Annotated in this window: 101 protein-coding genes and 9 pseudogenes (2 of these 110 only partly in view); 46 read left to right on the forward strand and 64 right to left on the reverse strand. The window is 63.1% G+C overall.

The window, feature by feature from the left end:
* Positions 1-1449, forward strand: the 3' portion of a protein-coding gene (locus N6H05_RS26270) for a LuxR C-terminal-related transcriptional regulator (RefSeq protein ID WP_004206992.1). The gene continues 969 nt to the left of window position 1, outside the view; the window shows 1449 of its 2418 coding nt (coding positions 970-2418); its start codon lies beyond the left edge, outside the window; the stop codon is at positions 1447-1449.
* 76 nt (positions 1450-1525) lie between these two features.
* Here the strand turns inward: N6H05_RS26270 and N6H05_RS26275 are convergent, their stop codons facing one another.
* The gene (locus tag N6H05_RS26275; protein WP_284114332.1) at positions 1526-2239 is read right to left on the reverse strand and encodes a TetR/AcrR family transcriptional regulator; all 714 of its coding nucleotides are present in this window, start codon (positions 2237-2239) and stop codon (positions 1526-1528) included.
* Here N6H05_RS26275 and N6H05_RS26280 point away from each other — a divergent pair.
* From N6H05_RS26280 to N6H05_RS26295, 4 genes are read left to right on the forward strand one after another with little or no spacing between them, the layout of a single operon-like run.
* Positions 2238-3608, forward strand: coding sequence for a TolC family protein (locus N6H05_RS26280; RefSeq protein ID WP_066764039.1), 1371 nt, complete (start codon positions 2238-2240; stop codon positions 3606-3608). The two genes, N6H05_RS26275 and N6H05_RS26280, sit on opposite strands and share 2 nt — an antisense overlap.
* A complete protein-coding gene (locus N6H05_RS26285; RefSeq protein WP_284114333.1) occupies positions 3605-4642 on the forward strand; it encodes an HlyD family secretion protein in 1038 nt (345 codons plus the stop codon). The genes N6H05_RS26280 and N6H05_RS26285 overlap by 4 nt, the downstream gene beginning before the upstream one ends.
* Positions 4639-5802 (forward strand): ABC transporter permease, encoded by a 1164-nt coding sequence (locus N6H05_RS26290; RefSeq protein ID WP_004206986.1) that lies wholly within the window; start codon positions 4639-4641, stop codon positions 5800-5802. Before N6H05_RS26285 ends, N6H05_RS26290 begins: the two co-directional genes overlap by 4 nt.
* On the forward strand, positions 5799-6929 hold the full coding sequence (locus N6H05_RS26295) for an ABC transporter permease (RefSeq protein ID WP_004206985.1): 1131 nt from the start codon (positions 5799-5801) through the stop codon (positions 6927-6929). Before N6H05_RS26290 ends, N6H05_RS26295 begins: the two co-directional genes overlap by 4 nt.
* Before the next feature lie 163 nt (positions 6930-7092).
* Here the strand turns inward: N6H05_RS26295 and N6H05_RS26300 are convergent, their stop codons facing one another.
* The 10 genes from N6H05_RS26300 to N6H05_RS26345 all read right to left on the reverse strand — a co-directional run bounded on the left by N6H05_RS26300 (position 7093) and on the right by N6H05_RS26345 (position 17410).
* Positions 7093-8004: an alpha/beta hydrolase family protein gene (locus N6H05_RS26300; RefSeq protein ID WP_284114335.1), complete on the reverse strand. Its 912-nt coding sequence runs from the start codon at positions 8002-8004 to the stop codon at positions 7093-7095.
* Between the two features lie 295 nt (positions 8005-8299).
* Positions 8300-8539 (reverse strand): acyl carrier protein, encoded by a 240-nt coding sequence (gene acpP / locus N6H05_RS26305; protein ID WP_004206981.1) that lies wholly within the window; start codon positions 8537-8539, stop codon positions 8300-8302.
* A 102-nt stretch (positions 8540-8641) separates the two neighbouring features.
* Positions 8642-8941 (reverse strand): polyhydroxyalkanoic acid system family protein, encoded by a 300-nt coding sequence (locus N6H05_RS26310; protein ID WP_004206980.1) that lies wholly within the window; start codon positions 8939-8941, stop codon positions 8642-8644.
* A gap of 14 nt (positions 8942-8955) precedes the next feature.
* Positions 8956-9381: a PaaI family thioesterase gene (locus N6H05_RS26315; RefSeq protein ID WP_004206979.1), complete on the reverse strand. Its 426-nt coding sequence runs from the start codon at positions 9379-9381 to the stop codon at positions 8956-8958.
* 8 nt (positions 9382-9389) lie between these two features.
* Entirely contained in the window at positions 9390-10316 is a 927-nt protein-coding gene (locus N6H05_RS26320) for an electron transfer flavoprotein subunit alpha/FixB family protein (protein WP_004206978.1), read from the reverse strand.
* Between the two features lie 115 nt (positions 10317-10431).
* The gene (locus N6H05_RS26325; protein WP_004206977.1) at positions 10432-11175 is read right to left on the reverse strand and encodes an electron transfer flavoprotein subunit beta/FixA family protein; all 744 of its coding nucleotides are present in this window, start codon (positions 11173-11175) and stop codon (positions 10432-10434) included.
* A 9-nt stretch (positions 11176-11184) separates the two neighbouring features.
* Positions 11185-12093, reverse strand: coding sequence for an NAD(P)H-dependent flavin oxidoreductase (locus N6H05_RS26330; RefSeq protein WP_025290593.1), 909 nt, complete (start codon positions 12091-12093; stop codon positions 11185-11187).
* Positions 12090-13880, reverse strand: coding sequence for an acyl-CoA dehydrogenase C-terminal domain-containing protein (locus N6H05_RS26335; protein WP_025290592.1), 1791 nt, complete (start codon positions 13878-13880; stop codon positions 12090-12092). The genes N6H05_RS26330 and N6H05_RS26335 overlap by 4 nt, the downstream gene beginning before the upstream one ends.
* A 45-nt stretch (positions 13881-13925) precedes the next feature.
* Positions 13926-16277 (reverse strand): 3-hydroxyacyl-CoA dehydrogenase/enoyl-CoA hydratase family protein, encoded by a 2352-nt coding sequence (locus N6H05_RS26340; protein ID WP_025290591.1) that lies wholly within the window; start codon positions 16275-16277, stop codon positions 13926-13928.
* A complete protein-coding gene (locus N6H05_RS26345) occupies positions 16274-17410 on the reverse strand; it encodes a thiolase family protein (RefSeq protein ID WP_004206969.1) in 1137 nt (378 codons plus the stop codon). Before N6H05_RS26345 ends, N6H05_RS26340 begins: the two co-directional genes overlap by 4 nt.
* A 282-nt stretch (positions 17411-17692) precedes the next feature.
* Between N6H05_RS26345 and N6H05_RS26350 the strand changes: the two genes are divergently transcribed.
* From N6H05_RS26350 to N6H05_RS26370, 5 genes are all read left to right on the forward strand, one after another.
* Positions 17693-18337 (forward strand): DUF3422 family protein, encoded by a 645-nt coding sequence (locus tag N6H05_RS26350; protein ID WP_099233883.1) that lies wholly within the window; start codon positions 17693-17695, stop codon positions 18335-18337.
* A gap of 211 nt (positions 18338-18548) precedes the next feature.
* Positions 18549-18953, forward strand: a complete 405-nt coding sequence (locus N6H05_RS26355; RefSeq protein WP_026109759.1) for a DUF2147 domain-containing protein — start codon at positions 18549-18551, stop codon at positions 18951-18953.
* Positions 18954-18985: 32 nt separating this feature from the next.
* Complete coding sequence (locus N6H05_RS26360; protein ID WP_036526777.1) at positions 18986-20293, forward strand: OmpP1/FadL family transporter; 1308 nt, start codon at positions 18986-18988, stop codon at positions 20291-20293.
* A gap of 14 nt (positions 20294-20307) precedes the next feature.
* Complete coding sequence (locus N6H05_RS26365; RefSeq protein WP_284114337.1) at positions 20308-21969, forward strand: long-chain-fatty-acid--CoA ligase; 1662 nt, start codon at positions 20308-20310, stop codon at positions 21967-21969.
* Between the two features lie 81 nt (positions 21970-22050).
* Entirely contained in the window at positions 22051-22521 is a 471-nt protein-coding gene (locus tag N6H05_RS26370; protein ID WP_017503287.1) for a MerR family transcriptional regulator, read from the forward strand.
* A 59-nt stretch (positions 22522-22580) separates the two neighbouring features.
* Here N6H05_RS26370 and N6H05_RS26375 read toward each other — a convergent pair.
* Together N6H05_RS26375 and N6H05_RS26380 are read right to left on the reverse strand one after the other, a co-directional pair.
* Positions 22581-22907 (reverse strand): annotated as a pseudogene (locus N6H05_RS26375) (recombinase family protein); the annotation flags it as partial.
* 16 nt (positions 22908-22923) lie between these two features.
* Positions 22924-23271 (reverse strand): annotated as a pseudogene (locus tag N6H05_RS26380) (integrase core domain-containing protein); the annotation flags it as partial.
* 153 nt (positions 23272-23424) lie between these two features.
* On the opposite strand from N6H05_RS26380, the pseudogene N6H05_RS26385 reads away from it, so the two are divergent.
* Positions 23425-24721: pseudogene (locus tag N6H05_RS26385) on the forward strand (IS110 family RNA-guided transposase).
* Positions 24722-24931: 210 nt separating this feature from the next.
* On the opposite strand, the pseudogene N6H05_RS26390 reads toward N6H05_RS26385, so the two are convergent.
* Positions 24932-25414, reverse strand: a pseudogene (locus tag N6H05_RS26390) (DDE-type integrase/transposase/recombinase); the annotation flags it as partial.
* Between N6H05_RS26390 and N6H05_RS26395 the strand changes: the two are divergent.
* Positions 25399-25944 (forward strand): annotated as a pseudogene (locus N6H05_RS26395) (DDE-type integrase/transposase/recombinase); the annotation flags it as partial. The pseudogenes N6H05_RS26390 and N6H05_RS26395 sit on opposite strands and share 16 nt — an antisense overlap.
* Before the next feature lie 210 nt (positions 25945-26154).
* On the opposite strand, the pseudogene N6H05_RS26400 reads toward N6H05_RS26395, so the two are convergent.
* Positions 26155-27451, reverse strand: a pseudogene (locus N6H05_RS26400) (IS110 family RNA-guided transposase).
* A gap of 153 nt (positions 27452-27604) precedes the next feature.
* Here N6H05_RS26400 and N6H05_RS26405 point away from each other — a divergent pair.
* The 10 genes and pseudogenes from N6H05_RS26405 to zwf form a co-directional block, all read left to right on the forward strand.
* Positions 27605-27922: pseudogene (locus N6H05_RS26405) on the forward strand (integrase core domain-containing protein); the annotation flags it as partial.
* Between the two features lie 70 nt (positions 27923-27992).
* The gene (locus N6H05_RS26410) at positions 27993-29135 is read left to right on the forward strand and encodes a hypothetical protein (protein ID WP_284114502.1); all 1143 of its coding nucleotides are present in this window, start codon (positions 27993-27995) and stop codon (positions 29133-29135) included.
* 25 nt (positions 29136-29160) lie between these two features.
* Positions 29161-29808 (forward strand): HdeD family acid-resistance protein, encoded by a 648-nt coding sequence (locus N6H05_RS26415; RefSeq protein ID WP_047100254.1) that lies wholly within the window; start codon positions 29161-29163, stop codon positions 29806-29808.
* Positions 29809-30016: 208 nt separating this feature from the next.
* Positions 30017-30649, forward strand: coding sequence for a hypothetical protein (locus N6H05_RS26420; protein WP_047867146.1), 633 nt, complete (start codon positions 30017-30019; stop codon positions 30647-30649).
* 153 nt (positions 30650-30802) lie between these two features.
* Positions 30803-31819, forward strand: coding sequence for an IS110 family RNA-guided transposase (locus N6H05_RS26425; RefSeq protein ID WP_075153406.1), 1017 nt, complete (start codon positions 30803-30805; stop codon positions 31817-31819).
* A gap of 630 nt (positions 31820-32449) precedes the next feature.
* Entirely contained in the window at positions 32450-33382 is a 933-nt protein-coding gene (locus N6H05_RS26430; RefSeq protein ID WP_053058604.1) for a YfdX family protein, read from the forward strand.
* A 93-nt stretch (positions 33383-33475) separates the two neighbouring features.
* Entirely contained in the window at positions 33476-35548 is a 2073-nt protein-coding gene (gene tkt, locus N6H05_RS26435) for a transketolase (RefSeq protein WP_075153407.1), read from the forward strand.
* A gap of 2 nt (positions 35549-35550) precedes the next feature.
* Positions 35551-38355, forward strand: a complete 2805-nt coding sequence (locus N6H05_RS26440) for a bifunctional transaldolase/phosoglucose isomerase (RefSeq protein WP_284114340.1) — start codon at positions 35551-35553, stop codon at positions 38353-38355.
* 16 nt (positions 38356-38371) lie between these two features.
* Complete coding sequence (gnd, locus tag N6H05_RS26445) at positions 38372-39358, forward strand: phosphogluconate dehydrogenase (NAD(+)-dependent, decarboxylating) (RefSeq protein WP_037486173.1); 987 nt, start codon at positions 38372-38374, stop codon at positions 39356-39358.
* A gap of 11 nt (positions 39359-39369) precedes the next feature.
* On the forward strand, positions 39370-40815 hold the full coding sequence (zwf, locus tag N6H05_RS26450; protein ID WP_206431056.1) for a glucose-6-phosphate dehydrogenase: 1446 nt from the start codon (positions 39370-39372) through the stop codon (positions 40813-40815).
* Between the two features lie 158 nt (positions 40816-40973).
* Here the strand turns inward: zwf and gpmA are convergent, their stop codons facing one another.
* The 6 genes from gpmA to N6H05_RS26480 all read right to left on the reverse strand — a co-directional run bounded on the left by gpmA (position 40974) and on the right by N6H05_RS26480 (position 46202).
* A complete protein-coding gene (gpmA, locus tag N6H05_RS26455) occupies positions 40974-41660 on the reverse strand; it encodes a 2,3-diphosphoglycerate-dependent phosphoglycerate mutase (RefSeq protein WP_284114342.1) in 687 nt (228 codons plus the stop codon).
* Positions 41661-41730: 70 nt separating this feature from the next.
* On the reverse strand, positions 41731-42852 hold the full coding sequence (locus tag N6H05_RS26460; RefSeq protein ID WP_284114343.1) for a zinc-binding metallopeptidase family protein: 1122 nt from the start codon (positions 42850-42852) through the stop codon (positions 41731-41733).
* Positions 42853-42891: 39 nt separating this feature from the next.
* Positions 42892-43425 (reverse strand): NADH dehydrogenase ubiquinone Fe-S protein 4, encoded by a 534-nt coding sequence (locus N6H05_RS26465; RefSeq protein WP_284114344.1) that lies wholly within the window; start codon positions 43423-43425, stop codon positions 42892-42894.
* Positions 43426-43474: 49 nt separating this feature from the next.
* Entirely contained in the window at positions 43475-43981 is a 507-nt protein-coding gene (locus tag N6H05_RS26470; RefSeq protein WP_284114345.1) for an Hsp20/alpha crystallin family protein, read from the reverse strand.
* A gap of 92 nt (positions 43982-44073) precedes the next feature.
* The gene (locus N6H05_RS26475) at positions 44074-44547 is read right to left on the reverse strand and encodes an Hsp20 family protein (RefSeq protein ID WP_284114346.1); all 474 of its coding nucleotides are present in this window, start codon (positions 44545-44547) and stop codon (positions 44074-44076) included.
* Positions 44548-44852: 305 nt separating this feature from the next.
* Complete coding sequence (locus tag N6H05_RS26480; protein ID WP_502958942.1) at positions 44853-46202, reverse strand: IS1380 family transposase; 1350 nt, start codon at positions 46200-46202, stop codon at positions 44853-44855.
* A 353-nt stretch (positions 46203-46555) separates the two neighbouring features.
* On the opposite strand from N6H05_RS26480, the gene N6H05_RS26485 reads away from it, so the two are divergent.
* The 5 genes from N6H05_RS26485 to N6H05_RS26505 all read left to right on the forward strand — a co-directional run bounded on the left by N6H05_RS26485 (position 46556) and on the right by N6H05_RS26505 (position 53561).
* Complete coding sequence (locus N6H05_RS26485; protein WP_284114503.1) at positions 46556-47278, forward strand: Bax inhibitor-1/YccA family protein; 723 nt, start codon at positions 46556-46558, stop codon at positions 47276-47278.
* A 279-nt stretch (positions 47279-47557) separates the two neighbouring features.
* Positions 47558-48532: a tyrosine-type recombinase/integrase gene (locus tag N6H05_RS26490; RefSeq protein WP_075153413.1), complete on the forward strand. Its 975-nt coding sequence runs from the start codon at positions 47558-47560 to the stop codon at positions 48530-48532.
* A gap of 217 nt (positions 48533-48749) precedes the next feature.
* Positions 48750-49862, forward strand: coding sequence for a mannose-1-phosphate guanylyltransferase/mannose-6-phosphate isomerase (locus N6H05_RS26495; protein WP_075153414.1), 1113 nt, complete (start codon positions 48750-48752; stop codon positions 49860-49862).
* A gap of 55 nt (positions 49863-49917) precedes the next feature.
* A complete protein-coding gene (locus tag N6H05_RS26500) occupies positions 49918-52227 on the forward strand; it encodes a glycosyltransferase family 4 protein (protein WP_075153415.1) in 2310 nt (769 codons plus the stop codon).
* Positions 52218-53561, forward strand: coding sequence for a glycoside hydrolase family 130 protein (locus N6H05_RS26505; RefSeq protein ID WP_075153416.1), 1344 nt, complete (start codon positions 52218-52220; stop codon positions 53559-53561). The genes N6H05_RS26500 and N6H05_RS26505 overlap by 10 nt, the downstream gene beginning before the upstream one ends.
* A 57-nt stretch (positions 53562-53618) precedes the next feature.
* Here the strand turns inward: N6H05_RS26505 and N6H05_RS26510 are convergent, their stop codons facing one another.
* The 7 genes from N6H05_RS26510 to N6H05_RS26540 all read right to left on the reverse strand — a co-directional run bounded on the left by N6H05_RS26510 (position 53619) and on the right by N6H05_RS26540 (position 60816).
* Complete coding sequence (locus N6H05_RS26510) at positions 53619-53858, reverse strand: hypothetical protein (protein WP_075153417.1); 240 nt, start codon at positions 53856-53858, stop codon at positions 53619-53621.
* A 693-nt stretch (positions 53859-54551) separates the two neighbouring features.
* Positions 54552-55091 carry a nucleotide exchange factor GrpE gene (locus N6H05_RS26515; protein WP_075153418.1) on the reverse strand — a complete coding sequence of 180 codons (540 nt, stop codon included), beginning with the start codon at positions 55089-55091 and terminating at the stop codon, positions 54552-54554.
* 75 nt (positions 55092-55166) lie between these two features.
* A complete protein-coding gene (gene dnaK / locus N6H05_RS26520; RefSeq protein WP_047867094.1) occupies positions 55167-57041 on the reverse strand; it encodes a molecular chaperone DnaK in 1875 nt (624 codons plus the stop codon).
* 91 nt (positions 57042-57132) lie between these two features.
* Positions 57133-58077, reverse strand: a complete 945-nt coding sequence (locus N6H05_RS26525; protein WP_075153419.1) for a DnaJ C-terminal domain-containing protein — start codon at positions 58075-58077, stop codon at positions 57133-57135.
* A 150-nt stretch (positions 58078-58227) separates the two neighbouring features.
* On the reverse strand, positions 58228-58974 hold the full coding sequence (locus tag N6H05_RS26530) for an HAD-IIB family hydrolase (protein WP_075153420.1): 747 nt from the start codon (positions 58972-58974) through the stop codon (positions 58228-58230).
* Positions 58975-59366: 392 nt separating this feature from the next.
* The gene (locus N6H05_RS26535) at positions 59367-60179 is read right to left on the reverse strand and encodes a universal stress protein (protein WP_075153422.1); all 813 of its coding nucleotides are present in this window, start codon (positions 60177-60179) and stop codon (positions 59367-59369) included.
* A gap of 163 nt (positions 60180-60342) precedes the next feature.
* Positions 60343-60816 carry a Dps family protein gene (locus tag N6H05_RS26540; protein WP_107525133.1) on the reverse strand — a complete coding sequence of 158 codons (474 nt, stop codon included), beginning with the start codon at positions 60814-60816 and terminating at the stop codon, positions 60343-60345.
* Positions 60817-61108: 292 nt separating this feature from the next.
* Between N6H05_RS26540 and N6H05_RS26545 the strand changes: the two genes are divergently transcribed.
* The 4 genes and pseudogenes from N6H05_RS26545 to N6H05_RS26560 all read left to right on the forward strand — a co-directional run bounded on the left by N6H05_RS26545 (position 61109) and on the right by N6H05_RS26560 (position 63623).
* Complete coding sequence (locus tag N6H05_RS26545) at positions 61109-61771, forward strand: BON domain-containing protein (protein ID WP_010339440.1); 663 nt, start codon at positions 61109-61111, stop codon at positions 61769-61771.
* A gap of 20 nt (positions 61772-61791) precedes the next feature.
* Positions 61792-62046, forward strand: a complete 255-nt coding sequence (locus N6H05_RS26550) for a hypothetical protein (protein WP_170319078.1) — start codon at positions 61792-61794, stop codon at positions 62044-62046.
* 549 nt (positions 62047-62595) lie between these two features.
* A pseudogene (locus N6H05_RS26555) lies at positions 62596-63342 on the forward strand (redoxin domain-containing protein).
* Positions 63342-63623: a glutaredoxin family protein gene (locus N6H05_RS26560; RefSeq protein WP_047867088.1), complete on the forward strand. Its 282-nt coding sequence runs from the start codon at positions 63342-63344 to the stop codon at positions 63621-63623. The pseudogene N6H05_RS26555 and the gene N6H05_RS26560 overlap by 1 nt, the downstream one beginning before the upstream one ends.
* Positions 63624-63902: 279 nt before the next feature.
* Here the strand turns inward: N6H05_RS26560 and N6H05_RS26565 are convergent, their stop codons facing one another.
* Entirely contained in the window at positions 63903-64553 is a 651-nt protein-coding gene (locus tag N6H05_RS26565; RefSeq protein WP_062770711.1) for a hypothetical protein, read from the reverse strand.
* Positions 64554-64747: 194 nt separating this feature from the next.
* On the opposite strand from N6H05_RS26565, the gene N6H05_RS28350 reads away from it, so the two are divergent.
* The gene (locus tag N6H05_RS28350) at positions 64748-65185 is read left to right on the forward strand and encodes an NADH dehydrogenase ubiquinone Fe-S protein 4 (RefSeq protein ID WP_075153424.1); all 438 of its coding nucleotides are present in this window, start codon (positions 64748-64750) and stop codon (positions 65183-65185) included.
* 80 nt (positions 65186-65265) lie between these two features.
* Here N6H05_RS28350 and trxC read toward each other — a convergent pair whose 3' ends face one another.
* The 8 genes from trxC to N6H05_RS26605 form a co-directional block, all read right to left on the reverse strand.
* Positions 65266-65703, reverse strand: coding sequence for a thioredoxin TrxC (gene trxC, locus N6H05_RS26570; RefSeq protein ID WP_010339445.1), 438 nt, complete (start codon positions 65701-65703; stop codon positions 65266-65268).
* A 60-nt stretch (positions 65704-65763) separates the two neighbouring features.
* Positions 65764-68373: an ATP-dependent chaperone ClpB gene (gene clpB / locus N6H05_RS26575; protein WP_075153425.1), complete on the reverse strand. Its 2610-nt coding sequence runs from the start codon at positions 68371-68373 to the stop codon at positions 65764-65766.
* Positions 68370-68804, reverse strand: coding sequence for a S1C family serine protease (locus N6H05_RS26580; protein ID WP_284114349.1), 435 nt, complete (start codon positions 68802-68804; stop codon positions 68370-68372). Before N6H05_RS26580 ends, clpB begins: the two co-directional genes overlap by 4 nt.
* Positions 68805-69261: 457 nt before the next feature.
* Complete coding sequence (locus tag N6H05_RS26585; RefSeq protein WP_237241408.1) at positions 69262-69924, reverse strand: 6-phosphogluconolactonase; 663 nt, start codon at positions 69922-69924, stop codon at positions 69262-69264.
* Positions 69925-69993: 69 nt separating this feature from the next.
* Positions 69994-70590 carry a glycine zipper 2TM domain-containing protein gene (locus N6H05_RS26590; RefSeq protein WP_284114350.1) on the reverse strand — a complete coding sequence of 199 codons (597 nt, stop codon included), beginning with the start codon at positions 70588-70590 and terminating at the stop codon, positions 69994-69996.
* 151 nt (positions 70591-70741) lie between these two features.
* Entirely contained in the window at positions 70742-71593 is an 852-nt protein-coding gene (locus N6H05_RS26595) for a class I mannose-6-phosphate isomerase (protein WP_075153426.1), read from the reverse strand.
* A gap of 486 nt (positions 71594-72079) precedes the next feature.
* Positions 72080-72988, reverse strand: a complete 909-nt coding sequence (locus N6H05_RS26600) for a YfdX family protein (protein ID WP_047867079.1) — start codon at positions 72986-72988, stop codon at positions 72080-72082.
* A gap of 31 nt (positions 72989-73019) precedes the next feature.
* Entirely contained in the window at positions 73020-73355 is a 336-nt protein-coding gene (locus N6H05_RS26605; protein WP_010339455.1) for a DUF5335 domain-containing protein, read from the reverse strand.
* Between the two features lie 470 nt (positions 73356-73825).
* On the opposite strand from N6H05_RS26605, the gene N6H05_RS26610 reads away from it, so the two are divergent.
* Positions 73826-74467, forward strand: a complete 642-nt coding sequence (locus N6H05_RS26610; protein WP_075153471.1) for a helix-turn-helix domain-containing protein — start codon at positions 73826-73828, stop codon at positions 74465-74467.
* A gap of 86 nt (positions 74468-74553) precedes the next feature.
* The gene (locus N6H05_RS26615) at positions 74554-75288 is read left to right on the forward strand and encodes a Crp/Fnr family transcriptional regulator (protein WP_075153427.1); all 735 of its coding nucleotides are present in this window, start codon (positions 74554-74556) and stop codon (positions 75286-75288) included.
* A gap of 104 nt (positions 75289-75392) precedes the next feature.
* Here the strand turns inward: N6H05_RS26615 and N6H05_RS26620 are convergent, their stop codons facing one another.
* Complete coding sequence (locus N6H05_RS26620; RefSeq protein WP_075153428.1) at positions 75393-75905, reverse strand: Hsp20/alpha crystallin family protein; 513 nt, start codon at positions 75903-75905, stop codon at positions 75393-75395.
* 323 nt (positions 75906-76228) lie between these two features.
* Between N6H05_RS26620 and N6H05_RS26625 the strand changes: the two genes are divergently transcribed.
* Positions 76229-76969: a sensor histidine kinase gene (locus N6H05_RS26625; RefSeq protein WP_075153472.1), complete on the forward strand. Its 741-nt coding sequence runs from the start codon at positions 76229-76231 to the stop codon at positions 76967-76969.
* Between the two features lie 683 nt (positions 76970-77652).
* Positions 77653-79074, forward strand: coding sequence for a cardiolipin synthase (gene cls / locus N6H05_RS26630; protein ID WP_075153429.1), 1422 nt, complete (start codon positions 77653-77655; stop codon positions 79072-79074).
* 182 nt (positions 79075-79256) lie between these two features.
* Here cls and N6H05_RS26635 read toward each other — a convergent pair whose 3' ends face one another.
* The 7 genes from N6H05_RS26635 to N6H05_RS26665 all read right to left on the reverse strand — a co-directional run bounded on the left by N6H05_RS26635 (position 79257) and on the right by N6H05_RS26665 (position 85497).
* Positions 79257-79382: a hypothetical protein gene (locus N6H05_RS26635; RefSeq protein ID WP_284114352.1), complete on the reverse strand. Its 126-nt coding sequence runs from the start codon at positions 79380-79382 to the stop codon at positions 79257-79259.
* 40 nt (positions 79383-79422) lie between these two features.
* Positions 79423-79941, reverse strand: a complete 519-nt coding sequence (locus tag N6H05_RS26640; protein ID WP_075153430.1) for a phosphate-starvation-inducible PsiE family protein — start codon at positions 79939-79941, stop codon at positions 79423-79425.
* A 13-nt stretch (positions 79942-79954) separates the two neighbouring features.
* Entirely contained in the window at positions 79955-81646 is a 1692-nt protein-coding gene (locus tag N6H05_RS26645; RefSeq protein WP_075153431.1) for a cation:proton antiporter domain-containing protein, read from the reverse strand.
* Positions 81647-82025: 379 nt separating this feature from the next.
* Positions 82026-83432, reverse strand: coding sequence for a Glu/Leu/Phe/Val family dehydrogenase (locus N6H05_RS26650; RefSeq protein ID WP_047867100.1), 1407 nt, complete (start codon positions 83430-83432; stop codon positions 82026-82028).
* 461 nt (positions 83433-83893) lie between these two features.
* Positions 83894-84508, reverse strand: coding sequence for an HdeD family acid-resistance protein (locus tag N6H05_RS26655; protein WP_053058596.1), 615 nt, complete (start codon positions 84506-84508; stop codon positions 83894-83896).
* A 46-nt stretch (positions 84509-84554) separates the two neighbouring features.
* On the reverse strand, positions 84555-85283 hold the full coding sequence (locus tag N6H05_RS26660; protein ID WP_075153432.1) for a Bax inhibitor-1/YccA family protein: 729 nt from the start codon (positions 85281-85283) through the stop codon (positions 84555-84557).
* Positions 85267-85497, reverse strand: a complete 231-nt coding sequence (locus N6H05_RS26665) for a hypothetical protein (protein ID WP_047867073.1) — start codon at positions 85495-85497, stop codon at positions 85267-85269. Before N6H05_RS26665 ends, N6H05_RS26660 begins: the two co-directional genes overlap by 17 nt.
* A gap of 284 nt (positions 85498-85781) precedes the next feature.
* Here N6H05_RS26665 and groES point away from each other — a divergent pair, with 284 nt between their 5' ends.
* Entirely contained in the window at positions 85782-86087 is a 306-nt protein-coding gene (gene groES, locus N6H05_RS26670; RefSeq protein ID WP_007406608.1) for a co-chaperone GroES, read from the forward strand.
* A 48-nt stretch (positions 86088-86135) separates the two neighbouring features.
* Complete coding sequence (groL, locus tag N6H05_RS26675) at positions 86136-87755, forward strand: chaperonin GroEL (protein ID WP_047867072.1); 1620 nt, start codon at positions 86136-86138, stop codon at positions 87753-87755.
* A gap of 47 nt (positions 87756-87802) precedes the next feature.
* On the opposite strand, the gene N6H05_RS26680 is transcribed toward groL, so the two are convergent.
* From N6H05_RS26680 to N6H05_RS26705, 6 genes and pseudogenes are all read right to left on the reverse strand, one after another.
* A complete protein-coding gene (locus N6H05_RS26680; protein ID WP_284114353.1) occupies positions 87803-89788 on the reverse strand; it encodes a hybrid sensor histidine kinase/response regulator in 1986 nt (661 codons plus the stop codon).
* Positions 89788-91269 (reverse strand): annotated as a pseudogene (locus N6H05_RS26685) (ATPase domain-containing protein). Before N6H05_RS26685 ends, N6H05_RS26680 begins: the two are co-directional and overlap by 1 nt.
* Positions 91270-91730: 461 nt before the next feature.
* Positions 91731-93203 carry a TniQ family protein gene (locus tag N6H05_RS26690; protein WP_284114354.1) on the reverse strand — a complete coding sequence of 491 codons (1473 nt, stop codon included), beginning with the start codon at positions 93201-93203 and terminating at the stop codon, positions 91731-91733.
* Positions 93190-94092, reverse strand: coding sequence for a TniB family NTP-binding protein (locus N6H05_RS26695; RefSeq protein WP_284114355.1), 903 nt, complete (start codon positions 94090-94092; stop codon positions 93190-93192). Before N6H05_RS26695 ends, N6H05_RS26690 begins: the two co-directional genes overlap by 14 nt.
* Positions 94083-95684 (reverse strand): TnsB C-terminal domain-containing protein, encoded by a 1602-nt coding sequence (locus N6H05_RS26700; protein WP_284114504.1) that lies wholly within the window; start codon positions 95682-95684, stop codon positions 94083-94085. Before N6H05_RS26700 ends, N6H05_RS26695 begins: the two co-directional genes overlap by 10 nt.
* A gap of 62 nt (positions 95685-95746) precedes the next feature.
* Positions 95747-96370: a TnsA endonuclease N-terminal domain-containing protein gene (locus N6H05_RS26705; protein WP_284114356.1), complete on the reverse strand. Its 624-nt coding sequence runs from the start codon at positions 96368-96370 to the stop codon at positions 95747-95749.
* Positions 96371-96603: 233 nt separating this feature from the next.
* On the opposite strand from N6H05_RS26705, the gene N6H05_RS26710 reads away from it, so the two are divergent.
* The 4 genes from N6H05_RS26710 (at position 96604) to N6H05_RS26725 (ending at position 98211) form a co-directional block, all read left to right on the forward strand.
* A complete protein-coding gene (locus tag N6H05_RS26710; protein WP_047867069.1) occupies positions 96604-96837 on the forward strand; it encodes a type II toxin-antitoxin system ParD family antitoxin in 234 nt (77 codons plus the stop codon).
* Positions 96834-97190, forward strand: a complete 357-nt coding sequence (locus N6H05_RS26715; RefSeq protein ID WP_284114357.1) for a type II toxin-antitoxin system RelE/ParE family toxin — start codon at positions 96834-96836, stop codon at positions 97188-97190. The genes N6H05_RS26710 and N6H05_RS26715 overlap by 4 nt, the downstream gene beginning before the upstream one ends.
* Before the next feature lie 115 nt (positions 97191-97305).
* Positions 97306-97860, forward strand: a complete 555-nt coding sequence (locus tag N6H05_RS26720) for a hypothetical protein (RefSeq protein ID WP_170170720.1) — start codon at positions 97306-97308, stop codon at positions 97858-97860.
* A 147-nt stretch (positions 97861-98007) separates the two neighbouring features.
* The gene (locus N6H05_RS26725) at positions 98008-98211 is read left to right on the forward strand and encodes a hypothetical protein (protein WP_170170719.1); all 204 of its coding nucleotides are present in this window, start codon (positions 98008-98010) and stop codon (positions 98209-98211) included.
* Positions 98212-98219: 8 nt separating this feature from the next.
* Here the strand turns inward: N6H05_RS26725 and N6H05_RS26730 are convergent, their stop codons facing one another.
* The 6 genes from N6H05_RS26730 to N6H05_RS26755 form a co-directional block, all read right to left on the reverse strand.
* Entirely contained in the window at positions 98220-101036 is a 2817-nt protein-coding gene (locus N6H05_RS26730) for a conjugal transfer protein TraG N-terminal domain-containing protein (protein ID WP_284114358.1), read from the reverse strand.
* 23 nt (positions 101037-101059) lie between these two features.
* Positions 101060-102460, reverse strand: a complete 1401-nt coding sequence (locus N6H05_RS26735) for a conjugal transfer protein TraH (RefSeq protein ID WP_197939374.1) — start codon at positions 102458-102460, stop codon at positions 101060-101062.
* A 65-nt stretch (positions 102461-102525) separates the two neighbouring features.
* A complete protein-coding gene (locus N6H05_RS26740) occupies positions 102526-103350 on the reverse strand; it encodes a conjugal transfer protein TraF (protein WP_194922091.1) in 825 nt (274 codons plus the stop codon).
* 2 nt (positions 103351-103352) lie between these two features.
* Positions 103353-103589, reverse strand: coding sequence for a hypothetical protein (locus N6H05_RS26745; RefSeq protein ID WP_251652227.1), 237 nt, complete (start codon positions 103587-103589; stop codon positions 103353-103355).
* Positions 103570-103965: a hypothetical protein gene (locus N6H05_RS26750; protein WP_231726493.1), complete on the reverse strand. Its 396-nt coding sequence runs from the start codon at positions 103963-103965 to the stop codon at positions 103570-103572. Before N6H05_RS26750 ends, N6H05_RS26745 begins: the two co-directional genes overlap by 20 nt.
* Before the next feature lie 24 nt (positions 103966-103989).
* Complete coding sequence (locus tag N6H05_RS26755; protein ID WP_284114360.1) at positions 103990-105669, reverse strand: conjugal transfer protein TraN; 1680 nt, start codon at positions 105667-105669, stop codon at positions 103990-103992.
* 48 nt (positions 105670-105717) lie between these two features.
* On the opposite strand from N6H05_RS26755, the gene istA reads away from it, so the two are divergent.
* Positions 105718-107238 carry an IS21 family transposase gene (gene istA / locus N6H05_RS26760; protein WP_284110936.1) on the forward strand — a complete coding sequence of 507 codons (1521 nt, stop codon included), beginning with the start codon at positions 105718-105720 and terminating at the stop codon, positions 107236-107238.
* Positions 107228-108007 carry an IS21-like element helper ATPase IstB gene (gene istB, locus N6H05_RS26765; protein ID WP_284110934.1) on the forward strand — a complete coding sequence of 260 codons (780 nt, stop codon included), beginning with the start codon at positions 107228-107230 and terminating at the stop codon, positions 108005-108007. The genes istA and istB overlap by 11 nt, the downstream gene beginning before the upstream one ends.
* Before the next feature lie 343 nt (positions 108008-108350).
* Here istB and N6H05_RS26770 read toward each other — a convergent pair whose 3' ends face one another.
* The 3 genes from N6H05_RS26770 to N6H05_RS26780 all read right to left on the reverse strand — a co-directional run bounded on the left by N6H05_RS26770 (position 108351) and on the right by N6H05_RS26780 (position 110187).
* Positions 108351-108860, reverse strand: a complete 510-nt coding sequence (locus N6H05_RS26770) for an Hsp20/alpha crystallin family protein (protein ID WP_284114361.1) — start codon at positions 108858-108860, stop codon at positions 108351-108353.
* A 69-nt stretch (positions 108861-108929) separates the two neighbouring features.
* Complete coding sequence (locus N6H05_RS26775; protein WP_007406710.1) at positions 108930-109436, reverse strand: Hsp20 family protein; 507 nt, start codon at positions 109434-109436, stop codon at positions 108930-108932.
* A 94-nt stretch (positions 109437-109530) separates the two neighbouring features.
* Positions 109531-110187: an HdeD family acid-resistance protein gene (locus N6H05_RS26780; RefSeq protein ID WP_284114362.1), complete on the reverse strand. Its 657-nt coding sequence runs from the start codon at positions 110185-110187 to the stop codon at positions 109531-109533.
* 156 nt (positions 110188-110343) lie between these two features.
* Between N6H05_RS26780 and N6H05_RS26785 the strand changes: the two genes are divergently transcribed.
* Positions 110344-111216, forward strand: coding sequence for an FAD-dependent oxidoreductase (locus N6H05_RS26785; protein WP_349666230.1), 873 nt, complete (start codon positions 110344-110346; stop codon positions 111214-111216).
* Here N6H05_RS26785 and N6H05_RS26790 read toward each other — a convergent pair.
* The 4 genes from N6H05_RS26790 to N6H05_RS26805 form a co-directional block, all read right to left on the reverse strand.
* Complete coding sequence (locus N6H05_RS26790; protein ID WP_349666231.1) at positions 111156-111731, reverse strand: hypothetical protein; 576 nt, start codon at positions 111729-111731, stop codon at positions 111156-111158. The genes N6H05_RS26785 and N6H05_RS26790 overlap by 61 nt on opposite strands.
* Positions 111732-112391: 660 nt before the next feature.
* Entirely contained in the window at positions 112392-112667 is a 276-nt protein-coding gene (locus tag N6H05_RS26795) for a hypothetical protein (RefSeq protein WP_030541607.1), read from the reverse strand.
* A 55-nt stretch (positions 112668-112722) separates the two neighbouring features.
* A complete protein-coding gene (locus N6H05_RS26800) occupies positions 112723-113472 on the reverse strand; it encodes a methyltransferase family protein (protein WP_021245240.1) in 750 nt (249 codons plus the stop codon).
* Positions 113469-113732 (reverse strand): DUF2933 domain-containing protein, encoded by a 264-nt coding sequence (locus tag N6H05_RS26805; protein WP_013039078.1) that lies wholly within the window; start codon positions 113730-113732, stop codon positions 113469-113471. The genes N6H05_RS26800 and N6H05_RS26805 overlap by 4 nt, the downstream gene beginning before the upstream one ends.
* 251 nt (positions 113733-113983) lie before the next feature.
* On the opposite strand from N6H05_RS26805, the gene N6H05_RS26810 reads away from it, so the two are divergent.
* Positions 113984-115061, forward strand: the 5' portion of a protein-coding gene (locus N6H05_RS26810) for an MBL fold metallo-hydrolase RNA specificity domain-containing protein (protein WP_021245239.1). Its footprint extends 383 nt past the window's final position; only the first 1078 of its 1461 coding nucleotides appear in the window; the start codon lies at positions 113984-113986; the stop codon falls past the right edge of the window.

The raw sequence follows: 115061 nt of genomic DNA on the forward strand, positions 1-115061 counted from the left end.
TGGGCGCGGGGACTGGGCGGTGAGATCGTCATGGATGTCGCTTTGCGACAAGGCCGTATCAACGAGTTGGCCCATTGGCTCGAGGGCGTGCCCGACACAGCGTTGCTGACGAATCCCATGGCTGGTCTGGGAAAGATATGGGTCCTTTCCTTCCAGCAGCAGCATGCAGGGGCGACGCACCTTCTGAAGTTGCTGTCACGCACGGACACGCATGAGGAATTGCTGACGCTGCTCGGTGCTACGACAGCGGCGCTGAGGGACGATGTCGTGCGGGCGGAAAGGCTCTGCCGGCAATGGCTCCAACTGCACGCCCGGGAAAACCCAATGATGAAGGCCTCCGCCCTGGCCTGTCTCGCGAGCATCGTGGCGAGTCAGTCGAACGAGGCCGAGTTCGCGGCACTGCGTCCCCTACTGGATCAAGCTTGTGCCCTGGCCGATCAGGGCTTTGCCCGCGACTGGGCAAAGATTGCCGAAGTGCTGCTCCTGCTGACGCAGGGGCAGATCATTCCCGCACGAAATAGGATCGACGCGCATCTGACGGATATGGTCTCCCCGGTTGCCGAGGAGACGCTGAAAACATTGCGCCTCGCTGTGCTGGCCGAAAGCGGCGTGCCTCTGGCAGAACTGGAATGGCCGTTGCTTTTCTGCGACCAGATCGTCGACGTCCAGATTCATACGGCACGGGCCATATTACGAGCCGCTCGTCTGGCCGGAGATGCGGACCTCTGCGGAAAAATCCTGACCGAACTGAACGTGAAAGCCGTACGCGACCACATGCCGCGACTGCAACTCATGGCCGATATCCTGACTGCCGAACATGAAATGGCGTCGGGTCGATCGGTCACCATCCCCAATATTCCCAGGAACGACGCCATCACTTCGGCTCACCTCGCCATTGCGGACGTCGAGTGCATGCTTCTGTCTGCGACGCGGGCGCTTGCCGACGGGAAGGATCACCTCGCGCGCCAATTGACGGACCGTATCCTGGCCCGCACCCGCAGGGCAGGATGGCAACATATCATACTCAAAACCCTCATGCTGCGTTCGGTGCTGCATCTACGTAAAGATGCGCTGCAACTGGCCATACGGTCGGCGGAAGAGGCCTCGGAAATTCGCGACAGCACAGGACTGAAGGAAACAGCGCGGGAGTTCCGGAATATCCTGGAGCATATTCACGCGGGATGGGCCCTAAAGGCGAGGTTTGATCGGTCCGCAGCACAACATCACTTGCCGAGTTCACAACATACCGAAGGATCCGACCTGTCTCGCCGCCAACTCCATATCCTCAGCCTGGCGCGAGATGGTCTTACAAGCGCGGAGATCGCCAACATATTGGGTATCGGCGAAGATGGCGTAAAATGGCATTTTCGCGCGATCTTCAAGTGTCTCGCCGTCAACAGGCGCACCCAGGCCGTCGCCACGGCAATACAGCGCGGTCTCCTTCACTAAACGGTCTCCCACATCACAAATAGAGGCAGGCATGCTGTTGCGCGGCCTCCCGCAAGGCAAGATCAGCAATCCATTCTTAGTCGACGCTCGTTGCCGCCCCCGCCAGCATGAGATCCACGAGAAAGTCCAGAAGCTCTCCGCTTGTGACCTCGTGCGGTTCGAGCAGGCCCTGGAACATGCTTCCCTCGTGGACAGCCAGGATCAGTCGCGCGATGCGCGGGAGGTCCCGGGCAACGATGCGGGAGTCCTCGCGAAGGATGTCGGCGAGCGCGCCCTCGATGATGACGAGGATCCGCCCCTGCCGTTCGGCATAGTGGCTCGCCATGGCAGGATGGCGCAAGGCATAGAGGCCGAACTCGGCCTGGAGCAGATACCAGTCCCGATCGAACGGATAGCTGGCGATAAAGGCCTTGAGGAAATTGTCGGCCGTCGAGCCGGGCATGGACAGCGCTGAGGCGGTCGCCTCCTCCAGCCTCGACTGCAATCGCTCGATCACCCGGTCATAGAGGGCGAAGAACAATTCGTCCTTGGACCGGAAGCTAGAATTATAGGCGCCCCGGCTCAGACCGACGCGCTCGCAAATATCTTCCTGGGTTGCGCCATGGAAGCCACGTTCAGCGAAGGCCTCGAGAGCGCCATCCAGGATGCGCTCCCGGGTCTGCGCCCGGGTCGGGCGCGTTCGTGCCGGGCGGCGGCTCACGGGATCACGGGCAGGAGCATTTCGATACAAATATGTATTGAGTTGGTTGGATGTCAACGTTACCGTGCGGGAGCAGGAGACGTTCTTCATGACCTTGCGATGTTCGATGCTGGTTGCTGCGCTGGCGACTGCGGTTTGTCAGGGCGCGCAGGCGCAAACGATCGACAGGCTGGATCTCGATTATCGAAGCGCCCAGGCGAGGCTGCTCGAGCGGTCGGACGCGATCCAGGGCGCCGACGCCGATGTGCGCAGCAAGGAGGCCCAGAAGGGCTCCACGAGCACGCTGCGGCGTCCGACTGTCGAGTTCGAAGGCCAGATGATCCGCTATCAGAAAACCCTCTATCTGCCGCTCGGCCCGCTGGCGGACGTGGCCCAGGATTATGCCATCTATGATCCCCTCCGCTTCGAGATCGAGCGCACCAGCACCCGGCCGATCGTGACGGCGACGCTGCCGCTCTATTCCGGTGGCCAGATTCCCGCCGCTCAGGCGGGCGCGGCGGCGCAACTGGGGCAGTCGCGCGCCGAACGCCAGATCGTCATCGACAACGGTCTGTTGCAGATGACCCAGTTCTATTTCGGCCAGCAGCTGCTCGAGCGCGTGCGCGATGTTCGCCGTGATGCGCTCGCGGGATTGGACCGGCATGTCGCGGACGCCCTCAAACTCGAACAGGAAGGGTTCATAAGCCGGGCCCAACGCCTCCAGGCGCAGGTGGCTCGCGACGACGCCGCGCGTGAACTCGAGAAGGCGCAGGCCGATCTCGCGAGTGCGCAGGTAGCGCTTGCCGGCGCATTGCGGGCGCCGTCCGGCGTCGATCCCGTCTCCCCCATCTTCGTGATCCGCCAGCCCCTCCGCTCGCTCGACACCTATGTGGACACGGCGCTGCGCGCCCATCCCCAACTGGACCGGCTCGGCGCGCTGGAAGACCAGGCCGAAGCGGGGGTGGCCCTCCAGCGCGCCAAGCTCCGGCCTACGATCTATGGCTTCGCCCAGTATAATTTCGATCGGCGCGACACGCTGTTGACGGATCCCGACTGGTCGATGGGCGTGGGGCTGCGCTACACGCTCTTCTCCGGTGTGGGCCGCTCGCAAGCGGTGCAGGCCGCGCGGGAAACGGTGACGCAAGCCAATGCGGGCCTGCGCGAAGCCCGCACCCAGATCGAAATCGGCGTCACGCGGTCCTGGAACGATGCGGAAGCCGCGCGACGGCGGTTTGAGCTGACCGACACGGCCATCACTGCGGCGCAGGAGAATCTGCGGGTCCAGACCCTCGGCTATCAGGAGCAGCAGACAACCTCGCTCGACGTGATCGATGCGCAGCTCGGTCTTGCCCGCTCCCGGATCCAGCGCGCCCAGGCCGGATATGATTTCGTTGTCGCGCTCGCCCAGCTTCTCCACGTCAGCGGTCAGATCGCCACATTGCCGGACTATATCGACCAGGGTGAAAGGGTCACGCCATGACCGCCACATCGGAAACCCTGGTCACCCCGGACGAGACGGCTCCGCCGGTTCCGACCGGGCGGAAGCGCAAGTTGCTGCCGCTCATTGCTTTCCTCGTCGTGGTCATTCTCGGCCTCGGTCTCTGGCTGGCCTATCGCCCGGTTCCCGATCAGCTCCAGGGCATGGTCGAGGCCCGCGAACTGCGGATCACGAGCAAGGTCTCGGCTCGGATCACGGCCTTTCATGTCGAGGAAGGCCAGCCGGTGAAGACGGGACAGCTGCTCTATACGCTCGACAGTCCCGAGGTCGAAGCCCGCTCCGAACAGGCCGGCGGCGCGCTCGCCGCCGCGCAGGCGAATGCGGACAAGGCCGATGAAGGCGCACGGCCGGAGGATATCCGGGCTGCCGAGGCCCAGTGGCGACGCGCGCAGGCGGTGGCGGACCTCGCCCAGACCACCTATCAGCGCACCGAGCGCCTCTTTGAACAGGGTGTGCTGGCGGGGCAGAAACGCGACGAGAGCCGCGCAAACGCCCTGGCCTCCAATGAAGCGGCCCGAGCGGCGCGCGCGCAATATGATCTGGCGCTGGCCGGGGCGCGGCGACAGGATCGGCAGGCCGCGAGCGGACAGGTGCGCCAGGCGCGCGGCGCCCTGGCCGAAGTCGAGGCGGCCGAGAAGGAAACCCGGGTGTTCGCGCCGTCGGACGGTGAGATCGGACGCAGGCTGGCGCAGTCGGGCGAACTCGTGCCGCAGGGATTTCCCGTCTTCGTCCTGACCGACATCGATCATCCCTGGGTGACGCTCACCCTGAGAGAAGATCAGTTCAGTGCGATCCGCCGGGGACGGGTCCTGACCGGCCGCATACCTGCGCTCGGCGATCGTTGCGCCCAGTTTCGGGTCTTCTACATCGCGCCCGCCGGCGACTTCGCGACATGGCGCGCGACCCGCCAGTCGAGCGGCTTTGACGTGAAGAGCTTTGACGTGCGCCTGTCGCCCGTGTCGCGGGTCGATGGGCTGCGCCCCGGCATGACGGTCCTGTTCGACTGGCCGCAATGATCCGGGCCTTCGTCGATAGCGCCCGGCGCGAAACCGCCTTCCTGCGCGGCAGCGTCTGGGATCTGGCGCTGGTCACCTGGCTGCCTCTGCTGCTGCTGGCGATCGTCGCGGTCCAGTTGTCGGCAGGCGTCATGCGGAACCTGCCGATCGTCGTGGTCGACGAGGACGGCGGCGGCGTCGCGCGCGACCTCACCCGCAAGCTGGAGGCGTCACCCGGGCTCAAGGTCGCGGCGCGGCCACCGGACATGGCACAGGCCGAGCATCTGGTCCGCTCCAACGCCGCCTATGCCGTGGTCCTGATCCCGCGTGATCTCGAGCGCACCGTGCTGCGCGGCGAGACCGGCAAGATCCTCCTCTTCTACAATGCGAGCTATTCCACGCCCTCGGGTTCGGTGTTGCGTGAAGTCGGCACCGTGGTCCAGGCCCACGCAAAGGCCTTGGCCGGGGAGCAAAGCGCCGCGATCGCCGGTCCCGCGCGTGTGCGGCCGCAGCCGGTGAGCGTGCAGAGCCGGATCCTCTACAACCCGCAGGCCAGTTACGAGCTGCAACTCGTCGCCCTGATCCACCCCGCACTCCTGCACCTGCTGTTCATGATCGCGGTCGTGAGCGCACTCGGTCGCGAGCTGCGGGACGGGACCATCGGAGCATGGCTTGCAGGGCCTCGAGGCGAGGCGGTCGCCGCCGTCGCCGGCAAGATCGCGCCCTATATCCTCATCTTCCTGCTCTGGGGGGCGCTTGCGACCGGCTATCTCGCGGTCTACCGGGGCTGGCCCGTGCAAGGGAGCGTGGCGATGCTGATGGGCGGCTATCTCGCCCTCTATCTCGCCTATGCGGGCATGGCCTTGTTCATCGTCGGGGCCACCCTTTCCATGGGGCAGGCGCTGTCGATGACCGCCCTCTATGCGGGCGCTTCCTTCGCCTTCGCCGGGGCGATCTTCCCGATCGAGTCGGCCTCCGCCTTCGCCCGGCTATGGAGCGCGCTGCTGCCTTTTACCCGCTTCGCGCGGCTGGTCGCGGAGCAATGGATGATCGGCGCACCCGTGCTCGCATCTCTTGGATCGATCCTGGCGCTGTTTGCCTTTCTCGTCGTCGGCTCGGGCGCCGGGCTGCCGCGCTATGTCTCGGCGCGGATGAGCCCGGAGGTCTGGGGACGACGATGATCGGCCGCGCCTTCCTCGCTACCTTCCGCGCCGTTCTCTCCGACCGCTCCGCCTTCATGCTGATCGTCGTGTCGACGATCCTCTATTCCTTCTTCTACCCTTCAGCCTATTCCGGGGAGGTCGCGGTCCGCATTCCGGTGGCCGTCGTCGATCTCGACGACAGCGGCGCAAGCCGCAGTCTCGTGCGCCGGATCGCAGCGCTCCAGCAGGCCGATCTTGCCGCGCGCCCGGCCTCTCCAGGAGCCGCCCGGCTCTGGCTCGAGACGACCGGCGCAGGGGCCGTGGTCATCATCCCCGAGGGGTTCGAGCGACATATTCTGAACGGCGCCCAGGGCACGGTCGCGCTCTACGGCAACGGCGCCTATCTGCTGCGCAGCAGCACGGCGCTGTCAGGCATCGGCCTGGCGGTCACCACGATCGCCGGCGAGGCGGCGAGCGATCAGGCCATGGCGCAGGGCGCACCCGCCCGCCCTGCCCTGTCGCTCGTTCAGCGCCCGCTGTTCAACACGCGCGAAGGCTATGGCAGCACGGTGTTCCCCGGGGTCGGCTTCCTCATCATTCACCAGACCCTGCTGATGGGCCTGACGATGCTCGCCGCCACCCTGCGCGAGACACTGGGACGCTTTCGTCTGCCCTCGCGCACCCTTATCGGAATTGCCCTGGCCTTCTTCGTGATCGGCTGGGCCGACGTGGCCTATTATGCGGGTTTTGTGTTCTGGTTTCAGGACTATCCCCGCGCCGCCGGCTCTCCTGGCGCCTTGATCGTGGGCGGCAGTTTGTTCGTGGGCGCGACTGTGGCGGCGGCGCTTGCGCTGGCCAGCCTCTTCCGGACACGGGAACGACCCCTGCAACTGTGGATGGGCACGTCGCTCGCCATCTTCTTCCTCGCGGGTCTCTCCTGGCCGGCGGAGGCGACGCCGGCCTGGCTGGCGCTCCTCGCGCGCCTCCTGCCAACCACCGCGGGCATTCATCTCATGGTCGGGCTCAATCAGATGGGCGCGAGCCTTGCCGAGCAGACGCGGGAGGTGCTCAACCTCGCCATCCTCATTCTGGTCTACGGAGGCCTGGCCTGGTGGCGCTTCACGAAGATTTCCGCGCCGGACCTTCAGCCTCTCAAGCCTGACTGACGCCTCAATGGAACGAGATCGTCAGGGGCACCCCAAGTGCAACCCTCTCGCCCCGGCCGACGCGACCTTGGCGCAACCCAGGGGGAGGTGTTCGAAGCGGACCTCTGCAGGGCTTCATCAGATAGAGATCACCGAGATGGGGATAAACCGGAGGCTGCCTCGACTATTGCTCTGCTTTCGCCGCCGCGAGGATCGCGGCCTCTACCGGCGCCCAGGTGGGGTCCGCAGGCGAAAGCATGTTGAAGTCGCCCGCATTCTCCAGGGTGATCACCGTCGCCTTATCGCCGGCCGACTGTGCGGCTGCTGCATAGGCTTGCGCGGCTGAAGGCTCCAGCACGACGGAAGCGACCATGAATTGAGGCACGGCCAGAGGCAGCCATTCGATCGGATTTGCCTGACGGTAGCGGCCCGCCTGTGCGTCAGGAGCGCCCCCGAACAGGTTGACGAAGATCGGGCGGCCGCAAATATCCTTGTCGAACCCGTACAGGGTTCGCAGGTCGCCTGGGCCGTCGATGGCGACCGCGGCGGAAACCTTCAGTGGATCAGCGCCGCGGACCTCGCTGTCGGCAGGCAATCTGGGACGGGCCGCCAGCCACAGGGCAGCGTGGGCGCCGGCAGAATGTCCCACCGTCACCACATGCTTCAGGTCCAGAGGCTGGGTTCGTGCCAGCACCCTCAAGTGATCGAGCGCCGCTCCCCAATCCTGGAAGGTCCCAGGCCACCCGCCGCGGGTGTCACCAACCTGTCGATACTCTATATTCCATGTCGCCACGCCCATGTCCGTCAAGGCGCTCGCCAACGGCGCCGTGCCTGCCAGTGTCTCATAGCCTTTCGTCCAGCAGCCACCGTGAATGACCATGACGACGGGAAACGGGCCAGGACCTGCAGGCAAGCGCAGTTCACCGATCTGCAGAGGATCAGGACCATAGGCCTCGACGAGCGTCGGAGCGGTGACGGGAAGGGCGTGGAGTTGGGGCGGTCCGATCAGCGCATGTTGGTTATCCGACGGCGTCTGCGCCCAAGCGGTGCTCGTGACAATCAAGACTGTAGCCAGGCCTAATGAACGGTATCGCATGATCTACCTCTTTCATGCATCTTCCCGCTCCGACGTTACCAGCCAGTTCGTCAAATGTGAGAAGACAGCGATTCGTCATTAGATAACATGGTTCGCTATATTCTTTTCGGAAACACCATTCCGTCATCGAGTGGGCAAAGCGATAGATGAAATCCCGTTTCTGGCGCAAAGCATATGGCGGCTATGCGCGATCACGGTAGCCTTGATCATGGAAGTGATACGTCAGGCGACCAAAGAGCTATCTAGATTTCATTGTCGTCGTGAATTGCGGTTTCAGAGGATCGTGGGTTTTATCTCACTTGGCTATCCATGCTTCGACCAGCTTGACCGCATCCTCTACTGTTTTGACCTCACCGGCGGCTTCATCCGGGATAGTGAGTCCGAATTCGTCTTCAAGCGCCATCACAACTTCCAGCACATCGAGACTATCCACGCCGATGTCATCGTAGAAAGACGAAGCAAGGGCAATCTGATCCGGATAGACGCCGAGCTGACGGCTAATGATCCTGAAAACTCGGGGAGCGATTTCTTCCATCACAAAGCCCTCGCGCGGACACTATCGGCTAGGAAACAGGGCAGATTCTCGTAAACTCAATCATCGCAGAGCAACGATATTGTCCTGCGGCCAGTAAATTCATCATGCCTTGCTGAGCATTTTCTCGGCGCTCGTTTTCACAAAATCCGAAATCTGTCCTGACATCATTTTGAGGAACAGCGGTACGCTGACGTCGCCGCGAATCTCGCTATCCTCAATGTCGAGTTGCACCGGGATATTCTGCCCCATCGCCCCGATGACTAAGTGTAGTGCGTAGTCCGATACCCACTCGGAACTGAGCGAACCGCCTCCCGGGATATGCGCTGCCAGCTTGGGCAGGCCGGCCTCGATCCTGCTCTTCGCTTCGATTTTACCAAGGCTGTGCGGGATAACGACTTCCATATCTTCTTTCCTGTTCAGGCCGCCCGATCGACGAGCAGCAAGGTCGATGTCGCGGAGGCATAGAGTTTGCCGGCCATGTCGATCAGACGCGCCTCGGTATGCGCCACCCTCTTGCCCATCGACACCACCTGGCCGATTGCACGGACCATCCCGACCCTGTCGGTCAAGGGCGCATGATAGGCGACCTTGAGTTCGAGCGTGACGCAGTTGATGGGCACTTGGGCCGCGGAGTTCGCCGCGATGCCGCAGGCCGAATCCAGCAGCGTCGCGGCATAGCCACCATGGGCGATGCCCATGAAATTGTAGGTCTGCGAGGTGGGCGTCGCGACAAAGACGACCTTCCCCTCCTCCGCCTCAAGCAGATCGATGTCGAACAGGTCCATCATGGGCGGCCGGGTGCCGGCCGCCATGAACTGTTCGATCTCTTCCAGACCGGTCATCGCTTACCTCAAAGCTTTTCGGTCAGTTCAGGAACGATCTTGAAGAGGTCGCCGACCAGGCCGATATCGGCGACCTGGAAGATGGGCGCGTCCTCATCCTTGTTGATCGCGATGATGGTCTTGCTATCCTTCATGCCAGCAAGGTGCTGAATCGCACCCGATATGCCGACGGCGACATAGACTTCCGGCGCCACGATCTTGCCGGTCTGGCCGACCTGAAAATCGTTGGGCGCATAGCCAGCATCGACCGCCGCGCGGCTTGCGCCCACACCCGCGCCCAGCTTGTCGGCCAGCGGATCGATCACGCCATGAAACTGCCCGGCCGAGCCCAGCGCTCGCCCGCCCGAGACGATGATTTTGGCCGAGGTGAGTTCCGGGCGCTCGGACTGGGCGATCTCGGCACCCACGAAGCTGGAAAGTCCCGCATCCGTGCCCGTCGCAGCCTCGATACTGGCCGAGCCACCCTCGCGGGCCGCCTTCTCGAAGGCTGTGCCACGCACCGTGATAACCTTCTTTGCATCAGACGACTGGACCGTCGCGATCGCATTTCCCGCGTAGATGGGACGCGTGAACGTGTCAGCGCTTTCCACCGACAGGATGTCGCTGACCTGCATCACATCAAGCAAGGCCGCCACGCGCGGCGCGATGTTCTTGCCATTCGAAGTGGAAGGCGCCACGAACGCGTCATAGCCGCGCATCAGGTCCGCGACGGCCGGCGCGACATTCTCGGGCAAAGCGTGTTTGAACGCCGCATCGTCGAACGTTACGACTTTGGCGACACCCGCGACCTTCGCAGCAGCCTCGGCCACGCCGCCGATGCCCGCACCGGCAACCAGCAGATGGACCTCACCAAGTTTGGCAGCGGCGGTGACGGCCGATAGCGTCGCATCCTTGACCGACGCATTGTCATGTTCAACCCAGACGAGCGTATTCATAACTTATTCTCCGAGAAATCCGCCCCCGCTTCATCTCTGTGCGCACAGGATGAAGCGGGGTGCGCCGTCACTTGCATGGGAGAGGTTCGGCAAGTTCGGCGCGTTTGAAAGTTTATCAAATCGCCATTTCCTTGAGCCTGGCGACCAATTCATCGACGTCGGCCACCTTGATGCCCGCCGAGCGCTTGGGGGGTTCGGTCACCTTGAGCGTCTTGAGGCGCGAGGCGATCTCAACACCGAGATCGGCCGGCGTCTTCGTCGCCAGCGGCTTGGATTTGGCCTTCATGATATTGGGCAGGCTCGCATAGCGCGGTTCGTTGAGACGCAGATCGGTCGTCACGATCGCCGGCAGTTTGAGGCTTACGGTCTCCAGACCGCCATCCACCTCACGGGTCACCGCGACAGTCTCGCCCGATACTTCGACCTTGCTGGCGAATGTGCCCTGCCCCCAACCGAGAAGGGCTGCCAGCATCTGGCCGGTCTGATTGGCATCATCGTCGATGGCCTGCTTGCCGAGGATCACCAGGCCCGGAGCCTCCTCGGTGGCGATGGCCTTCAGGATCTTGGCGACGGCGAGCGGCTCGACCTCATCGTCAGTCTGGACGAGGATCGCGCGGTCGGCCCCCATGGCGAGCGCGGTGCGCAGCGTTTCCTGCGCCTTGGCGACGCCGATCGACACCACCACGATTTCGGTCGCGACTCCCTTTTCCTTGAGGCGGATAGCCTCTTCGACGGCGATCTCGTCGAACGGGTTCATCGACATTTTCACGTTCGCCAAATCGACGCCCGTCCCATCCGCCTTCACGCGCGGTTTCACATTATAATCGATAACCCGCTTGACGGGCACAAGCACCTTCATGGATCAATCCTACTCTGATTGTAATGCCGCCTGATATTCGGCAATGAGTCTCTCACAGATGGATCGGGCCGGTTGGACGGCAGTGGTAGCGCCGACACCGTGGCCTGCCGACCAGATCGTCTTCCAGGCCTTGGCCTCCTCCGAAACCGAAAGCGCGCCATGTGGCTCAGGGAGAGTCGCGGCTTCCAGCGAGGGCCGGAGAAAATTGGCCCCGACGCCGGTGACCCGGTCCGTATAGACGATATCCGCTGGTCCGGCCCCGATCACCATGTCTTTCTGTGCCGGCGAGGCGAGACTCTCTTCCGACGCGATGAAGTGGGATCCGATATAGGCAAGATCGGCCCCCATCATCTGCGCGGCCGCGATCTGGTGGCCGCGCGTGATGGCGCCGGAAAGCGCCAGCGGCCCCTGGAAGAAGCGCCGTATCTCGTCAACCAGTGCGAACGGGCTCATCGTGCCGGCATGTCCCCCCGCGCCGGCAGCGACCGCGATCAGACCGTCGACGCCAGCTTCGAGCGCCTTTTCCGCATGACGCACGTTCGTCACGTCGTGAAAGACCAGCCCGCCATAGCCCTGAACCACCTGGACAAGATCCGCGACGGCGCCGAGCGAGGTGATGACCAATGGCACATGGTGCCGAACGATCAGTTCCAGATCGGCGTCGAGCCTCGGATTGCTCTTATGGACGATGAGGTTGACGCCGAAGGGCGCCGCTCCCGGCATGGGAGCCAGCCGCTCCTCGATTTCATCCAGCCATTCACCGAAACCTTCGCTGGTCCGCTGATTGAGCGCCGGGAACGTGCCAAGCAGTCCCGCCTCGCAGCAACTGACGACAAGGTCCGGTCCCGACACAAGGAACATCGGCGCAACGATGGCTGGAATGGCCAGCCGCTTTTCGAGGCTTGCCGGAAGCGTCAAAACACGTCGTCTTCCAGCGCCATCAGCGACTTCTTGCCCGCCTTGATCGCCAGGAAGCTGGCCGTCGCCTGCGGCAGGATGCGCTCGAAGAAGAACGTCGCCGTCTTGATCTTGGCATCGTAGAAGCGCTTGTCCTCGCTGCCGAAGAAGAGCTGCAAGCCTGCAATCTTGGTCGCCTTGGCAAAGCAATAGCCCATGGCCACCAGGCCCATCAGACGCAGATAGTCCGCCGACGCCGCGCCCGCCTCTTCGGGATCCTTGAGTGCCCGCTGCGCGACCGTGGCCGTCGAAAGCTGCAGCGCCCCGAACGCCTTGGCGAGCGCCTCGACCATCGGCTTCATCGGTCCGTCGACGTTGTTTTCCTCGATGAAAGCCGACACCGGATGGAAGAAGCTGCGCAGATAGCGGCCCATATGGGCGCCGAGCTTGCGGCCGACGAGATCGAGCGCCTGAACGCCGTTCGTCCCCTCATAGATCATGGTGATCCGGGCATCACGGGCATATTGCTCGACGCCGCTTTCGCGGATGTAGCCGTGGCCGCCATAGCATTGGACAGCGAGGTTCGCACTGTCGAACGCAAGGTCGGTGAAGAGCGCTTTGACGACGGGGGTCATGAGCGCGATGAAGTCACTCGCACGCTGGCGCACTTCGGGTTCGGGAGAATGTTTTTCCGCGTCCAGCGCGCGCGAGACCCAGGCCGAGAGCGCCCGGCACCCCTCATTATAGGCCCGCATCGTCATCAACATGCGGCGAACATCGGGATGGACGATGATCGGATCGGCAGCCTGTTCGGGATATTTGGGGCCCGAGAGCGCCCGGCCCTGAATACGGTCCTTCGCATACCAGGCCGCCGCCTGATACGCGGCTTCACCGACACCGAGGCCCTGAATGCCGACAGAGACGCGCTCAGTGTTCATCATCGTGAACATGGCGGCCATGCCCTTGCCCGGCTCGCCGACCAGCCAACCGGTCGAATCGTCGAAGTTCATCTGGCAGGTCGCCGACGCCTTGAGACCCATCTTGTGCTCGATCGCGGCGCAGGCGACGCCGTTCGATTGACCGGGAGTGCCGTCCTCCTTGGGAAGATATTTGGGAACGAGGAACAGGCTGATGCCCTTTACGCCCTTGGGGGCGTCGGGCAGGCGGGCGAGCACGAGATGGATGATATTCTCGGTCAGGTCATGCTCACCGGCGGAGATGAAGATCTTGGAGCCGGTGACCTTGTAGCTGCCATCGCCCTGCGGGACCGCGCGGCTGCGCAGGAGCCCGAGATCGGTACCGCAATGAGGCTCTGTCAGGCACATCGTGCCGGACCATTGACCGCTTACCATCTTGGGCAGGTAGGCCTGCTTGAGCGCGTCGCTCCCATGGCCCTCGATCGCAGTGGTCGCACCATGGGTGAGGCCCGGATAGAGGCCGAAGGAAAGGTTGGACGAGCAGATCATCTCTTCGACCAGCTTGTTGACCGCTTCCGGCAGCCCTTGCCCACCCCATTCTGGATCGGATGCGAGCGCGGTCCAGCCACCTTCGGCGAATTGCTTATAGGCTTGCGCGAACCCCGCCGGCGTCCGCACAACGCCGTTTTCCAGATGGCATCCTTCCTCGTCGCCCGACCGATTGATCGGCAAGAGCACGTCGCGACAGAAGCGCGCCGCCTCCTCGAGGATGGCATCGGTCAGATCCGGCGTGAACTCCGCCAGCGCGGGAATGTCCCCGAAGCCGTCATCGGCATGGAGTTCGTTGAGCACGAAGCGCATATCGCGCAACGGGGCGTCATAGACTTGCATATTTATATCTCCTGACCAGTCGGCCCTCGGGCCGCCGGCCGCCAATCAGTTACGCAGCGGCTTGCCGGTGACGAGCATCTGCTCGACGCGCGCCTGGGTCCGCGGGTCGCGCACCAGTTGCATGAAGGCCTTGCGCTCGAGCGCCAGCAGATCCTCTTCGGTCACGATGTCGATCAGATCCTTCTCGCCGCCCGTCAGGACGTCGGCGAGCGCGCCGGACACGACACCATCGTAGGAGGTTGCGAGGCCACGGGCCTGGAAGCCTTCGACAGCCATCGAAAGAGCGGACTTGCCTCCCGCGCCAGGCAAGCGGAATTCCGGAGCCACGGGCGGTTTGTAACCGTCCGCCAGTTCCAGTGCCTTCGCCTTGGCATCCGCCAGCAGGCGGTCGCGGTTCATCGTGATGCCGTCCGACGGACGCAGGAAGCCATGCTCCTTCGCCTCGGCGGCCGACTTTGCCACAGTGGCCGTCGATACCGTCTCGAACACCTTGGCAACGGCCGGCATCGGCCCCTTGGGCATGCCGGGACTGGAGCGCCAGCGATCGATCATTTCACCGCATCCGCCCCAGCCAGGGATCAGGCCCACGCCGCACTCGACCAGACCCACATAGCTTTCGGCATGGGCCTGCACGGCATCACTGTTGAGCAGGATCTCGCAACCACCGCCCAACGCCATGCCGGCCGGCGCGCTCACGACCGGGAACGGCGCATATTTGAGCGCCTTGTAGGCCTGCTGCCCGCCCGCGACGAGCTTTTCGATCTCGCCCCATGCCGCGATGTTCAGCGCGAACAGGGCAAGGCCGAGATTGGCGCCGGCAGAGAAATTGCTGCCCTCATTATAGACGACGAGCGCCTTGAACTTGTCCTGCACGACCGGGATCGCCTGACCGATCAGCTTCATCACATCGCCGTCGAGCGCGTTCATCTTGCCGGTGAACTCAAGGCAGGCAACGCCGTCGCCGACATCCCAGAGTGCCGCCGAGCCATTTTTGAGGATCGGCTGGCTATGAAGCTTGATGTCTTCCAGCAGCAGCACGCCCTCGGGCCGCACGACATCATGATAGTCGCCGGCGGCATCGAGATATTGCCGACGGCCGTCCTGCACCCGGTAGAATGGCCGATCTCCGGCTACCTTGAGGATCGCGGGAACATCCCGCCCCTCGGCCGCCAGCCGTTCGGCGAGCTTGCCCGGCCCGAGGCGATCGATCAGTTCGAACGGCCCGAACTTCCAGTTGTAGCCGAGCTTCATCGCGTCATCGATGCCGACGATGTTGTCCGCAGCTTCACCGACCAGACTCGCGGCATAGGAAAGAACCTTGCCGAGAATTTCCCAGGCATAGGCCCCGACCTTGCCGGGCGCAGCAACCAATGCTGCCAGGTCCTTCTCGGCCCGGCCCGGCAAGGAAGCCGGCTTCACCGATACGCGATATTCGCCGGTCGCGAGATCGAGCGCTTTCTTGGTCTTCGTCGCCTTGTCGAACGCGTAGAAACCGCCCTTGCCCTTCCGCCCGGTAAAGCCTTCCGCGATCATCCTGTCGACGAGCGGCATCGGCCTCACCGTGTCGAAATAGGCGTCACCTGCCGGCAGCGTCGAGGACAGGCTCTTCGTGAGCAGCGGCATGAGGTCGACGCCAACGAGATCGACAAGGCCGAAAATGCCGGTCTTGGGCACGCCCATCGGCTTTCCGCCGATCTGGTCGGCTTCCTCCACCGTCAGCCCCTGGTCCATCGCGGCATTGATCGCGACGGCCAGCCAGTAGGTACCGATGCGATTGGCGATGAAGCCCGGCGTGTCCCGCGCCGGCACGATGCGCTTGCCGAGCTTTCGATCGACGAAATCCGAGACGCGCCTCGCCACAGCCGTATCAGTGTCGGGGCCGGTCACGATTTCGATGAGCCGCATGTAGCGCGGCGGATTGAAGAAATGGGTGATCAGGAAGTCCTGTTTGAACTGATCGTCCCGCCCCTCGACCAGATGGCCAAGCGGAATCGTCGAGGTATTGGACGATACCGCCGTGCCCGGACGCTTGAGCTGCTCGAGCTTGGCGTAGAGCGCCTGCTTGATGTCGAGCCGTTCGACGATCGCCTCGACGATCCAGTCGCATTCGGCCACCCGCTCGAGATGGTCGTCGATATTGCCCGTTTCAACGAGCTTCGCCGCAGCCTTCGACATGAAGGGCGCCGGATCGGTCTTCAGCATCTTCGCGACCGCACCCTTCGCCACGGCGTCACGATCGCCGCCCTCCTTGGGCACGATATCGAGCAGCAGCACCGGCACGCCGGCATTGGCGACCTGCGCTGCGATGCCGGCGCCCATGACGCCTGCGCCGATCACGCAGACCTTTTTGATGGTTTCCGGCGGGGCGCCGACTGGCTTGATGGCCTGCTCGCTCATTCCGCCGCCTCCAGCACGGTGGCGATGCCCTGACCGCCGCCGATGCACTGGGTGGCAAGCGCATAGCTGCCGCCTTCGCGCTTCAGCAGAGCCGCGGCCTTGCCCACGATCCGCGCACCGGTCGCCCCCAGAGGGTGGCCTATCGCGATGGCGCCGCCGTCCAGATTGACCTTCGACTGGTCAAGCCCCAGGTCGCTGATGCAGGCCAGTGACTGGCTCGCAAAGGCTTCGTTGAGCTCGACAACGTCAAGCTGGTCCACACTGAGCCCCGCCCGCTGCAGCGCCTTGCGCGAGGCCTCGACCGGTCCGATGCCCATGATCTCCGGCTGGCAGCCAGAGACAGCAACCGACTTGATGCGGGCAAGGATCGGCAGTCCATGCGCGCGCGCATAATCCTCGCTCGTGACCAGGATTGCGCTTGCGCCATCGGTCAGCGGCGAGGACGTTCCCGCCGTTACCGTGCCGTCCTGGCTGAAGGCCGGCTTCAGCCCGGCGAGGGTTTCCGTCGTCGTGCCGGCACGCGGCGTGCCATCCTTGTCGACCACGCCCGCCTTGGTCGTGATCGGCACGATCTCGGCCTCGAGCTTGCCGGCCGCGATAGCCGCGGCCGCCTTGTCCTGACTGGCGACCGCAAAGGCTTCCTGCTGGGCACGGGTGATCTGATATTTGGTCGCGACATTCTCCGCCGTGTCGCCCATGCCCATATAGGCGGCGCTCTTCTTCGCGAGCTCGGGGTTCGGCAGCGGATTGAACCCCATCATCGGCACGCGGCTCATCGACTCCACGCCCGCGCAGATGAAGGCCTCGCCGGCGCCAAGCTGAATCTGGCCCGCAGCGATGTGGACCGAGCTCATCGACGATCCGCAGAAGCGATTAACGGTCATGCCGCCGACAGAGAGCGGCAGGTCGGCGAGAAGACCGATAAGGCGCGCGATGTTGAAGCCCTGCTCGCCTTCAGGAAAAGCGCAGCCCAGCACGATATCCTCGATATCTTCGGCCTTCACGCCGGTCTGCTGAATCAGTCCGCGAATGACCTGAGCGGCCAGATCGTCAGGGCGGACGCGCGCCAGCGCGCCCTTGCCTGCCAGGTGAAAGGGGGACCGGGCATAGCCCGCAACAACCACATTACGCATCGATGATAGCCTCTCCAGGGAATCGGACATCTGATTACCTAATGGTGCGTGAAATGACGTTTACGTCAACTAAAATCTTTGGCACCCTTCTCACGCCGTCGAGGGAATCGTCATGCACCGGTTCCCGGGAGGCTTGATATCGGAGGTCTTGGCCGAGGAACGTACGGATGCTCGCCAGTGAAAAACCGCGCACTCTCATCCCGGCGATGATGCTCGCGCCCGTCTTATCGACGGCTGCGCCTCTCCCCAAGCGCCACTGCACCTGTTTTCGAAGGCGCACACATGCGATTTTCTGAGCATCCCCTCCGGCGTCAGATCGTCGGCGAAATGCATCTGCGCCGTTTTCCTGCACTCGAATTGCCCGCCATGGCATTTCAGACGGTTCGCCTGGTCGATGAGAATGACCGGGAGAAGGAATGGCTGATCCTGGAGCAGCGATGTGCCTCTGGACTCGATCGCAACCTGCGCCACCTGGAAACGGAGTGGTCCGCCAACGGGCGGCTGGCCTGGGAAAGGCACAGTGAAGCGGTCACCACGACGCTAACGTCAACCTCGGTCAGCGCGGACGCGCAGTTCTGGTCTGCTCCCAACGTCGGCCCCTTCAGTGATACCTTGCAGTGGATGGAAACGCTGCCGGGCCTGGTCATCCGCGCAACCCACATCGTCGTTGTGGCGAACGATAGCTACGCCGAGCCGGTTGTCGATCGGGCCGACTTCCATCCGGGCCATCTCGTCTCCTGCATCATCGGGGATAGCGTCCGGATCTGGAGCGACTTTCGCATTCACGCCGGCGGCTACGGGCGCCTGGTCGTTGCCGCGAACGGGGCGGCTGACGGCGAAGTGTCGCGTTCCATCCAGCGCATTCAGGAACTGGGCAATTATCGCAATCTTTCCTTTCTTGAAGGCACGCACAGATCAATAGCTTGACGGCGTCACACACGAACACGCCCGAACCCTGACGACGGGGCCAGCAGCGCCTGACCCCTCCAATTCGCACACAACCTAATAGGCATTTTGATGACGCATTGAGCTATTGACTTACCTATACGTCATCTAGATGGTTATGGGACGCTGATTTGCCGCATATTGGCTCCAGACGTGAAACAGACGGTCGCCTGAAGGCGCGCGGAGAGGAACAATGTCGATCATTCTGACACTACTGGCTTCGAGCACTGCATTGCCCGCCGACACCGTTGTCGGTCGCTGGCAAACCGAGAGCCGTCATGGCGTCGTGGAAATCACCCGCTGCGGGCAATCGATCTGCGGTGCCTTGATCAGTTCCGACGGGATCAAAGCCAACCCCGAACTACGTGACGAAAAGAACAAGACCGCTGCGTTGCGCGGTCGTCCGCTTCGTGGATTGCAGATTCTGCAGGGTTTTACGTGGAAGTCGGGCAGTTGGTCGGGTGGTTCCATCTACAACGCTGAGGATGGCGGTACATACAGCGCGACGGTCACGTTAGCCGATCGGGATCATTTGCGCCTCAAGGGCTGCATCGTCTGGCCCCTGTGCAAGACGCAGACATGGACGCGCCTCCGATAAGCACGAGGAATTTGACAATCACGAAAGGGGAGATGGGCGTGGCAGGCAAAAATTGGAAAGTTGGGATCGCAACATCGGCCGTGGCGGCTGGATTGCTCGCGCCGCAAGCCGCGAGCGCGCAGGCCTTTTACCTTCAGGAACAATCGTCCAGAGGTGCCGGACGAGCCTTTTCGGGCGAGGTCGCCGACCAGGGCGTACAGTCCCTCTGGTGGAATCCGGCTGCGATCGCAGGCATGGAAGGAGTCGATGCCCACCAGGCCGTAAGCGTAATCCTTCCCAAAGGGTCGGTTGACAATGTCAACACGCTCATTGTCCGTCCCGGGCAGTCGGCTGCGGCTGTAGGCGGGAGCCAACGCTCTCGTGATCCGATCAATAATGGCGTACTACCCTCCGGCGCGATAGCCGTCGGCCTGACATCACGGCTCGCTTTGGGGCTGACCGTCGCCTCCCCTTATAGCTTCACAACCAATTATGATGCCGACAGCTGGGCACGGTATAGCGCCGACAAGACCAAGCTGCGAACATACGACATCCAGCCATCGATCGCCTACCTCGTTACGCCAAATCTCAGCATCGGCGCCGCGCTTAATATCGAATATGCCGACGCATCATTGTCCAACTATCTGCCGAACCTATCGCCTCTTCTCGCCGACGGCCACCAGGAGCTGAAAGGCAATGGTTGGGATCTTGGCTGGTCGGCCGGGCTGCAATATCGCGCCGGCCCCATGCAACTGGGCGCCAGCTACAAGTCGAGCGTGAAGCATAATCTCGACGGTTCGGTGACGACGACCGGTCTTCTTGGTCCGCTCGCCGGGCAAAACAGCGTAGTGAATGCAAACGCCACGTTCGAGACCCCCTGGCAGGCGATCTTCGGAGCGCGCGTGGCGGTGTCGCCCAAGGTCACCCTCAACGGTCAGGTGACCCGCATGGGTTGGTCGAAATTCGACGCTATCCGGCTCGGCGCGCCGCTCAACGTTTCAATCCCGGAAAATTACCGGGACACTTGGAGCTTCGCAGGCGGCATCGATTACGCGGTCACACCAGCCTGGACCGTTCGTGCCGGCGTTCAACACGCCCAGACCCCGACGCGCAACGGCAATCGGGACGCTCGAGTGCCTGACAGCAACCGTTGGAATTTCGCTGCCGGCACAAGCTATGCCGTGTCTTCCCGGTTCACGCTCGATGCGGGCGCAGCGTATATTACGTTCAAGGATACGACTATTGATCGCACGACAGCGGCCTATGCCGGCACGGCCGTGCAGACGCCGATCCTGATGGACGGCAAGCTCGAGGACGCGCACGCCGTCGTGCTGTCGCTCGGCGGACGTTTCCACTTCTGATGCTGGAGATCGCCATGCCCCAGCCCGCCATCAGCGCCTTCCCGTCGATACCGGAACCGGCAATTCCGCCACGGCTCCTGACCGACCTCCTCGACAATGCGTTGAACCTTTATCCCGAACGCGTCGCCATCGACTTTCTCGGGCGAACCTGGACTTATGCGCAGGTGGGGCAACTCGTTCGTCGTGCAGCACGTGGATTGCAGGATCAGGGGCTGCGCAAGGGCGATCGGTTCGGCCTGTGCCTGCCGAACTGCCCCTATTTCGTGATATTGTACTTCGCCGCGCTGCGCGTGGGTGCGATCGTGGTCAACTTCAACCCGCTCTACACGGAGCGCGAACTGGAGCATCAGATCCGGGACTCGGGAACGCGCATGATGGCGGTACCGGACGTCCGGATAATCCACGAGAAAGTGCAAGCCGTCGCGCCACGTGCCGGGCTGGACAAGATCGTGTTGTGCGGCATGAGGGATATGCTGCCCTGGCTGCAAGGCCTGGGCTTTGCGCTATTCAAGCGAAAAGACCACGCGCGGATACTCGACGAAGGCCTTCATGTCCGGCTCAAGGCGCTTCTCGCCCATGATGCCGAACCTGACGCGGTAGAACGTCACCCTGATGATGTCGCGGTCCTTCAATATACCGGAGGCACAACCGGCGTGCCCAAGGGCGCAATGCTGACCCACGCCAACCTCACGGCGAACAGCGCCCAGATGGTGGTGCATGTGGGAGGACTTCGCCCGCAGCAGGAGAGAACTCTCGGCGTCCTGCCCATGTTTCACGTCTTCGCACTCACGACGGTGCTCAACTTCTCAGTCGAAATCGGCGCCGAAATCGTCCTGCTGCCACGGTTTGAGATGAAGCAGGTTCTCAGGACGATGAAGCGCAAGCCGCCGACACAGTTCTTCGGCGTGCCTACGATCTATGTTGCCCTGAACGCGCTTCCGGACGACGAGATACCCGATCTCTCGGCCGTGCGCGCCTGTATATCCGGCGGCGCACCGCTCCCGCTCGAGGTACGCGAGGAGTTCGAGGCACGCACGCGTGCCAGGGTCGTGGAAGGATATGGGCTCTCCGAAACCGCCCCGATCATCGCCTGCAACCCGTTGTTTGGGACGGTGAAGGACAATAGCTGCGGCCCAAGTTTCCCCGGCACCATCATCGAGATCCGAGATCCGGAGAATCCCTCGCGGGTTCTTCCCCAGGGAGAACGCGGAGAAGTGTGCGCCCGCGGCCCTCAGGTGATGAAGGGCTATTGGCAGCGCCCTGCAGAAACCAGTGCTGTCTTCGTCGATGGCGCGCTACGAACCGGCGATATCGGCTATTTTGATGAGGATGGCTATCTCTTCCTCGTCGACCGCATCAAGGACATCATCTTCTGTGGCGGATATAATGTATATCCCCGGATCATCGAGGATGCGGCCTACCAGCACCCGGCGGTAAAGGAGGCGATCGCAATCGCGATTCCTGACGCCTACAGAGGTCAATCTCCCAAGTTGTTCATCGCGCTGCACGAGGGATCGAACCTGACCGTCGATGAACTCAAGGTCTTTTTGCAGGATCGCCTCAGCAAGATCGAGATGCCCAAGGCCTTCGCATTCCGGGACAGCCTGCCCAAGACGTTGATCGGCAAACTTTCGAAGAAGGATTTGATCGAGGAGGAGAACAAAAAGCTCGCCTGAGCCTCTATCCCCTGTCAAGCTACGAGGCTTATGCGCTTGAGTGGTAGGGTAGCCGTGATTGGAGGACAGGGAGTGGATGGCATGGGGAACTCGCTCCACCTCGCCGAGGACGATGAAACGCTTAAGGACGCGGATCGCGACAACCCCACGCACAAGGGGAGAACCCGCGCAAAGGATGCGGATTTACAAGTGTACGGCATCCAGGATGTCGCTCAGGAACTCGGACTGACACTTCGCACGCTACGCTTCTACGAAAAGGAGGGGCTTATCGCCCCTCAACGGGTAGGCAGTACCCGGGCATATTCCAGGCGTGAGATCGGACGCATACAGCTGATTTTGCGCGGCAAACGCCTTGGCTTCTCCATCAAGGAAATCAAGGAGTTTCTCGATCTCTACGATGCCGATCCCGAGCATAAGGAGCAAATGGAGCGATTGATTGCCCGCATCCGGGAAAGGTTGGTCGACTTGAAGACGCAGCGCTCTGCGCTCGACCTGACAATCGACGAGCTTACAACCATCGAAGTGGAAGCGATGGCAAAGTTGCAGCGATAATTTGGTCATCCCATTCTCTAACCGAGCGGTAACGCTTGATCGCGGCGCCCCCGATCCAATTAAGCCGTCAAGCGACGAGCGCCGCGCCGATCGCTAAGGCCGCCCCAGAACCGGCCCCGTCGTCGAGCTGCGACCAAGCCTGCCATCACCCGCTCACGCGTGAGCGCGCGTTCATATTGGGCGAGCGCGCCGAAGAGCGAAAACAGCAATTCACCATGGGGCGTGCTTGTGTCCATCTGCTCCGTTAGCGATCGGAAGGCCACACCTCGATTTTTCAGATCGGTTATGATCGCCAGAAGATTGGTCAATGATCGCCCGAGACGGTCGAGTTTCCAAACGACCAAGGTGTCGCCGGCCTTCAGGAATTCGAGGCAAGTGACCTGCCCCCCGGCGGTCCCTCGATCATAACGAGAGTCTTGCGGTTGAATATTCCGGTATGCTCGCCTGCACAAGCGCGCCGGGCGTGATGCTATCGTCCTGCACGAACGTCCGACGCGCTTGTGCAGGCGTTCGATTTCCCAACGATGAGTGGGGGCGAACATGGTTGTAGTCGTAGCGCCAGATGGCCAGCTTCCGGCGGGCGTCAGCCAAGCTGTCGAACAGCTCCTCGTTGAGCAGCTCATCGCGCAATGAGCCGTTGAAGCTCTCGATGAAGCCGTTCTGCTGGGGCTTACCGGGATCGATGTAATGCCACTCGACCTTGTTCTGGCTGGCCCATTGCAGGATCGCCCGGCTCGTAAATTCAGTGCCATAGCACATTGGGAAGCGGCCCCTCGAAGGGGCGCACTGCCTTGATGAAGGCAAGGGCGCGTAGCGCCCGCAGGCTTCATCAAGGCGGTCATGATCGGCCCGCAGGTCTCTAAAGTGAAGTTGTCGACTCAACCCTTTGGAGACAGACCGACCATGACCAAGCGTAGCTCTAATCCCACCGACGCCGTGCTGGTAGCCATCGATATGTCCAAACACCGCCAGGAGGTCCTGATCGAACGTCCAGAAGGCGGACCCCGACGTCGCATGACGGTGATGGCGACAAAGGCAGATTATGATCGCCTGGCCACGGATCTTAGCGACATCGGGCGTCCGATCATCGTCGGCTTCGAGGCTACTGGTAACTACCATCGCACGCTGGCGCATCGCCTGCTGTCCGCCGGCTTCGAGTTGCGCTTGATCTCGTCCGTTGCCTTGGCTCGAACGCGCGAGGCTCTGCACAATGGCTGGGACAAGAACGATTCCAAGGATGCGCAAGTGATCCTGCACATGCTGCGGATTGGCGCCACCCAGCGATACGTCGATCCGCTCGCCGCCGGGATCAACGACCTGCAGGAGATGTCGAAGACGCATGAAGCCATATCAAAGGCGAAGACCCAGGCCTGGCATAGGATCCTGACCCACTACCTGCCGCTGTATTTCCCGGAGATCGAGCGTTTCGCCGGCAACAGCCGGTCTGACTGGTTCCTGGCGCTGATCGAACGTTTCCCGACGCCGGGGAGCATCATCTCGATCGGCCGCGAAGCCTTCACTGAACAGGCCTGGCCGTTGATCGGTCGCAAGGTCTCCAAGGCCCGGGTAGTCAACGATATCTATGAGACCGCCTCTGCATCGATCGCGCTGCCGATTGACGAGGATTCCACTGCGATCACGATGTTCCGCATGGTCGTCGCTCAGGCTCGTACCCTGATCCAACAACGCAATGAGATTGAGCGGATCGCCCATGACGCGCTGGCCGCGAACCGCGATTATCAGCTTCTGCGGATGATCCCAGGCATCGGACCGATCAATGCCCTGACGATCCTTGCCGAGGCCGGTGATCTGCGCCGCTTCAGCCATCATCGCCAGTTTCTCAAGTTCTGTGGCCTCGACCTCGCTACCTGTCAGTCCGGTATGTTCCGCGGTCGGACCAAGCTGTCAAAGTATGGCAATGCCCGGTTGCGGCGTACATTCTGGATGGCGACGCAGGTCGCGATCCGCCAGCGCGACAACAGCTTCCGCGATAAGCTGGGGCGCTATGTCGCCGGGTATCCCAACGACCCCGATCGCCGTCGCAAGGCGATGACCGCGCTCACCGCCAAAATGGCGCGCGTTGCGCATGCCGTCATCAAGACGGGAACCGAGTACCGTCCGTTCGTCGAACGGGCGGACACCAGATGGAAGGACCCCTCTCTGTGCAGCCGTGAGGGCGCTACCGCGACCCTGTAGATAATGTTCGGGCCTTCCATCTGGCATCCGTATCTCATTTTAAGGACGGTGAGGACCACGACCCACGCGGCTGCTGGATCCTGTGTTTGCTATGGCCGAGAGCGCATTCCTTGACGATGGAAGCCATCTGGATCATAAAAATCATCAGCGCCGATTACACTCGGCGCAACGAGACCTGCTGGCCTTTGCCCGCTGCTGCTTCCCTACATAGGACGTTGTCGCTGACGATCAGCCCCGGCTTGCCGCGCCAGGCGATGATGTCGGTCAGCTCGCGCGCCACGCGGCGTCCCGAGATCGATGTGTCGGGGATCGCTGCAAGGCACTCCCGGGTCACGTCATCGACGATGTTGAGCACCCGGAACCGCCTGCCGCAGGCGAACTGGTCGTGGATGAAGTCCAGGCTCCAGCGGGCATTAGGCCGAGCCTCCACGAGGAGCGGTGCTCGTGTGCCAACGGCCCGGCGCCGGGCCCGACGCTTGCGCACGCCGAGCCCCTCTTCCCGATAGAGACGGTAGACGCGGTTGATGCCCGAAGGCTCGCCCTCCCGCCGCAACAGGATGTGCAGCCGGCGACAACCGAAACGGCGCCGCTCGTTGGCAAGCTCGCGCAAGCGGGCGCGCAGCTCCACCTCCGGCGGTCGCCGGGACTGAACGCTCTTGCGATCCGCTTCGATGACACGGCACGCCCGCCGCTCAGCGGAAGGCTGTTGAGAATGCTCGGCAGCTGTTCGGCATCAGCGAGCGTCGGGCATGTACCATCTTTGGCGTGGATAGGACGTCGGTGCGCTACGCGCCCCGGCGTAGTGATGATGGCGACCTGCGGTCGCGGTTACGGGAGATCGCGGCCGAGCGTCGGCGCTTTGGCTACCGTCGGCTTGGGATCATGCTGGCCCGCGAGGGGCTGGTCATGAACCACAAGAAGCTGCTGCGGCTGTACCGCGAGGAGAACCTGCGGGTCAGGCGCCGGCGTGGCCGCAAGCGAGCGATGGGCACCCGAGCGCCTATGACGCTGCCCCAGGGACCGAACCAGCGGTGGAGCCTCGACTTCGTCAGCGACACGCTGATCAGCGGCCGGCGCATCCGCATCCTGGCGGTGGTCGACGACTTCACGCGCGAGTGCCTGGCGCTGGTGGTCGACACCTCGCTGTCAGGTGCGCGGGTCGCCCGCGAGCTCGACGCCGTCATCGCTGTGCGCGGTGTGCCGCCGCTGATGATCGTCAGCGACAACGTCCTATGTAGGGAAGCAGCAGCGGGCAAAGGCCAGCAGGTCTCGTTGCGCCGAGTGTAATCGGCGCTGATGATTTTTATGATCCAGATGGCTTCCATCGTCAAGGAATGCGCTCTCGGCCATAGCAAACACAGGATCCAGCAGCCGCGTGGGTCGTGGTCCTCACCGTCCTTAAAATGAGATACGGATGCCAGATGGAAGGCCCGAACATTATCTACAGGGTCGCGGTAGCGCCCTCACGGCTGCACAGAGAGGGGTCCTTCCATCTGGTGTCCGCCCGTTCGACGAACGGACGGTACTCGGTTCCCGTCTTGATGACGGCATGCGCAACGCGCGCCATTTTGGCGGTGAGCGCGGTCATCGCCTTGCGACGGCGATCGGGGTCGTTGGGATACCCGGCGACATAGCGCCCCAGCTTATCGCGGAAGCTGTTGTCGCGCTGGCGGATCGCGACCTGCGTCGCCATCCAGAATGTACGCCGCAACCGGGCATTGCCATACTTTGACAGCTTGGTCCGACCGCGGAACATACCGGACTGACAGGTAGCGAGGTCGAGGCCACAGAACTTGAGAAACTGGCGATGATGGCTGAAGCGGCGCAGATCACCGGCCTCGGCAAGGATCGTCAGGGCATTGATCGGTCCGATGCCTGGGATCATCCGCAGAAGCTGATAATCGCGGTTCGCGGCCAGCGCGTCATGGGCGATCCGCTCAATCTCATTGCGTTGTTGGATCAGGGTACGAGCCTGAGCGACGACCATGCGGAACATCGTGATCGCAGTGGAATCCTCGTCAATCGGCAGCGCGATCGATGCAGAGGCGGTCTCATAGATATCGTTGACTACCCGGGCCTTGGAGACCTTGCGACCGATCAACGGCCAGGCCTGTTCAGTGAAGGCTTCGCGGCCGATCGAGATGATGCTCCCCGGCGTCGGGAAACGTTCGATCAGCGCCAGGAACCAGTCAGACCGGCTGTTGCCGGCGAAACGCTCGATCTCCGGGAAATACAGCGGCAGGTAGTGGGTCAGGATCCTATGCCAGGCCTGGGTCTTCGCCTTTGATATGGCTTCATGCGTCTTCGACATCTCCTGCAGGTCGTTGATCCCGGCGGCGAGCGGATCGACGTATCGCTGGGTGGCGCCAATCCGCAGCATGTGCAGGATCACTTGCGCATCCTTGGAATCGTTCTTGTCCCAGCCATTGTGCAGAGCCTCGCGCGTTCGAGCCAAGGCAACGGACGAGATCAAGCGCAACTCGAAGCCGGCGGACAGCAGGCGATGCGCCAGCGTGCGATGGTAGTTACCAGTAGCCTCGAAGCCGACGATGATCGGACGCCCGATGTCGCTAAGATCCGTGGCCAGGCGATCATAATCTGCCTTTGTCGCCATCACCGTCATGCGACGTCGGGGTCCGCCTTCTGGACGTTCGATCAGGACCTCCTGGCGGTGTTTGGACATATCGATGGCTACCAGCACGGCGTCGGTGGGATTAGAGCTACGCTTGGTCATGGTCGGTCTGTCTCCAAAGGGTTGAGTCGACAACTTCACTTTAGAGACCTGCGGGCCGATCATGACCGCCTTGATGAAGCCTGCGGGCGCTACGCGCCCTTGCCTTCATCAAGGCAGTGCGCCCCTTCGAGGGGCCGCTTCCCAATGTGCTACGGCACCGAGCTGACCAGCCTGGCGATCCTGAGATGGACGCAGGAGCGACCTGTCGAGTGGCACTACATCGCGCCGGGCAAGCCGCAGCAGAACGGCTACGTCGAGAGCTTCAACGGTCGTCTGCGCGACGAATGCCTCAACGAGACGCTGTTCGTGTCGCTCGGCCACGCCCGCTCGGTGCTGCGGCTCTGGCGAGACGACTACAACCATGTGCGCCCGCATAGCGGTGTTGGCGGGCTGACGCCCGCCGATGCTGCCAGGCGGGTTGCGCAACCCCGCCCCGAGGGGCACCATAACAACCCCGGACTCCAGTTATGACTGGTAGAGCTTTGGGGAGCATGTCACACTCAACTTAATTTCGGATCAGACTCTAAAGAAAATGACGAAAATGAAGATACGAACCGCATTGCGCAATCTGGACAAGCATGGCCAGCAGCGCGCGCCGGAGGTGATTGCAGAAGAGGGCCGGCAACTTGAAAACCATCTTAAGCGGTTTCGTTCTGAGTTGGTCCGGCTTGAGGTCGTCGCCTCGCAGACGAAGGGCAAGACGCGAATCCAGGTCAGACTGCGGCTGCAACTGCCCTCAAGCGTGATCGCGGCGCAGGAAGAGGGGTTCGAGATCGAGCCTACCTTGCGCAAGGCCTTTGCCGACCTGCGCCACCGCGTCGACCGGCATGTGGCGCGCCTCAAGCACGAGTCGGAGTTCAAGCGTCCCGCCCGCCGGCGCCGGATTGGCGCCCCACTCCCGCCCGCGCGGGATGCGGCGGAGGCGGGGCGGCGCCAGCTTTTCTTCGGCCTGATCGAGGACCACCTCGATACGGTCTATGACGCGGTCCGGCGCGAATTGACCTATTTCGAATGCAGTGGATCGGTGCCCCAAGGATACCTGAGTGTTCGCGATCTCGTCGATGCGACGATCCTCAAGGGGCTCGAGCGGTTCGAGCGGCGGCCGATGCGGTTCTCGGTGGGCGACTGGCTCACCCAACTCGCCTTCGAGACCATCGGCGAAGAGGCCCGCGCCGCCCGCCGGGTTGTGCCGGAAAACGCCGCCTCGCTCGATGCCGCGCCCGAACAGCCGGCACAGGATCCGACTGAGACTGATCAGGAGCTGTTCGAATTTCACCAGCCTGACGAAGTGCTGCGGCTGGAGGATCTGGTCGGCGACGGCACGGCGACCGATCCCGAATCGGCCCTCGACCGCCACGAAACGGCGCTGTGCCTGCACCGCGCACTTTCCGCACTGCCCGCGGTCTGGCGACAGGTCCTCTATCGGACCTGCATCGAGGACGAGGCGGCGGCAGACACGGCGGCGCTTATCGGCATACGAGAGGACGAGGTGGCGACCATCGCCGCGGCCGCCCGCGGTTTCCTGCGCGCGAGGCTGCGCGAAGCGGGGCTGGCGGTCCCGATCGCAGAGGATGATTGCGTTGACTCCGAGATCGCCCGCGCAATGCGCCTGCCCCTGCCGATCGACGAGCGCCGCCGCGTGGCTGCCGCCCTGAGCGAAGGCTCCACCGGCACAACGGCCTGACGAAACCTGTAGGGGAGATGAGACGATGACGACAACCTCGGAAACTGCTTCGAACTCGATACAGGACATGCTGTTCACCCTTTCGCGCAACTGGTGGCTGTTCGGTCTGCGTGGGGTGCTGGCGCTGATGATTGCTGGGCTCGCTTTCCTGATGCCGGCCGAGTCGCTTCTGGCCCTGACGCTGGTGTTCGGCGCCTTCTCTTTTGCCGACGGAGTGTTCGGTCTGGTCGCCGGGATACGCAACATCCGCAAGGGCGAACGCTGGGGCTGGCTGATGTTCAGCGGCCTCCTGGGGATCGCCACGGGCGTGGTCGTGGTCGTCTCGCCCTTCGTCGCAACGCTGGTCCTCGCTACATTCCTCTGGGCCAGCATCGCGTTCTGGTCGGTGTTTTCCGGCGTCCTAGAAATCGCGGCGGCGATCCGCCTGCGCAAGGAAATCAAGGGAGAGGTCTGGCTCATCCTGAGCGGCCTCATCTCGGTCGTGCTGGGTATCATCGTGACCTGGATGCTGCTGACGCGCCCGCTCGAAAGCTTCCTTGCCCTCGGCTGGCTGCTCGGCTTCTACGCCGCCCTTTTCGGAGCAATGATGATCCTGCTGGGCCTGCGGCTGCAGCGCGCAAATCAGGCAGGGCACGACAAAACTCCCGGCGTCAACCTGGCGGCTGGCACATGACGCGCTTGGGGAAAGCCGGGCGGCCTGTCGGCGATGAAGACGATCTCACCCGTTGGGACGAGACGATCTTCGAACGCTGCTTAAGAACCGGCTTCAATCCCTTCGGCAGCGGACCGACACCGGTCTTTCTTCGACAGGCAGACCAAGGACAATGCTCCGGGAAGCCCAACGTTCGGCGGAACGACGGTTGCGACGGGACAATTCGTCAATGACTTACAGGTCGCGCGATCTTGCCTATCTAGTTGTCGCCGTCGTGTGCGGGATCGGTATCTACTTCATGTTCCGCACCATGTATATGGCGGAAGAGCCCCTGCCCTTCGCCCAGGAGATGACGCTGGTCTTTCTGGGTGGCGTCGTCACGATCGCACTGACGGCCGCTCTCCTCAATCGTCAGACAGAACTCGAACTTCGGAAAGAAGGAAGAGTGATCATCCTTCAGCAGCAATGTGCCATATACATGGCTTGCATAGAAAAGGTGGCGAAAATTGTCGAAAATATCAGACATGATGCCGTGCTGATCGATGATTTGAGGGTTCTAAATCATCAGCTTGCGGTAGTAGCCAGCGAAGAGGTTGTGGTCCGCTTTGAGGCTGTTCTCGACGCACTGTTGTCCGGCTTTGCGGATGGCGCGCTTTCCGGGGCTGACGGCGAGAAGGTGATGCAATCCGTCGCCGATCTAACGACGGCGATGCGATCTGATGTCCTCCAGAACACGGCATTGACTTCGACGAATGCGGCGAGCGCCATTCGCCAAAACTCGAGACGAATGGAGCAATTAGACGATCTCAGTTTCGAGGCGGAGGTTGCGACGAATAAGGAGAACAGCAATGCGCGCTCATAACCGTCCGCCCTTTCCGCCGAAAATTCCCAGGACTGATATGAGATCGTGGGAGGTTCCCACGGCGGTTATTGACGTGATGTCGTGGACGACCTCCGCACCAGCGTAGCTGTGCGATGATGTGGTCGTTGTAGGTCCACGTCTAGGAGTCGTTCCATGGAGCAGGAGGTTGTCACCGCCGGATTGGATCTGGCGAAGAATGTGTTTCAGGTTCACGCTATCGGCGCCGATGGCGCAGTGCTGATCCGGCGCAAGCTGCGCAGGACCGAAGTCATCCGCTTCTTCGCTGAGTTGCCGCGTTGCCTGGTCGGCATGGAAGCGTGTGCCTCGGCGCATCACTGGGCGCGTGAGTTGATGGCGATCGGCCATGAGGTGCGCCTCATGCCGCCAGCCTATGTTAAGCCGTATGTGAAGCGCGGGAAAACCGATGCAGCGGATGCTGAAGCGATTTGCGAAGCGGTCACCCGGCCGACGATGCGTTTTGTCGCAGTGAAGTCGGTCGAGCAGCAAGCGGTGCTGATGCTCCACAAAAGTCGCGACCTGATGGTCCGGCAGCGCACCATGCTGATCAACGCGCTTCGCGGCCACTTAGCTGAGTACGGGATCGTGACGGGTCTGGGCGCCGCCGGCGTAGTGGCTTCCCTGAAGGCGCTGCACGAAGAGCAGGACAGGTTTCCCGCACACGCACGTTCGGCCCTTCATGGCATTGCCGCTCAGTTGAGGGCACTAGCGAGCGAGATCGAGCGGCTTGAGGCGCAAATCCTCGATTGGCACCGTAACGACGAGACGAGCCGCAGGCTGGCTACGATCCCGGGGATCGGCCCGATTACAGCGTCGGCTATCGCGGCTGCGGTGCCGGACGCATCTCTGTTCCGATCAGGCCGTCAGTTCGCCGCCTGGCTTGGGCTCACACCTCGTGCGAACAGCTCGGGCGGCAAAGAGCGGCTCGGGGGAATAACCAAGCAGGGCGATGGCTATCTTCGCCGGCTTCTGGTCGTCGGTTCGACTGCTGTTATGCGAATGACGCGTAAGAGTCCGGCTCGCCAACCCTGGATGGCGGGCCTGCTTGAGCGCAAGCCAACCAAGATCGCGACAGTGGCGCTCGCCAACAAAACAGCACGGATTGCTTGGGCCGTGATGACGCGGAAGGAGGTGTACGCTCCCGCCGCATAAGGAGATCTCCGTCACACGATAATCGCGTGATGTGATGGGATGCGTTGGAGCAGCTCAGTAGTGATGACGAACCGGTCAGACGGGGGTTGGTGAAACCCAGGGGGTCACAGCGCTTCGAGCGCGATGACGTGATTAGGGAGCCAGCCTGCGGACTTCATCAGGGCCAGCAGCCATGCGGTGCTGCGCGAACAGGCCGAACACATGGATGCACCCGACCGAGGTCATCAATGCCGAAAAGCTCTTGCGCCGCGGAGGTCGTCCACACATGGACTCCATCCCTCTGACGGGTGCGATCGCGCCCTACGCCGTGCGGCAAATCGGCCAGGTCGCCGGCTGAACCCTGGAGCTCCGCAGCACCGAAAACAAGGCGCGCGCCGGCTTCCTGACGACGGCGAGATTGCCGAAATCAGGCTGAGATATGTCAGCGCAGCTAGCAGACGGCGTCTCCATAGCAATGCTCGCGCGATGCTTTGCAAACAAGAGCAGGTGCCGAGTGACGACGATAGGCCGCAACAACTTGCCAGTTCGAAGGGGCAGCGAAGCACTGCCGTCCCGTCCGAAAGCACTTCGCCGTACTCGGCAGCACGCGTTGTGAAATGCGAACTTTAACTCACAAACGGAGGATGGACGATGCGGAAACACCTAATCATCTCGACAGCCCTCGGCGCCCTCGCCATTTCGGCGTGGTCGAGCGCCGCAGCGGCCCAGGCTTCTGCACCCAGTCAGCAAGCGCAGCCGCAGACTTCGACTCAAGCGGCTCCGCCGGGCGGAGCCCAAGCGCAGTCGAGTCCCACCAACCCACCCGAGGCGCAGCGGGACAAGCTCGTCGACGAGGCGGTCGCCGCGGTGCGCGAGACGCAGAACGCTTTGACCGCAATCGACCAGAACAAGAACGACGACGCGATCGCGGCGCTGGAGCGCGCGACCGGCAAGCTCGAGATCGTCCTCGCCCGCACGCCGACGCTTGCGCTCGCTCCGGTCGACGTGAGCGTCGTGACGCACGACGTGATCGGAACCCCGGCCGACGTCGAGAAAATCCGCGGAGAGGTGGGCGCCGCGATCGCGCAGGGTCGCCTGCAGCTGGCGCGCAAGCTCATCTCCGACCTGGGTTCCGAAACGGTCGTGAACATCAGCAAGCTCCCGCTCGGCACCTACCCCGCCGCACTCAAGCAGGCGGCCGCGTTGCTGCACCAGGGCAAGCCGCAGGAGGCCAAGGCGGTCCTTCAGACCGCACTGGGCACGATCGTGATCGACCAGATCGTGATCCCGCTCCCTCTCGTTCGCGCGCAGCTCGCGCTCGAGGACGCGCGCAGCCTGCTCGAGAAAAGGAAGCGGACCGACGCGGAAAGCGCCCGCATGCGCCAGCTGTTGGGAACGGCCCGCACGCAGCTCCAGCTCGGCAAAGCGCTGGGCTATGCCACTGACAGCGAGATGACCGACCTGATCGCCTCGGTCGACGATCTCGAGCGTAAGACCGCCGGCTCGCAATCCGCGAAGGGGTTGCTCGATCCCTTTGGTCCCAAGTTCGACGAGGCCAGGCGGTCGAGCCAGCGCCCGCGCTAGGCAGCACTCGGCGTTCGATCGTCTCCCGCGCGGGGGCTGGTCAACACAAGCACAAGGGGCGTTCAATCTGGCGAACGCCCCACGGGAGGTAACATGTTGCGCCAGCCCGCCACCGCACGCGGCGCGTTCGAGGCCCTCGATCGTCTAGCCATCAACACGATCCGTACGCTCGCCATGGATGCCGTCGAGAAGGCGCAGTCCGGCCATCCCGGCACCCCGATGGCGCTTGCGCCGGTGGGCTACACGCTGTGGTCGCAGTTCCTCCGGATCGATCCCGACGTGCCGGACTGGCCCAATCGAGACCGTTTTGTGCTCTCGGTCGGGCACGCCTCCATGCTTCTCTACGCGCTTATCCACCTCGCCGGCATCAAGGAGGTCGATGCGGAAGGCAGGGCCACTGGCCTGCCTGCGGTTAGCCTCGACGACATCAAGAACTTTCGCCAGATGGGCTCCAGGACGCCGGGCCACCCCGAGTATCGGGTGACGACCGGCGTCGAGACCACGACGGGCCCGCTCGGTCAGGGCTGCGGCAATTCCGTCGGTATGGCGGTCGCCGAACGCTGGCTCGCCCAGCACTTCAATCGCGATGGCTTCACCCTCTTTGACCATGACGTCTACGTGCTGTGCGGCGACGGCGACATGATGGAGGGCGTGTCGGGCGAGGCGGCAAGTCTCGCCGGACATCTCAAGCTTTCCAACCTCTGCTGGATTTACGATTCAAACCGTATCAGCATCGAGGGCCATACCGACCTCGCCTTCACCGAGGATGTGGGCAAGCGCTTCGAGTCCTATGGTTGGAACGTGCTCCACGTCGACGACGCCAACGATACTGAGGCGTTCGCGCGGGCAATCGAAAGCTTCAAGGCGACCGACGACCGACCCACCTTCGTCGTCGTCCACTCTATCATCGGCTGGGGCAGCCCCAAGGCGGACAGCGAGAAGGCTCACGGCGAACCGCTTGGTGCCGACGCGATCGTCGCCACCAAGAAGGCGTATGGCTGGCCGGAGGACAAGACCTTCTACGTGCCCGACGGCGTCGCCAAGCACTTCAACGAGGCGATCGCCTCGCGCGGGCGCCGGCTGCGCGAGGAGTGGGAGGCGACCTTCGCCGGCTATCGTGAGACCTATCCCGGCATGGCGGCCGAGCTGGACGCGATGCGCAAGGGCGCGCTGCCGCCGGGCTGGGAGTCGGGCCTGCCGAGTTTCGACCCGGATCCCAAGGGCGTCGCCTCGCGCGATTCCGCCGGCAAAGTGCTGAATGCGCTTGCCGGCAACGTCCCCTGGCTGGTGGGCGGATCGGCCGACCTGTCGCCATCCACCAAGACCGACCTAAAGAATTTCGGCTCGTTCCAGGCGGACAACCCTGGCGGGCGCACGATGCACTTCGGCGTGCGCGAGCATGCGATGGGCGCGATCGCCAACGGAATGGCGCTGTCCTACCTCAAGCCCTTCACCGCCACCTTCCTCGTCTTCGCCGACTATATGCGCGCGCCGGTCCGGCTTGCGGCGATCATGGAGCTGCCGGTCACCTTTGTCTTTACGCACGATTCGATCGGGGTCGGCGAGGACGGCCCGACCCACCAGCCGATCGAGCATCTGGCAACACTGCGCGCGATGCCCGGGCTCGACACCATCCGCCCGGGAGATGCGAACGAGGCGGCCGAGGCGTGGAAACTTGCCGTCCGCCAGACCCGTCGGCCGAGCGCGCTGATCCTCTCGCGCCAAGCGCTGCCGACGCTCGACCGGAGCCGCTATGCGGCCGCCGCCGGGGTCGCGAGGGGCGCGTACATCCTTGCCAGCGCCGATGATCCGGAGCTCATCCTGATCGGCACCGGGAGCGAGCTGAGCCTTGTGGTCGGCGCCTATGAGAAGCTGGCAGCGGAGGGCGTACGGGCACGCGTCGTGTCGATGCCGAGCTGGTCCCGCTTCGAGGAGCAGGACGACGCCTACAAGCAGTTGGTCCTAACCCCCGGCATAGAGGCGCGCCTGGCGGTGGAGCAGGGCGGCGCAATCGGGTGGGACCGCTATGTCGGCGCTCGCGGCCGAACGATCACGATGTCGACGTTCGGGGCGTCTGCCCCGCTTGCCAAACTCCAGGAGAAGTTCGGCTTCACCGTCGACCATGTGGTCGAGGCAGCGCGCTCAATGATCTTGCAGGAGGCGTGACGATGGCGAGCCGGGTCAGGAAGCTGCACGATTTTGGCCAGGCCCCCTGGCTGGACTTTGTCGACCGCCGCTTCCTCAAGGAAGGTGGGCTGCAAAGGCTCGTCGAGGAAGACGGCGTCACCGGCGTAACCTCCAATCCGTCCATCTTCGAGAAGGCGATCGCGCATGGCGATGCCTACGACGCGCAACTCCTGGCTCTTCTCCAGAGCCGACCCGGCACGAGCATCACCCAAGCCTATGAGGCGCTCGCGGTTCAGGACATCCAAGACGCGGCCGACACGCTGCAGCCGGTCTATGAGCGGCTGAACCGGACGGACGGCTACGTCAGTCTCGAGGTCTCCCCCTATCTCGCTGAGAGCACCGAGGAGACGGTCGCGGAAGCACAGCGGCTGTGGCGACAGATCGACCGTCCCAACCTGATGATCAAAGTGCCCGGTACCCAGGCGGGTGTCCCTGCCATCCGCCAGCTGATCGAAGATGGCATTAACATCAACGTGACGCTGCTGTTCGGCCAGCAGAGCTATGCCGCGGTTGCGATGGCCTTCGTGGAGGGGTTGGAAGCACGGCTCGCCCAAGGCCAGCCGATCGACCGTATCGCAAGCGTGGCGAGCTTCTTCGTCAGTCGGATCGATGCCGCGATCGACAGGAAAATTGCCGAACGCCTGAAAAGCGCTGACGCGGAGGCCGAGGCGCTTACGGGACTGCGCGGACAGGTCGCCATCGCCAACGCCAAGCTCGCCTATCAATGGTATCTCGGCTTGGTAGCTTCGGAACGCTGGCAGGCGCTCGTGGAGCGCAGGGCGATGCCGCAGAGGCTCCTCTGGGCCTCCACCGGCACCAAGGATCCGAGCTACCCCGACACCCTTTACGTAGACAACCTGATCGGGCCTGAAACCGTCAACACGTTGCCGCCCAAGACGATGGACGCCTTCCGTGATCATGGCACGCTCGCGCCGTCCCTGACCGCCGAAGTGGAAAGCGCGCGTCGGATTCTCCGCGAGGTAGACCGTCTCGGGCTCGACTTGCCAGCGGTCGCGGACGAGCTCGTGCGAGACGGCGTGAAGCAGTTCGCCGACGCAGCCGATGCGCTCCTTGGTGCCGTTGCTGCCAAGCGCTCCGCCATTGTCGGAGACGGGCTGAACAGCATGCACGAGGCACTGCCGCGGGAGCTCGACGAGGCGGTAGAGGCGCGGCTCGAGCGAATGCGTCAGGAAAGCTGGTCCAGACGGCTATGGGCAGGCGATGCCACGCTATGGACCGGCGGCGAGGAAGCCAAGTGGCTCGGGTGGCTTGCCGCAGGTAAGGGCGAGCAGATCGACCCCGAGGCATTGAAAGCTCTCGGCGCTCAGGCAGCCCAGTATCGGTCCGCGGTGCTCCTCGGCATGGGCGGGTCGAGCCTCGGCCCGGAGGTCTTGGCCGAGATCGTGGGGCCGCGGAGCGGCAGCCCGATGATCCATGTGCTCGATACCACCGATCCGAAGCAAATCGCCGCAGTGGCGGCGGCGATCGACCCCGAGCACACGCTGTTCATCGTTGCCTCCAAGTCGGGCTCGACGATGGAGCCGGAACTGCTGCGCGCCTATTTCTGGAATCTGGCGGGCCAGGACGGCAGTCGCTTCATCGCCATCACCGACCCGGGATCGCGCCTGGCAAAGATCGCGCACGATCATGGCTACGCGGGCGTCTTCCTGGGCGATCCAACGATTGGCGGCCGCTATTCGGTTCTTAGCGTCTTCGGGATGGTGCCCGCGGCCGTGATGGGTATGGACGTGGCCGAGTTCTTCACCAGGGTTGCGCCGATGGTGCAGAGCTGCGCGCCCGACGCGCCGCCCGCCTTCAATCCTGGCGTGCGGCTCGGTGCGATCCTGGGGGAAGCGGCGAACCGCGGGCGCGACAAGGTGACGGTGCTGACCTCGCCCGCGCTTCGGGCATTCGGAGCGTGGCTCGAACAGCTGTTGGCCGAGTCCACCGGCAAGCAGGGCAGGGGCATCGTTCCCGTCGACCTGGAACCGCCGGTACCGCCGGCGCACTATGGATCGGACCGCCTCTTCGTACTGCTGTCGCTCACGGGCGACGATCACGCCAGGCTCGACGCCCATGCCGATGCGCTCGTTACCGCCGGCCAGCCGGTCGTGCGGATAGCGCTCTCGTCAAAGGAGATGATCGGGCAGGAGTTCTTTCGCTGGGAGATCGCTACCGCGGTAGCCGGCGCGGTGATCGGGATCGACCCTTTCGACCAGCCCGACGTCGAGGATGCCAAGATCAGGACGCGGGTGCTGATCGACGCCTACGAAGCCACCGGCAGCCTGGCGCCCGAGACACCATTTTTCGAGGATGGCAGGGTGGCCTTCTTCGGGCCCGCCGACCGAGGCCATTCCGGCGACAACGCGGTCCAGATCCTGCGCACCCATTTAGCGCGTCCCGGCCCCGGCGATTATGTAGGGTTCCTTCTTTACGTCGAACGCAACCCGGCGAACGAGGCTCTCGTCGCACGCATGCGCGAACGGGTCGTGAAGGCGCGACACGTCGCCACCGTCGCGGGCTTCGGGCCGCGTTTCCTCCACTCGACTGGTCAGGCGTACAAGGGAGGGCCGCGCTCGGGAGCGTTTCTCGAGATCACCCGCACGCCCGATCCCGACGTCCCGATCCCAGGACGTAAAGCCAGCTTCGGCACGGTCCAGCTCGCCCAAGCGCGAGGCGATCTCGACGTGCTCGCCAGCCGGGGCCAGCGCGTCCTGCGGGTCCACCTCCAAAGCGCCAGTCTGAGCGACCTTGAAGAATTGCTCGACGAAGCACTCCGGAATTGAGCGGGAGCCTGGAAATATGCGGATCGGAATGATCGGCCTCGGCCGGATGGGAGGCAACATCGCCCGTCGGCTTCAACGCTCCGGACATCAGCCAGTGGTCTTCGACCGCAATCCTGAGGCGGTGGCGGAACTCGAGCTTGAAGGATTCGAGCCGGCTGACTCGCTTGAGGAAATCAAGAAGAAGCTGGGCACGGAGGCAGTCTTCTGGGTCATGCTGCCCGCGGGCGAGCCGACCGAGAAGACGATCCAGATCCTCCGCACGATCGCCGAACCTGGCGACGTCGTCATCGATGGCGGCAACAGCTTCTACAAGGACGATATTCGCCGGGCGAAGCTGCTGGCCGACAAGGGCATCCACTATATTGATGTCGGTACCTCGGGAGGCGTGTGGGGCCTCGAGCGCGGCTATTGCATGATGATCGGCGGACCGAAGGAGGCCGTCGACCATCTCGATCCGATCTTCGACGCGCTCGCGCCGGGCATCGGCACCATTCCGCGGACGCCGAACCGGATGGAGCATGAGGGAGAGGATGCGCGCGCGGAGAAGGGCTATATCCACGCCGGGCCCGCCGGCGCGGGTCACTTCGTCAAGATGGTGCACAACGGCATCGAATACGGCCTGATGCAGGCATATGCCGAAGGCTTCGACATTCTGAAGTCGAAGCAGTCCAGCAAGCTTCCCGAGGATGAGCGCTACGTTCTCAATCTCACCGACATCGCCGAGGTGTGGCGGCGCGGCTCTGTCATATCCTCTTGGCTTCTGGACCTCACTGCGGCGGCGCTCGCCAAGGATCAGATGCTCTCGCAGTTCTCCGGGCGGGTTGCGGATTCGGGCGAGGGGCGCTGGACCGTCGAGGCGGCCATGGAAGAGGCGGTTCCCGCTGTGGTCCTTACCGCTGCGCTGTTTGCCCGGTATCGGAGCCGGGTCGAGCACACCTTCGCCGACCAGGTGCTTTCCGCGATGCGCTTCGGGTTCGGCGGGCATGTCGAGATCCCGCAGTGAATGGAGTGACCGTGCCGGGGCGCCCGGCGACGATCGTCATCTTCGGCGCGACAGGAGACCTCACCCGCAGGCTGCTGGTTCCGGCGCTGGCCAACCTCTGCTTCGACGGACTCTTGAGCGAAGAGCTCAACGTCATCGGCATAGCCCTTCGGGATGGCGATGATGAAAGTCTGCGCGTGAGCCTCGATGAGTTCGCGCCGCAGACACAGTGCTGGCAACGATTGCGCCAGCGGACCAGCTACCTCCCCGGCGACTTCACGCTTGGGACTGTCTACGAAAGGCTCAAGCAGCGGCTGGGCGAGGACGACGCGGCATTTTATCTGGCCACGCCGCCGCAGTTCTTCGGGGTCATCGTGGACAGGCTCGCCGACGCCGGCCTCACGGAGGAACATGACGGCGGCTTTCGGCGGGTGGTGATCGAGAAGCCCTTCGGTCACGACCTCGAATCCGCACGGGCTCTCAACCAGCGGATCCTGTCGCGAGTGAACGAGAGCCAAGTTTACCGGATCGATCACTTCCTGGGGAAGGAAACCGTCCAGAACATCCTGGTCGCGCGGTTCGGCAACGCCTGGCTGGAGGCGGTATGGAACCACCGCTACGTGGACCACATCCAGATTTCAGCCGCCGAAGCGATCGGCATCGGCACCCGCGGGGCGTTCTACGACACAACCGGTGCGCTCCGGGACATGGTTCCCAACCACCTGATGCAGCTTTTGTCGATGATCGCAATGGAGCCGCCAAACAGCTTCGACGCCGAGGTCATCCGCGACGAAAAGGCAAAGCTGCTTCGGGCCGTCCGTCGCATTACCCCGGATGAGGCGCGAAGCGACGCGGTGCGGGGCATGTACGCAGCCGGCCAGGTCAACGGCCAGATGATCCCCGCCTATCGCGAGACGCCGCACGTGGACCCGAACACCGCCACCGAAACTTATGTGGCGCTCAAGCTCATGGTCGACACCTGGCGCTGGACCGGCGTGCCCTTCTATCTGCGCACGGGGAAGGCGCTCGCCGCACGGGACACCGAGATCGTGGTCACCTTCAAGCCCGTGCCATATGCGACGTTTCGGGAGACCCCGGTCGCTCATCTCCCGGCCAATCAGCTCGTATTCCAGATCCAGCCGCACGAAGGGATCGACCTTGGTTTCCTGGTCAAACGGCCGGGTCCGCAAGTGGAGGCGGTCCCCGTAGCGCTCGATTTTGCTTATGCAGAGAAGTTCGCCGTCGCGCACCGGACAGGGTACGAAACCCTCCTGTATGACATGATGATGGGCGATCAGACGCTCTTCCAGCGTGCCGACCAGATCGAGGCGGGATGGGCCGTTGTGCAGCCGATCCTGGACGCCTGGGCTCGGGGCGAGGGGGTGCTGGAGGAATATACGCCAGGCACTTCCGGACCTCGCGCCGCCGACGCACTGATCGCCCGCGATGGCCGGCAATGGCACGCATTGGGTCGATAAATGGAGCGAACGAACTCCGGTCAGAAAGGGAGGCGGGACAAGGCCGGCACCTTTTTCCGCGAAGGGTTCGGATCGCCCCAAGCTGCGCTGACTTGGATCGGCTACCGCGCTGGGCTCCACGCGACAGGCGGGCTCCGAGTGGCATTTCAGTAGTCGCCCTACCGCTCGTACAGATAATAGCGGTCTGTTGCCGTAAGATCGTGCGCGAGCTCATACACGATCGGCTCACCCGTCGGGATCTCGATCGTGGGGATCTCATCGTCCGGGATGCCAGACAGATGCTTCACCAGCGCGCGCAGCGAATTGCCGTGCGCCGAGATCACGACTCTTCTGCCGGCCTTGAGCTCCGGCGCGATCCTTGCCTCCCAATAGGGCAGCACGCGCCCGATCGTGTCCTTCAGGCTCTCGGCGCTCGGAATTGCGATGCCGGCGTAGCGGCGATCGCCGGTGACATCATAGGGTCCCCCTGGGTGCTGTGGCGGCGGCGGGATGTCAAACGATCGGCGCCAGATCTTCACTTGCTCCGCTCCGTGCCTGGCTGCAGTCGCTGCCTTGTCGAGGCCAGTGAGCCCGCCATAATGGCGCTCGTTCAGACGCCAGTCCTTTTCGACGGGCAACCACAACCGCCCCATCACCTCGAGCGCAAGGTTGAGCGTCTTGATCGCACGCGTCTGGATGCTCGTGAAGCAGAAGTCGAAGTCCAGCCCCTTCGCCGCCATCAGCCCGCCGGCCGCTTTCGCCTCAATCTCGCCCTGCCGCGTCAGATCCACGTCCCACCAGCCCGTGAAGCGGTTCTCGAGGTTCCAGACCGACTGGCCGTGGCGGATCAGCACGAGCGTGGGCAAGGGGTTCTCCAAAAGGCATTACGAGCTGAATGGACGTCTCTCCGCTCCGCGATCCGGCGTCCCGCAGGTTTCACACGCCATGCCCGAGGCTTGCGATCATTGCGGCCAGCTCAGACCCCTCCGGGATTTCCTCACGGCCCGCGGCCCGCGCGATCAGGCGGCTAACGAAATCGAGCTTGAGCATGACGCCGGGACTGAGACGAAAGGGATAGAGATCCGGTTGCCCCATTGCCCGGTTTACCGCGTTGAGAGCGAAGGAGATCGGTATCCAGCGCTCAACGAGCGTCGCCGTTGCAACACGATACGCATCGATGTCCGGGTGCGGTGCGCGATTGCCTTCCAGCCCCACACCGAAGTCCGCCATCGCTCCGAGCGTGTCGACGATGTGCAGGTAATGAGCGAACGTCTCGGCGAAATCTTCCCAGGGATGCGCAGTTGCATACGCGCTGACATGGTCATCAGCCCAGCCGAGTGCCGGACGGCCGGCATAGCAGCGCTGGACCGCTGCAGCATAATCGATGCGCTCGTCACCGAACAGTGCGCGAAAGGGATCGTGCATGTCGGTCACAGCGACGAGCCGGTACCAATAGTAGTGGCCGATCTCGTGTCGGAAATGGCCTAGAAGAGTGCGGTAGGGCTCGCCCATTTGATGGCGTATGCGCTCCCGCGCCGCGTCGTCCGCCTCGATCACGTTCAGCGTGATGACACCCCCGGCATGGCCGGTGAGAAGCTGTGGGACATAGCCGTTCTCGGCGGCGGCATCGTACAAGAAATCGAAGGCGAGCCCGTCTCCGCGCTCGGCCTTGGTCTCGAGGGGCAGGCCGAGCTTGATCGCACCGCGAATCATGCGCCGCTTGGCCTCCTCGATCCGCCGCCAGCGTTGAAGGACGCCGCGCACCGCGAGATCGGGGATCATGCGATTGTGCCGGCAGGCGCGGCACATTGCTCGGGTCGGACCGAGCGCTTCAGCGCCCGTCTCATCTGCCAGCCAGTTGCACGCGCCGTAATGAACATTGGCGCAAGGCTTTACCGCGGCGGCTGATCCCTCTGCATCGAGCCACTCGCGCGCCCTGGGGTCGAGATGACGAAAGGCGTCTATGCGCCAGTCATAGCCAACGGCGTGTGCGCAGCTCGGGCAGGCGCTTTCCTCCAAGTGAAGCTGGTGGCGGCAGTTGGGGCAGGGGAATGCCAAGCGTTGGGTTCCTGTTACCTGCGCGACGGCAAGCCTTGTTCAGGTGTCCGCATGGGCAGCCTCGATCGGCTCCGACGTCGTGTTGCCGCAGCACACGGGATGAGGACCCGCAGGCATGCAGCAGGTAGGCGTGCCGACCGGGATGAAAGCCATCTCGTCCCGTGGCCGAGGTCCCGACCCTCGCGTTGCGCCCCGGCTCTCGTAGGAGAGGCCGTACCGCCGGCAATAAGCCTCGGCGGCTTCACGCGAAGGGAAGCCGAGCTCCAGATGGGCGAGGGGGTCGCTTCCTCCCGTCCAGCCGGTGAGCGGATCGACGAACGGGCGCGACCGCGGGCGGAAACGCAGCCGCCATCGACCCTCACGGGCGCGGCCGCCGGACCGACCGGCGAGCGGATCGGGTTCGATGATGGCGAATGCGTCCGTCGGCAGGGCGCTTGCGTAGCGTCGCCACGCCGTATCAAACGGCGAAGACACCTCGGTCGCGACGTTATCGTTGGCAAACTCCGCAAGGCGCGGAGCCAGCACGCGCGGCGTCGCAATGTACGGTGGAAGAGAATCAGCTCGTGTTGCCATTTGCGCCTCCGAAACGGGCAGCCGCCGACGGCGGCTGCCCGACGTCTCATCAGCCTGCGTTGATCGGAATGCTGCGCCGGCTCTCGATCGCCTCCGCGGACTTGGGCAGGACGATCGTCAGCACGCCCTTGTTGAACGTCGCGCTTGCCCGGTCCTGCTCGACCCCACGCGGCAGCCCGATATGACGCTCGAAGCGACCATAGCTCCGCTCCGAATACCCGCGCTCCTTGTCCTCGGTTTCGGAGCGCTTCTCGCCGCGGATCGACAAGACATTGTCGTCGACGCTGATGTCGACGTCCTTCTCATCCATCCCGGGCAACTCGGCGGTGACGCGGATCTCCTTGTCGGTCTCCGAAAGCTCGATCGTCGGCCACTCGAGGCTGCGCCCCCAGCCGCTCGTAGCCGGTACGCCGAAGCCCCGGAAGACGTCGTCGAACAGGCGGTTCACGTCGCGGTGCAGGGACACAAGCGGGTGCTGCTGGTCGGACCCGTCGTCGGTCCGTTCTGGAGCGCGGCTCTCCTGCCGGCCCCAGGGAATGAGATCACGAATTGCCATGATGATTATCCTCCTTTCCTGGCAGGCGTTGGACATGTCCGTCGGCCGCGCCGCCGAAGCGGCGCGCCGACGGAGCCACATCTATCGCGCGATCAGGCCGCTGCGCTGTTCTCGCCTTTGGGCGCTTCGAGCCGATCGCTGTCGCCGGTCCCGCCGGCGATCTCGATCTTGCGCGGCTTCATGGCCTCGGGGACGACGCGCTTCAGCGCGATCGACAAAAGGCCATTCTCGAACCGGGCGTCGCCGGCCTCGATGAAATCAGCCAACTGGAAGCGCCGCTCGAACGAGCGGGCAGCGATGCCGCGGTGCAGATACTCGCCCTTCCCGTCATCCTCGGCGCGCTTGCCGGTGACGCTGAGCAGATTCTGCTGCGCGACGATCTCGATGTCCTCGGGACGGAAGCCGGCTACTGCAAGCGTGATGCGATAGCTGTCTTCGCCGTCCTTCACGATGTCGAAGGGCGGATAGCCATCATCGTCGCGGGCACCTGCCTCGAGCAGGTTAAAGAGACGGTCAAAACCGACCGTCGATCGCCGATACGGCGAAAAGTCGAAGTTGGTTCTCATTGCCAAATCCTCCTGTGAGCAATCTGGGCATGAGAAGCGTCGGTACGGGAGAGCCGACGCCCTCTATGTCCACCGGACCCGAACGGCGTCCGGCACTGCAAAAACTAGTTCGGAGCCAACAGGTTTCAAGGGCTAGCCCGGCTTATTCATGAGCCCGCTGCACTGGGGTATTTCGGGTTTGGTGGGTCGGTTGCCGCGTGATCTGGGCGAGCGCCAGCGCCGGCGTTTTTCACCGCAGCAGGAGCAAAGGGCTTTTCGAGGTTGATGGACGAGGGCTCGGGCTTTCGGCGGCACTGCCGCACTGGCTATGTCGGTGCTGGCCGGAGACTGGTGGCGATTGCTTTGAACACGTCGGCCTCCGGGCAGGCTGACGCGAAGGCGAGACGGATACGCGAGGAGGTTTCGATGACGCGGGCAGCCACCTTGAGCAGCCGCAAGCGTAGCGTTGCGAACTCGGCCGTGGCCAGCGCGGTGGTCTTGGGGATCGCCTGCTGGACGCGCCACAACAGCCAGTAGGCGGCGGTGTGTAGGATGAGGCGCATTTGATTGGCATTGGCTGAGCGGCACGAGGTGCGATCGCTGGCGAGTTGAGCCTTGTGGCGCTTGATCAGGTTTTCGGCTTGGCCGCGCGCGCAGTAAAGCGTGTCGTAGATATGCTCGGCCGAGCCTTCGGTCAGCGAGGTGACGACGTAGCGGATATCCATGCCCAGCGTGCTGGCCTCGATCCGGGCGACGACGCGGCGCTGGCAGTTCCAGCTCTTTGCGCCGTAGTGCGTCTCGGCATAGTTGCGCAGGACCGGATACTGGGCCGTGGCCCGCTTGACCGCGCAGGCGTCTGCGATGGCAACGATGACCGGATCAGCACGTAGCGCGGCATTGGTCGGCAAGCCGAACACGTAATCGACGCGGTGGGCCTCGCAGAAGGCCATGACTTCGGGGCGGCCATAATGCCCGTCGCCGCGGAAGGTGATGTGCGTTTCTGGCCAGTACCGGCGGATATGACGCACCAGGCGCCGGATGTGGCCGGCAGCTTCGGCGCCTGACGGCGTCTTACCGGTGCGCAGCAGCATCGCGACCGGACGACCGGTCGCGGTGTCGTACACATGGATCGGCAGGAAGCAGCGCTCACCGTGATGCCCGTTCCAGAAGGACAACTGCTGATAGCCGTGCACGACATCGCAGGTGTCATCGATGTCCAGCGTCACCGCCACTGGTGGAGCCGGATAGCTGGCGCAGTAGACGCCGATCATCTCGGCCATCATCCTGGCCAGCTCACGCGTGGTCGGAGCATTCTCCCAGCGGCTCATCGTCGGTTGGCTGGCAAGCCCCGCGCCCGATCCCGGCAACTTGCCCAGCGCCAGGCGGAAGCCCGGATCGTCGCGCAGGGCGTCGAGATCATCGGCATCTTCATAGCCGCACGCGATCGCGAACACCCGGGCACGTAGGATGTCATCGAGGCGATGGATCACCCGCGTCGGGTCACGCGGATCGGCAATGCAACCCGCAAGCCGCCGGCAGAGCCCCATCGCGCGCTCGGCCTGCGCAAGCAGCAGAACGCCGCCGTCCGAGGTCAGTCGGCCACCGTCAAACGCGGCTGTGATCTTCTTCCCGCCGACCGCTGGGAATCGGAATGAAGTTGCGATATCGTCTTTCATGGCGGGTGTGGCCTGTGGCATTTTCTGCCCTGCAGCAGGGCCGGCGTAGACACCCAGTTCCTAATTCAGATCAGAGGCTTATGCCACTCCCGCCAACCCTTCAGGCCCCCGTCGGTGAATAAGACGGGCTAGTGAACGAAATCATCAAAGCACTTGGACAGCCTTTCAGCCCCTTGAAAGGCGCGCGGGCGAATACAACATTTGTCTTGCGGACCGGGCCCCTCTGGCGGCGGCGCTACGCTACCGTCATGTCGGACCGCATCGAGTGCGCTCGGTGCAGGATCGCGGCTTCCGAAGCGAAGCCGGCCGAGTGCCTCATTGACATTGAAGCAATGGAGTGAGGCATGAACAGAATGTTCGAACCGAATACCTATCGGCCTTTCCCGTCGGCCCGAGCCACGAGCACGGCCGTCTATGATGAAGGCCTGCGCCGGCACATGCTCGGCGTCTATCGCAACATGGCGCTCGGCCTCGGCATCACCGCGCTGGTGGCGTCTCTCGTCGCCAGCGTGCCGGCGCTCTACCAGCCGATCTTCGGCACACCGCTCAAGTGGGTCGCTATTTTCGCGCCCCTGGCGTTCGTCCTGTTCTTCTCGTTCAGGGTCGAGCGCATGACGACGGCACAGGCACGAACGGCGTTCTTCGCCTTCGCTGCCGTGATGGGCGTATCGATGGCCAGCATCTTCCTGGTGTTCACCGGTACCAGCATCGCGCTGGCCTTTTTCAGCGCGGCGGCCGTATTCGCTGCCATGAGCCTGTGGGGCTACACGACAAATGTTGACTTGTCGCGCTGGTCCACCTTCCTGATGGTTGGCCTGATCGGCGTTGTGATCGCGAGCATAGTCAACCTGTTCGTCGGCTCGTCGACGCTGCAGCTCGTCTTCTCGATTGTCGGCGTGCTCGTGTTCACCGGTCTGACGGCTTGGGACACGCAGCGCCTTAAGAGCGAATATCTCGCCTACGCCGGATCGGAGCAGGCCGAAAAGCTCGCTGTGATGGGTGCGCTTTCGCTCTATCTGAATCTGGTGAACCTCTTCCAGCTGCTGCTCAGCCTGTTCGGGCAGCGGGAGGAATGACCGGCCCCTGGACACCTGGGGTCCGGAAAGCGGAGCAGCGCCGTTCTGGACGGACGGCGCTGCTCTTATTCGCGAGTCCGGCGATCTCACGACCATTCCCCAACGTGACCAAGTATGTCCGATAATCTTTCTTATCGGACATACTTGAGCTTGCCGGGCGGGGGTGGCAAACCGGCTCGGACAGTCCATCGAAGCGCGGCATTGATCTTGCAAGACCCAAGTCCCGACGAACTCAAACCCGAGCCAGTAACGCTACCGGCCCTGGCGCCCGATTCCGCCATGCTTGCCGTGCTCCACGAGGATCTCGAACGCGCGGCCGCCTACAAGAAAGCCGCGCGCGCCGCCGCGACCCATCGCGCCTATAACTCCGACTGGATCATCTACACCGACTGGTGTCGCACGCGCGGCCTCGAGGCGATGCCGGCACATCCGGAACAGATTGCCGCGTTCGTCGCCAACCAGGCCGCGTCCGGTCTTAAGCCAAGCACCATCGAACGGCGCGTGGCCGCGATCGGTCACCATCATCGCACAAGCAACTATCCAGCGCCGGCCGCGCACCCGGAAGCGGGCGGCCTGCGCGAGGCGCTTGCCGGCATCCGCAACGAAAAGCGGGCCAAGAAAACCCGCAAGGAGCCCGCTGACGCCACCGCGCTCCGCGACATGCTGGCGCAGATCAAGGGCGATGGTCTGCGCGCCCGTCGCGATCGTGCCGCGCTCGCGATCGGCATGGCCGCCGCGTTGCGCCGTTCCGAGCTGGTGGCGTTGACGCTCGAGAATGTCGGCATCCTCGAGCACGGGATCGAACTCTACCTCGGCGCCACCAAAACGGACCAGGCCGGCGAGGGCACGACGATCGCGATCCCCGAAGGTACCCGGCTGCGCCCGAAGGCGCTGCTGCTCGACTGGATCAGCGCCGTGCGGGTGCTGGAGGCCGGAGTTGTCCGCACGCCCGCGCAGGAAGCGGCGGTCCCGCTGTTCCGCCGCCTCACCCGCAGCGACCAGCTTACCGGCGAGCCGATGTCCGACAAGGCAGTCGCGCGCTTGGTCAAGCGCTATGCCGGCGCCGCCGGCTACGACGCCGCCAAATTCTCCGGTCACTCGCTGCGCGCGGGGTTCCTGACCGAAGCAGCCAATCAGGGCGCGACGATCTTCAAGATGCAGGAGGTCAGCCGCCACAAGACGGTGCAAGTCCTCTCGGACTATGTCCGCTCGGCCGACCGGTTCCGCGATCATGCCGGCGAGCGGTTTCTCTGATCAGAGCGCTGCCGCTCACGACAGCCGGCGTGATGAGCAGGCAGTGATGTTGCGACTGATCTAGCGCAGGGCGGGGCAGCCGCCCCCTCCTTACCCTCACGTAGCCTTGGCGGCGGATGCAGCCTTCAGGATCGCGCCCGACGCTGAAAGGAAACCGGAAAAGTGTCCCTGGAGCGCGCTGCTCCCATGGCGGGACTTCGCGACAAGGGCCTGATTCATGCAGCTCATCCCCGTCATCCTTTCCGGCGGCGCAGGGACGAGACTGTGGCCACTCTCAACAGAGCAAACGCCGAAGCAGTTCCTTCTACTGGCAGGCGAAGAAAGCCTCCTTCAGCAGACGGCTTTGCGCGCCAAGAGCATCGCGCAATCAAGCTCCCCCATCGTCGTCGCCAACCAGGACCATGAGCGGCAGATCCTCGGAGAGCTCGAAGCGGTGGGATGCCCACCCTCCCGGCTGCTCCTCGAGCCGATCGGGCGCAATACCGCCCCCGCCCTCGCCATGGCGGCGCTCGAGTGCACGGACGAGAACGCCTTGTTGCTGGTCATGCCGAGCGATCATGTGATCAGGGACGTGGAGTCCTTCGGCGACGCCGTGCATCGGGCTCTTCCCCTGGCCCAGGATGGCAGGCTGGAGACGTTCGGCATCACTCCAGACCGCCCCGCGACCGGTTACGGCTATATCGACATGGGAGAGCCGCTCTCCGGCGAAATTTGCCGGGTGAACTGCTTCGTCGAGAAGCCCGAGGCGGCACGCGCGGAACGCATGCTTGCCGATGGCCGCTATGTTTGGAACGCAGGCATCTTCCTCCTCCGCTCGGACCGCCTCACCGAGGAACTCGCGGTTCACGCGCCGGGGCTTCTCGGATCGGTTCGCAAGGCTTTGGCGACCGCCGATCGCGAGGGCAATCGAGTGGCTCCCGATAGAGCCACCTTCGCATCCGTGGAGGCGAAATCGATCGACTATGTCGTGATGGAGCACGCCGCGCGCATGGCGGTGGTTCCCGTCGACGTGGGATGGTCCGACATCGGGAGCTGGGATGCGCTTCATGAGATCGAAGCCCAGGACGACAGCGGAAATGCGCTACACGGCGATGTCCTGGCGCTGGAAAGCCACGAATGCCTCATTCGGACCAGCGGGCCCCACGTTGCCGCGCTGGGCGTGTCCGATCTCGTCATCGTTGCCACAGATGACGTCGTGCTGGTGATCCCGCGGGAGCGTGCTCAGGAGGTGCGCCGACTGGTTCAACGGGCCGGCCAAGCGACGCCTCCGCCACCGCGACGACCGCAGCGAACCGCCGCCCTGTCGATCGCCACGCCCGCCGCCTCCTGAGCAGGAAATGGGATCGACAACACGAATCTCGAAGACGCCCGGAATGGAGAGTAAGATGAACGGCTATGCTCTGACGCCGCCGGTTCGCCACATCGCGCTGATCGGCAATTTCCCTCCTCGACGCTGCGGCATCGCGACTTTCACCGCCGATCTGCACGACGCGCTGCGCCAGATATCGCCCGACGCCAGTCTCTCCACTGTCGCGATGAACGATCCTGGGACGCGGCACCGATACCCGGAGGAAGTAGGTTACGAGATCGCGCAGGACGATCCCGACGCCTACCTGGCGGCCGCGGACCACCTCAATGCGCTCAATCCGGACGTCATCTGCGTTCAGCATGAATTTGGCATCTTTGGTGGGAAGGCAGGCGGCTACTTGCTGCCGATGCTCGAGAGGCTTCGTGCGCCGGTCGTGACGACGCTTCACACGGTGCTGACGCAGCCCGACCCGGATCAACGACGGGTGATGCGCGCTCTCGCCGAGCGGTCATCTCGCCTGGTCGTCATGACCGAGATGGGCCGAACGATCCTTACCCGCGACATGGAGGTGGCGGCCGGCAAGATCGCCGTGATCCCGCATGGCATCCCCGATCTGCCCTTCCTGGACCCGGCCTTCCACAAGCACCGCTTCGGGCTCGACGGCCATCGCGTCACCCTGACCTTCGGCCTGCTTTCCCCGAACAAGGGCATCGAGGTGATGATCGAAGCGCTTCATCGCCTCGTGAAGGACCATCCAGATCTCGTATACATCGTCCTCGGCGCGACGCACCCTCATCTGGCGGCGCGCGAGGGCGAACGCTACCGCGACGAGCTGGCAAGTCGCGTCCGCCGCCTCGGTCTCGAGAGCCATGTGCGCTTCGTGAACGAGTATGTCGACGCGCTGACCTTGCAGGCGTGGCTCTCGGCCTGCGACATCTATGTGACGCCCTATCTCTCCGAGGCGCAGATCACGAGCGGATCGCTCGCCTACGCTGTCGGCTTGGGCAAGGCGGTGATCTCTACGCCCTATTGGCACGCGCAGGAGTTGCTCGCCGGGCGTCGCGGTCAGCTCGTCCCCTTCGGTTCGCCCGAGGCGCTCGCCGGATCCGTGGGCGCCGTTCTGTCCGACAGGAACCTTCGCGACGAGATGCGGCGCAACGCTTATCAAGCCGGCCGTGACATGATCTGGCCGGTGGTGGCAGAGCGCTATACGACGCTTTTCCAGCGGGCGCGCATCAAGGTTTTCGGAAAGACGGGCATCGTGCAGCTCCACGCCTCCAAGTCGAAGCCGCCGAAGCCAAGCCTTAGCGCCGTGGCGCGGATGAGCGATGGGTGCGGTATGCTGCAGCATAGCCGGTCCACCGTCCCCGACCGGCGCCATGGCTATTGCCTCGATGATAACGCCCGCGCGCTGATGCTCGCCGCGCAGTTCGAAGCGGAGCGAATCGAGGCCAAGCGCGCGCTCGCCCTGGCGCCTACCTACGCTTCGTTCGTCGACCTTGCCTGGAACGAGCAGTCACAGCGCTTTCGCAACTTCATGGGTTTTGACCGGAACTGGCTCGAACAGGAAGGTTCACAGGACAGCTTCGGCCGCGCCGTCTGGGCGATCGGCCGTACGGCCGAGCTCACCCGAAATCACGGTCTCAAGCTCTGGGCAACGGTGTTCGCAGACAAGGTGATCCCGGCAAGCGCGTTCCTCACCAGCCCCCGTGCCCGCGCCTTCGCCATTCTCGGCCTAGCCGCGCATCTCAGCGTCTACCCGGGCCACCGACCGGCGAGGCTTCAACTTGAATCGTTCGCCGGCGAGCTGCTCGACCTGCTTCGTACAGTAAGACGGGACGCCTGGACGTGGTTCGAGCCGGTCCTTGCCTATGACAATGCCCGCCTGCCGGAAGCATTGCTGGTGGCGAGTACCGTTCTTGGCCGCACGGAGATGCGACAGGACGCCCTGGAGGCGCTGGACTGGCTCCGGCGCCAGCAGACCGCTCCGGAAGGCCATTTCCGGCCGGTCGGCACGCAAAGCTTCGGCGCGGCCTTTCAACCGCCGCGTGCCTTCGATCAGCAGCCGCTCGAGGCCTGGGCGACCATCGATGCCTTCACGCTCGCATTCGCGCAGGACGGCGATCGCCGCTGGCGGGATCATGCCGAAGCCGCGTTCGCCTGGTATCTTGGCGCAAATGACCTCGGCGTGCGGATCGCGAGCCCCGATGGCGGTTGCTACGATGGGCTGCAGGTCGATCGGGTGAACCTCAACCAAGGCGCGGAATCCATCCTCGCCTACCAGTTTGCTGCCCTGGCGATCGCGCGCTTGCGCAACAAGGCGGCCGCTTCGAACACAAGCGAAGAGCGCCCGGTGGCCGCGTCTGGAGGTAAGGCATGCCGCTGATCCAATCCAGCCTGCACCTCCTTCCAAACCCAGCCAGAGTGGTCATTCGGCCGCTGAAACTCGCCTCAGAGCCGAGAGAACTCAATCCGGTAGACGACTGGCGCATGCATCGTATCATCGCTGCCGTGCGCGCGATGGACACGCGCACGGTGAAGGCGGAGCTTGTTTTGGTCTTAAACGACTTCGAAAATCGGCATTATGATATCAGGAAAGTCTTCGAGGAGCGTTATGAGCAGGTTGCGAGGGACATTGGCTTCGCTGCTCCCCTAGACCAGGCTCAGCGCCAACTTATTGGTGCCTGTTTCTGCCACGAGTATTCGGTTGGCGCTGCCGCGCTAATGAACCCGAGCATCGTGCCGCACCCGGATCAAACAAATCTTTCGCAGGGCGCGTTACGTTTTATCTTGTCGCTCCGAGCAGTGGGCGAGGGCCACATCTCGTCGGTCACATTCCGCCAGGGCGTCGTTCTCTCAGACGGCTCGCTCGAACTCGAACCGGAACCGGATCTCGCGATCGCGGCCAGAGCCGAGAGCCATGACGATGGCAGCGTTACCTTCCGGCGCCATGACTGCAGCAGCCGTCTCGACGAGATGGTGTTGTTTCCCTATACGCCCGCGCAGCGCAACGGCTTGGAGGATCTGCGCCTGGTAAGGTTCGAGAACGGTGACGGCAGTACGGTCTATTACGGCACCTACACTGCTTACAGCGGGGCGACGATCGCGTCTGAGATCCTGGAAACTCGCGATTTCGAAAGTTTCGAGCTTCGCCCACTCCAAGGCAGCGCCGCGCGCAACAAGGGCATGGCGCTCTTCCCTCGCAAGTTTGGCAAAGACTATGTGATGCTCGGGAGACAGGACGGCGAGAGCCTTTATCTACTGCGCTCCACCGATCTCCTTTCCTGGGAGCATGGCGAAATTCTTGCGCGTCCGGAATATGCCTGGGAACTTATCCAGATCGGCAACTGCGGAGCGCCTATCGAACTGGAAGAAGGATGGCTCGTGCTCACCCACGGCGTCGGCGCCATGCGCAAATATTCCATCGGGGCGCTGCTGCTCGATCGGGATGACCCGAGCCGCGTCATCGGCCGAACCGCAGTCCCGCTCCTCTCGCCCTCGGATGAAGCACGCGAAGGCTATGTCCCCAACGTCGTCTACACCTGCGGTGCGTTGGCGCACGCCGGCCGCCTGATCATGCCGTATGGCGTGGCGGACAGTTCCGTGAGCTTCGCGTCGATGGACCTGGCGGAATTGCTGGCGATGCTGTCGCCGCCAGCTGCCGCCCGGTCCCCAATCGCCCAGGATGTGGAGCCGATCCGGGACCGAACGGACGCGTGATCCTTCCTTCGCTATGACGGCGCAGCGGACGTCAGTCGCGCACCAGCAGGCACTTCCCTAATGCAGCGTCGTGTCGGTCTCGACGTCCGCTTCCGCGATGACATACTCGTCCCCCTCCCCCACGAAGAACATCGCGACGCGTTCTTCCTCGTTTTCTGGAGGCGGCCGGTCGGGGAAACGTTCAGCCCAGGTGCCGTTCACGTAGGACAAAAGCGTGGACCAGGCGATTGCATGATTCGGATGCGTCGAAAGGAAGACCTTTCCGAGGTGCTCGATCATCAGGACGACAACGGACATACGCCTACTCCGCCACCTTGCCTCGCGAGAACATCTGCAAAGACGAGGTCGCGGAGAGAGGATCAGACCATCAACGGCTTCCGGCTGGGTCGGAAGTGCGAATGCCTGACAAAATCTGTTCCACTTCGAAGAGATCGCCCGACGTCTCGATACCAGGTCCGCAGAGACGAATGATCATTCGCCCCTCGACTACCTTGCTTCCTATTCGAGGTGCGGATCCGAGGCCAAAATGAACGCCTGGCTTATCGAGCACATGCCGATAGAGCCGCCAATAGCGGCGCCATTCAGCCGCGCTTCCGCTCGTCGAAATGGTCATATGACCGGATCGGAGCGGCACATACGACACATCGCGGCTTAACTGTGCGCGTTCGATCGCAAAGCAGCGCGCCCCACGGCCTGCAGCGACTTGCGCCGCTTTCCTCAACAACCCCGTCCGCACCGACCGGTCAGGCCAGCGTGTCGGGGCGAGGATGGCGATTTCATAGCTCGGCCGATCGCCGCTCCCGACCTCGTGGACTTCGAAAATCGGGAGCTGGGGCCCGCTCTTCGCAGGCGCCGAGTCGGCATGCGCGGCCGAGACGAGGGCGAGCACGCCGCACCACCAGTAGCCCCTTGTGGACCGGGCCGAGCATTGCCGTGGTCCGAAGGCGTCAGCGGCCGAGGCGAACCGTACCATTGGATCCGCCTCCCCGCTCAGCTCGCCTTTGCAATCACGACGCGCGCGGGCCGAACAAGCCGGCTTGCAACCCTGTATCCGGGCTGGAGGGTCTCGAGGACCAGGCCGTCACCTGTCTCGTCATCAGATCGCGATGAGATCGCATCATGGATGTTGGGGTCGAACGCTTCGCCCGTGCCGGGGCATATTCGCTCGACGCCCACCTTGATCAGCGCATCGAGAAACGCGCGACTGGTCGCCCGGAGCCCGTTTAGCAGGGCATCGACACTCGGCTGGGTTCCTTCCTCGGTTCGGCTGGCCGCCTCGATGGCGAGATCGAGGCTGTCGAGAGCCGGAACGATTTTCGAGACCAGTTCTGCAATCCCGGTCTCGCGCCCCTCGGCACGCGCGCGATCGGCGCGCTTTCTGGCATTCTCGGCATCGGCCAGCGCACGCAGGAGCCGCTCCCGCAGCTCGTCGGCGTCCGACGCGGCCGCCTGCGTGGACTCGGGCTTCTCCAGCCCTTGCTCCTGCGGCTCCGGAGACTGCCCTCCTTCAGCGATGTCGTCCTGGTTCATTTGACCGAGCCTTCATTCATCCGTGCAAGCGGCAGGCGCCACTTCACCAAATTGTGATCAGCGGAACGGACCGGATCACTTCTTCGCGTCGTCCGCCTCCTCGAACTCGGCGTCCACGATCCCGTCATCAGCCGACGATGTACTGCCCGGCTCGGCGCGCTGGGCGCTGGCGACCTTCTGGGTCGCAGACTGCAGATCCTCGCCGCGCGCGCGGATGTCCTCGATCTGGTCGCCCTGCATGGCCGTCTTCAGGTTCGAAACCGCGTCTTCGACGGCTTGCCGATCCGCGGCCGCAACGCGATCCCCTGCATCCGCAAGCGTCTTTTCGGAGAGGAAGATCAAAGCGTCGGACTGGTTCTTCGCTTCCGCCAGTTCGCGCCGCTTCCTGTCCTCGCTGGCATGCTCTTCGGCGTCCCTGACCGCACGCTTGATGTCCTCTTCGCTCAGTCCGCCCGACGACTGGATGGTGATCTTCTGCTCGCGCCCGGTCCCCTTGTCTGTCGCGGAAACGTTCACGATGCCGTTTGCATCGATATCGAACGTCACCTCGATCTGCGGCACGCCTCGGGGCGCCGGTGCGATGTTCTCGAGATTGAACTGGCCGAGGAGCTTGTTGTCCTCGGCCATTTCCCGCTCGCCCTGGAAGACCCTGATCGTCACAGCGGGCTGGTTGTCCTCCGCCGTCGAGAAGGTCTGGCTCTTCTTGGTAGGTATCGTCGTGTTCCGGTCGATGAGCTTGGTCATCACGCCGCCGAGCGTCTCGATGCCCAACGACAATGGCGTGACGTCGAGAAGCAGCACGTCTTCGACCTGGCCCTTCAGCACGCCCGCCTGGATCGCTGCGCCAAGTGCCACGACCTCGTCAGGGTTGACGCCCTGGTGCGGCTCGCGCCCGAAGATAGTCTTCACCGCCTCGACGACCTTCGGCATGCGGGTCATCCCGCCGACCAGCACAACTTCGTCGAGCTGATCGGCATTAAGCCCTGCATCCTCCAGCGCCGCCTTGCACGGCCCCATGGTGCGGGAGATGAGATCATCGACCAGCGCCTCGAGCTTGGCGCGCGTGAGGCTGATGTCGAGATGCTTCGGACCGGATTGATCCGCGGTAATGAAAGGCAGGTTGACACTCGTCTGCGATGCCGAACTGAGCTCGATCTTCGCCTTCTCGGCCGCCTCTTTCAGGCGCTGGAGCGCGAGCCGGTCCTGGCGCAGATCGATCCCCTGCTCCTTGCGGAACTCGTCCGCGAGAAAGTCGATGATCCGCTTGTCGAAATCCTCGCCGCCGAGAAAGGTGTCGCCGTTGGTCGACTTCACTTCGAACACGCCATCGCCGAGTTCGAGAATGGATACGTCGAACGTGCCGCCGCCAAGATCATAAACCGCGATCGTGCCTGCCTTCTTCTTTTCCAGCCCATAGGCAAGGGCGGCAGCCGTTGGCTCATTGATGATGCGCAGAACCTCGAGACCGGCGATGGTCCCCGCATCCTTGGTCGCCTGCCGCTGGGCGTCGTTGAAATAGGCCGGAACGGTGATGACGGCTTCGGTGACCGGCTCGCCCAGATATTTCTCGGCAGTCTCCTTCATCTTGCGCAGGATGTGCGCGGAGATCTCGCTGGGGCTCGACTTCTTCCCGTTCACCTCCACCCAGGCGTCACCATTGGCGCCGGGAACGATCTTGTAGGGCACCATGCCCTTGTCCTTCTGGACGATGGGGTCATCGTAGCGGCGTCCGATCAGGCGCTTGATCGCAAAGAGCGTCTGCTCGGGATTGGTAATGGCCTGACGCTTCGCGGCGGCTCCCACCAGTACCTCGCCATCGGGGCGGAAGGCCACCATGGATGGGGTGGTCCGGGCACCTTCGGCATTCTCGATGACCTTGGGCTCTTTGCCCTCCATCACCGCGACGCAGGAATTGGTGGTGCCGAGATCGATGCCGATTGCTTTCGCCATGCTAGCCTCCGAATTAGAAAATCGAACAACGACGATGAAGGGTCTCGCGCTCGTGAGTCCTGACCTGGATCAGTTGTCGCGTAAGGCCGCCTCAGACTCCCAAGGAGGCACGCGGATTTTCGTCATGACGCTGAGCCCAGGTCCGGGCGAACTCCTCAAGCTCAGCGTCGCCGGAAGGCAGATGCACCATCAGGCGGACCAACTGATTGCCGCGTGAACCGTCCCGCCGGTGGAATCCCTTGCCCTTGATCCGCAGCGTGCGCCCCGAGCTCGATCCCTTAGGGATCGTCAGCAACACCGGCCCGTCGACGGTCGGAACCCGCACTTTGGCGCCGAGCACGGCTTCGTCCCAGCGCACCGGCAACTCCAAACGGACATCGTCTCCATCCCTCGTGAAGAAGCGGTGCGGCTCTATCTCGAGAATCACGATGGCATCGCCGGGTCCGCCAGGGCCTTCCTCCCCCTGGCCACGCAGGCGCACTTGCGTCCCCGACTCGAAGCCAGCCGGCAGCTTCAGGTCGACCGCCTTCCCCCTTCTGAGCTCGACATGTTGCGGACGCAGCGCCGCTGCATCTTCGAAGCTGACGTTCAGGCGATAGGCGACATCAGCTCCCCGAGAGCGATATGATCGGCGCTGACCGCCCCCGGCGGTCTCCGCGCGGCCGAACATATCGCCAAATATGCTCGCGAAATCGGCTTCGTCCCCGCTGAATTCAAATGTCGTCCCGCCACCATCGGTACCGGCACGAAAGCCGCCACGGCGGGCAAAGGGTCCGGCACCATCGAAGTCGGAAAAACCATAGGGAGCTTTCGGATTGCCATTCTCATCGATTTCACCGCGATCATAGCGCGCGCGCTTTTCCTTGTCGGTAAGGAGGTCATAGGCGGCTGTAATCGCAGAAAAGCGTTCCGCCGCTCCCGGCTTATCCGCGTTGCGGTCCGGATGATATTCCTTGGCGAGCTTTCGATAGGCCTTCTTGATCGTGACGTCGTCAGCATCGCGCGGCACGTTCAAGGCCTGGTATGGATCGGCCATTCTGTTTCAGTCCCTATGTCGGTTGTTCATTATCTGCCGTTACGCCTCGGCGAAAATGAGATAACCAATCCTATTACCGGAAGCATCTTGCAAGGTGCGCGACTCCGAACTCCCCATCGGCATCCCGCTCCACGGCGCGTTCCAGCGAGATCATGCACCAAACCATAGGGTGAGAGCATGCAGGATGCTCTTTGTTTCCTGCACGTCGCGAACAGCGACTGTGTCGACGCCGGTCGTAACCGCAGGGTAGTCGTTGCCACCAGGGAATACTGCGTCGCCGAGGAACATCATGTCCTTCAAGGCGACGCCGCTAACCTCTGCCAGCTTGCGCAGTCCAAATCCCTTGTCGATCCCTTCCCGCGTAATGTCGACCGATGTGGTTCCTCCGATGTTGATCGACCAGCCAGGCAAGGATTGTTCTAGCATGGCTTGCAACTGCAGCCGCTTGCGACGATCCGGGTCCCAGGCCCGCTTGGCATCCAGCGGCGCTTTCTGCCCGATGCCTGAATAGGTTATCTGCGTTCCGCGATCCTCGACCCGTGGTCCCCACGCAGGATCGTCATTGAGGCCCGCCGCCGGTATCGCCCGTTCCAGTGCGCCCAGGATATGCGACTTCTCATCCGGCGTGATTGCCTGCGAGTAGACCAGCTGCCAGTCTTTGGTGAAGCGGAACAGCTTCGCGCCGGCAGTGGGCAATATCCAGAGCATGGCCAGCTCTGCATTGCTTGGCAGGCGATCAATCACCTGCTTCTTCAGTTGGGGCCAGTCACCCCCGGAAATCACTGCCACCTGGGCAAAGGTGAGGAGCGTTGCCAGCAGCCCGGCGATCTCGTCGTCGAGCGGGGCTTTGCTTTCGGCCAAGGTGCCGTCGAGATCGAAAGCGATCAGCTGCTTCACACCGTCACCGTTGGCTTTGGGTCGACACAAGAGTTATAAGAAGGGATCACCGAGTTCGGCTGACCACATTGGCCGTGCCATCGGCTTGAACGATGACGAGATGATAGGACTTGTCTTCGCACTGCGCCCGCCAAACCGGTCCTTCCTTCTCGTCCGGCAGCCGCTCAGCCTGAATGACATTCTGGCACGCCAGACCGGCATCTCGGATCGCGCGGAAGAGCGCAGACCGCCTAGATGCGTCGTTCAGGTTGATCACCGCCTGTTGGTAGTGTTGATCGAGGCGCTATGCGCGGTGATCGCCGCTAGGCTGCTCCGCCTTCTGCGTCCCACATCCAGCTAGAGCGACGCACAGCACTGCTGCGATGATGCCGCGCATCGATCGAACTCCTTCCTCAATGGGCCAGCAGCAGCGGCTTCGGGCACCGCAGCAACATCTCGCGCGTGACCCCACCGAGGATACGTTCGCGAATGCGCGAATGCCCATAGGCGCCGAGAACCGCGAAGCTCGACCGCGAGTCGATGATGACGCTCAGCAGTTCCTCTCCCACGCTGAGCTCACCGCGGGGCACCGAGAGCAACTCCGATTGGATGCCATGATGCGAGAGATAGGCGGCAGCGCCGGCGGCGGGAAACTCGGGAGCGTCCTCCCCGATCGTCACGATCTGGACGCGCGCCGCCCGGCTCAGGAGCGGAACCGCGAAACGCAGCGCCTGCGCGGCCTCGAACGAAGCGTTCCACGCGACGAGCGCAGCGCCCTCGAGGTCAAGGGTTCCGTTGTCATAAGGCACCGAGAGGATCGGAGCACGCGAATGGACTGCGACATCGCCGACGAGGTCGAGTTCCGCGTCCCAGCCGCCTTCGTCGCTTTCGAGATGACTGAGGATGATCACGTCGCTCAGCCGCGATTGATCGAGAAGCACCGTCGCGGGAGAACCAACTCCGCGGAGCCAGTCGAACGCCACGCCCTCGTCGCGCAGTCTGGCCTCCACGGCCGCGCGCGTGGCATCCTGTCGTTTCTCATGCTCCGTGAAGAGCTTCACCGATGGGTAAACCCCGCCGAAGGGGTCGGCCATTGCGTAGGCCGACAGCGGCGCAGCCTGCGCGCCCGTCAGATGAAGGTCGAATGCCCGGGCCAGCCGGACTGCCGCGTCAAGCCGCGCGTCTCCGCCCCTGTCCTCGGCCACGTGGAGCAATCCTGTTTTCATCTACCGATCCTTTCGATTGGGTGGTCGGCCGAAGGCAATGGCCGCAACAGCAGAAGGGTAAGCAGCGGAAGGGTAAGCAGCGGAAGGATCGCGGACGCTGACATAGGTCAGACGCGGCGCCCGCCGATCATTGCCGCCGAAAGCGTGGGCTGTGGAGGTAAGCTCACTCGTCGAGGAGCGCGCGGAGCATCCAGGCCGCCTTTTCGTGAACCGCCACGCGTTGCGTCGCGAGATCGGCGGTCGCCTGGTCGCCCGCTTCATCGGCCACAGGAAAGAGGCTGCGAGCCGATCGGGCAGTCGCCTGGTGTCCGTCGACCAGAATCTGGATCATCGCCTCGGCTCTGGGGGGAGTTTCGGGCGCGTCAGCGAGCGAGCTCAGCTTCGCAAACTGCGCATATGAACCAGGTGCTGGCTCAGCGAGCGAGCGAATTCTTTCGGCGATCGGATCAACCGCATTCCACAATTCAGTATACTGGACCATGAACATCGCATGGAGGCTGTTGAACATCCGCCCAGTGACGTTCCAGTGGAAATTATGAGTCGTCAGATATAGCGTGTAGGTGTCGGCCAACAGGCGCGACAGACCCTCGGCTATTTCTTTCCTCTTGGTATCGTCAATTCCGATCTCGATGGCCATTCCTGTCATCCTGTTAATCCGCCGCGCTAGGCGGGCGGAGGTCTGGTCGCGGGTTGCGCCTCGGCCGCAAGCGCGGTTGGTGAAGCACTGCGGAGGATAGCGCGGCACCGCGGCGATGAACTGACCCACATCAGACGGCAATGTAACGGTCGCAGACCGCGACCGGGCCGGGAACGGTCCCACCGGTTTTCGCCTGACCTAAGTCAGCGCGCATCGGCGACTCGCTGAATAGGAAAGCTGGGGCGGAGTGCCAACCTGGGCTGCTGGCCCGCAATGACTAGGAGGATCCACCATGGTTTCCCTTTTTCGCACCGATTCCACCATCAAGAGGGACGTCGAGGACGAGATCAAATACGACCCGTCGATCCAGCACGACGAGACGATCGCCGTCGCCGTGAAGGACGGGATCGTGACGCTGAGCGGCGTGACCAAGAGCTATATGGACTCTTATTATGCCGAGAAGGCGGCGAAACGCGTCTCGGGGGTTAAGGCGGTCGCCAACGAGATCCAGGTCAAGCTGTCGACCGAGCGCCTTGATCCCGAGATTGCCGAAGACGCGGTAAAATCGCTGAAGCGCGAACTGCCCAGCAGCGCCGAAAAGGTCAAGGTCGTCGTCAAAAATGGCTGGCTTACGCTCGAGGGCCATGTCGAATGGAATTTTCAGAAGGAATGGGCCGAACGCGCCGTCCGGTCGATCAGCGGCGTAAAGGGCGTCACCAATTTGATCACGGTAGAGCCCAGGGTCAACCCTGGCGACGTCAAGAAGAAGATCGAGGACGCCCTCGTCCGCAGCGCCCAGGTCGACGCGCAACGCGTCGAGGTCATAGCCGACGGCGGCAAGGTCACGCTCAAGGGTACGGTCAGGAGCTGGGCCGAACGTCAGGAGGCCGAAAGATCGGCATGGGCCGCACCTGGCGTGACGAGCGTTGACAATCAAATCAGGATCCTGCCCTGATGCGATCGGCGGGGATGGCGATGGCTATCCCCGCCTTCGCCGGCTGCACAACATCCACCCGCACGAACCCATCGCCGACCGGCGTAACCTTGCCGACCGAATTGAGCAAGAGCCGTCAGGTCGGCGGAAAGGTCGCGTCGATGATCGTCCCGCCCGGCAATTGGCAGCGTCCCTGCCCACCGCCAGCCATCCCTGCACTCGGCCGCATCAGCCGGAAATGGCACCGCATCTGCCCGTCTGCGCCGGTAAGGTTGGCGAGCACCCTCCCGCTGTAATGGGTGAGCGTGCTCTGGCTTGGTCCCCAATACGTCCAACCACGCCACCTCCACCGATCGCCCCACCCGGTCCATAGCGGAGTAAGCTCCTCGATGGTTGTCTCGCTCGTGATCTGGAAGAACGGGCCTGCATAGGTGGCGCCCGTGCTAAGCTTTGCGGTCATAATGCCCGATCGGGCACCGCTCGATTTCCACACGAACGTCGCTGTCGTCGTCCCGCTCCTCGCAACGCCGATGCCGGACCCCGTAGTGGTGCACCCGGCTATGCCAAGAAGCATTGCCGGCAGGAGAGCAAAACTGAATCCCATTTTCTTCATCTCAACCTAAGCCTCCACGGTTTTGATCGTTGCTCCTTCGTCGATGGTGCCCCGACCTCCTGCGGCCGGGGCACCTTGAGCGGCGGTCTCGGGTTAGTCGCAGGGCCGAGCCAAGCTCTGATCTATCTCAGCCCGCCGCCAAGCAACCCGATTAGGTTGGGTCGGCGACATCAGGAAGGTTCGTCGCGCCATTCCTCGCGAAGGCGGACCACGTGCAGCAAGGAGTCCCAACTTGGATAGAAACGCAGGCACACTGGCCCCCCAGCCAAGTCGATTGGAACAGCTCAGCACCGACTTTGCGGCGCTGGCGCCCAAGCTTCCGGACGGCCCGGAAAAGCAGGCTCTATCGCTGCTCCACGGCCTGATTCAGGAATTGTGGCGCTCCGCCGGCTCGGCCCGCCCTGCCTTCGAGGCACCGGCCGGCGCGACTCTGGATGATCTGAAAAGCCTCCACGAGCATGCGCCTGCGATGGAGGGGGATGCGGTCAATGCTCCTCTCAGCGTGGGAGCGAAAGCGCCAGAGTTCGCCCTGCTGGACGCCAACGGCCGGGAAGTCACCCTCTCATCCTATGCGGGACGAACAATCGTCGTCGCCTTCTATCCGCTCGACTGGAGCCCAGGCTGCAGCAAGCAGTTGGACCTTTAACAGCAGGAATGGAGCGAGTTCGAGAAGCGCGACGTGCAGATCGTCGGGATTTCGGTAGATAGCCTTTACAGCCACGGCGCCTGGGCAGCCGCTCGCGGACTCTCGATGCCGCTCCTCGCGGATTTCAATCCCAAGGGAGAAGTCGCGCGCCGCTATAACGTATGGCGCGACGCTGATGGCTTTTCCGAGCGCGCGCTCTACGTCATCGATGGAGCGGGCGTCATCCGCTACGCCCACATCTCGCCGAAGCTCCAGCATGTCCCCGACATCTATGAGCTCTTCGCCAAGCTCGACGAGATTGTTGGAACGCCAGCGAATGCGGGACGCGAATAATGGCGTCCGCGTATCGAGCACGCGGCCCAGCTCCCGCTCCGATCGTCATCTACGGAAGCCGTTGGTGCGGCATCACCATGATGATTCGGCGGTATCTCGACCGAGCCGGGATCCCGTATCGCTTCGTCGACTGGGAAGCCCATCCAGAAGTGCGGTCGGAGCTCGAATGGCTCGCCGGAGGCAGGCTTGCCAGTCCCACGATCAAGCTCGGGGGACAGGTTCTCGTGCAGCCCTCGATGCGCGAACTCGAATGGGCGCTGGCCCGCGCAGGATACGGTTAGCTTTAGGAATACGGCTCGGACGGACCACTCGCCCCCCCCGGCCGCCGAGCCGTTGCACCGGGCAGCGTGATACTATTACTCCGCCCGTCACGCTGTCCGGTGCCCTTACCTACCAACGAATCTACGGTGTACCGGTATCTCACACGCGATTGAGCATGATGCCGCGGCCGACACGCGAATGTTTATTGCAAAACGCCCGAGAAGCCACGCAATGGGATCAGGGTTAGATCGCGACCTGTTCTAACTTCTCGGCGTGCCGGGCCGCCAAGCCCGCGCTGATCAGGTGGCGAGCCATGGATCAGGTTGGATTGTGGCAAGCGGCAACTCGTCCAGCGTCTTCTTCAGCTCGATTTCGTGCACGTGCACGTTCAGCGCGCCGGATTTTCGCATGATGTCCTGAATCTGGGATTCGGGGGTGTCATCCCGCACTCGAACAAAGACGACTAATCCACCGGAACGAATATCGCGCTCAAGAGTATCGGCCCCGACGCCACCCAGGATGGCCCTGCGCACGACCTTCGCGATACCCGCTCCAATCGTTCCGCCTGCCGCAGTTGCGGCGAGCACCGCTGCCAAGGCGCCACCTGATGCCACGACGGGCAGGGCTGCGCCAAGCGCAGCCAGCGAGATTAGCGTTCCGAAAACAACCCCGGTGACCGTCGCCCCTTCATCTCGGGTAACCAGCTCGCGCCGCGGCAGGTCGGGAATTTCCGCAAGATTTATCGGGTCGCCATAGATTGCGGGAAGTTTCGCAAGTACCGCCTCGCGGCTCGCCATCAAGTCGATGTCGCCCTTGTCGACTCCTGCCGCTCCGAGCGCAACAACCAATTCCTCGAGCATTTCGAGGTTGTGCACGGTGCCGACAACCTCCCTCACTCGTACCTGCTCGAGGACGTTCTGCTCGAATTTTTCTGGCACGTTGATCTCCATCAAGGGCTGGACGAACAGAATATCCGCAATTCAAGAAGCAGCATCCTGACATAGCTCAGACCTATCGCCGATGAAATACCGCAAGCTCCGCATCGGCAAGGACAGATGTCAATATGGGCTCGCGTCTCTATAAAAATCGATCATGCTCGGCCGGTTATATCCGGAGCCGCCTGCGTCGCATTCGCTTGCGCAACATGCGACAGCAGAAGCTCGATCATAGGCATGCCACAAACTGTCGCGTCGCGCAGGATGGGCGATGGTGGCGCCGCTACCTAACTTCGCTGCCTGATGATGCTCGTGCAATCATCGAGCCTTATCCCAGCGCCTCCAACCATGGGCGAGGCGGCCGCGCGCATAAGAATGAGTGGAGGCTCAGGTTTGAGCCGAGAAAAAGGCCTTTTGTCGACTGGCTAACAGGTTGGACCGGCGGAGAAGATCCCCTGCTTCAGATCGATCTTCGCTTCGACAGTCGTGATGCTGCGGTGCGTTATTGCGAGCGGATTGACTTGCCGTATGAGGTACACGAGCCGCCCCGGGAAAGGGCTGCACCCCTTAACAAGCAGCGTTTTCAATTCGACGATGCTCCTATCCGGGGTTGGCCAGGCGACGCCTCGGGACAGAAAGGCTCGTGACATGGGGTCGGCCGGCATTCGATGCGCCGGCCGCTAACATTGCCACACCCGAGGCACCGATCAAGCTGCGATGCCGGTATTCAAGCACCGAACCGCTCGGCCCACCCTCTCAGCGTGCCTAGATCAGTGACGCCAGCCTGGCGCGCGACGACATTGCCATTCTTGAAGGCAAGCAACGCGGGGATCCCCTGGACGCCGTACTCGGATGCGATGTCGGGATTTGCGTCGACATCGACCTTGATGAAGCGCGCTTTCGGCTCGATCGAGCGCGCTGCCTGTTCGAAGATCGGCGCCATCGTCCGGCACGGGCCGCACCAGCTCGCCCAGAAATCGACGATCACCGGCAGATCCGAATTGCGGATATGCTTGCGCGCTCGCGCAGCGTCGAGAGCGGCAGGGACGCCCTCGAACAGCTTCTGATGACAACGACCGCATCTGGCGACCAGCGGCTCACGGTCGGTCGGCACCGCGTTCGTGGCATCGCAGTGGGGGCAGACGACCCCTCGCTTTTCAGCCATCGATAAATCCTCGTTCGCTGCAGGTCCTCGCGGCAGCGGATCGCCGCCGCGAAGTGCCTTTCAATCAGCCTGCCCTTCGGCGGGCCCCTTCATCCGGATCGTGAATGCCAGTTCGCCGTCCCCTTCATCAATGGTGACAGTGGAGCCATCCGGGACCTCGCCCCGCAGGAGGAGGTCCGCCAAAGGATCCTGAAGATACCGCTGTATTGCGCGCTTAAGCGGACGTGCGCCGTAGACCGGGTCATACCCCACGCGGCCGAGCCAGGCACGCGCGCGCTCGGTGAGGTCAAGGATGATCTTCCGATCCTGGAGGAGGTTCTGGACGCGCGAGACCTGAATGTCGACGATCGGACCCATGTCGGCCTGGCCGAGGCGGTGGAACAGAATGATCTCATCGAGCCGGTTGAGGAATTCCGGCCGGAAATGCGCGCGCACCACCTCCATCACCTGCGGCTCGACGCTCTCGACCGTCTCCCCTTCCGCCAGGTTGGATAGGTACTGGCTACCGAGATTGGACGTGAGGATGATCAGCGTGTTCTTGAAATCGACCGTGCGGCCCTGTCCGTCCGTCAGCCGGCCGTCGTCGAGCACCTGCAGGAGCACGTTGAAGACGTCGTTGTGCGCCTTTTCCACCTCGTCGAAGAGGATCACCTGATAGGGCCGCCGCCGCACCGCCTCAGTCAACACGCCGCCTTCCTCATAGCCGACATAGCCCGGCGGGGCGCCGATAAGCCGCGCGACCGAGTGCTTCTCCATGAACTCCGACATGTCGATTCGGACCATCGCGCTGTCGTCGTCGAACAGGAAGCCCGCGAGCGCCTTGGTGAGCTCGGTCTTGCCGACGCCGGTCGGGCCGAGGAACAGGAACGAGCCCATCGGCCGGTCCGGATCCTGCAGGCCCGCGCGGGCACGGCGGATGGCGCGGCTGACCGCCGTGACCGCCTGCCGCTGGCCGATGACCCGCTTGCCGAGCGCCTCCTCCATATGGAGCAACTTTTCGCGCTCGCCTTCGAGCATCTTGTCCACCGGGATGCCCGTCCAGCGCGAGACGACCGCCGCGATGTCCTGGGCGGTGACCTCCTCGCGCAGCATCGCGCCCTGGCTCGCCGTCTGAGCGTCGGCCAGCTGCTTCTCCAAACCCGGTATGACGCCATAGCTCAGCTCGCCAGCGCGGGCGAGGTCGCCGCGTCGCTGCGCCTGGTCAAGCTCGAGGCGAGCCTGGTCGAGCTGCTCCTTGAGCTTGGCCTCGGCCTGGATCTTCTCCCGCTCCGCCTGCCAGCGCTGTGTAAGTTCCGCGGACTGCTGCTCAAGCTGCGCGAGATCATGCTCGAGGTGCGTCAGGCGATCCCTGGATGCGGCATCCGACTCCTTTCTGAGCGCTTCCCGCTCGATCTTCAGCTGGATGATGCGCCGGTCAAGCGTCTCGATCTCTTCCGGCTTGGATTCGACCTCCATGCGGATCCGGCTTGCCGCCTCATCCATCAGGTCGATCGCCTTGTCGGGCAGGAACCGGTCGGTGATGTAGCGGTTGGAGAGCGTCGCCGCCGCGACGATCGCCCCATCCGTGATCCGCACGCCGTGGTGCAGCTCGTACTTTTCCTTGAGACCCCGGAGGATGGAGATCGTGTCCTCCACCGTCGGCTCGCCGACGAACACTGGCTGGAACCGGCGCTGGAGCGCCGCGTCTTTCTCGACATACTTACGGTATTCGTCGAGCGTGGTCGCGCCGATACAGTGCAGCTCGCCGCGGGCAAGCGCGGGCTTCAAGAGGTTGCCCGCATCCATCGCGCCTTCCGTCTTACCTGCGCCGATCAGCGTGTGCATCTCGTCTATGAAGAGGATGATGTTGCCCTCGGCCCCCTTCACTTCGTCGAGCACGCCCTTGAGACGCTCCTCGAACTCGCCGCGATATTTCGCGCCGGCGATGAGCGCCCCCATGTCGAGCGCCATCAGCTTGCGATCCTTGAGCGTGTCGGGAACGTCGCCATTGGCGATGCGGAGCGCCAACCCTTCCACGATCGCGGTCTTACCAACGCCGGGATCGCCGATGAGCACGGGATTGTTCTTGGTCCGACGCGCCAGAATCTGAACCGTGCGTCGGATCTCCTCGTCCCGGCCGATCACCGGATCGAGCTTCCCGTCCCTCGCGGCCTGGGTGAGGTCGCGGGCGAATTTCTTCAGCGCATCGTAGCGATCCTCGGCGCTTGCCGTGTCCGCGGCGCGCCCGCCGCGAAGCTGGTTGATCGCTTCGTTCAGCGCCTCGGGCTTCACGCCCGCTCGCGCCAGAGCCTTGCCAGCCGCCGCGCCTGTCGCGAGGGTGAGCGCCAGCAGTAGCCGTTCGACCGTCACATAGCTGTCCCCGGACTTCTGGGCGATCTGCTCGGCTTGATCGAGGAGCCGGACGGCATCGTTGTCGAGTCCGGGAGGCTGGGACGCCCCGCTTCCGGTGACTGAAGGCAGCTTGGCAAGCGCAGCGTCCACTTCGCTAGCCGCCAGATCCGGATTGCCGCCGGCAGCGCGAATCAGGCCGGCTGCCATGCCCTGCTCGTCCTCGAGCAGGGCTTTGAGAATATGCTCCGTCGTGATGCGCTGATGATTAAGTCTTATCGCCACGGTCTGCGCGGCCTGAAGAAAGCCCTTTGCGCGGTCCGTATATTTCTCAAGGTTCATTCGAATTCCTCTCGTTCAACAGCCGGAGTCGACAAGTGGCGGCCGATCCCGGCCATCACCGTGCCGCCAAGGCCATAGGGATTCCCGATTGCGAGGACCCAGTCGCCGGTGCGCGCGCCCGGCGAGTTACCAAAGCGCACAAAGGGCAAGTTATTAGCCTCGACTTTGAGGACAACAAGGTCTGAGGCTTCGTCACGCCCGACCACGCGAGCTGGATATTCCTTCCCGCCGGTCAGCGTGACCTTGATCGCTTGGACCTGCACGCCCGAGCCGCGACCCGCGACGACGTGGTTGTTCGTGACGACGTAGCCATCTGTCGAAATGAGGAATCCGGATCCGCGCGACGTGGCATTAAGGGGAGCGGGCGGCCGGCCCAGTCCCGGAAAGGGAAACAGGCCGCCGAACGGAAGGCCGCCCGGAAAGTCGGGCATTCTCCGCACCCTTACACGCGACGTTGTCGAGCTGTTCACCACAGCCGGGGAGAGACGGGCGGCAAGATCGGCGAAGCTCGGGGGCGCGCCACGGGCCGACTCCAGGCGACCGGAACCGTCCGCATTCAGCGGTGCCGTCGGGCGTGACTACGCGTATCGCAAGCGACTGCCAGCAGCAACGCGGGAACGAAAACGAGCCTCCGCATCCAGGATCTCCCGTCGTTCAGCTCGACCAGCCTTCCGGCGAGCCGATCGAGCACCAAAGACCTGGGCAATCTAAACGTGGCGGCTCGGCGAAACGCTGATCTTTGTCAGTGCTCTGAAGGAGCGGGCTCGCTCCTGCATCTTCTACGCGTTTGCCAGCCTTCGCTCCCATGCCCCTTCGCAAAGAGCTTGCTGCGTCGGCCCTGCCCGAGAGACGTCGCGAAGCGAGCCGATCCAGCGACAAAGTTCGAAGCTATCGGCTCCAGAATAGTTCGGGCTGGCACTTTGCTTTAGCTAAGACGATGCCGAGCGGCATCTGCGACTCCGCACCCTCTTCCAGAGCCCGTTCGACGACCTTCAGCTTGTCCTGGCCGCTGCCGAAAATAAGCAGTCGCTTTGCCGAGAGAATGGCGCTCAGCGTCAACGTCACTCTGGGCACCGGCGCCTCGGCCGGAAGCGGCACGGGCCTGATGCCGGCGACGCGCCTCCAGTCAGGATAACGCATCGCAACGGCAAGGTCCGGTCCCGGGAGGAGCGAGGCAACATGCCCGTCCAGACCGAACCCTAGCCAGACCAGATCCAGCGGCCAAGCCAGGTCCGAAAGCCTCAGCTCGGCTGCGTCCGCCGCTGCGGCAGGATCATCGAATGGTGGTCTTGCAAGAGGGGTGAGCCGTGCTTGCCCCGCGGCGAAACATCTCTCCAGCAGACCATAGTTGGACAGCCGGTCGCCCGGCGGCACGAGGCGGTCGTCGGTGGGGATGATCGTGACCCCACGCCACCCGCTCGCTCGCGGGGCAAGGAATTCGAACGCGCGCACAGGCGACCGGCCACCTGGAAAGGCGACGAAGGCGGCGCCTTCCGTTTCCAGACGATCGGTGATGATGCCCGACACCTCTCGGACCAGGCTCTCGGCCAAATGCTCCGGAGTGGCAAACCCATGCCATAGCGGCTCAGGCACACCAAGGACTTCCGGCTCCTCCGGCACTTAGCGGCGTCGCCAGTGGCGCTTGTACCAGTATCGGTGATAGGGATAGGGCCTGTAGATCCAGTGGCCCCCGTACCATACCCAGGGATCATACCACGGCGGCGCCACATAGACGTGCGGATAGACGGGTGGCGGATAGAAAGGCTCGGGCGCTGCCTTGACCACGAACCCGGGCGGACAGTCGGGGCTGGCGTTCCTCGCGATGGCGCTGCCCGCGACCGCGCCTGCACCCGCGCCAAGGACGGTGGCCGGGGCTCTATCGTAGCGACCGGCGAGCCCTGAACCGGCAAGCGCTCCAATCAGCCCGCCGATCACCGCGCCTGCAGCGATGTTGCTCCGACGGTCCGCTATGCAATTTTCTGCCGCCCACCGTTCGGCTTCGCGGCTGTAGCGATCATCCTCCTCGCGCTCGCGATCCGACTGCACGAACCGGCCAGGAGGCGGCTTGTAGCCAGGCGGCGGCGGTACGTTGTACTGCTCGCTGCGGCCTTCGGTTGGGCTTGAAGACGAAGGGGTGGAAGTTTGCGCAATCGCGGGATTCCCGCAGGCCAGAAGCAATGTCAGGATTGTGGTGCAGCGAACCGGGCTAGCAGGCATTTCAAGGCCCATCCTTGGAGAAGCCCACCGAGGCGGGATCATCGGCTTCGCTATGCGCAGCACCTCCGTCCGGCACTGATCTAGCTCACTTCAACAAGCCATTTTCGGTTCGATCGGGAGCCCGCTTCAGGGTTGCCGGTCCACTTCAAGATCAGCCGATGAGCGCCTCGTGCACCGCTCGGCCCGAATAGGCGACGAGAAGATCGCACGAGCCGGTGAAGTTGACGCCGGCATCGCCAGCGACGATCCACACGCCGCCGGGCTCAATCGGCTCCGATCCCACGACCGCTTCGCCCCGGAGGGGTATCAGCCAAACCGGCTCGCCTCGCCGCGGCGCCAGAATGCCGGTAAAAGCGTCGGCCCAGCGTTCCACCACGAACGGCCCTCCGGCGGCAAGCACCCGCCTGCCCCGCGCCAACTCGAATGGGGCGAATGGAGCCTCGTAGGGCGCCGGGCGGGCAGCCTCCACCGCCTCGTCCAGATGGAGCTCGCGATTGCTACCATAGTCATAGAGCCGATAGGTGACGTCCACATTCTGCTGGATTTCGATCAGGCTGAGACCGGCGCCTATGGCGTGGATCGTGCCTGCCGGCGCGTACCAGAAGTCACCCGCCCGCGCTGGCTTCCAGTCGAGCAGGCCGACGATCGAGCCATCCCTGGCCGCGGCGCGCAACCGCTCCCTGGTAACCCATGTCCGCAGTCCCAGCGCGACGCTCGCCCCCGGCTCGGCCTCGAGGATCTGCCAGGCTTCGCTCTTGCCCCGGGGGAGCCCATACGCCTTCGCGGTAGCGTCGTCAGGATGAACCTGGACCGAGAGCCGTCTGCTCGTGAACAGGTACTTGACCAGCAGCTCGGGGTCATCAAGCCCGCTTCCCGGCGGCAGCTCGAACCAGATCTCGCCGACGGGCTCCTCACGCGCGGCCACGTCATCGAACCAGGGTCCAGTCGACCATCGGCCCCAGGGTTTGGCGACCGTTTTGGTTTCCAATCGTATGACCGGCATGTCGCCCTCCTCTTGGATGCTCGAACGGTCAGGTCGGACATAATGCGGCCCTCCGAGGAGGCATCGCCACCATCGGAAGCATCGATGACGAACATCACTCGCACGGCGTGGGCCCGCCTGCGAATCCCGCACTCCTCCGCAGCCCGGCAAGACGCGACCGTGAGCGGGAGAGCGCTCCGGCTGGCTGACTCATGTCATTTGCGGTGCGGCGGACCGCGGCATTGTCCGCCTCGGCTTCCGTCTATTCCATCGCCGAACCCGTCCGACAATCCGTTCGGCCCGCCCCGGATCCCACCCCGATGCGTTTGGCGAGCGAGGGGCATGAACGATCATATAACCGTCCTTCGGCAGTCGGGCTTGAGGAGTGCGGACTTTGCAGGATCGCAAAGTCCGCGCTCCTCGTCCTATGGTCTCAGTAGCTATCCACCCGCAGCCACATCGAACCCGCGCGCGCCGGCACTGGCAGTGTTGTCAGATTGCGCTGACTCACTTCTTCTGAGCAGGCTGGCTCGATTGAGTTGCTTTCTTGAAGAAATCGCGAATCTTGTCGAAAATGCTCGTTGCCGCGCCCTTGTTCTTGGTGCCCTCCTCGATCTCGTCGACCGTTTTCAGCAGCTCCTTCATTTGGTCCTTGGTCGCATAGCCCAACGCCTGACCGAGCCGGAGCTGTTCACGCGCAGTGTTCAGAAGTTGCTTGATTCTCGCCTCATCCCCGGCGCCGCGCTGGGCATTCGCAGCCAGGTTGCGCGCCTCTTCGATCGCCGCGCTTGCCCGGATGAGCGGGAGCGGGTGGATCACGTCGCGGATCACGATCGTGCCGAGCGCAGCTTCGAGCGCCGCCTTTGCTGCGTCCAGCTTGCCTTGGGCGATGAGAGCCGCGGCGGCCTTGATCGCGTCCGGGTAGGTCGCGAGCGGGAGATTACTGGTCCGAACAACGGTTTCGCTCGCCAGCCCGTCGATGAGATGGCGCGCCTCCTGCAACCGTCCATCTTCGAGCGCCTCCTCGGCCGACTTCCGCAGTGCCTTCACGGCATCCACAGAACCCAGGACGTCGTAGCTGATCACACTGACATCGACCGGAGCGAGAGCAAGGCTGGGGTTGCGCGCGAGCACGATTTCGAGCTTGCCGGTGGCGCGCTCGAGCGCGGCGGTCGCGGCCTTGCCGTCCTTGTTGTCGAGCGCGGCAAGCGCATTCTGCGTCTCCTGCAGCGCCGAAACGGCGTCCTGGAGCAGTTCTGCGCGGTCGACGGGCGGGGCCGGCGTCGCCGCCACCGGGGCGCTGGCCGCCCCGGTGGCGGCATTCGTGGCGGCCTCGTTGTTGGCGTCCTGCTTGGAACAGCCCGCCGTCAGAATGAGGGCCGAGGCCGCGGTCGCGGCTAAAAAACTGCGTTTCATGATCTTCCCCTTGGTTGTTGAAGGTACGAGTTCATTGGTCGGGAGCGGGCAGCGCAAGCGGCCGCCTCAGCTTTACGAGGTGATTCGTCCCGTCGCCATCGATCACGGCGATCGCCGCAACGCCGTCGCCGCTTTCTTCGACGTAGATCGATTGCGGGTGGCGGATCATGTGATCCAGTCCCTCGAGCGTCACACCCACCAAGTCGTCCTTGTGGTCATAGAAGATGCCGGCAATCGGCAGGTATTGCGCCTCGATCTGATCGCCGAGTTCGAGCGAGGCGACCTCAATCTCAGCTCGCAACCCAACCATGCCCCGGGAAACCCGATCGAGATACTTTCCCCACTCTGGCTTAGGAACCAGATTCATCAGTCGACTCCTTTGAAAAGGCATCGCGGCCCAAGGTTCATAGTCCACAAAAACATCGACCGTCCACATTGCGTCGCCGGTCCGCGGAGCACGATTCTGCCAAAGGCCTCTGCTCTTCGAAGGCAGGCGAGTGTTCGAACGCCTTGGTAAAGGCTGGTGCACGGACTCCCCCGGCGCGGCCCACCCGCCCGAACGCCCAATCTTGAAGCGCCCCGCCGCCTTCCGACTTGGCTGCCACGGGCGGCGGTACTGCGATCTTTGCCGATGTCCTGATCAATGTGGGCATCAATATTCTCCGGTCGGCCGTGGAATTGCAGGCCCGCGCCCCTGCCGCCCTGACATAGCTCAGCCTTCTGCCGGTCAAACTGTGGCACGACTCGGCCATTGAGATTGCCCATCACCGTGACATATGTTACGCGTCGTGACATGTGGAACGGCTCGGCTGCTTATTTGAGAAGGAGACGCCCGCGATGAATCGCGGGCGAAAGGTCGTTCCTCCGCCTCTAGGAAATGGCTTCAACTCCAAGCTCATCATGTTGAAGGACCGCCAGGAACTCCCTGCGCGGCCCGAGTCGGATGGCCTCTACTGGATCCTCTCCGGCGCCATCCAAACCAGCATCATCTCCGAGGATGGTCGCCGGTGGATCGGTGGCTTCTACCTGCCGGGGGAATTCATTCTGCTCGAACGCGACGAGGTGCGCAGCCAGTTCGCCCAGGCCCTGTGCCCGACCTCGCTCATCATGACGGATCGCAGCGTGCTTGAGGGCCTGTCGCAGTTCGATCACTTCACATGCGCCACGATCACGACCTGGTTTCTGCGGACCTATCGGATCGCGCTACGCACCGGCTTCCTGCTCGGGCGGTCGAATGCCACCGAGCGGCTGGCGTTCTTTCTTCTCGATCTCATGCAGAGGCTGGAGGGGCGTCACCACTTCCATCTGCTCATGTCGAGAGCCGACATCGGCGACCATCTCGGGTTAACCAGTGAGACCGTGACCCGTACATTCACTCTGCTGCAACGGCATAACTATGTGCAGGTGAATGGGCGCAACCTGGAAATCCTTGATCCTATCGGGCTTGCGCGTCTCGCGGCGGCGGTGGTCACGATCTGACGGCGCCGGGCCCACGCAGCGGCCGTGTGACATGTGGGCCCACCTCTGCTATAGCGCACTGGCTATGCGGACGGGTCGGACTACGAATGAACTTCATACCGTGTGAAGACTGCGCGCTTCGCCGGTTGGCGCTGTTCAAGAAGTTTACAGCGCCCGAGCTCAGCTTTGTGCGCGCCCTCAAGAGTAATCAGATAGATGTTCCTGCGCGCCGCGTGATCATCGAGCCTGGGCGGTTCGCCGGAAAGCTGTACACGCTGTATGCGGGATGGGCATATCGCTACAAGCTTACACCAACCGGGCAACGACAGATCATCGACATTCTGCTGCCGGGTAGCCTGATCGGTCTTCAACAGTTGATGCTGGGTGATTCGGAGAGCGGTGTCGAAAGCCTAACCCCCGTGACGCTGTGCGTGTTGACAGGGCGCAATATCGACGAGCTGTTTCAGCGGCAGAGCCAGCTCTCCGAGGCGATGGTCTTCGCGCTCATGGAGGACCAGCGCCGCGCCGATCGCCGCATTGCGCTTGTCGCGAAGCAGAATGGCGCTGAACGCCTAGCCTACTTCCTCCTTGAGCTTGTAGATCGCCTCGTTGCGTTGGACCTCGGGCACGATGCGATGTCGTATTTCCCATTGCAGCGTCGCCATCTGGCTGACCTCCTCGGCTTATCTGAGACCCATGTCAGCCGCTCGATGCAGCAACTTCGCCGCGGCGATCTGGCAGCGATCGCAGCGAACTCGCTCGTGATCCGCAACCGGCAGCTCATGATCAACCTTTCGGGCTATACCCTGTCAACTCGGGAGCACCCTCGCCTTCTGCTCTGATCATGTGTGATATGCCGTTGCCGGGAGTGGGACAACTTCACCAGAACGGGCGCAATCACTGAGATGGCCCCGCCCGTGGGCACGCGGCCCACGGGCGGTAACTATCATGCCTGACCCGAATTGACGGCGATGCGGCGGACGCTCTCGGCGGCAGACGCCGATTTCGGCACCGTGACGGTGAGAACACCCTTCTTGAACGTGGCACTCGCCTTGTCCTGCTCGATACCATTGGGAAGGCCGATGCGGCGCTCGAATCGCCCGTAGCTCCGCTCGGAATAACCCCGGTCCTTGTCCTCGACCTCCGACTTCTTCTCGCCACGGAGCGTGAGGACGCCTTCCTCGACGGTCACTTCCACGTCCTTTTCGTCGAGTCCGGGGAGTTCGGCCGTGACTCGGATTTCCTTGTCGGTTTCGGCAAGTTCGACGCTCGGGGCGAGGAGCCCTCGCTCGACGCCGGCGAGCGCCGGCACACCGAAGCCGCGGAAGAAATCCTCGAACAGGCGGTTCACTTCCCGGTGCAGCGAGAGCACCGGGTCGCTCGCAGCGCCCGCAGCGCTGACCTGAGCAGGAACCTTGTTCTCCTGACGGCTCCAGGGGATCAGATCACGAATGGACATGGCATCTAACTCCTTCTTCGAACAGCGTCATCGCGGAGCGCCGACATGCCTGGCACGCTGACTAGAAGCTGGGTGGCCGGTCGCCTGAGGCCGAACGCGCCGGTGCGTGATTGCGCTGTTTCGCCAGCTAAGGCACAAAGCTCTCCACGCTACTTTGGTACTTCCAGTCATTCCCGCCGAGGCGGCCGGTGGCGAGCTTCATCGGTAAGCGCTCCGGGCAGGCTAACACTGATTTAGCTCAGCCCCAGATTGGCGCCGGTCGCGATATGCTCCGGCATTGTATGGCGACCGAAGCTTGGCATCCGGCGACCGAAGGAGTGGTCATGGACATCACGACTGTGTTGAGCAGCCCGGCCGATCGGGTCGTTCGCCAACCCGACATGCTGATGCGTGGAATGGCGCACGACCTCGACAATATGCTGGCGGTGATCGCCTCCGGTCTGGTCTCGATCGAGCGTGGGCCGAATCCGCAGCAACTGGCGCGCATCGTGAGCGGCATGAAGCACGCCATCCGGAATGCCGCCGCCCTGGCCGACGATATAGCGGATCTCAGCGCCCGTAGCGGCGTGACGACCAACCGGGTTTCGGTTGAAGCGGTGATCCAAGACATGGAACCACGGGTCCGCGAAATCCTTGGAGAGAGCGTGGACTTTCGGACAGAGATCGCACGTGACCTCTGGCCGGTCCGCGTCCTCCCCAATTATCTCCAGTTTGCGCTCTTCAATCTCCTGGCGAACGCCGCCGACGCGATGCCAAAGGGTGGCGTGCTGGTCCTGCGAGCCTTCAACACGTTCCGAAGCACGGCGAGCCCTATAGGCGCAGCGGGCGACTTCGTTCGGCTTGAAATGATCGATTCCGGTGAAGGAATCGCACCCGACGTTCTGACCCGTGTTTTCGAGCCGTTCTTCACGACGAGGCAGTCGCTCAAGAGAACCGGACTCGGGTTGGGCCAGGTCCGAAGGTTCGCGACCCAATTTGGCGGTGATATCGCGGTCGAGAGCGACCCTGGCGCTGGAACCCGAGTCATCCTGCATCTACCGCGAGCAGCGCGGGGCAGTTTCTGACCCGATACTACCGCGGAAGTATCGGGCGCCCTTCCAGACTCAGCCGCGCTGTGGCCGCGTGTCACGCCGCCCCTGACAAGCGGCTTATCCACGCATCACCATCCCGGTCCGCGTTCTATTGCCCTCACGGCCATCCCGACCTGGCTTCAACCGCGGCGGCGCGCATGGCGTCAGAGTTTGCCGCGCGAGTCGAGGTAGGAGCGTCGCAAGTATCCGAGCTTGCGCTTGCCCGTTTTTCCTTGAAAAACAGCCATTGCCTGAATTCATTGCCCTCTTCTCGCAACTTCGGTTCGGCTCCCTACTGACTCAGGTCAGAATGGGGCATATCGTAGAGTGGGACATTTTCACCGGCCCGAACATGCATTCGTGGGGAAATGAACCTGCTAACTGGCCACGCAAGAACGGTCGCGAAGAGAGGCAATCGTGCAAGGACCTACAAGCTCATGGGACTGGAGCAGCAACATGCGCGGCTTCTCCGATCGTCACCTTGAATGGCAAGCCGATGGGCCAAACAATTTTGCGATGAACCACTCGAGTTGCCGCTCGCTCGACTCAGCGGCCTTGGAAATCTGCGCACGCCGTACCGGTAAGGCGCGCTACCGCCCGAGCAGCACTTTCGCATCCGCGCGGCCGCTCCCGAAAGTCTTCGTCGCATGCGGCGTCAGTCGGCCAATCGCCTTCGGATGACCCCCGCGATCGCTCTTGAGTGGCTGTTTTCCGTGGCGCCATGGGCCATACGGCTTGGTGCACTGATCGTCGTGCCCTTCCGACGATCACCAGTCGCGACTCAGAGCTGGCTGCTTCTCTTTTTTGTGGCTCCGTGGATCGGGCTCGTGTTCTATCTTGCAATCGGCCGTCCATATCACCCCCAGTGGCGCCGCCTGCGGGTAGCGCAGCTATGGCCGATCATGCACCGGTCCGTCTCCAGCATCGCTCGGGTCGCTCGACCTGCCGCCCTCGCCCAAGACGTAGCATCGACTGCGTCGCTCGTCAGTTCGATTGGCCAGATGCCCCCGTTACATGGCAATGCGGTCGAATTCCTCACCGACTACGACGAGACGATCGATCGTCTCGTCGATGACATCGCGCGCGCCGAGCGTCACGTTCACCTTCTGTTTTACATCTTTGCCGCTGATCGAACCGGCAGGCGGGTGATGGCCGCTCTGTGTGATGCGGCGCGTCGGGGCGTGGTGTGCAGGCTGCTGGTAGACGCGATCGGCTCACGCAGGTGGGCGGCTCGCATCAGACGCGAGCTCCAACCGGCGGGTGTGGAAGTGCAAGAAATTCTGCCCATTCGAATCCTTGGTCGCTCCTCGCGTTTCGACCTGCGCAACCATCGCAAGATCGCTGTGATCGACGGGCGCGTAGGCTATATCGGGTCTCAAAATGTGATCGACGCCGATCATGGGTTCGGCTGGCCGAACCGCGAGGTCATGGTCCGGGCGCGTGGGCCGGTAGTCGGCGAACTGCAGGCCGTATTCGTCGCCGATTGGTTCCTCGAGACGCAACAGGAGCTTGTTGACCACCACCTTTACCCGCCCGCAGAAGATGCGGGAACGAGCCTTGGGCAGGTTCTTCCGAGTGGTCCCGACATCAAGCAGGGAGGTGTCGATGAGCTATTTGTTGCCCTCATACACTCAGCGCGGAATCGCGTCGTGATCGCGACGCCGTATTTCATTCCTACTGACCCCTTATTGAAAGCATTGCAGATCGCCGTACGGAGAGGCGTGGAGGTGAGTTTATTGTTGTCTGCCTACTCAGATCACCCCCTGGTTCATCTCGCCCAGCAGTCTTATTATTCTGAACTCATCGACGCCGGTGTCACGATCCATCTTTTCAAGTCGGGATTCCTTCACGCCAAGCACATGAGCATCGACGAGACAGTGGCTGTCGTCGGATCGTGTAATGTGGACATTCGGTCATTCGCGCTCAATTCCGAGATCAGCATTGTGCTCTATGATCGGGCGGCAGCGCTTGCGCTTGGCCGAATCGAACGCGATCGATTACAACAAAGCGATAAAATCAATACATGTATGTGGGAGTGCCGTGGCCTGGCACGTAAGTGCGCTGAAAATATTGCCCGCCTCTTCAGCCCTTTATTATAATTTCCTTGCAACTTGTCGGCCACAAATAATCCAAACATCGCAAGATTCATCGTCGCCATACGGCGAAGGCCGCGGGGAAGTTATCTCTTGGCGATTTCCTGGTCGGCGATCAGCGTCTCGAGGTTCTCGATGCCGCAGTTGGTGAACGCCATGATGCCGCCTTCGTGCTCGGGGCTGTAGACTCAGATCAGCCCATCTTCCACATCCATGCCGAGAGCGAGAACAGTAATCTCATCTTCGGTCTTATCGAGTTCCTGGGCGACCAATCCGATGGTTCGCACAGAATGGACCTTGTTGACGTCGGCCATCAGGCAGCGAGCCTGCGTCAAGCTTGGCGTCGCGACTCGATCACGGGCTCGAAGAAAACGGGTTATTGCATGTAAGACTTGGGGGTAAGCTCTCAGGCGACGTTCGATCATCTCGTTCGCGCAGAAGCCAGTAGGTCAAGCCAAGCGCCACCGTAGTGGCCGCCAGCGCGGCAATCTTTTCCGCGCCAACCTCCGGGTCCAGTATGACGAATTTGCGCGCAAGTGCGATTAGAGCGATCAGGAGGACGGTCTTGACCTGGATGATATTATCCTGGCGCAGCGCGACACGAACGATTGAATGCTTGAACTCCATCGCGATTAGCAAGTTCATGACCATGCCAAACACGCTCTGGAAGATCCTATGGTCGATCGGATTGAAGCCGCCCATGATGAGGAGCGTAAAGACAGCGCCGATTAGCTGGATCAACGAGACCACGATGATAACTGCGATTACCGCAGACAGGATGAGCGCGACGACCTGCTCGAAGCGTCCATAGAAGTTGAGCAATCGCCATTCATCCAGCAGGATCTGGAAAGACGTTTTGCGATTCACGTTCATGAAAGCGCTATCCTTATACCGCTGTCGGGAAGGGTGGTTGATCTAATGAGCTTCTCACAGCGAGGTCGTCCGCCTTCCCAAGATGCAACATTATCTGTCTCGCTATGCCGATAGCGGCGGCAAAGGATTCGCGATACAGATATACATTCGGGAAAGCGTTCAAGGCGCTAATCTCATTCTCGCGTGAGCACGTAACCACCAGATCGAGCGTCGGCCGGAACCGGTGAACGGTTTTTATTATGCGGCGTGCCGGCGAAATCTGGGCAAAGGTTAGAACGACCAAGCAAGCGTCTTCCAATCCTGCAGCTTGCAGCGTTTCCGGTCGGCTGGCATCGCCATGATGCACCGGGGCGCCAGTCGCTCGCGCCGCTGCCACCTCCTCGTCATCGGACTCCAGAAGCAGGTGACTGATACCTGCCTGCGTTAGTATGCGGCTCAAGTCACGGCCGAGTTCCCCCGCGCCGCATATGATCACGTGGTTCCGCAATGACTTGGCAGTCGTTGCAATGGCTCCCTCCTCTGCCTGCGGCGGCGGCTTGAGGCCACGCGAACGGCTCAGGAGAAGAGCCAGCATGTCATGCATTCGGATCAACAGCGGGGCCAGTGCCATGCTCAACACCAGCGCGAGCAGCATTGGTTGTACCACCGAAGCGGCGATCAGGCCTTGCTGTAAGACGATTCCGAGCAGCAACAGGGCGAATTCGCCACCATGCCCAAGGAGAATGCCGGTGCGCCAGGCATCGAGCGCGGACATGCGTGTGGCGCGCAGGGCTAGGGTGTTGAGGATGATCTTAATCGGAACCAGTGCCAGTAGCCAGGCCATTGTCGCGCCAGGCGTTGTCACTACCTGCGCGAAATCCAGGCGCGAGCCGATGCCGACGAAGAACACGCCCGAAAGCACATCACGAAAGGGGCGAAGATGCTTTTCCATTCGGTGCCGGAAGTCGCTCTCGCCCAGCACGATGCCCGCAAGAAAGGCGCCGAGCGCGGCCGACACGCCGATGGCATGCGCTCCGGCCGCAGACGCCACTACCACGCACAAAGAGCAGAGAACGAAAGATTCTTCGTGGTCGCGGCTGGCCACCCAACGGAGCAGACCATGCAAAAGGCGGCGCGACCCGAGGGCGCACACCACAAACAGCGCGAGAACCGCTAACACTTCGATAAGGACATTCTCGAATTTCGGATCCCCGCCCCGTGCCCATATTGCCATGATCGCCAGAAGGGGCACTGCGGCGAGATCCTGGAAAACGAGCACCGCGATGGCGCTGCGACCGTGGCGAGTTGTCAATTCGCCTTGATCCGCCAGCTGCCGACTGACCAGGGCCGTCGAGGACATTGCCGCCGCGACACCCAATAAGCTGGCATCTCGGGCGGGCAGCCCGAGCCAAGTCAGGCCAAGTGCCAAGGGGGCCGCCACGACGACCATCTGAAGGGCGCCGGCTGTCAGTACGGTTTTACGGATCAGCCAAAAATGACCGAGAGAGAATTCAAGTCCGACGAGAAACAACAACAATGCGACGCCAAGCTCTGAAAGAAAGTCAAGCGCGCCTCCTGGAATTAAGATTCCCGCGGCGGACGGACCAAGTAAAGCGCCAACCGCCAGATAGCCGGTAAGAGTAGGCATTCTCAGAATCGCTGCCACAACAGCCGCAAAAGTGCATGCCGCAAGCAGGCTGAAGGAAGTGATCAGCAGATCTTGCATCGGCCGTGCCAGACCGTTGGAGATAGTGCGCCGTGTACTGGCTTCGGCGGGCCCACGGCGCGGGGCCAACCCGGCAGGCAGTCGGCCAAAGCTCTTGCGCGCGTCGAAGGGTGGCGGCTGGAAAACGAGACTCGCCGGGACAGGGAGTTGGCATCGCCTAGCGCGCACATGGATGAGAGTTCCAGCAGACTGGCCACCTCGCGGAACAGCGTTGGCGTTTTATGTCTTGCCGCGTATGATTTAAAGGAGTGGCTGGACACTGAGAGACTTGGTCGCTTCATTGGCACGAAGCATTTTGCCAAGCCCAATCCGCCTAGATCTTTCTTGGACCGCGAGATGAGTTTTGCAGACGCTGACCGATCGTCACGCTCGAAGTGATTCACGGGAAGATACCCGTCTGGCCATAGCATGCGGCAATCTTGTCGATCGCAACGATCATTGCGGCGGTCCGCAGGTCTGTGCCATGCCGCCCTCTTGCTTCGAGCAATTGGGCTAAGGCGCTGGACATTGCGTCCTCAAGTGCCGAATGCACTAGATCAATCTCGTCTGCCCCCTTAAGTGTGGCGAGGACGGGTGGTTCGATTTTGCGACCACTCGCGCCGGCAATTCTGTGATAGGCCCCCTGATCAAATCTCTGCTCAATGCGCCCGAAGCGTACATGAGCGAGGTTCTTCAGCCACTCAAGGTAGGAGGCCGTAACCCCTCCTGCGTTCAAGTAGATGTCAGGTATGATCATCACACCGCGCTCGGACAGCGCGCGATCGGCGTCTGCGGTCACTGGACCATTGGCCCCTTCCGCAATGATGCGTGCTCGCAAGCGCTGCTGATTGCCAGCGTGGATTGTATTTTCGAGTGCTGCCGGCACAAGTATGTCACAGTCGAGCTCAAGTCCCAGCATCGACGAAGGCAGGTCTTGAGCGCCAGAAAACCCCATGATGGAACCAGTTTGGGTTCGATGTTCCATCACATCCGGTATATGCAGGCCAGCCTCCCTGAATATTGCTCCATCATGCTCGATGACACAGATGATCTTCGCGCCACCATTTTCAAGAAATGTCGCTGCATGCCCGCCGACGTTGCCCAATCCTTGCACGACGATTCTTTTACCTTCGAGGCCTCTGGTCAAACCCAGCCGCGCCATTTCGGCCTCTCGAGCGCAGGCTTCCCTCAGACCATAGAACACGCCAAGCCCGGTCGCCTCGGTCCTGCCACGCAACCCACTCAAGGTTATAGGCTTGCCCGTCACGCACGCCAGCGCATTCAGATCCGAGTGGTTAATTTGCTGATAGGTGTCGGCGATCCAGGCCATTTCCTGCGGCCCCGTCCCGTAGTCGGGTGCCGGAACATCGCTGGCAGGGCCGATCATGTTGCGGCGGAGCAGCTCGAATGCGTACCGGCGCGTGATCCGTTCGAGTTCGGCTGCGGAGAATTCGTTGCGGTCGATCTGGATCGCCCCCTTTGCCCCTCCGAAGGGCACGTCCATCAGCGCGCATTTGTATGTCATGAGCGAGGCTAGGCCAACGACTTCCTCAAGCTCGACATTGGGGCTGAAGCGAATGCCACCCTTGGTCGGCAGCCGGTGGTGACTGTGCTCTGCGCGCCAGGCATTGATGACCCTGACGGTTCCGTCGTCTCTCCTGATCGGAAACGCGAACTGGCAAACCGTGTTGCAAGTCCGTATTTGCGAGAGCAGCAGGGGGTCGTGCAGGGTATGGCCGGCTGCCCGGTCGAAGGCCTGGTCTACTTGCTGATCGAGGCGGATACGAGAATTTTGGGAATCATTCATCTTCCGGAGGCTCCGTATCTCGACGCTGGCATCATGCGACCAGATCAAGACCCGGGGCACCTACGTCGCCCTTCCATCGAATCGCGACGATACAGGATTGCTCGCCGGAAGTCGCTAATCGCCAGCTTTCTGGTGAAGCGCCAATAGCGCTGGGTAACCCGACCACCGGACAGAGTCCGGATCATGGTACTCCTACGCTTTCGGGCGAAGAACCTGCTTTGGTCCCGATAGCGTCCAACTAGGAGGATCGCTGGCCGGAAACGACTCAATGATAGCTTCCTCCACCGGGTCCAGTTCATCAGCGGGCTGCTCGTCTCGCATCGAGGCTAATTCGGCCTGTGTCCTGTCATTCTCGGCAGCCTTCACAGGCTGTGTGGGTTTCTCGGAAGCAGACATCATATTGGTCCCTGGTTGGAGTTCAGTTCGTTGCTTTTTATTGGCTTCATTTTCCCGTGGCACGGTCAAGCTCGCCGAAGCTTCAGACCGAGGCCGATGAGAACAAACCCGGCAAACATTGCATAGGCCCCGATCACCCACGCGGCCGAAGGCAAGGTCGTCAGGGGATCAAGGACCAGCAGGATGAAGATCGCGATCCCAAGAAATACCGAGAGGGCGCCTGAGAGGCCCATCAACCACTCTCCCCTGATTTCCTTGCGAAGGCTCGTTGCGGCAACCATCTCAAGGGCGCCCGTCACGATCGCCCAGATCGCCAGCATGACAAGAGTGACGAGAGCGTAGCCGACGGTCATGACCTCGGGCATCAGCACGAACAGGATCGCGGTCGCGATGCCAATGATCCCGCGGATCACATAGGCCCACCAGCGCTCCTCCTTACGCCGGGCGCCGCGCACCGCCGCGACCATGGAAAGGATTCCATCGGCACCGGCATAGGCGGCGAATACCATCGCAAAGGCGAACAGGGCGCTGAGCGGGAACAGAAAGGATACCACGCCAAGCGCGAGCGCGAGGACACCGCGAAAGACGATCCATCCCCAGTTGCGGCGCAGTGTCCCCAACATCTGCTGACCGACCGCGTCGGACACGCCGGAAACGGCATCGACTTTGACTCCAACCATAAGGCCTCCTTTTTTGGCACCCTAAAGGGCGCATGATGTGACGTCGCTATGCTCGTTCACGCTCCCCCATGAGGTTGAGCAGGAGCTGGAACAGGTTTATGAGATCCAGATAAAGGGATAGCGCCCCCATCACCGCGAGCTTCTCAGCTGATTCTGTCCCCGCATAGGCGAAATATTGACTCTTCAAGCGCTGGCTATCCCAGGCGGTAAGGCCGGTGAAGACCAGCACGGCGATGATCGAGACGGCGAACTGCAGTCTGTCGGAGGCAAGGAACAGGTTGATAAGACTCGCGATGACGACCCCGAAAAGCCCTACCATGAGGAAGGTCGACCAGCGCGAAAGGTCGACATTGGTCGTATAGCCCCACAGGCACATCGTCGCGAACAGGGCGGCGGCCGAGAAGAACGCCAGCGCGATGCTGGTGCCGGTGAACACCAGGAAGACGCTGGCCAGCGACAGTCCCATGATGGCCGCGAATGAATAGAAAGCGATCCGCGCAGTGTTGGCGCTCATCTGCTCGACGCGGAAGGAGAAGAACAGGACAAAGGCGAGCGGCGCCAGAATCACGACCCATTTGAGGGGCGTGTTGAAGATCGGTTGATAGAGAGCTGGCGTGCTGGCGACGAGGAAGGCGACGAGCCCGGTAAGGACCAGTCCCAGGGCCATCGTGCGATAGATGCCAAGCATGTAACGGCGAAGACCGGCGTCGTAAGAGACCGCACGCCCCGAGGCGTCGTGCAAATCCGCGCCGGAGCTTTCAATTGGCGTGTTCATCTGCAAATCTCCAACGGATGGTGCAGCGATCGAGGAAGCATGTGCCGGTCCGGTCCTGCGCCTTCCTGACACGGTGCGGCAGCCGGTTGAAACGTACCGGTCTTTTGTAAAGCTCATCTGTAAAGCTCATCAGGCGCTGCACGGCGACCGCGCTCACGATCGGCAACCCGATCGCGCCACCCTGCCTCTGGAGCACTGAACCAAGCGAGATCATGGGCTGTCCGTCCCTGCCGACGTTTTCCTCTTCTCTTGGACGGTCCCGTAGCGAATCGGTCGCAATCGCCTGCTGATCTATATCACCTCGTCGCCGCATTTCCTGAGGCAATGTCTGACCGCGCGCCATGCGATTGTGCGCGCATCGGCATTCACATGGCTGAAGCGCCAGGAAGTGCGGGAAATGTCTTGATGGTCGAAATTCGCCTTCCTAGCTATGCCGAAAACGACCGTTCCCCGCGAACGGGAGGGTCGTCACATCATGATCTGCTTTGGAGGTAATGCATGCATTTCCGTCCCCTGCACGACCGTGTCGCCGTGCGTCGCATCGAAGCCGAGGAAAAGACGGCCGGCGGCATCATCATCCCGGATACTGCCAAGGAGAAGCCCCAGGAGGGCGAGGTCGTCGCCGTCGGGCCGGGCGCCCGCGACGAGACCGGCAAGCTGGTCGAGCTGTCCGTCAAGGCCGGCGACCGCGTCCTCTTCGGCAAATGGTCCGGCAGCGAGGTCAAGATCGACGGCGAGGAACTGCTCATCATGAAGGAGAGCGACATCCTCGGGATCGTCGAAACCGAAGCGTCGTCCAAATAGGGCGGCGCACCCACAGAAATCCACGCGAACATAGGAGGAAACGATACAATGGCTGCAAAGGAAGTCCGTTTCTCGACCGACGCGCGTGACCGCATGCTGCGGGGCGTGGACACGCTTGCAGACGCGGTCAAGGTGACGCTCGGGCCGAAGGGCCGCAACGTCGTGATCGACAAGAGCTTCGGCGCGCCGCGGATCACCAAGGACGGTGTCACGGTCGCCAAGGAGATCGAGCTCAAGGACAAGTTCGAGAACATGGGCGCGCAACTGATCCGAGAGGTCGCGTCCAAGACCAATGATCTCGCCGGCGACGGGACCACGACCGCGACCGTGCTCGCCCAGGCGATCGTCCGCGAGGGCGCCAAGGCGGTCGCCGCCGGCATGAACCCGATGGACCTGAAGCGCGGCATCGATCTCGCCGTCGGAGCCGTCGTCGACGATCTCAAGGCGCATGCGCGCCGGATCAGCGCGAACAGCGAAATCGCCCAGGTCGCCACGATCTCCGCAAACGGAGACACCGAGGTCGGCCAGATCCTTGCCGAGGCAATGGAAAAGGTCGGCAACGAAGGCGTCATCACCGTCGAGGAGGCAAAGAGCCTCGCGACCGAGCTCGAAGTCGTGGAGGGCATGCAGTTCGACCGCGGCTATCTCTCGCCCTATTTCATCACCAATCCCGAGAAGCTGCGGGTCGAGCTGGAAGATCCGTACATCCTGATCCACGAGAAGAAGCTCTCGAACCTGCAGGCGCTGGTGCCCCTGCTCGAAAAGGTAATCCAGTCGGGCCGCCCGCTGCTGATCATCGCGGAGGACGTCGAGGGCGACGCCCTGGCCACCCTGGTCGTCAACAAGCTGCGCGGCGGCCTCCAGGTCGCGGCCGTCAAGGCGCCGGGCTTCGGCGATCGGCGCAAGGCGATGCTCGAGGACATCGCCGTCCTCACCGGCGGCAATGTCGTCAGCGAGGACCTCGGCATCAAGCTCGAGAACGTCACCGTCAACATGCTCGGTCGCGCCAAGAAGGTGGTGATCGACAAGGACGACACGACGATCATCGATGGCGCCGGCCAGAAGTCGGACATCGACGGCCGCGCCGCCCAGATCCGCCAGCAGATCGAGACGACCACCTCCGATTATGATCGCGAGAAGCTGCAGGAGCGGCTCGCCAAGCTCGCCGGCGGCGTCGCGGTGATCCGTGTCGGCGGCGCCACCGAGGTCGAGGTGAAGGAGAAGAAGGACCGGGTGGACGATGCGCTTCACGCCACGCGCGCCGCGGTCGAGGAGGGCATCCTGCCCGGGGGCGGCATCCCGTTGCTGCGCGCGGTCAAGGCGCTGGAAAGCCTCTCCGCGGCCAACGACGACCAGAAAGCCGGCATCGAGATCGTCCGCCGCGCCCTGAAGGCGCCGGCACGCCAGATCGTCGACAATGCCGGCGAGGACGGCGCCTACGTGGTCGGGAAGCTCGGCGAGGGATCGGACTACAACTGGGGCTTCAACGCTGCCACAGGCGAGTATGAAGATCTCGTCCGGGCCGGCGTGATCGACCCGGCCAAGGTCGTGCGCACTGCGCTCCAGGATGCGGCGTCGGTCTCGGGATTGCTGATCACGACCGAGGCGCTCATCGCGGAGCTGCCGAAGGACGAAAAGCCGGCACCGGTTCCCGCTATGGACTATTAAGGATTGGGGGCCGCAAGGCCCCCATCCGAACACCGAGTACCTTTCGTCTAGGCGGAGTCACCGGTCGCGCTTTTCGCCGACCGGATCTCGGCCAGTTTCGCGGCCAGTTCGTCCTGCCGAAAGGGCTTCATGAGGCGCGGAAAGTCGGGAGTGATCTCGCTGCTCTCGGCATAGCCGGAGACGATCAGGACGGGCGTGCGCGCCCGCAGCGCGCGGCCGAGGGCCGCGCCCGACATCCCTGTCGTCAGATGATCGGTGACCACGACGCTCGGGTTCATGCCGCTTTTCACCAGCTCCAGCGCGTCCTCCGCGGATTTCGCCTCGGTCACCTCATAGCCGATCGCCGAGAGCATCTGGCTGACGCTCGCGCGGACGAGATCGTCATCGTCGACAAGGAGGGCGGTTCCCTCCTGGGGGAGCGTTCCCTCGACCTTTGGCGCCGCGCGCTGCGGGGTCTCCGTCGAGACGGGAAGGAGAATCTCCACCCGGGTCCCGGCATCGGGAGCGGTCGTGATCGTGAGGGTTCCGCCGATTTGCCGCGCAAGGCCATGCGCCATCGAAAGGCCAAGACCTGTTCCCTTGCCCGGCCCCTTTGTCGAAAAGAACGGCTCGACGGCTCGCGTGGCTGTCTCCTCATCCATGCCGATCCCGGTATCCGAGACCGCGAGGCTGATATAGCTGCCTGGGCTCAGGCCCTCGTCATTTTCCGCGCTGAAATGCCGCTCGGATGCCGAGATGCGGAGCGTGCCCCCTTCGGGCATCGCGTCCCTCGCATTCACGCAAAGGTTGAGGAGCGCCATTTCGACCTGGTTGTGATCGGCGCGCGCGGCAGGCAGCCCTTCCGGCACCTCGATCACCAAGCTGATTTTCGGCCCGATCGTCGATCCGACCAGTTCGGCCATGCCGCGTACCAGCGTGCCGATTTCGATCGCGCGGAGCTGCAACGGCTGCTGCCGCGCGAAGGCCAGGAGCCGCTGTACGAGCGCCCTCGCCCGCTCGGCCGACTGTATGGCACCCTCGATGAGGCGGCGCTGGCGCTCCGTGCCAAGTCCGCTGCGGCTCAGGATGTCCAACCCGCCCACGATCGGGGTCAGCAGGTTGTTGAAGTCGTGGGCGACGCCGCCGGTAAGCTGACCCATCGCCTCGAGCTTCTGCGCCTGCCGGAGCGCCTCCTCGGCACGCTTGCGGTCACTGATGTCGAGCGCTTCTACGATGAGCGCCAAGGTTTCGCCTTGCGGCCCCCGCATCGGTCGCATTCCCACGTCGAACGAGCGCGGGCCGATCGGAAGATGGATCGACAATTCTCTTTGCAAGGTTACGCCCGTTGCGACCCGCAAGACACCTGCCTTCACGACGTTGAGGAGATCGGGGGAATCCGCAAACCACGGTGTCTCCCATAGTGGCTTGCCGACCACATCCTTGAGCCGCGCCTCGATCCCCGCCAACGCAGTGGCGTTCGCGTCCAGGACGGTCCCATCGAGATCAATGAGCAGCTGATACTGGTTGTTGGTCTGGAAGATCGCCCGCATCCGCGCTTCGCCCAACGTTAGCTCGGCGGTCCGCTCCTCGACCTTGCGTTCGAGCAAGCCGGCTAGGCTTCGCAGTTCCTCAAGGTGCCCGCGTGCCTCATATTGCCGGCGGCGCCCGCGCAGCGCCGCTCGAGTCAGGCTGATGAGGGTAGTCGGATGAAAGGGGCGTTCGAGGAAGCTGACGTTTCCGAGCCGCTCCAGCAAGCGGGCAGCCTCGGGGTTGCGTTCGAGCCCGCTGCCTTGGTGCACGAGAAGCACGAACGGAAAGTCGGACCAATCGGGCTGGTCTGCGATCCATGCCTCGAGCGAGCCGGTGTCGGCACCGATCAGCGCCTCCGAGGTGACAATCGCTAGCCCTGCCCCCGCGCGGATCTCCTCGACCAGCCGTTCGACCGAGGGGCATTCGAGGGCGCGGATGCCGGCGTTCGCCAGAACGGTTGCGGCGACGTCTGCATCCCGGCCGAAAGGCGCGAGTATCAGCGCGCACTCGGAAACCTCGGGCATCAATGGCGTTCTTCGATCAGCTCAGGTGCATCCCCAAAGAGGCTGCGCACGCCACGCGCCATTCCCTGAAACGAGACCAGCGCTTCGCCGATCCGGACCCCGTCGGCGCCAATGCTATATTCGCGGATGGTGTCTTCATGCGCACCGGTTCGCTTCTTCACGACCGAAATCGCCCGGCGGAGACGGCCGCAGGTCTCGAAGTAGCGCAGCAAGATCACCGTGTCGGCGAGATAGGCGACATCGACGGGGGTTCGCGTATCGCCGACCAGCCCGTGCTGCGCGATGGTCACGAACGTCGTTGCGGCCTGGCGGTTCAGATACTGCAGCAGCTCGTGCATATGCAGCACCAAGGCGTTCTCGCCCGGCATCGCGGCCTGGTAACCATTAAGGCTATCCACCACCACCGTCCTCGCGCCATTCTCTTCGACGCATTTCCGGACCCGCGCTGAAAGCTCTCCGGGGGTCAGCTCGGCGGCGTCGATCTGCTCGACCTGCAAGGCACCGGCGTCCATCATCGCGATGATGTCGATTCCAAGCCCTCTTGCGCGTTCGGCAAGGAGCCCGACCTCCTCGTCGAACACGAACAACGCCGCCTACTCTCCTTTCTTCACGGCCGCGGCGACGAACGTCAGCACGAGCAGAGACTTCCCCGTTCCTGCAGGGCCCAGGATCAGCACGCTCGATCCACGCTCCAGACCACCCCCCGTCAGCGCGTCCAGTTCGGCGATCTCGGTCGTGACCTTGTCGCGCTCGAAGCTGGACCGGTGCTCGGCCGAGATCAGGCGCGGAAATACGCGGGCGCCGCCTCGTTCGATGACGAAGTCGTGATAGCCGCCGCGAAAGCCTCGCCCGCGATATTTGGCGACCCTGATCCGCCGGCGCTCCGGACCGAATTCTCTTGCGAGCTCCTCCAGGCAGACCACACCATGCGCAACGCTGTGAACGGTCTTGTCTTCGGTCTCCGTCGTCATGTCGTCGAGCATCAGCACGATCGTGCCCTGGCCCGCGAAATAGTGCTTCAACGCGAGGACCTGTCGCCGGTAGCGGAGCGAGCTCTGCGACAGCAGTCTTATTTCCGAGAGGCTGTCGAGGACCAGCCGGTCGGGCTTCGATCGCGTGAAGGCTTCGAATATTCTCCGGGTCGTCTCCACCAGCTCGAGGTCCGACAAGTAAAGCAAGCTTTGCTGCTGCTTCTCGTCAACGAGGCTATCGGGGGAGATCAACTCGACGATCTCGACGCCGTCGAGCGCCCACCCGTGCGCTGCGGCGGCGGCGCGCAACTCTTCCTCGCTTTCGGAGAGCGTCAGATACAGCACCTTCTCTCCGTTCCGGGCCCCTTCGAGCAGGAACTGCATCGCGACCGTGGTCTTGCCCGTTCCCGGCAGGCCCTCGAGCAGAAAGACTCTGCCGCGGCTCAACCCTCCACCGAGGATATCATCGAGGCCCGGCACTCCCGTTCCAGCAGGTTCTTCGCTATTCACCGTACAACTTGCCCCTTCGAACATGGGTTTCCCCGACCGTTCTGCGCGACCCGCACCGCCTAGCGATGGATCGCCGGGCAGGAGCGAGCCTCGTTGAACATGCCGACAAAGCACCCAGCGAAGCCTGGATTGCTGCCCCACGGCGCCCCGCCAGAAAGGGTGCCGGATCAGAGATGTAATCGTCCCTGAGCTATATCAGTCTGTCATGCAGGTGCCGGTCAGCCGCTACCCTGCTCGAGGAGCCTGGCGAGCTTTACCCGCCCGCCTGTTCCCCACTGAGCCGATCACCTCCCCCACAGCTTCTCGCCGCGAAGACAACCGCTCGTGGCACTTTACCCCGCCGGTAAAGTGCCACAACTGTTCATTCCCCCCGGGCCTCTGTCGGTGTGCCGTCATTCGCGAACTGGTTCCATCAACGTGAACCGGTGCCGTCATCGTGAACTGGTGGAGGCGAAGATCCGTCAGCTACCTTTGTGGCGAGGCTTGTTATTCAGGAGGAGTTGATAGGCAGCATTGGTCGTAATTCGCAGCCCGAACCGCGCCATGATCTCGCTGCGCGTATGTTCGCGCGACCATTTCAACGGTCCTCCGGAGGTTCGTTCCGTGGCGGTGAGCCAAGCCGCGATCTCATCGATCTGCACGGGCGTGAGGTCACATATTCGCAACGGCTTTTCGAGGACCGCCTCAACCCCATAGGCCATGCCGACCTCGAGCCATCGCTTGATCATATTGGTGCTGACCCGCACCGCGAACGCAGCTTCCTCGATCGCCCTGCCCTCGCTCAGCAAGGCCAGGGCGATAAGGCGGTCCTTGCGCGGCCACACGTTCTCCGCACGCGCGCGCCTTCGGAAGTCCGTGCCACCCTCGACCAGGCCGTGGAGCCAGAGACGCCAGTCCATCGTCCGGGATTGGTAGTTCAGAACATCGCGCATCCGCGTTCGCGCGCGCATCCGGGATGCCTCGCTCAGATCGTGAACCTGGCCGAGCAGGTCATCGACGCGCGGAGCGGCAAGAAGTTCGAGGGCGCGGCGCAACCGGACAGGCCAGTCCGCGATCATCCAGGCCATCAGGACCAGCGCGCCATAGTTGCCCTTCCAGTCGATCGTGAACCGGGCATCAGGCGCAAGCGAGAGGTCGCGGACCAACTCCGCAAGCAGTGTTTCGCGGGCATGGTCGCCGGCATCGATCCAGACCAGGCGCAGCACGAGGTCCACGATCACCGTGAACGTCTCCCACTGGATGATGCCCAGACCGGGGATCTCGCCGCTACCGCGACGTTTGACGCCGAGCATCGCAGCCTGAAGGTCGATGGCGCCATCGATCGCGGGCGGCCCATTGGCCCCGGCCAACAGTCCGCCGCATCGTTTACAGCGGTGCAGGTCAACCGGCTCCTTGTCGCGAAGCCACTGGGAGCTGAGCTTCCAGCGGCAATGAGGACAGCGCCGCATAAGAACGGTTCGATGCCGCGCGCAGACAGCCTGCCAACCGATCAGCCACTCGCGCCGGAGATAGGGTGTCTCGTCCTCTGCGAGACAGGCGGCGCAAGCGAACAGGGTCCGGGCTGCTCTCTCGCGCTGCTTCGGATAGATCATACGGATCGGGCTGAACCGCCGATCATTCTCATCGTTGCGAGCGGTCGACCAGCGCTCCAGCGTCATATCGTCGAACTGCTCGGGCGGAAGCCCGCTGATGGCCAGCAACACGCTGCGCTGGTCCGCCGAAGGACGCCGCCACCATTCGGGCTGGCGGACGCTGTCTATTCCGAACGCCTGCCGGGCGAACGCCAGCGGCGATTGGCCGGTCATCGCCGCCAGCCTGCACAGCCAGGACAAGAGGGCTTCGCCGGCGATCGGCGCTGTATAAACAGGCAGGGCGTAGTTCGGTGTGACGAGCTTTTCGTGGACCTCCGTCGCGTAGAGTTCAGATCTCCACACGTCGTCGGTCCGAGGGCGATGTGAACCGGGAGCGTTCAATGATGCGCGGCGTGATCGCCTCGGTGCCGGAAGATATGGCTTCAACCGCAGCTCGGATGACGATCGCGACGATCTCGCCGAGAACGCCCTCTGAACGGGTGAAGATCGTGCCCGCCAGAACCGGCCCGGCAAGGCCGGAGGGTTTGCGGAGCGGCAACAGGGCTTCCAGCGTGCTGAGCAGCCGCAGATATTCCGGCCCTTCGGTCCACAACGGCAATGGCACGGGCTCGAACCGATTGGCGAGCTGATCGTCGCTACGGATTGCGTGCAACGCCTCGGCCGTGCCGACGCCGACCAGCGGGATCTGCAACTCGTTACCGAGCCAACGGAGCAAGTTGAGCAGGCGGCGCTGCTGGGTGCGTGAGCCGGACAGGATATTGTGCAGTTCGTCGATGATGAGCATCCGCACGTCGGTCAGCCGCATCAGCCGCACCGCATCACTTTGCCGGGCCGCAAGATTGTCCCGCGGCCATTGGCCCATGCCCAGCTCTTCCAGGATCGCGCCGAAGAACCGGCGCTCATCCGGTCCCGAAGGCATCTGGATCTTCAGCACAGGCACGCAGGCCACGCCGTCATTCGTATCGGTCGCGGCTGACAGCGGGTGGCTCCGCCGGAACTTCTCGACGATCATCGTCTTGCCGTTGTTGGTTTGCCCGACGATGAGCAGGTTCGGCATCCGCGTCCGTTTCGGGAACGAGAGCACATCGTCGAGTGCCGCCAGGGCGGCTTCCGCCCGTGCATAGCCGATCCACCGATCCGTGCGAACGCGCCGTATCCGCGAGGCGGCATCCTCATCGGCCCATGCGCGGGCCGATGGATGAAGATGCGGGTATTCGGTGCTCAACCCCATTCCTCGAACGGCAGCATGTTCTCGTGGGGTTGCCTGCCATCCAGGGACTCGGCTTCGATAGAAGACTGAGCTGCGGACACCACCGGCGCGTTCGACCCGCCCTGGATGACGCGCAACCGCCGTTCCCGCTGGCGCCGCGCAGTCTTGCTCGCCCGCACCGCCTCGTCGGCGATGCCGCGCATGATCTCGATGGTGCGGAAGATTGCGGCCTCGTCGACCTGCGCGCGGCCGTCCTCACGCAGCCGTTTCAGCGCCAGGCGATGCTCCCACAAGCTGATCGGCGGACGACGCAGATCGCGGTAGCTAAGGTCGTAATAGGCCCCGTCGGGGCCGAGCAGATGGATGCGGCTGAGGTCGCGCGGATCATAGCGCACGATCATGCGCTCCGGGTGGCCGACCCAGGCCGCGAGCATATCGGCCCAGTAGTGGATCGAGTGCAGCGATACGCCCTCCCGGCGCACCAGGCGCCGTTCGATTGGGAGGAAGTCGATCAGGAAGCGGCGCGGATCGGCAACCGGCGTTGGTTCGCCCCGGCCAAGCGTGCGACCGTCGCCAGCGATACCGCGTTCCCAGGCCGCAACCGGCGTCATGCCTATCCCGCGATGCAGATCGCGATGATAGACGCCGGCGATCGCGTGACCGAGCCAGCGCTCCACCTCGTCCAGCGTCATCGCTGCACTTTTCTCGGGATTGAGATCGCCTTTCTCCCGGATATTCGAGAAGGTCGTTCCGGGCAGCAGATGGACCTTGCCCATCATCGTCCCGATCAGCCGTTCGATATGCCCGCCGTAGTGGGGCGTTCGCACCGGCCTATGGTCGATGGCGATACCATATTGCTCGCAGCCCCGTTTCAGCGCCTCGGACCGGAACTCCTTGGCATTGTCGAGATGCAGCCGCTCCGGCACGCCGCGCACCGGCCAGACCGCATCGATACCGCGCTCTGCCAGCCAGCTTTCCTTGCCGAGCGCGGCATGGGCGAGGCAAAGCGCAACCGACGTCGCCGACGGCGGCTCCAGCGAGAGATGGAAGCCGGCAACGCAGCGCGTGCAGACATCGATCGCAAGCGTCAGCCAAGGCCGCTGGATCGGCGCCCGCGTCTCGCTGTCGACGACGATCACGTCGACCAGCGTGTGATCGATCTGGATCAGCGACAACGGCCAGTGCGCTTCCAGCGATCCTATCGCCGGCGCGTAACGGTCGCGGGCCGCCTTGCGGCCCTCACGCTTGGCGACCACCTCTTGCGCCGGCCGCGCCCGCAACCGGGCAGTAACACCCTTGCGGCCAGGTGCTTCCAACCCTCGCGCGATGCAACGTCGCTGCACTTCCGCGACAAGATCGACGATCTTCGGCTTCTGTCGCGTGAGATACAGGCTGTCGATCACGTCGTTAATGATCGCCTCGACCTCGCTGTCGAGCTTGGAGTAGCCGAACGCCCGACCTCGCTTGCTCGGCAGCAGGCTCGTCAGCCGCGGGTCGGCCGTATAGCTGCGTATCAGGCTGTAAACATGCGTCGGCCCATATCCCAGTTCCGCTGCCGCGGCTTTAACCTCGGCCCGCGTTCGGTCGGAGCTTTCCGCAAGGCGCCGGATCACCGGCAAGCAACGGCGTGCCTCCTCCCACGCAGCTTCCGGAACCTTCGTAAGTTCCGGGGCAGTCACGCCGCCCTCACGGATGAGCCGGGAAGGATCGGTGCCGTCAGGTCGACGCTCAGAGCCCCACGCGCGATCAGGCGCCAGACCACGCCCAGCGCCACTTCGCGCGAAGCCGGTAGCGCATCGACCAGACCTATGAAGTCCATCTTCTCCGTCCGGGCCTTCGCTACCGCCAACTCGGCAAGTGCTGGATCGACAGGCGCGTTCCTGAGGGGAAGAAGCCTCTTCGCGGCTTCGAGCCTTGCGCTGCGGATGCCGCAATCGGTTGCGATCCGGAACCGCGCACCATGCTCCTGCGCCCACCGTCTAGCCGCAGCAAACGCCGGCCGCAGGTTCGACCAACTTGCGCGCAGGTCGGCACGATACTTGACCTCCACAAAGTCAGTGGAACCTGTGCTCCAGTCGACACGGAAGTCCGGTGTGTATCGCCGCGATTGTTCGCCCTGTCTGAACCGTATCGTCACCGGCTGCGCCGTTACCACTGCGCCGGGATCGGCGAAGCTCGCCAGCGTCACAAAATCCCGTTCTAGCGCACTCTCATGCTCCGCCACGCCCGTGTCCAGGGATTGCGAGCCGATCACATGCGATCGGCGACTGAGCGGGATGCGGCGCAGCTTGGCCTCCATTTGGGACGCGACTCCGTTCACATTGATGGCACATTTTTGGGGCAGTTCACAGAGATGGAACAAAGCCAATAGACTCAAATCATTGTTCCGACTCAGTTTCTGGATCGCGCCGATTCACGAAAGATGGAACACCGACAGCCTCGTTGGATCGGGGAAGTGTCGGAACGGTCGTCAGGAGACGTAGGACGGGCCCACCTTGTCAAATTTTGCCAAACCGCTTATCTATTGCGGCCATGAGCACGATGAACATCTCGCTGCCCGATACCCTGAAGGCTTTCGTGGACGAGCAGGTTGCCGGCCGCGGCTACGGCACGAGCAGCGAATATGTCCGCGAACTCATCCGCAAGGACCAGGACCGCCAGAGATTGCGCCGGCTGTTGCTCGACGGCGCTGAATCCACCCCGGGCGCCCCAGCAGACGACGACTATTTCGAAGGACTGCGCGTGCGGGCTCGCCGCACGGCATGACCATCAAGCGGGTCGTCCCCCGCGACCAGGCCCATCGCGACGTCGAGAGCGCTATCGACCACTATGCTCACGAGGCTGGGCCGGACATCGCGCTCGGCTTCGTGACCTCGCTCGAAGCAGCCTACCGCGCGATCGCGGAGCAACCGGGCATCGGCTCTCCGCGTTACGCGCACGAGCTGATGTTGCCGGGTCTGCGACATCGCCGTCTCGCCCGCTTTCTGTGGCTCGTCTTCTACGTCGAACGCGACGATCACATCGACATATGGCGCGTGCTCGACGCGCGACGCGACATCCCGACGTGGCTCGACGACCCCGACGGCCATGAGCCCACGCGCGAAGGTGCGGGCGGCTAGGCGCTTCTGGCGGCTGTGCCGGCTTGCGAGCCAGACACGCGACACCTCGATAAAAACGGACGCGCCGCGACAAGAGGGATTCACATGAGAATCGAGATGTGCTTGATTCGTTCTCATGTTCCAACCGGACTTCTTCGCCGCCGAAGGCAATGCGGAACGAGCAGCGCCGCAGGCCGCACCTGCGCTGGACCTGCCGGGCCTTCTGGATCGCTTGACGTCAGTCTGCGAGCGGCCCCGCTATAGCTTCATGGTACTCAATCTGATTGCACAGGCGAGCGCACAGAGCGGTTCGGCCGGCCCTTACGTCCGTGAAGGTGACCGTCTAGTGCCGGTGCGGGACTGGCTCTGCGATGCCCTGGTGCCCGTCGCCCGGCGCGACCCGCGCCGCCTTGCGATCGCCGACAAGGTACGAGCGGAGCTCGAGCAGCGCAATGAGCTCCCGTCCGACACGGCCGCCGCCCAACGGCTCATCGCGACGGAAGTCCAGAACCGGATCCGTCTCTCCGGCCGCACAAACGTGAGCCGAGCGGTCTCGGAGCTCGTCAGAGCAGGCTTCGTCCAGCGTCACTATCAGGGCTACCGCGTCGATCATCATAACCGCGGTGCCCAGCGCCAAGCCGTCTACACGATCACTGACGAGGTGCGGCGCGCGCTCCATCCGCAATCATGAGTTTGCCGAGGAATGACCGGGCGGGCGGCTGACGTGGGCCGTCAACACGGTCGGTCCGTCCGGAGCCGCCGCCTAGCCATCAGCCGTAATCTCCATTGCTTGTGATCAAACCTCGAACGCTCTATGTTGGACAGGTTCGGAGGTTTTATGCTCAAGCTGGACACCGCGACATACTTGATCACCCAGGATAACTCTGCGGGTCCGATCATTCAGTACGTCGACGACGGGTTTGAGCCTCACGGTCCCGTCATGGACGCGGATGGCAATGTCAGCAGAGCCAGCGCGTTTGCCTATCTGGTCGCCTATGCGCTTCTTGCTGGCGTTATCGGGTACTTCTTTCTAGCGCTTTAGCACCGCGATTACTCCCGCAACTTCGGATCATTGAAGAAGCCGCGGTTGTGGTCGCGGTGGACTTCCTGCTGTACGCCTACCGAACCCTCCACAGCGTTGGTCCGAGAAGCTTGAGCCGCACCACGATCGCTCTCAAGTTGACCCCCACCGGCCTCGATAATCGCCTGAGCCGCGCGAGGATCGCCGCCCCCAGGACCGGAGGGAATGCCAGATACGCCATGTGGGCGATACGAGCTCACGACATCCGCCGAACTGTCGATGTTCGGCCTGCTCACCTCAACTAAGTCGGGCTCTTGAAGCTTGCCGGCGATCTCCTCGCGGATGTCATCCTGCTTCTCGCGCATCCAGCGAGTGACCATCTCCTGCCGAACCGCACGCTGGTGGTTGCTGAGGTCGGTCGCCCACAGCTCCGGAGCATCTAGACCCGGGTTCGAAGCCTGCTGCGCCCGGTACCACTGCGCCAGATCCTGACTCATGTTCTCGCTTAGCTGCATGCCGTGCGTTTCGGCGTAGCTGGCGTCGCGGGAAAGCTGCTGCGATAGTTCCTCGAGCTGCCGAGCGGTCTCCGTGTACGAGCGGGCGCGCGTCAGCGCCTGCTCGTGGGTGAGGGAGGAACTGGACGTAGTCGAGGCGCGGCTGAACACGCCCGAGCGATCATAGGTGCCATCGGATGACGTTGCGCCCGAGCCGTTGGAGTGTTCGTCCCGGACCCCGCTGCTTGCGGTGCTGGAACTATCAGACGAGCGAGTATCCGTCGTTCCATGCCGCAAGGTGTCCTGCTGCTGACCTTGCGTCGTGACAGTGCCGCCCACTCCCGGCAACCGACCGACGACTCTACCGATACCGGTTCGCCCGCCGCCTGTGCCTTGCTGACTACCGCCCAATCCTGCCGATAGCGAGCCCGAAACCTGATCGATAGTACCTGCCGATCGGTCGTGGCCATTCGACACCGTCAGGCTCTGACCTGTTGACGACCGATCCTCCAACCCTTGCGAGCTGCTGCCGGTTGTTCGATCGAACTGCTCAACAGACGTGTTCGACGAGCGGCCGCTGCTCGAGTCCCAGCCTGACGAGCGCTCGCTGGACGTCCCGTGCGCACTCCGATCAGTCTTGGTCCAGGTGAGCATCTCCTGAGCCGCATTGTCGTAGGCTTGCGATTGACGGTGCGCCTCGCTCGCCATCTCCCGCCATTCCGCGACGGTGCCGGTTGTCACGGTCGGGGTGAATGAGAGCCGCGAGATCGCGCCACCGGTGTCGAACACTTCCTGGCCATTGCCGAAGCCGCTGATTACGGCGCCGTTGTCCTGGCGCCAGCCGACGCTCGCCGCGCCACCCATGAAGCTCGGCGCCGTCTGCCACTGGTCGGCCTGCCGCATGTTCGAGGTCGAGTTCGCCCAACTTACATTTCCGTAGGAGTAGTTGCCGGTGGTCTGCTCCAGCGCAGCAGCTTCCGCGGCATTCTGCGCCGGCGCCAGCATCGACGTCGCCTGCCCCGCGATCGACATCGCGCCCCGTGCGAGCCCGCCCGCCAGAAACGGTATGCTCATCAGCATGAAGCCGGCGATCGTCGCCGTTTCGCCGTTCACCGCGCCGATGCCGGCATAGCTTCCGAGCGACATCCCTCCTGCGGCGACGCCGTTCGAGGCTGCCTCGGCCCGGGTCATGCAGATCATGTGGAGGATCACGTAGAGCGGTCCCCAGGACGCCAGATAGAAGAACCCCATCGCGTAGCCCTTCAACGAACTCAGCCCGGTCTGCGGGAGCAGGAAGAGCGGGAAGATCACAGGGAACATCGCGAAGAACACGACAGTCAGGACAATGTTCAGGATCGGCACCCACGCCATCGCCTGCTGCGCGATCGAATTGTAGGTATTGCGGGCCTGAATGTCCGCGCGGGTCTGTGCGAAGGTGTCGATCGACGCCGCCCCGCTTCCGCCGGCCATCGAATTTCGCGCCTGCATGAAGGCGTTGATGGCGGTGTTCTGCCTCATGACGCCGGTGAAATCGTTGCCCGAGCCTGTGAAGGCCGCATTCACGATCGGGACGTCGTGCTTGAGCTTCGCCGCGGCGACAGCATTGCTGAGCTTGGGATAGACCTCTTTTGCCCAAGGCTCCGCGTTCGCCTCGATCATGCTCGCCCATTGGCCGTTCAGCGTGTCATAGGCCTGGCGACACGTGACAATGAAGTTCTGGACCGAGCCGTCGCCTTGCCTCTCCAGCCACTCCTGCGACCGCGCTTCCGAGCCCGGCCCGATCGCCGCCCACAGGTCCGGCGCCTTCGCAAGGTTGGTGAGCGACTTCTGGTAGAGCATCACGTCGCCGAACAGGCAGTTCTTGAAGTGGTTCTCGAGGTTGGTCGAGAATTCCGCGTCGCGGATGGTGAAGTTGCGCGTCGCGTCGAATAGCCGGGCGCCGTACACCATGCCGTTCGTAGTGTAGTTGAGCTCTCCGGGCATGACGAAGACGGTCTCGGCCGTCCGGGTGAGCCAGTCGCCGATTTGGGTGGTGAAGCTCGCGAGGACCCCCAGGCCGAGAGGTACATTCGCCACCGTCGCGGGCGACAGGCTCGGATTGAGGCGGTCGGTCACCTTCACGTCGATCGTCGGGACCATGAGGCACAGGTAGATGCCCGTCGCCTGAAGGAACCAGTTCAACCACGCGCGGAAGTTGAGGGTGAAGGCGACGACGAGCAGCGAATAGATCAGCCCCATCACCATCACGACCCGCAGGAGAGAGCGATAGCCCCCTCCCCCCGCCCACGCGGCGACCGCGTTGAAGGTGTTGACGAGATACTCGCCCCCGCCGACCGTGTAGACCTCGAGCACGCCGCTACCTCCCTGTTGCGCGCCTAGAGCAAGCCCTGCGCGTTCAATCCCCGCGAGAAGTTCAGCGCTGAGGACATGCCGGGCGTCATTGTGTTCTGCAGCGTCGATTCGAGCATGATGCTCCGGTTGATGATCTGCATCGTCACCTGGAGCTTGTTGCTGAGCTTCACGTCCCGCTGCGCGAACTTGGCGCGGGTCGCCGCGATCTGCTGGCGCCACTGCGAGGCCGTCTCCTGGTCCGCGGTCTGGTAGAAGACCTTCGCCTGCTCCACCCTGTCGAGCATGTTGTCGAGCATGGCGTTCAGCAGATCGACCGCGACGATTTCAGAGAGCGTCTGAATCTCGCCGTCGGTGAGCGCGTAGTGGGCGTAGGCCTGAACCGCGAGGATCTTGTAGATCGGAACCGTCGCCATGTTCAGCAGCTGCTTCTCGGCTGCGTCAAGCGCGCTGTCGCTGCGAATCTTGGAGCTCATGCTCTTGATCATCGTCGCGATCCGGGGCCGAAGCGCGCTCGACGCAGGCACGTTCAGGGTCTGGTCGGAGACATCGGTGCACGGGTCGTTGTTGCACTTCAGGATTTTCACTGCCGGCGCGTTCGCGGTGCCGTCGAGCAATGCCGTCACGACCGCCTCCTCGGCCGGTCCGTAGATCACCACCTTCGGGCCATGCTCGCTGCCCGACGGAGGAGTCGTGACGATCGTCCCAACCAGCGTCATCACATATTCGGAGAAGGCCTGGTCGAACGCTCCGAACTTCGACGACTTCTTCAGCGCCTCCCACGTATAATTGTGCGGGTCGCCGATGATCTGCTCCTTCATCGCCGGGTCGGTGTTGCCGGCGAGCGTCGCGTCCCTCTGGCCCCCGTTGTTGCAGCCTTGGCGGGACGCGGCCCAGTCCGAGAAGACGCCCTGGCTGTTGCCGACAGCCTCGCAGATGGTCGATCGGGTGGTTTCCATCTGCGGCCAGATCCCGCCCACCAGCGCCTGCGCGGTCTCGCAGCTCGAGATGTTCATCTGGTTGAGGAGCTGAGCCTTCTGGCTGAACTCGTCCATGACCTTGCCAATCTCGGGCGAGACGCTGTCGATCGCCAGCTTGAAGGCGAAGCCGAGCGCGTTGTTCGCCGTCGCCTTCAGCATCGCGACGATCTCGCTCGCGTTGATGAAGCTGAAGGAGCCGGAGAACAGGTCGATACCCCCGCATCCCGCCCGCGCGCTTGGGAGCTGCAGGTTGAACGGCGACACGCTCTTCTGCGGGAAGCGCGTCCAGACGTTGCCGAGCGAGTAGTAGCCGGCCGACTGCCCTTGGAACGCCGTTGGCCCGGTGACGTTCGCCGCGCCGCCGGCGTCGTTGAAGAACCCGTTCATCTCCGAGGCGACGTCCGCCCGCGCGACACCGATGAGCGCGAAATGCGAGGCGGCGGCCACCGTCAGGGCGGCGCCGGCGCGGTGAGCCAGCCTTCTCAGCCGGCCCTTCTGCCGTTGAATGGACATCAGTAGTCGCTCCCGACCTTGGTGTTGGTGAGCATGAAGATGCGATCCATGATCTCATCGGCGCTGAGGATGCCGTAGCCGACGGGGATGGTGCGCTTCGTCGCGGTATCGAACAGGACGAGTGCCGGCGTCTCGTTGCCGGGTATCCCCATCCGCGCGCGCTGGCCGGAGTCGACCACATAGTTGGGGAAGTCGCGGCTCGGGCCGCCGTCCATCGAGACGGCCATCACCGCCATGCGGTGACTATCCGCGACCGATCGCAGGATCGGCGAGAAGACCTCGCACGCGCCGCAGCTCTGCGCGTAGAAGTAGAACAGACCGTAGCGCTGACCGAGGTTGGTCAGGACCTGGTCGCGGTCGGCCTTCCGGTTGTCGAGCCAAGCGCGCTTGGCTACCGTGTTGACCGGCCGCTGCAGCGTGTAGTCGATGTCCGGGTTCTGCCAGAGCGCGCGCTGCCAGGTGTCCGAGAAGGTCGAGGCGCGGTCCAGCTGCTCGCGCTGGAAACGGACATAGGCAATGACATTCTCTTCCGACGGATCGAGGATCGCCCGCGCCTTCAGCTCATCCAGCTGGCGCGTGATAGCGGCGAGGCGGTCCGCCGCGCTCTGCTCAGGAACCTGCGGCTGTGCCTTCGCGCTCTCGGGCGGTTTCGGCTTGGTGCAGTAGAACCATTGCCCCAGCCTGCGCTCGCCGCAGTAGAAATCGTCGCCGCGGTCGGACGCCTCGACGCTGTCGTCCCGGCGCTCGGCGTCCTGCGCCCGCAGCGGCGCCGCCAGGGGCGCGACCGCCAGCAGGAGCATCGCCAGCTTCGCGATCTTGGACATGCTCATCGTCCTTCCTTCTGATTGGCCGCACCGTCCGGGGATGGCGCGGGGTGGATGAGCGGTGCGGTGAGCGGCGCCTTCCACAGCGCGAGGTCGAGGCAGCAGTCGAAGGCGGAGGTGATGGTTGCGTGGCGACTGCACGGTGAGGCGGGCGCGGACATAGGCGCTGCAGGCGCTGGCAGGCCGACGCCGGCGAGCAGCACCGCCAAGATCGCCGGCTCAAAGATCGCGAATGCCATGGTCCAGTTCTCCTTTCGACAAGCGCAGCACGGACATCATCAGAGCGACATCGATCAGCCGCGTCCCATGGTCGAGCATCCGCACCATGCCGCTCATCAGCGGTCGCGCCGCACGGCGGCCTTCCTCGGTTGCGCAAAGGCCATGGCCTTTTTCCGCGACCCATCGATTGGCCAGCATGTGCTCGATCGGCGCGGCTGCGGCCGGCGGGTCGACCACGCATTCGAACCAGCCGCCGATCACCTTGCAGATGTCCTCCACGCGCCGCGGCTGCCCGGCGCGATACAGGCACATGAAAATCGCCAGCTCGAACACGGTCATCTTCCAGTCACACCCTGGAGCGCCGGCAGAGAGCAGGTCATTCGCCGTGGCCGTCATCTCGATCCCCTGGCTCGTGGCTGGTCATGGCTTGCCTCCATGCAGGTCGTAGTAGTTCTGAATCTTCGACTGGATCTCGGTCATCGTCTGGACCTCGTCCGGCAGCTTGGCCGCGTCGAGGAAGTCGGCGTAGACTTCCGTGAAGTCCATTTTCGAGAGATCGAGCCGCTGGAACTCGGCAATGCTGAAGCCCTTGCACTGCTCGTTCTTGGGCTTGCCCCAAGGTTTGTTCAGCTGGACGCGGCCCTGCTCCTGAAGGACACGGCTCAGCTTGCTTTCGAAGCAGCAGTAGGCAGTCTTCTTCGTCTTGCAGATGCCGAGGAAGCTGGACGAGCACCAGGTTCCGACCTTGTGGCAGAACCCCATGCGGTCCTTGATGTCGAGCTTCATCTCGTCCTGTGAGCAGGCGAACAGTGCGAGGAACGGGGTCGCGAGCGCGGCGATCGCGACGGGCCCGCCGGCGAGCGCCGCGCCGCCTGCGGCGACCGTCAGCGCGCCGGATACCTTGCCCGCGCAGCAGTTGATGAGGCCGAAGACCGGCTTGTGGCAGGTGTCCCGCGTTCCCGAGAAGACGGTTAGGTTGTTCGGGTCGAAGCCCTTTGAAGCGTCGTCGATCGCGTGCAACGCGACCAAGGCGTCCTTGAACTCGGTCGAGGCTTCGCGGGTAATCGGCTCGCAGTCCCCGTTGATGCAGTAGACATCGTCACCACAGATGTACTGCGGTGCGTTTGAGGTCGGGGTGTCCGGTGTCGGGCAACGATAGACCTTCTCCTTGACCTTGCACGCACCCTGCTGCGGGTCGTCCAGGCAGTCCTCGCGCAGAAACGTGCACTGTCGGTTCGCGTCGAGATCGCCGCAGTCGTTCCCTGCGCTCATGACATTGCAGGTGAAGTCGCGCTTCCACGCCCAACAGGCCTGCGTTACCGGCACGCCGTCGATGATCCGGGTCTCAGGTCCTTCGGTGCAGACCTCGCCGGCCCCAGCAGCGGTGCACATCGCATCGGCTGCCATTTCGGCGCAGCCGTCGACCCGCTTCACCGTCACGCTGGTCTGGACGGTCTTCTCGTGCCAGCCCTCGCCAGTGATGGGGCTCGGCAAGAGGGCGATATCCCTCAGGTTCTGCGAGCAGACATATTCCGTCGCATAGTAGTCGTCGCAGAACTTGTTGGTGGACACGCCGTAAATCCGGTGCGCCGCGCAGGCCTGCATGGCCACGCCCGTGGGCTTGCAGGTTCCGGCCGCGACGTGCGGCGCCATCGAGGAATAGCGTGCGAACGGCGTACCGTAGGCGCTGTCGGGAACGACGAAATACTTGTACGCATCGATTTTCGTGATCTCAGGCGCCATCCTTATGGAACAGGACCTCGGCACTTCGTCGAGCTTCGTTCCCTGGTTGCACGCCGCCTCGTAGTATCCTCCCGCGCCGGAACCTGGCGGCAGCGGTTGGCACTGGCCAGTGGTCGAGCCGATATTCTCATCGGCGAGGTAGGCCGACGGATCGTTCTCGATCGACGTTGCGCGCGACGTCGTCGCAAGGATCTCCGCGTTGCTGAAGGCGGGCCGCGTGCGGTCCGCATCGGTGACGGTCCGGTAGGACTCGTTGGTCGACCGCTGGGCCGTCCCCGCCGCGATGAGCGCATCCTGTTGATTGCCACTGAGATGTGACCCGGGGGCGCTATAAGTTTCCACTGAGAATTGACCCATGTTTCCCTCCCCTCCGGCTGTCAGTCGGAGGGTCTCGGAGTGATCGACATGGACTTACTCAGTGTGATCCGCCGATGGCATTTCCGGCAGGAGATTTCCATTCGGGAGATCAAGCGACGGACCGGCCTATCGCGCAACACCATTCGCAAATACCTGCGTTCCGATGCGGTGGAGCCCAGTTTCAGGGTTCCGGTGCGCCCCAGCAAACTCGATCCCTTCGCGGACAAGCTGTCGGCTTGGCTGCGGGTGGAATCCAAGAAATCCCGCAAGCAGAAGCGGACCGCCAAGCAACTCTACGTGGATCTGGTGGAGCTGGGTTACGATGGCTCCTATAACCGGGTGGCCGCCTTTGCCCGCCGATGGCGGACCGAGCTTCAGTATGAACAGCAGACCAGCGGACGCGGGACGTTCGTTCCTTTGGCTTTCCAGCCTGGCGAGGCCTTCCAGTTCGACTGGAGCGAGGATTATGCCGTGCTGGACGGCAAAGTGACGAAACTGCAGGTCGCTCATACCAAACTCGCGCATAGTCGCGCCTTCATCGTGCGAGCCTATCTGCTTCAAACCCATGAGATGCTGTTCGACGCGCTGACGCAGGCATTCCGGGTGCTGGGTGGTGTGCCGCAGCGCGGCATCTTCGACAACATGAGGACCGCTGTCGACAAGATCGGGACGGGGAAGGCGCGGCAGGTCAATGCCAGGTTCGCTGCAATGGCCAGCCATTATCTTTTCGAGACGGATTTCTGCAATCCGGCTTCTGGCTGGGAGAAGGGGCAGGTCGAGAAGAATGTCCAGGATGCCCGGCGCCGGTTGTGGCAACCGATGCCCAGTTTCCCTGGTCTGGCTGAACTGAACGCTTGGCTGGAAGCTCAATGCATCGCCCAATGGAGCGAGATCCAGCATGGCGCCATGCCCGGCACTGTGGCCGATGTGCATGCCCAGGAAGCGTCCTGCCTGATGCCGCTGGGCCGGCCCTTCGATGGCTTTGTCGAGCAGATCAAGCGCGTATCGCCAACCTGCCTTATCGCCTTCGACCGCAACCGCTATTCGGTGCCTGCTTCGTTCGCGAACCGTCCGGTCAGCCTGAGGATTTACCCGGATCGTCTTGTCATAGCGGCCGAAGGCCAGATCGTGTGCGAACATGCCCGCCTTATCGATCGTTCTCATAACAAGCCGGGACGCACAATCTATGACTGGCGGCATTATCTGGCGGTGATCCAGCGCAAGCCCGGCGCCCTGCGCAATGGTGCACCCTTTCTCGAGATGCCCGAGGCCTTTCGGGAGTTACAGGGCCATCTGCTCAAGCGCCCAGGCGGCGACCGAGAGATGGTCGAGATCCTGTCCCTGGTTCTTCATCACGACGAGCAGGCTGTCCTGAGGACGGTTGAGTTAGCCCTGGAAGCTGGTGTCGCCACCAAGACCCACGTTCTCAACGTGTTGCATCGACTGATCGATGGCAAGGCGCCTCCAGCAGCGCCGATCGATGCGCCTCAGGCACTGCGTCTGACGCAGGAGCCCGAGGCCAATGTCGTTCGCTATGACAGGCTGAGGGAGATCCGCCATGCGTCATGACCCCGCCAGCGCTGCGGTCATCGTCATGCTGCGCAGCCTCAAGATGTTCGGCATGGCTCAGGCCGCCGACGAACTGATCCAGCAGGGCGCGCCTGCCTTCGATGCTGCCTTGCCGATGTTGGCTGGGCTCCTGAAAGCAGAAATGGCCGAGCGGGAGGTCAGGTCCATCGCCTATCAGATCAAGGCGGCCCGCTTCCCGGCCTACAAGGATCTGGCTGGTTTTGATTTTGCCGCCAGCGAGATCAATGAAGCGCTAGTGCGTCAGCTTCACCAGGGCGACTTCATGGAAAACGCCGACAACGTCGTGCTGATCGGCGGGCCCGGAACCGGCAAAAGCCATATCGCAACGGCGCTGGGCGTCCAGGCTGTCGAACATCACCGCAAGAAGGCCCGCTTCTTCTCCACGGTCGATCTCGTCAACGCGCTTGAGCAGGAAAAGACCTTGAACCGGTCCGGCCAACTGGCAGAACGCCTGCTACGCCTCGACCTGCTCATCCTCGATGAGCTGGGCTACCTGCCCTTCAGCCCATCAGGCGGCGCCATGCTCTTCCATCTGCTCAGCAAGCTGTACGAGCGCACCAGCGTCGTCATCACCACCAACCTAAGCTTCAGCGAATGGTCCGGCGTGTTCGGCGATGCCAAGATGACAACCGCGCTGCTCGATCGGCTTACCCACCACTGCCACATCCTGGAGACCGGAAACGATAGCTTCCGCTTCCGCGCCAGCACCGCTGCGCCCAAAACCAGAAAGGAGAAGCCAACATCTTGAACCTGCCGGTCATCGGCAGCACATAACCCGTACCCACCCGGGTCATTTCTCAATGGAAACCCCGGGTCACATCTCAGTAGCAATCAACAAGGGGAACGGCGTCGCTCGATATCGCCGGTTGCCCGGTCGCTTCAACCGGGGCGGTGCTCGTCAGCATCTCGACGGCCGCGCCGCCAAGGGTTGCGCCAACGAACGTGAGCACCAAAGCCCATGTCGCCCAAATGCCCCTGGATTGCCGATGGGATCGAACCATGACTGTTCCCTACGCTTCGTCCCCACCAGCCGGCGCAGGGAGCATGAGTTTCGAGGGCCGCGCACCGGCGCCGCCGGTGCGCGGTATCGATCAGTGCTGGGTCGCGCCGTCGCCGAGCGGGATGCGACGACCGCGCGTCGCGCGCTGCGACTTGGGCATCCGAACCGTCAGCACCCCATCACGGAGCACGCCCTGGCACTTCTCCTCATCGGCGCCATCGGGCAGCACGACTGAGCGTTCGAAACGGCCGTAGTAGCGTTCCGACCAGCCGCGGTCCTTGTCCTGGTGCTCGGCCTTCTTCTCGCCCCGGAGCGTCAGCACGCCATCGTCCACCGTTACGTCGACGTCCTTCTCAGTCAGGCCGGGAAGCTCAGCGGTGACGATCACCTGATCATCGGTTTCCTTCACCTCCAGATATGGCCAGCTCTGCACATTGCTGGAGAGGGCGATGCCGCCCACGAGCGGTGCCCGGAAGAAGTCCTCGAACAGGCGGTCCATCTCGCGGCGGAGCTGAACATAGGGGCTGCGCTCCTCGTCACGGAAAAGCGCGGGCGCCGGGTTCTCCTGCCGGCGCCACGGAATCAAATCACGCATCGACATGATTCATCTCCTTGGTTGCTGGCGAAGAGGGCTCGCCGCCCCGAACGGCGCGGCGAGCCCGGTTCGGCATCAGGCAGCTTCGCGCTGCTTGGCGCCGTCGTTGGCCTTCTCGTTATTGTTCGCGGACGAGTCCTCGATCCGGCGGGCATTTTCACCAGCCGCGCCGATGCTGATCTTCCGCGGCTTCATCGCCTCGGGGATCTCGCGCACCAGCTCGATCGAGAGCATGCCATCCTTGAGCTCCGCATTCTTCACCTGAACATAATCCGCCAGGCCGAAGCGGCGCTCGAAGTCACGCGCGGCGATGCCGCGGTGGATGTAGCGGCTTTCCTCGCTTTCCTGCTTGCGACCAGAGACCACGAGCAGATTCTGCTGTGCGGTCACTTCGATCTCGCCGGGGCGGAAGCCGGCCACCGCCATGTTGATGCGGTAGCGGTCCTCACCTTCGCTCACGAGATCGAACGGCGGATAGTTGTCGGTAACCTGCGAAGTCAGACCGTTCTCGAGCAGGTCGAACAGCCGGTCGAACCCGACAGTCGAACGCCGGAACGGGGTGAAGTCATAGTTGGTCCTCATAAACAAGTCCTCCTTTGAGCAACGAGTGTATGAAGAGCGTCCGAGAGAGCGGACGCACTCTCCATGCCGGGTCCTGTCGGCACCCGGCAGGAGTTTATTTGGTTTCGTCGGAACGGCTTTCAAGACCATTCTCAACAGCCTGAAGTCGCTTCAGGCGGATGCCGAGGCTGATCAGCGTAAAGCCGGCGAAGAAGGCCCAGGCCGCAATCACCCACGCCACCGAGAGGATGCTGGCGATCGGGTAGAGCCACAGCATGGTCCACACCCACACGCCCAGCAGGATCGACAGCGCGCCCGAGATTCCAAGCAGCCATTCGCCCTTGATCTCCTTGCGAAGCCGGATAGCGGCCGCGATCTCAAGGGCACCGGTGAGGAACGCCCAGGCGATCAGTACGCCGAGCGTGACGAGCGCATAGCTCAAGGTGGCGACCTCAGGCATGAGCGCAACGGCCACGGCAGCCGCGATGCCGATGACGCCGCGCAAGACCATCGCCCACCAACGATCCTCCTTCTTGGTCGCCCCCCGCACGCCGGCGATCAGCGACAGGATGCCGTCAGCGCCGGCGTATGCAGCGAACACGAGCGTGAAAGCGAACAGAGCATTCAGCGGAAACAGGATGGTGACCACGCCCAGCAGAAGGGCCAAGGCGCCCCGAAACACGAACCAGCCCCAGTTCCGCCTGAGCAGCGCGGAACCCCGGGCATAAGCACTCCCCGTGGACAAGGGGGAGGCAAAAGACATAGCGGTCATATGATCTCTCCCAGTTCAACAGCGGAGGCCGACACGGGAGCCCTGATCAGGCACTTCCGCGCCGGCGACCATCGCTCGCAGAGATAGGTGAGGCCTGTGTGATTTGAATAGTCGGTTGCGCGCGTTGTTCCGGCTTCTGCAGATTGCAGCGCCGTCTTGATCGAGCTATCGACTCGTCCGTCGGAAAAGGCAGACTTGGTCTGGTCAGCCCAAGTCCTTTCGGTGACGAAAGCTCTGGTCTTCGGCTTCGTGCCCGAGATCCCCACGACGAACACCGGACGCCGGGCGGCGTCCGAATGTTCGTCCGTGTGGGCCTTGCGTGACGAGGAACGCTCCGGTCGAACATCGACAAGGAGCTCGACTGTGAATCCATCTACACCGACGTACGACGCCATCATCGCCGGCGCTGGACCGGTTGGCCTGTTCCTCGCCTGTGAGCTGCGCCTTGGCGGATGCTCGGTTCTAGTGCTCGAGCAGGCGCCAGACCCCCGGTCCCCTTTCAAGACGCTTCCGTTCGGCCTGCGCGGGCTGACCGTCCCGACTGCCGATGCGCTCGACAGACGCGACCTTCTCGAAAGTCTCGCAGCCCACGCCGCCAACCCTGCCGCTCCCGAAGCTCACTGGATGCGGCAGCATCGCCGGCCAGCCGGGCATTTCGCCGGCATCCAGTTTTTCCACGACAAGATCGACAAAGCGCGGTGGCGCTACCGCCTCGGTCCCGCAAAGAGCGCCGCGGCGGACATGGCAAGCATCGAGGCGGTGTTAACCGCGCGTGCCGAAGCCCTCGGCGCGACCATCCGCCGCGGCTACGCCGTCAAGGGTTTGGAAGAACGAGGCGACGAGGTCCTCGTCAGCGCAGGCGACGACGTATTCCCGTGCCGGTGGCTCGTCGGCTGCGACGGCGCGCATAGCGCGGTCCGCAAATCTGCCGGGATCGGCTTCACGGGCACCGATCCTGAGTTCACCGGCTACTCCGTCAGAGCCGTGCTCGCGAACCCTAGAAGCCATGGCGTGTTGAAGTCCTCGTGATTCTTCCAATCCATGATGTGAAGGCTCCAGAAGAAGTCATAAAGCCGCCACGTGCCTGTCCTCACCGCCGCAATCCGGCCGGTATCGGCCGCCACGAAGATCCGAGTGGAGTCCGGATCGGCGAACGTCACACGCCAGGCGGGAAGCGTGCCGCGATATTCGGGACTGGCGCGATCGATCAGTTCCACGTTCACACTTGGGTGATCGTTGCTCCGCCAGGCGGCCCTCGCTACCGCTTGGGCTTGCGCCGCAGTTGGGGCGGGCAACAGTGCGCCCGTTCTCGCGTCGAACAGCCGCGTCCCTCGGGCCGTTGTCGCCTCAGCGACCGGGCGGCCAAGCCACATGCGATAGCTCACGGTCTCGATCCGCGTCCCGGTCGCCGCGACGATCACTGATGGTGGGACGAGCGCCACGCCGCGAGGCAAGGGCGCCACGGCTTTGCGGTCCACAAGGTGATCGCCATGCACTCGATCGATGGGCAAGAAGCTCATCAACGCGCCGCTCGCGAACCACAAAAGAAGCTGCGCGCCGACAATGATCGCGAGCCACTTGTGAGTGCGGCTCGCGAGAAGGTGCAGCCGAAGTTTGGTGCTTCTCAGGGTCGAATCTCCATCCTTGCGTGTCTCATTTCGTGCCTGCCAGATTCTTCATCATCCCGCGTGGCCGACAGGTGCGCCCGCGACCAGCGCTTGTACGGCTCAGCCGTCATCCCCGAGAGTTAGCGCACGAACGCCACCGTGTCCCAGACAGGGGATCCGGTGCGTCTTGCCCCCCGCCGGCTCGGCCGTCAGCTTACACCATGCTTGATAATCCAGGGCTGCTGAGCGGGCGTGAGGCGTTGCGCCACCCCTCGCCAGTTCGGGGCTTGCCGTTAAGGGCCTTGGCTCACCTCCGATTCCTCCGCGCCGGGGCGATAGATGACAGCCGCTGCACATCTCTCCGTAGAGGCCGACACCGACTGACACCCGTTGCGCCGACGCAAAATCCGGCCGCGCCCTTGGCAATCAGCCCGCTGGCACGGCGGTCGAACAGGTCAGTTGCTTGTCCGGCTTACAGATAGCGCCCGATCGCACTGCCCGGGCTCGGTCACGTCCTGAACTTCGGTGACGTTCAGGACGTGGCTGCGATCTCGATCGGTGGGCGGCCCAGCTTTTCGAGGGCGATCGCGTGACGGGCTAACCAACGACGGGATCTTTGACCCACCCCAAGGCATCGTGCAGCTCTGATATGTCGGCGTCGATGATCGCGTACAGGTCTTTATCTTCCTCGCGAAAGAACATGCGCGCCTTCGCTTCGTCTTCGGCAGGGGGAAGCATCGCTCCCAGGCGCTCCGGCCATTTCGCGTCTATGAATCTCATGAGCCGCTTCCAGGCCGCGGATCGGGTCTGATGGAGGCTCAGGACGGGAACGCCGTTTACTACAATCGCAAGGATCGTCACCTGCATGGTCACATACGCCCCCTCGATTTCGTCATGTTCGTGATGATCTTGCGGAGGAGGACAACGTCTAACCTCCTGGCAGCATGTTGTCGTGTTCTCGAGAACCCTCGCTAACCGGCCCGTCCGTCTGATGGCCTGCCATTCGAGCATTTCCTGTGAAGGCCAGTCCTGCAATCTCCCGCTTCCAACGCAAGCTGGGGAAGAAGGCGGGAACATGGGCCATGTACTGGCGGTAGCTATCGCCGTAGGTCGCGAGCGCGTATCTCTCCTCATGCTTAGCCAAACGAATGTACATCACCACCAGCACCGGAAACATGGCAAGCGTCAGAAGCGTCGGCCATTGTAGCAAGAAACCGAGCATGACGAGGATGAACCCTACGTATTGAGGGTGCCGCACCCGGGCGTAGACCCCCGTCATTGCCAATTCGTGTTTGCGCTGACTCGTGTGAAGCGCCGTCCACGCGATCGAGATTAGCCAAAAGCCTACACCAATCAGCACAAAGCTGGCGATGTGGAACGGGCCGAAATGCGGATTGATGCGCCAGCCGAACATCATTTCCAGGATGTGGCCAGCATCGTGGCTCCACCAGTCGACGCCGGGGAAATGCGACTGGAGCCACCCCGACAGCAGGAAGATCGTGAGCGGGAAGCCATACATTTCGGCGAAGAGCGCGACGATGAACGCACTGAACGCGCCGAAGCTGCGCCAGTCGCGCCGCGTTGCCGGCTTGAAGAAGCTGAACGCAAAGAGGATGAAAACGGCGGCATTGACCAGCGCGAGCCCCCACAGACCATAGCCATAGTCGGCGTGCGTCATCGCGACTCTCCTTCGATGCGGCCGTTGGGATTGGCCGGCAAGCCGGCGGGTGCCTGGCCGGGCTCATGGCCATGCTGATGCCCACCTTGGCCGTGGTGCATGAACAGGTGCATGAGCGGGCAGGCGAGCAGGATGAGATAGGGCAGCACACCCAGGAAGTGCGCGGTATGCTCGGTAATGAGGAAGAAGCTGGCGACGAGCAGGAAGCCGATCAGAACGATCTTGCCGCGCTTGCGCATGCGATGGTCATGTTCGCCCATATGCCGTTCTCTTCTAGTCAACCTCCAGCCTGCATAGGCTCGAGTCCAAGGAGCAAGGTATAAGTAGAGAGCGAAGTCCGAAGGGCATCGCGCAAGCATGGGTAAGGTGATCGATCGGATCGGCCACCGGTGTTCGCGCGACGCAACTGTCGGGAGCAGCAGTCGTGCTGCGGCTTTTGCGTATAGGCGTGCGGCGTCCGCGAATCAAAGCTGCGCTCACGAACATAATCGTGAGAGGCAGGCCCGCGTCCATGCACAAGAGAAAGAAACGGCACCATTCCCGCAACCAGTCCGGCGTGACCGTCCTCGAGCGCGAAGCAAGGATCGATCTGGCCAAGCGCCCGGCCGATGGTCTCGGCGTCGCCTTTCTCGGCGCATCGGGAACGGTCACAGGGTCGCGTTATCTGGTGGACGATGGTGAAACTCAGATCGTTGTCGATTCCGGCCTGTTTCAAGGACCCAGGGATCTGCGCCGCCTTAATTGGGCGCCAATTCCACCCGAAGTCGCCGATGTCGGCCAAGTCCTGCTGACCCACGCTCATCTCGATCACTCGGGCGCGCTACCGCGCATGGCGCGCCTGGGCTGGGACGGTACCGTCCTTGCCACCCGGGCGACCGCGGCCCTGTGCGAGCTCCTTCTTCCCGACAGCGGTCATCTGCAGGAAAAGGATGCGGAGTTCGCCAACCGGCACGGCTTCTCCAGGCACCAGCCGGCGCTGCCGCTCTACACCCAGGCTGACGCGCGTCTGGCATTGCAGCTCTTCCGGCCGATCGAGTTCGGAGCGTGGCATGCAGTCACGGACGGCATCAGGGTGCGCTATCATCGCGCCGGCCACATCCTCGGCGCGGCGTCGATCGAGATCGACTGGAAGGGGCGGACAATCCTCTTCTCAGGCGACATCGGCCGTTACGGCGATTCGGTGATGAAAGATCCCGAGCCGCCCGCGCGCGCCGACTATGTCCTGGTGGAATCGACCTATGGCGATCGGCGCCACGAGCAGGTCGATCCGACAAAGACGCTTGGAGATCATGTCGAACGATGCGTCGAGAGAGGAGGGACGGTGGTGATCCCGGCCTTCGCCGTGGGACGGGTCCAGTCGCTTCTCTATCATTTCTCGCGTCTGCGCGCGCAGGGACGCCTCCGCGACATCCCGATCTTCCTCGACAGCCCGATGGCGATCAACGCGAGCGGGCTGATGTGCGATTTCATGGACGAGCATCGCCTGGCCCGCGCCGAGTGCGAAGCGGCGTGCAGCGTCGCGCACTATGTGCGCGAAGTGGAGGAATCCAAGGAACTCACCGCCAACCCCGCCCCAAAGGTCATCATCT

Origin of the sequence: Sphingobium sp. WTD-1, assembly GCF_030128825.1 — a bacterium.
GTDB lineage: Bacteria > Pseudomonadota > Alphaproteobacteria > Sphingomonadales > Sphingomonadaceae > Sphingobium.

Bases quoted from the DNA above. Each gene is read 5' to 3' on its own strand.
- N6H05_RS26280 (WP_066764039.1), top strand. From the start codon at position 2,238: ATGACCTTGCGATGTTCGATGCTGGTTGCTGCGCTGGCGACTGCGGTT.
- N6H05_RS26275 (WP_284114332.1), bottom strand. From the start codon at position 2,239: ATGAAGAACGTCTCCTGCTCCCGCACGGTAACGTTGACATCCAACCAA.
- N6H05_RS26285 (WP_284114333.1), top strand. From the start codon at position 3,605: ATGACCGCCACATCGGAAACCCTGGTCACCCCGGACGAGACGGCTCCG.
- N6H05_RS26290 (WP_004206986.1), top strand. From the start codon at position 4,639: ATGATCCGGGCCTTCGTCGATAGCGCCCGGCGCGAAACCGCCTTCCTG.
- N6H05_RS26295 (WP_004206985.1), top strand. From the start codon at position 5,799: ATGATCGGCCGCGCCTTCCTCGCTACCTTCCGCGCCGTTCTCTCCGAC.
- N6H05_RS26300 (WP_284114335.1), bottom strand. From the start codon at position 8,004: ATGCGATACCGTTCATTAGGCCTGGCTACAGTCTTGATTGTCACGAGC.
- acpP (WP_004206981.1), bottom strand. From the start codon at position 8,539: ATGGAAGAAATCGCTCCCCGAGTTTTCAGGATCATTAGCCGTCAGCTC.
- N6H05_RS26310 (WP_004206980.1), bottom strand. From the start codon at position 8,941: ATGGAAGTCGTTATCCCGCACAGCCTTGGTAAAATCGAAGCGAAGAGC.
- N6H05_RS26315 (WP_004206979.1), bottom strand. From the start codon at position 9,381: ATGACCGGTCTGGAAGAGATCGAACAGTTCATGGCGGCCGGCACCCGG.
- N6H05_RS26320 (WP_004206978.1), bottom strand. From the start codon at position 10,316: ATGAATACGCTCGTCTGGGTTGAACATGACAATGCGTCGGTCAAGGAT.
- N6H05_RS26325 (WP_004206977.1), bottom strand. From the start codon at position 11,175: ATGAAGGTGCTTGTGCCCGTCAAGCGGGTTATCGATTATAATGTGAAA.
- N6H05_RS26335 (WP_025290592.1), bottom strand. From the start codon at position 13,880: ATGCAAGTCTATGACGCCCCGTTGCGCGATATGCGCTTCGTGCTCAAC.
- N6H05_RS26340 (WP_025290591.1), bottom strand. From the start codon at position 16,277: ATGAGCGAGCAGGCCATCAAGCCAGTCGGCGCCCCGCCGGAAACCATC.
- N6H05_RS26345 (WP_004206969.1), bottom strand. From the start codon at position 17,410: ATGCGTAATGTGGTTGTTGCGGGCTATGCCCGGTCCCCCTTTCACCTG.
- N6H05_RS26350 (WP_099233883.1), top strand. From the start codon at position 17,693: ATGCGATTTTCTGAGCATCCCCTCCGGCGTCAGATCGTCGGCGAAATG.
- N6H05_RS26355 (WP_026109759.1), top strand. From the start codon at position 18,549: ATGTCGATCATTCTGACACTACTGGCTTCGAGCACTGCATTGCCCGCC.
- N6H05_RS26360 (WP_036526777.1), top strand. From the start codon at position 18,986: ATGGGCGTGGCAGGCAAAAATTGGAAAGTTGGGATCGCAACATCGGCC.
- N6H05_RS26365 (WP_284114337.1), top strand. From the start codon at position 20,308: ATGCCCCAGCCCGCCATCAGCGCCTTCCCGTCGATACCGGAACCGGCA.
- N6H05_RS26370 (WP_017503287.1), top strand. From the start codon at position 22,051: ATGGGGAACTCGCTCCACCTCGCCGAGGACGATGAAACGCTTAAGGAC.
- N6H05_RS26410 (WP_284114502.1), top strand. From the start codon at position 27,993: ATGAAGATACGAACCGCATTGCGCAATCTGGACAAGCATGGCCAGCAG.
- N6H05_RS26415 (WP_047100254.1), top strand. From the start codon at position 29,161: ATGACGACAACCTCGGAAACTGCTTCGAACTCGATACAGGACATGCTG.
- N6H05_RS26420 (WP_047867146.1), top strand. From the start codon at position 30,017: ATGACTTACAGGTCGCGCGATCTTGCCTATCTAGTTGTCGCCGTCGTG.
- N6H05_RS26425 (WP_075153406.1), top strand. From the start codon at position 30,803: ATGGAGCAGGAGGTTGTCACCGCCGGATTGGATCTGGCGAAGAATGTG.
- N6H05_RS26430 (WP_053058604.1), top strand. From the start codon at position 32,450: ATGCGGAAACACCTAATCATCTCGACAGCCCTCGGCGCCCTCGCCATT.
- tkt (WP_075153407.1), top strand. From the start codon at position 33,476: ATGTTGCGCCAGCCCGCCACCGCACGCGGCGCGTTCGAGGCCCTCGAT.
- N6H05_RS26440 (WP_284114340.1), top strand. From the start codon at position 35,551: ATGGCGAGCCGGGTCAGGAAGCTGCACGATTTTGGCCAGGCCCCCTGG.
- gnd (WP_037486173.1), top strand. From the start codon at position 38,372: ATGCGGATCGGAATGATCGGCCTCGGCCGGATGGGAGGCAACATCGCC.
- N6H05_RS26465 (WP_284114344.1), bottom strand. From the start codon at position 43,425: ATGGCAACACGAGCTGATTCTCTTCCACCGTACATTGCGACGCCGCGC.
- N6H05_RS26470 (WP_284114345.1), bottom strand. From the start codon at position 43,981: ATGGCAATTCGTGATCTCATTCCCTGGGGCCGGCAGGAGAGCCGCGCT.
- N6H05_RS26475 (WP_284114346.1), bottom strand. From the start codon at position 44,547: ATGAGAACCAACTTCGACTTTTCGCCGTATCGGCGATCGACGGTCGGT.
- N6H05_RS26480 (WP_502958942.1), bottom strand. From the start codon at position 46,202: ATGAAAGACGATATCGCAACTTCATTCCGATTCCCAGCGGTCGGCGGG.
- N6H05_RS26485 (WP_284114503.1), top strand. From the start codon at position 46,556: ATGTTCGAACCGAATACCTATCGGCCTTTCCCGTCGGCCCGAGCCACG.
- N6H05_RS26490 (WP_075153413.1), top strand. From the start codon at position 47,558: ATGCTTGCCGTGCTCCACGAGGATCTCGAACGCGCGGCCGCCTACAAG.
- N6H05_RS26495 (WP_075153414.1), top strand. From the start codon at position 48,750: ATGCAGCTCATCCCCGTCATCCTTTCCGGCGGCGCAGGGACGAGACTG.
- N6H05_RS26500 (WP_075153415.1), top strand. From the start codon at position 49,918: ATGAACGGCTATGCTCTGACGCCGCCGGTTCGCCACATCGCGCTGATC.
- N6H05_RS26505 (WP_075153416.1), top strand. From the start codon at position 52,218: ATGCCGCTGATCCAATCCAGCCTGCACCTCCTTCCAAACCCAGCCAGA.
- N6H05_RS26510 (WP_075153417.1), bottom strand. From the start codon at position 53,858: ATGTCCGTTGTCGTCCTGATGATCGAGCACCTCGGAAAGGTCTTCCTT.
- N6H05_RS26515 (WP_075153418.1), bottom strand. From the start codon at position 55,091: ATGAACCAGGACGACATCGCTGAAGGAGGGCAGTCTCCGGAGCCGCAG.
- dnaK (WP_047867094.1), bottom strand. From the start codon at position 57,041: ATGGCGAAAGCAATCGGCATCGATCTCGGCACCACCAATTCCTGCGTC.
- N6H05_RS26525 (WP_075153419.1), bottom strand. From the start codon at position 58,077: ATGGCCGATCCATACCAGGCCTTGAACGTGCCGCGCGATGCTGACGAC.
- N6H05_RS26535 (WP_075153422.1), bottom strand. From the start codon at position 60,179: ATGAAAACAGGATTGCTCCACGTGGCCGAGGACAGGGGCGGAGACGCG.
- N6H05_RS26540 (WP_107525133.1), bottom strand. From the start codon at position 60,816: ATGGCCATCGAGATCGGAATTGACGATACCAAGAGGAAAGAAATAGCC.
- N6H05_RS26545 (WP_010339440.1), top strand. From the start codon at position 61,109: ATGGTTTCCCTTTTTCGCACCGATTCCACCATCAAGAGGGACGTCGAG.
- N6H05_RS26550 (WP_170319078.1), top strand. From the start codon at position 61,792: ATGGCTATCCCCGCCTTCGCCGGCTGCACAACATCCACCCGCACGAAC.
- N6H05_RS26560 (WP_047867088.1), top strand. From the start codon at position 63,342: ATGGCGTCCGCGTATCGAGCACGCGGCCCAGCTCCCGCTCCGATCGTC.
- N6H05_RS26565 (WP_062770711.1), bottom strand. From the start codon at position 64,553: ATGGAGATCAACGTGCCAGAAAAATTCGAGCAGAACGTCCTCGAGCAG.
- N6H05_RS28350 (WP_075153424.1), top strand. From the start codon at position 64,748: ATGCGACAGCAGAAGCTCGATCATAGGCATGCCACAAACTGTCGCGTC.
- trxC (WP_010339445.1), bottom strand. From the start codon at position 65,703: ATGGCTGAAAAGCGAGGGGTCGTCTGCCCCCACTGCGATGCCACGAAC.
- clpB (WP_075153425.1), bottom strand. From the start codon at position 68,373: ATGAACCTTGAGAAATATACGGACCGCGCAAAGGGCTTTCTTCAGGCC.
- N6H05_RS26580 (WP_284114349.1), bottom strand. From the start codon at position 68,804: ATGCCCGACTTTCCGGGCGGCCTTCCGTTCGGCGGCCTGTTTCCCTTT.
- N6H05_RS26590 (WP_284114350.1), bottom strand. From the start codon at position 70,590: ATGCCTGCTAGCCCGGTTCGCTGCACCACAATCCTGACATTGCTTCTG.
- N6H05_RS26595 (WP_075153426.1), bottom strand. From the start codon at position 71,593: ATGCCGGTCATACGATTGGAAACCAAAACGGTCGCCAAACCCTGGGGC.
- N6H05_RS26600 (WP_047867079.1), bottom strand. From the start codon at position 72,988: ATGAAACGCAGTTTTTTAGCCGCGACCGCGGCCTCGGCCCTCATTCTG.
- N6H05_RS26605 (WP_010339455.1), bottom strand. From the start codon at position 73,355: ATGAATCTGGTTCCTAAGCCAGAGTGGGGAAAGTATCTCGATCGGGTT.
- N6H05_RS26610 (WP_075153471.1), top strand. From the start codon at position 73,826: ATGAATCGCGGGCGAAAGGTCGTTCCTCCGCCTCTAGGAAATGGCTTC.
- N6H05_RS26615 (WP_075153427.1), top strand. From the start codon at position 74,554: ATGAACTTCATACCGTGTGAAGACTGCGCGCTTCGCCGGTTGGCGCTG.
- N6H05_RS26620 (WP_075153428.1), bottom strand. From the start codon at position 75,905: ATGTCCATTCGTGATCTGATCCCCTGGAGCCGTCAGGAGAACAAGGTT.
- N6H05_RS26625 (WP_075153472.1), top strand. From the start codon at position 76,229: ATGGACATCACGACTGTGTTGAGCAGCCCGGCCGATCGGGTCGTTCGC.
- cls (WP_075153429.1), top strand. From the start codon at position 77,653: ATGACCCCCGCGATCGCTCTTGAGTGGCTGTTTTCCGTGGCGCCATGG.
- N6H05_RS26635 (WP_284114352.1), bottom strand. From the start codon at position 79,382: ATGGCCGACGTCAACAAGGTCCATTCTGTGCGAACCATCGGATTGGTC.
- N6H05_RS26640 (WP_075153430.1), bottom strand. From the start codon at position 79,941: ATGAACGTGAATCGCAAAACGTCTTTCCAGATCCTGCTGGATGAATGG.
- N6H05_RS26645 (WP_075153431.1), bottom strand. From the start codon at position 81,646: ATGCAAGATCTGCTGATCACTTCCTTCAGCCTGCTTGCGGCATGCACT.
- N6H05_RS26650 (WP_047867100.1), bottom strand. From the start codon at position 83,432: ATGAATGATTCCCAAAATTCTCGTATCCGCCTCGATCAGCAAGTAGAC.
- N6H05_RS26655 (WP_053058596.1), bottom strand. From the start codon at position 84,508: ATGGTTGGAGTCAAAGTCGATGCCGTTTCCGGCGTGTCCGACGCGGTC.
- N6H05_RS26660 (WP_075153432.1), bottom strand. From the start codon at position 85,283: ATGAACACGCCAATTGAAAGCTCCGGCGCGGATTTGCACGACGCCTCG.
- N6H05_RS26665 (WP_047867073.1), bottom strand. From the start codon at position 85,497: ATGATCTCGCTTGGTTCAGTGCTCCAGAGGCAGGGTGGCGCGATCGGG.
- groES (WP_007406608.1), top strand. From the start codon at position 85,782: ATGCATTTCCGTCCCCTGCACGACCGTGTCGCCGTGCGTCGCATCGAA.
- groL (WP_047867072.1), top strand. From the start codon at position 86,136: ATGGCTGCAAAGGAAGTCCGTTTCTCGACCGACGCGCGTGACCGCATG.
- N6H05_RS26680 (WP_284114353.1), bottom strand. From the start codon at position 89,788: ATGCCCGAGGTTTCCGAGTGCGCGCTGATACTCGCGCCTTTCGGCCGG.
- N6H05_RS26695 (WP_284114355.1), bottom strand. From the start codon at position 94,092: ATGGGGTTGAGCACCGAATACCCGCATCTTCATCCATCGGCCCGCGCA.
- N6H05_RS26705 (WP_284114356.1), bottom strand. From the start codon at position 96,370: ATGGAGGCCAAGCTGCGCCGCATCCCGCTCAGTCGCCGATCGCATGTG.
- N6H05_RS26710 (WP_047867069.1), top strand. From the start codon at position 96,604: ATGAGCACGATGAACATCTCGCTGCCCGATACCCTGAAGGCTTTCGTG.
- N6H05_RS26715 (WP_284114357.1), top strand. From the start codon at position 96,834: ATGACCATCAAGCGGGTCGTCCCCCGCGACCAGGCCCATCGCGACGTC.
- N6H05_RS26720 (WP_170170720.1), top strand. From the start codon at position 97,306: ATGTTCCAACCGGACTTCTTCGCCGCCGAAGGCAATGCGGAACGAGCA.
- N6H05_RS26725 (WP_170170719.1), top strand. From the start codon at position 98,008: ATGCTCAAGCTGGACACCGCGACATACTTGATCACCCAGGATAACTCT.
- N6H05_RS26740 (WP_194922091.1), bottom strand. From the start codon at position 103,350: ATGTCCAAGATCGCGAAGCTGGCGATGCTCCTGCTGGCGGTCGCGCCC.
- N6H05_RS26745 (WP_251652227.1), bottom strand. From the start codon at position 103,589: ATGGCATTCGCGATCTTTGAGCCGGCGATCTTGGCGGTGCTGCTCGCC.
- N6H05_RS26750 (WP_231726493.1), bottom strand. From the start codon at position 103,965: ATGACGGCCACGGCGAATGACCTGCTCTCTGCCGGCGCTCCAGGGTGT.
- N6H05_RS26755 (WP_284114360.1), bottom strand. From the start codon at position 105,669: ATGGGTCAATTCTCAGTGGAAACTTATAGCGCCCCCGGGTCACATCTC.
- istA (WP_284110936.1), top strand. From the start codon at position 105,718: ATGGACTTACTCAGTGTGATCCGCCGATGGCATTTCCGGCAGGAGATT.
- istB (WP_284110934.1), top strand. From the start codon at position 107,228: ATGCGTCATGACCCCGCCAGCGCTGCGGTCATCGTCATGCTGCGCAGC.
- N6H05_RS26770 (WP_284114361.1), bottom strand. From the start codon at position 108,860: ATGTCGATGCGTGATTTGATTCCGTGGCGCCGGCAGGAGAACCCGGCG.
- N6H05_RS26775 (WP_007406710.1), bottom strand. From the start codon at position 109,436: ATGAGGACCAACTATGACTTCACCCCGTTCCGGCGTTCGACTGTCGGG.
- N6H05_RS26780 (WP_284114362.1), bottom strand. From the start codon at position 110,187: ATGACCGCTATGTCTTTTGCCTCCCCCTTGTCCACGGGGAGTGCTTAT.
- N6H05_RS26800 (WP_021245240.1), bottom strand. From the start codon at position 113,472: ATGACGCACGCCGACTATGGCTATGGTCTGTGGGGGCTCGCGCTGGTC.
- N6H05_RS26805 (WP_013039078.1), bottom strand. From the start codon at position 113,732: ATGGGCGAACATGACCATCGCATGCGCAAGCGCGGCAAGATCGTTCTG.